103 protein-coding genes and 3 pseudogenes (2 of these 106 cut by a window edge) are annotated in these 113149 nt (G+C 65.1%); 39 read left to right on the top strand and 67 right to left on the bottom strand.

Translation table 11 applies throughout. From position 1 onward, the window contains the following. Positions 1 to 1569: the 5' portion of a M3 family metallopeptidase gene (locus AB7M16_RS23430; RefSeq protein WP_453945355.1), read on the bottom strand. The gene continues 513 nt to the left of window position 1, outside the view; 1569 of the gene's 2082 nt are visible here — the first part of the coding sequence; the start codon lies at positions 1567 to 1569; its stop codon lies beyond the left edge, outside the window. A 137-nt stretch (positions 1570 to 1706) separates the two neighbouring features. Here AB7M16_RS23430 and AB7M16_RS23425 point away from each other — a divergent pair, with 137 nt between their 5' ends. The 5 genes from AB7M16_RS23425 to AB7M16_RS23405 all read left to right on the top strand — a co-directional run bounded on the left by AB7M16_RS23425 (position 1707) and on the right by AB7M16_RS23405 (position 6573). Next, positions 1707 to 1961: a hypothetical protein gene (locus tag AB7M16_RS23425; RefSeq protein WP_172785010.1), complete on the top strand. Its 255-nt coding sequence runs from the start codon at positions 1707 to 1709 to the stop codon at positions 1959 to 1961. 688 nt (positions 1962 to 2649) lie between these two features. After that, the gene (locus tag AB7M16_RS23420; protein WP_453945354.1) at positions 2650 to 3792 is read left to right on the top strand and encodes a type III PLP-dependent enzyme; all 1143 of its coding nucleotides are present in this window, start codon (positions 2650 to 2652) and stop codon (positions 3790 to 3792) included. A 134-nt stretch (positions 3793 to 3926) separates the two neighbouring features. Then, entirely contained in the window at positions 3927 to 4514 is a 588-nt protein-coding gene (locus tag AB7M16_RS23415; protein ID WP_260381977.1) for a GNAT family N-acetyltransferase, read from the top strand. A 148-nt stretch (positions 4515 to 4662) separates the two neighbouring features. Further along, entirely contained in the window at positions 4663 to 5052 is a 390-nt protein-coding gene (locus AB7M16_RS23410; RefSeq protein ID WP_453947251.1) for a RidA family protein, read from the top strand. Positions 5053 to 5130: 78 nt separating this feature from the next. Then, positions 5131 to 6573, top strand: coding sequence for a homospermidine synthase (locus AB7M16_RS23405; RefSeq protein WP_453945353.1), 1443 nt, complete (start codon positions 5131 to 5133; stop codon positions 6571 to 6573). A 152-nt stretch (positions 6574 to 6725) separates the two neighbouring features. Here the strand turns inward: AB7M16_RS23405 and AB7M16_RS23400 are convergent, their stop codons facing one another. The 3 genes from AB7M16_RS23400 to AB7M16_RS23390 form a co-directional block, all read right to left on the bottom strand. Beyond that, positions 6726 to 7064, bottom strand: coding sequence for a hypothetical protein (locus AB7M16_RS23400; protein ID WP_172785014.1), 339 nt, complete (start codon positions 7062 to 7064; stop codon positions 6726 to 6728). A 59-nt stretch (positions 7065 to 7123) separates the two neighbouring features. Next, a complete protein-coding gene (locus AB7M16_RS23395; RefSeq protein ID WP_453945352.1) occupies positions 7124 to 7684 on the bottom strand; it encodes a hypothetical protein in 561 nt (186 codons plus the stop codon). 79 nt (positions 7685 to 7763) lie between these two features. Beyond that, entirely contained in the window at positions 7764 to 8480 is a 717-nt protein-coding gene (locus tag AB7M16_RS23390; protein WP_453945351.1) for an MgtC/SapB family protein, read from the bottom strand. A gap of 335 nt (positions 8481 to 8815) precedes the next feature. Between AB7M16_RS23390 and AB7M16_RS23385 the strand changes: the two genes are divergently transcribed. Continuing rightward, on the top strand, positions 8816 to 10069 hold the full coding sequence (locus AB7M16_RS23385; RefSeq protein ID WP_172789764.1) for an IS110 family RNA-guided transposase: 1254 nt from the start codon (positions 8816 to 8818) through the stop codon (positions 10067 to 10069). A gap of 215 nt (positions 10070 to 10284) precedes the next feature. On the opposite strand, the gene AB7M16_RS23380 is transcribed toward AB7M16_RS23385, so the two are convergent. The 9 genes from AB7M16_RS23380 to AB7M16_RS23340 all read right to left on the bottom strand — a co-directional run bounded on the left by AB7M16_RS23380 (position 10285) and on the right by AB7M16_RS23340 (position 17171). Further along, positions 10285 to 11304: a WD40 repeat domain-containing protein gene (locus AB7M16_RS23380; RefSeq protein ID WP_453945350.1), complete on the bottom strand. Its 1020-nt coding sequence runs from the start codon at positions 11302 to 11304 to the stop codon at positions 10285 to 10287. Then, on the bottom strand, positions 11304 to 12353 hold the full coding sequence (locus AB7M16_RS23375) for a CobW family GTP-binding protein (protein ID WP_260381973.1): 1050 nt from the start codon (positions 12351 to 12353) through the stop codon (positions 11304 to 11306). Before AB7M16_RS23375 ends, AB7M16_RS23380 begins: the two co-directional genes overlap by 1 nt. Before the next feature lie 56 nt (positions 12354 to 12409). Next, positions 12410 to 13273, bottom strand: coding sequence for a metal ABC transporter substrate-binding protein (locus AB7M16_RS23370; RefSeq protein WP_453945349.1), 864 nt, complete (start codon positions 13271 to 13273; stop codon positions 12410 to 12412). Positions 13274 to 13275: 2 nt separating this feature from the next. Continuing rightward, positions 13276 to 14145 (bottom strand): metal ABC transporter permease, encoded by an 870-nt coding sequence (locus tag AB7M16_RS23365; RefSeq protein WP_453945348.1) that lies wholly within the window; start codon positions 14143 to 14145, stop codon positions 13276 to 13278. A 6-nt stretch (positions 14146 to 14151) separates the two neighbouring features. Continuing rightward, positions 14152 to 14907, bottom strand: coding sequence for a metal ABC transporter ATP-binding protein (locus AB7M16_RS23360; RefSeq protein WP_172785019.1), 756 nt, complete (start codon positions 14905 to 14907; stop codon positions 14152 to 14154). A gap of 2 nt (positions 14908 to 14909) precedes the next feature. Then, the gene (locus tag AB7M16_RS23355; protein WP_172785020.1) at positions 14910 to 15152 is read right to left on the bottom strand and encodes a hypothetical protein; all 243 of its coding nucleotides are present in this window, start codon (positions 15150 to 15152) and stop codon (positions 14910 to 14912) included. Between the two features lie 56 nt (positions 15153 to 15208). After that, complete coding sequence (locus AB7M16_RS23350) at positions 15209 to 15709, bottom strand: hypothetical protein (RefSeq protein WP_172785021.1); 501 nt, start codon at positions 15707 to 15709, stop codon at positions 15209 to 15211. After that, on the bottom strand, positions 15706 to 16317 hold the full coding sequence (locus AB7M16_RS23345; protein ID WP_212254066.1) for a permease: 612 nt from the start codon (positions 16315 to 16317) through the stop codon (positions 15706 to 15708). The genes AB7M16_RS23350 and AB7M16_RS23345 overlap by 4 nt, the downstream gene beginning before the upstream one ends. A gap of 257 nt (positions 16318 to 16574) precedes the next feature. Continuing rightward, positions 16575 to 17171 carry a superoxide dismutase gene (locus AB7M16_RS23340; protein ID WP_172785023.1) on the bottom strand — a complete coding sequence of 199 codons (597 nt, stop codon included), beginning with the start codon at positions 17169 to 17171 and terminating at the stop codon, positions 16575 to 16577. A gap of 245 nt (positions 17172 to 17416) precedes the next feature. Here AB7M16_RS23340 and AB7M16_RS23335 point away from each other — a divergent pair, with 245 nt between their 5' ends. The 3 genes from AB7M16_RS23335 (at position 17417) to AB7M16_RS23325 (ending at position 19955) form a co-directional block, all read left to right on the top strand. Further along, positions 17417 to 17944 carry a GNAT family N-acetyltransferase gene (locus AB7M16_RS23335; protein WP_453945347.1) on the top strand — a complete coding sequence of 176 codons (528 nt, stop codon included), beginning with the start codon at positions 17417 to 17419 and terminating at the stop codon, positions 17942 to 17944. 82 nt (positions 17945 to 18026) lie between these two features. Continuing rightward, positions 18027 to 19412: an MATE family efflux transporter gene (locus tag AB7M16_RS23330; RefSeq protein ID WP_453945346.1), complete on the top strand. Its 1386-nt coding sequence runs from the start codon at positions 18027 to 18029 to the stop codon at positions 19410 to 19412. A gap of 108 nt (positions 19413 to 19520) precedes the next feature. Beyond that, positions 19521 to 19955, top strand: coding sequence for a DUF2147 domain-containing protein (locus tag AB7M16_RS23325; protein WP_453945345.1), 435 nt, complete (start codon positions 19521 to 19523; stop codon positions 19953 to 19955). Here the strand turns inward: AB7M16_RS23325 and AB7M16_RS23320 are convergent. The 11 genes from AB7M16_RS23320 to AB7M16_RS23270 all read right to left on the bottom strand — a co-directional run bounded on the left by AB7M16_RS23320 (position 19952) and on the right by AB7M16_RS23270 (position 30897). Beyond that, positions 19952 to 21103, bottom strand: coding sequence for a DUF3095 domain-containing protein (locus AB7M16_RS23320; RefSeq protein WP_453945344.1), 1152 nt, complete (start codon positions 21101 to 21103; stop codon positions 19952 to 19954). The two genes, AB7M16_RS23325 and AB7M16_RS23320, sit on opposite strands and share 4 nt — an antisense overlap. A gap of 265 nt (positions 21104 to 21368) precedes the next feature. After that, positions 21369 to 21578, bottom strand: a complete 210-nt coding sequence (locus AB7M16_RS23315; RefSeq protein ID WP_172785028.1) for a hypothetical protein — start codon at positions 21576 to 21578, stop codon at positions 21369 to 21371. Between the two features lie 126 nt (positions 21579 to 21704). After that, entirely contained in the window at positions 21705 to 22427 is a 723-nt protein-coding gene (locus tag AB7M16_RS23310; RefSeq protein WP_212254060.1) for an SDR family NAD(P)-dependent oxidoreductase, read from the bottom strand. Then, the gene (locus AB7M16_RS23305; RefSeq protein ID WP_453945343.1) at positions 22420 to 23802 is read right to left on the bottom strand and encodes a class I adenylate-forming enzyme family protein; all 1383 of its coding nucleotides are present in this window, start codon (positions 23800 to 23802) and stop codon (positions 22420 to 22422) included. The genes AB7M16_RS23310 and AB7M16_RS23305 overlap by 8 nt, the downstream gene beginning before the upstream one ends. Then, entirely contained in the window at positions 23789 to 24034 is a 246-nt protein-coding gene (locus tag AB7M16_RS23300; RefSeq protein ID WP_015688794.1) for an acyl carrier protein, read from the bottom strand. The genes AB7M16_RS23305 and AB7M16_RS23300 overlap by 14 nt, the downstream gene beginning before the upstream one ends. A gap of 144 nt (positions 24035 to 24178) precedes the next feature. Continuing rightward, complete coding sequence (locus AB7M16_RS23295) at positions 24179 to 25993, bottom strand: long-chain-acyl-CoA synthetase (RefSeq protein WP_453945342.1); 1815 nt, start codon at positions 25991 to 25993, stop codon at positions 24179 to 24181. A gap of 210 nt (positions 25994 to 26203) precedes the next feature. After that, on the bottom strand, positions 26204 to 26482 hold the full coding sequence (locus AB7M16_RS23290; protein WP_172785032.1) for a DUF3551 domain-containing protein: 279 nt from the start codon (positions 26480 to 26482) through the stop codon (positions 26204 to 26206). A gap of 176 nt (positions 26483 to 26658) precedes the next feature. Next, positions 26659 to 28536: a molecular chaperone HtpG gene (gene htpG / locus AB7M16_RS23285; protein WP_453945341.1), complete on the bottom strand. Its 1878-nt coding sequence runs from the start codon at positions 28534 to 28536 to the stop codon at positions 26659 to 26661. A gap of 108 nt (positions 28537 to 28644) precedes the next feature. After that, positions 28645 to 29067, bottom strand: coding sequence for a hypothetical protein (locus AB7M16_RS23280; protein WP_172785034.1), 423 nt, complete (start codon positions 29065 to 29067; stop codon positions 28645 to 28647). 289 nt (positions 29068 to 29356) lie between these two features. Further along, on the bottom strand, positions 29357 to 29932 hold the full coding sequence (locus AB7M16_RS23275; RefSeq protein ID WP_453945340.1) for a nuclear transport factor 2 family protein: 576 nt from the start codon (positions 29930 to 29932) through the stop codon (positions 29357 to 29359). A 158-nt stretch (positions 29933 to 30090) separates the two neighbouring features. Beyond that, positions 30091 to 30897 (bottom strand): response regulator, encoded by an 807-nt coding sequence (locus tag AB7M16_RS23270; protein ID WP_172785067.1) that lies wholly within the window; start codon positions 30895 to 30897, stop codon positions 30091 to 30093. Between the two features lie 231 nt (positions 30898 to 31128). Between AB7M16_RS23270 and AB7M16_RS23265 the strand changes: the two genes are divergently transcribed. Both AB7M16_RS23265 and AB7M16_RS23260 read left to right on the top strand, forming a co-directional pair. Further along, the gene (locus AB7M16_RS23265; protein WP_025032292.1) at positions 31129 to 31362 is read left to right on the top strand and encodes a NepR family anti-sigma factor; all 234 of its coding nucleotides are present in this window, start codon (positions 31129 to 31131) and stop codon (positions 31360 to 31362) included. Next, positions 31362 to 31910 carry a sigma-70 family RNA polymerase sigma factor gene (locus AB7M16_RS23260; RefSeq protein ID WP_018316216.1) on the top strand — a complete coding sequence of 183 codons (549 nt, stop codon included), beginning with the start codon at positions 31362 to 31364 and terminating at the stop codon, positions 31908 to 31910. The genes AB7M16_RS23265 and AB7M16_RS23260 overlap by 1 nt, the downstream gene beginning before the upstream one ends. Before the next feature lie 102 nt (positions 31911 to 32012). Here the strand turns inward: AB7M16_RS23260 and AB7M16_RS23255 are convergent, their stop codons facing one another. The 3 genes from AB7M16_RS23255 to AB7M16_RS23245 form a co-directional block, all read right to left on the bottom strand. Then, positions 32013 to 32711 (bottom strand): nitroreductase, encoded by a 699-nt coding sequence (locus AB7M16_RS23255; protein WP_453945338.1) that lies wholly within the window; start codon positions 32709 to 32711, stop codon positions 32013 to 32015. Between the two features lie 139 nt (positions 32712 to 32850). Then, a complete protein-coding gene (locus AB7M16_RS23250) occupies positions 32851 to 35082 on the bottom strand; it encodes a CHASE2 domain-containing protein (protein ID WP_453945337.1) in 2232 nt (743 codons plus the stop codon). A gap of 148 nt (positions 35083 to 35230) precedes the next feature. Next, a complete protein-coding gene (locus AB7M16_RS23245) occupies positions 35231 to 43498 on the bottom strand; it encodes a VCBS domain-containing protein (protein ID WP_453947250.1) in 8268 nt (2755 codons plus the stop codon). 742 nt (positions 43499 to 44240) lie between these two features. On the opposite strand from AB7M16_RS23245, the gene AB7M16_RS23240 reads away from it, so the two are divergent. Both AB7M16_RS23240 and AB7M16_RS23235 read left to right on the top strand, forming a co-directional pair. Further along, the gene (locus AB7M16_RS23240; RefSeq protein ID WP_172785071.1) at positions 44241 to 44972 is read left to right on the top strand and encodes a transglutaminase-like cysteine peptidase; all 732 of its coding nucleotides are present in this window, start codon (positions 44241 to 44243) and stop codon (positions 44970 to 44972) included. A gap of 185 nt (positions 44973 to 45157) precedes the next feature. After that, positions 45158 to 46273: a lysozyme inhibitor LprI family protein gene (locus AB7M16_RS23235; protein WP_453945336.1), complete on the top strand. Its 1116-nt coding sequence runs from the start codon at positions 45158 to 45160 to the stop codon at positions 46271 to 46273. A gap of 165 nt (positions 46274 to 46438) precedes the next feature. Here AB7M16_RS23235 and AB7M16_RS23230 read toward each other — a convergent pair whose 3' ends face one another. The 6 genes from AB7M16_RS23230 to AB7M16_RS23205 all read right to left on the bottom strand — a co-directional run bounded on the left by AB7M16_RS23230 (position 46439) and on the right by AB7M16_RS23205 (position 53228). Continuing rightward, on the bottom strand, positions 46439 to 47638 hold the full coding sequence (locus tag AB7M16_RS23230) for an ABC transporter substrate-binding protein (protein WP_172785073.1): 1200 nt from the start codon (positions 47636 to 47638) through the stop codon (positions 46439 to 46441). Between the two features lie 75 nt (positions 47639 to 47713). After that, positions 47714 to 49552, bottom strand: coding sequence for an AMP-dependent synthetase/ligase (locus tag AB7M16_RS23225; RefSeq protein WP_453945334.1), 1839 nt, complete (start codon positions 49550 to 49552; stop codon positions 47714 to 47716). 95 nt (positions 49553 to 49647) lie between these two features. Continuing rightward, the gene (locus AB7M16_RS23220; RefSeq protein WP_212254049.1) at positions 49648 to 50436 is read right to left on the bottom strand and encodes an ABC transporter ATP-binding protein; all 789 of its coding nucleotides are present in this window, start codon (positions 50434 to 50436) and stop codon (positions 49648 to 49650) included. 4 nt (positions 50437 to 50440) lie between these two features. Then, entirely contained in the window at positions 50441 to 51199 is a 759-nt protein-coding gene (locus AB7M16_RS23215) for an ABC transporter ATP-binding protein (protein ID WP_453945333.1), read from the bottom strand. Next, entirely contained in the window at positions 51196 to 52347 is a 1152-nt protein-coding gene (locus AB7M16_RS23210; RefSeq protein WP_172785077.1) for a branched-chain amino acid ABC transporter permease, read from the bottom strand. The genes AB7M16_RS23215 and AB7M16_RS23210 overlap by 4 nt, the downstream gene beginning before the upstream one ends. Positions 52348 to 52352: 5 nt before the next feature. Then, on the bottom strand, positions 52353 to 53228 hold the full coding sequence (locus AB7M16_RS23205; RefSeq protein ID WP_172785078.1) for a branched-chain amino acid ABC transporter permease: 876 nt from the start codon (positions 53226 to 53228) through the stop codon (positions 52353 to 52355). 274 nt (positions 53229 to 53502) lie between these two features. Between AB7M16_RS23205 and AB7M16_RS23200 the strand changes: the two genes are divergently transcribed. From AB7M16_RS23200 to AB7M16_RS23170, 7 genes are all read left to right on the top strand, one after another. Further along, the gene (locus AB7M16_RS23200) at positions 53503 to 54252 is read left to right on the top strand and encodes an ABC transporter ATP-binding protein (protein ID WP_172785079.1); all 750 of its coding nucleotides are present in this window, start codon (positions 53503 to 53505) and stop codon (positions 54250 to 54252) included. Continuing rightward, a complete protein-coding gene (locus tag AB7M16_RS23195; protein ID WP_453945332.1) occupies positions 54249 to 55775 on the top strand; it encodes a permease in 1527 nt (508 codons plus the stop codon). Before AB7M16_RS23200 ends, AB7M16_RS23195 begins: the two co-directional genes overlap by 4 nt. A gap of 68 nt (positions 55776 to 55843) precedes the next feature. Beyond that, positions 55844 to 56098: an AbrB/MazE/SpoVT family DNA-binding domain-containing protein gene (locus AB7M16_RS23190; RefSeq protein WP_172785081.1), complete on the top strand. Its 255-nt coding sequence runs from the start codon at positions 55844 to 55846 to the stop codon at positions 56096 to 56098. Next, on the top strand, positions 56095 to 56490 hold the full coding sequence (locus tag AB7M16_RS23185) for a type II toxin-antitoxin system VapC family toxin (RefSeq protein ID WP_453945331.1): 396 nt from the start codon (positions 56095 to 56097) through the stop codon (positions 56488 to 56490). Before AB7M16_RS23190 ends, AB7M16_RS23185 begins: the two co-directional genes overlap by 4 nt. A gap of 65 nt (positions 56491 to 56555) precedes the next feature. Further along, the gene (locus AB7M16_RS23180; protein WP_172785083.1) at positions 56556 to 57368 is read left to right on the top strand and encodes an MBL fold metallo-hydrolase; all 813 of its coding nucleotides are present in this window, start codon (positions 56556 to 56558) and stop codon (positions 57366 to 57368) included. Between the two features lie 65 nt (positions 57369 to 57433). Beyond that, positions 57434 to 57955 carry a hypothetical protein gene (locus AB7M16_RS23175; protein ID WP_453945330.1) on the top strand — a complete coding sequence of 174 codons (522 nt, stop codon included), beginning with the start codon at positions 57434 to 57436 and terminating at the stop codon, positions 57953 to 57955. 177 nt (positions 57956 to 58132) lie between these two features. After that, a complete protein-coding gene (locus tag AB7M16_RS23170; RefSeq protein WP_453945329.1) occupies positions 58133 to 59185 on the top strand; it encodes an amidohydrolase family protein in 1053 nt (350 codons plus the stop codon). Between the two features lie 82 nt (positions 59186 to 59267). Here AB7M16_RS23170 and AB7M16_RS23165 read toward each other — a convergent pair whose 3' ends face one another. After that, the gene (locus AB7M16_RS23165) at positions 59268 to 59723 is read right to left on the bottom strand and encodes a cupin domain-containing protein (protein ID WP_172785086.1); all 456 of its coding nucleotides are present in this window, start codon (positions 59721 to 59723) and stop codon (positions 59268 to 59270) included. Positions 59724 to 59960: 237 nt separating this feature from the next. Between AB7M16_RS23165 and AB7M16_RS23160 the strand changes: the two genes are divergently transcribed. After that, on the top strand, positions 59961 to 60515 hold the full coding sequence (locus AB7M16_RS23160) for a hypothetical protein (RefSeq protein ID WP_453945328.1): 555 nt from the start codon (positions 59961 to 59963) through the stop codon (positions 60513 to 60515). A 182-nt stretch (positions 60516 to 60697) separates the two neighbouring features. Here the strand turns inward: AB7M16_RS23160 and AB7M16_RS23155 are convergent, their stop codons facing one another. Together AB7M16_RS23155 and pcaB are read right to left on the bottom strand one after the other, a co-directional pair. After that, the gene (locus AB7M16_RS23155; protein WP_212254042.1) at positions 60698 to 61954 is read right to left on the bottom strand and encodes an aminopeptidase; all 1257 of its coding nucleotides are present in this window, start codon (positions 61952 to 61954) and stop codon (positions 60698 to 60700) included. Between the two features lie 113 nt (positions 61955 to 62067). After that, positions 62068 to 63429, bottom strand: a complete 1362-nt coding sequence (gene pcaB, locus AB7M16_RS23150) for a 3-carboxy-cis,cis-muconate cycloisomerase (protein WP_453945327.1) — start codon at positions 63427 to 63429, stop codon at positions 62068 to 62070. Between the two features lie 312 nt (positions 63430 to 63741). On the opposite strand from pcaB, the gene AB7M16_RS23145 reads away from it, so the two are divergent. After that, on the top strand, positions 63742 to 65298 hold the full coding sequence (locus tag AB7M16_RS23145; RefSeq protein WP_172785090.1) for a winged helix-turn-helix domain-containing tetratricopeptide repeat protein: 1557 nt from the start codon (positions 63742 to 63744) through the stop codon (positions 65296 to 65298). A gap of 118 nt (positions 65299 to 65416) precedes the next feature. After that, the gene (locus AB7M16_RS23140) at positions 65417 to 66997 is read left to right on the top strand and encodes a GMC family oxidoreductase (RefSeq protein ID WP_453945326.1); all 1581 of its coding nucleotides are present in this window, start codon (positions 65417 to 65419) and stop codon (positions 66995 to 66997) included. A gap of 3 nt (positions 66998 to 67000) precedes the next feature. Here the strand turns inward: AB7M16_RS23140 and AB7M16_RS23135 are convergent, their stop codons facing one another. The 11 genes and pseudogenes from AB7M16_RS23135 to AB7M16_RS23085 form a co-directional block, all read right to left on the bottom strand. Further along, complete coding sequence (locus AB7M16_RS23135) at positions 67001 to 67699, bottom strand: hypothetical protein (RefSeq protein ID WP_453945325.1); 699 nt, start codon at positions 67697 to 67699, stop codon at positions 67001 to 67003. Between the two features lie 89 nt (positions 67700 to 67788). Then, positions 67789 to 68502: a hypothetical protein gene (locus AB7M16_RS23130; protein WP_453945324.1), complete on the bottom strand. Its 714-nt coding sequence runs from the start codon at positions 68500 to 68502 to the stop codon at positions 67789 to 67791. 132 nt (positions 68503 to 68634) lie between these two features. After that, positions 68635 to 68884 (bottom strand): annotated as a pseudogene (locus AB7M16_RS23125) (hypothetical protein). A 134-nt stretch (positions 68885 to 69018) separates the two neighbouring features. Then, positions 69019 to 69984, bottom strand: coding sequence for an NAD(P)H-dependent flavin oxidoreductase (locus tag AB7M16_RS23120; RefSeq protein ID WP_453945323.1), 966 nt, complete (start codon positions 69982 to 69984; stop codon positions 69019 to 69021). 448 nt (positions 69985 to 70432) lie between these two features. Continuing rightward, on the bottom strand, positions 70433 to 71206 hold the full coding sequence (locus AB7M16_RS23115) for a thioesterase family protein (RefSeq protein WP_212254036.1): 774 nt from the start codon (positions 71204 to 71206) through the stop codon (positions 70433 to 70435). A gap of 22 nt (positions 71207 to 71228) precedes the next feature. Then, a complete protein-coding gene (locus AB7M16_RS23110) occupies positions 71229 to 72197 on the bottom strand; it encodes an NAD(P)H-dependent flavin oxidoreductase (RefSeq protein WP_172785097.1) in 969 nt (322 codons plus the stop codon). A gap of 267 nt (positions 72198 to 72464) precedes the next feature. Next, a pseudogene (locus tag AB7M16_RS23105) lies at positions 72465 to 73867 on the bottom strand (aspartate ammonia-lyase). 30 nt (positions 73868 to 73897) lie between these two features. Continuing rightward, positions 73898 to 74437, bottom strand: a complete 540-nt coding sequence (locus tag AB7M16_RS23100; protein ID WP_439365602.1) for a hypothetical protein — start codon at positions 74435 to 74437, stop codon at positions 73898 to 73900. A 45-nt stretch (positions 74438 to 74482) separates the two neighbouring features. After that, a complete protein-coding gene (locus tag AB7M16_RS23095; RefSeq protein WP_246570560.1) occupies positions 74483 to 75064 on the bottom strand; it encodes a YqaA family protein in 582 nt (193 codons plus the stop codon). 67 nt (positions 75065 to 75131) lie between these two features. Further along, on the bottom strand, positions 75132 to 75536 hold the full coding sequence (hisE, locus tag AB7M16_RS23090) for a phosphoribosyl-ATP diphosphatase (protein ID WP_172785232.1): 405 nt from the start codon (positions 75534 to 75536) through the stop codon (positions 75132 to 75134). 118 nt (positions 75537 to 75654) lie between these two features. Beyond that, positions 75655 to 76014 (bottom strand): hypothetical protein, encoded by a 360-nt coding sequence (locus AB7M16_RS23085; protein WP_172785101.1) that lies wholly within the window; start codon positions 76012 to 76014, stop codon positions 75655 to 75657. A gap of 226 nt (positions 76015 to 76240) precedes the next feature. On the opposite strand from AB7M16_RS23085, the gene AB7M16_RS23080 reads away from it, so the two are divergent. The 5 genes and pseudogenes from AB7M16_RS23080 (at position 76241) to AB7M16_RS23060 (ending at position 83443) form a co-directional block, all read left to right on the top strand. After that, complete coding sequence (locus tag AB7M16_RS23080; protein WP_453945322.1) at positions 76241 to 77290, top strand: ABC transporter substrate-binding protein; 1050 nt, start codon at positions 76241 to 76243, stop codon at positions 77288 to 77290. Positions 77291 to 77372: 82 nt separating this feature from the next. Next, positions 77373 to 79169, top strand: coding sequence for a glucan ABC transporter ATP-binding protein/ permease (locus AB7M16_RS23075; protein ID WP_172785103.1), 1797 nt, complete (start codon positions 77373 to 77375; stop codon positions 79167 to 79169). 191 nt (positions 79170 to 79360) lie between these two features. Continuing rightward, positions 79361 to 80849, top strand: a pseudogene (locus AB7M16_RS23070) (D-alanyl-D-alanine carboxypeptidase family protein). A 187-nt stretch (positions 80850 to 81036) separates the two neighbouring features. After that, complete coding sequence (locus AB7M16_RS23065; RefSeq protein ID WP_439402150.1) at positions 81037 to 82722, top strand: long-chain fatty acid--CoA ligase; 1686 nt, start codon at positions 81037 to 81039, stop codon at positions 82720 to 82722. Between the two features lie 235 nt (positions 82723 to 82957). After that, a complete protein-coding gene (locus AB7M16_RS23060) occupies positions 82958 to 83443 on the top strand; it encodes a peroxiredoxin (protein ID WP_172785106.1) in 486 nt (161 codons plus the stop codon). 110 nt (positions 83444 to 83553) lie between these two features. Here AB7M16_RS23060 and rnhA read toward each other — a convergent pair whose 3' ends face one another. Genes rnhA through ispH form a run of 3 tightly spaced genes read right to left on the bottom strand, consistent with a single transcriptional unit; the run spans position 83554 to position 85973 of the window. After that, entirely contained in the window at positions 83554 to 84018 is a 465-nt protein-coding gene (gene rnhA, locus AB7M16_RS23055) for a ribonuclease HI (protein ID WP_212254030.1), read from the bottom strand. After that, on the bottom strand, positions 84015 to 84998 hold the full coding sequence (locus AB7M16_RS23050) for a homoserine kinase (RefSeq protein ID WP_172785108.1): 984 nt from the start codon (positions 84996 to 84998) through the stop codon (positions 84015 to 84017). The genes rnhA and AB7M16_RS23050 overlap by 4 nt, the downstream gene beginning before the upstream one ends. 6 nt (positions 84999 to 85004) lie before the next feature. Continuing rightward, on the bottom strand, positions 85005 to 85973 hold the full coding sequence (ispH, locus tag AB7M16_RS23045) for a 4-hydroxy-3-methylbut-2-enyl diphosphate reductase (RefSeq protein WP_172785109.1): 969 nt from the start codon (positions 85971 to 85973) through the stop codon (positions 85005 to 85007). A 265-nt stretch (positions 85974 to 86238) separates the two neighbouring features. On the opposite strand from ispH, the gene AB7M16_RS23040 reads away from it, so the two are divergent. Further along, complete coding sequence (locus AB7M16_RS23040) at positions 86239 to 86934, top strand: DUF1013 domain-containing protein (protein ID WP_172785110.1); 696 nt, start codon at positions 86239 to 86241, stop codon at positions 86932 to 86934. Between the two features lie 104 nt (positions 86935 to 87038). Here the strand turns inward: AB7M16_RS23040 and AB7M16_RS23035 are convergent, their stop codons facing one another. The 5 genes from AB7M16_RS23035 to AB7M16_RS23015 form a co-directional block, all read right to left on the bottom strand. Then, positions 87039 to 87785, bottom strand: coding sequence for an OmpW/AlkL family protein (locus tag AB7M16_RS23035; protein ID WP_453945321.1), 747 nt, complete (start codon positions 87783 to 87785; stop codon positions 87039 to 87041). 186 nt (positions 87786 to 87971) lie between these two features. Next, positions 87972 to 88241 carry a hypothetical protein gene (locus AB7M16_RS23030; protein WP_172785112.1) on the bottom strand — a complete coding sequence of 90 codons (270 nt, stop codon included), beginning with the start codon at positions 88239 to 88241 and terminating at the stop codon, positions 87972 to 87974. A gap of 230 nt (positions 88242 to 88471) precedes the next feature. Next, positions 88472 to 90382, bottom strand: a complete 1911-nt coding sequence (locus tag AB7M16_RS23025) for a propionyl-CoA synthetase (protein WP_453945320.1) — start codon at positions 90380 to 90382, stop codon at positions 88472 to 88474. A 190-nt stretch (positions 90383 to 90572) separates the two neighbouring features. Further along, positions 90573 to 91958 carry a tetratricopeptide repeat protein gene (locus tag AB7M16_RS23020; protein ID WP_453945319.1) on the bottom strand — a complete coding sequence of 462 codons (1386 nt, stop codon included), beginning with the start codon at positions 91956 to 91958 and terminating at the stop codon, positions 90573 to 90575. A 129-nt stretch (positions 91959 to 92087) separates the two neighbouring features. Further along, positions 92088 to 92846 carry a tetratricopeptide repeat protein gene (locus AB7M16_RS23015; protein WP_453945318.1) on the bottom strand — a complete coding sequence of 253 codons (759 nt, stop codon included), beginning with the start codon at positions 92844 to 92846 and terminating at the stop codon, positions 92088 to 92090. Between the two features lie 107 nt (positions 92847 to 92953). Here AB7M16_RS23015 and AB7M16_RS23010 point away from each other — a divergent pair, with 107 nt between their 5' ends. After that, positions 92954 to 94531: a cation:proton antiporter gene (locus AB7M16_RS23010; RefSeq protein WP_172785116.1), complete on the top strand. Its 1578-nt coding sequence runs from the start codon at positions 92954 to 92956 to the stop codon at positions 94529 to 94531. Between the two features lie 163 nt (positions 94532 to 94694). Next, complete coding sequence (locus AB7M16_RS23005; RefSeq protein ID WP_453945317.1) at positions 94695 to 95465, top strand: hypothetical protein; 771 nt, start codon at positions 94695 to 94697, stop codon at positions 95463 to 95465. A 60-nt stretch (positions 95466 to 95525) separates the two neighbouring features. Here the strand turns inward: AB7M16_RS23005 and AB7M16_RS23000 are convergent, their stop codons facing one another. The 5 genes from AB7M16_RS23000 to AB7M16_RS22980 all read right to left on the bottom strand — a co-directional run bounded on the left by AB7M16_RS23000 (position 95526) and on the right by AB7M16_RS22980 (position 100767). Further along, entirely contained in the window at positions 95526 to 96332 is an 807-nt protein-coding gene (locus tag AB7M16_RS23000; protein ID WP_172785118.1) for an SDR family NAD(P)-dependent oxidoreductase, read from the bottom strand. A gap of 57 nt (positions 96333 to 96389) precedes the next feature. After that, the gene (locus tag AB7M16_RS22995; protein ID WP_453945316.1) at positions 96390 to 96803 is read right to left on the bottom strand and encodes a DUF1850 domain-containing protein; all 414 of its coding nucleotides are present in this window, start codon (positions 96801 to 96803) and stop codon (positions 96390 to 96392) included. Further along, complete coding sequence (locus AB7M16_RS22990; RefSeq protein ID WP_260381936.1) at positions 96764 to 98872, bottom strand: TRAP transporter permease; 2109 nt, start codon at positions 98870 to 98872, stop codon at positions 96764 to 96766. The genes AB7M16_RS22995 and AB7M16_RS22990 overlap by 40 nt, the downstream gene beginning before the upstream one ends. Before the next feature lie 155 nt (positions 98873 to 99027). Then, positions 99028 to 99975 carry a TAXI family TRAP transporter solute-binding subunit gene (locus AB7M16_RS22985; protein WP_453945315.1) on the bottom strand — a complete coding sequence of 316 codons (948 nt, stop codon included), beginning with the start codon at positions 99973 to 99975 and terminating at the stop codon, positions 99028 to 99030. A gap of 312 nt (positions 99976 to 100287) precedes the next feature. Continuing rightward, on the bottom strand, positions 100288 to 100767 hold the full coding sequence (locus AB7M16_RS22980) for a hypothetical protein (protein ID WP_212254019.1): 480 nt from the start codon (positions 100765 to 100767) through the stop codon (positions 100288 to 100290). Between the two features lie 196 nt (positions 100768 to 100963). On the opposite strand from AB7M16_RS22980, the gene AB7M16_RS22975 reads away from it, so the two are divergent. Next, positions 100964 to 101269: a hypothetical protein gene (locus AB7M16_RS22975; protein ID WP_439402144.1), complete on the top strand. Its 306-nt coding sequence runs from the start codon at positions 100964 to 100966 to the stop codon at positions 101267 to 101269. A gap of 324 nt (positions 101270 to 101593) precedes the next feature. After that, positions 101594 to 102847, top strand: coding sequence for an IS110 family transposase (locus AB7M16_RS22970; RefSeq protein WP_453945314.1), 1254 nt, complete (start codon positions 101594 to 101596; stop codon positions 102845 to 102847). Between the two features lie 223 nt (positions 102848 to 103070). On the opposite strand, the gene AB7M16_RS22965 is transcribed toward AB7M16_RS22970, so the two are convergent. Together AB7M16_RS22965 and AB7M16_RS22960 are read right to left on the bottom strand one after the other, a co-directional pair. Next, positions 103071 to 104288 (bottom strand): hypothetical protein, encoded by a 1218-nt coding sequence (locus AB7M16_RS22965; RefSeq protein WP_212254018.1) that lies wholly within the window; start codon positions 104286 to 104288, stop codon positions 103071 to 103073. Between the two features lie 56 nt (positions 104289 to 104344). Continuing rightward, complete coding sequence (locus AB7M16_RS22960) at positions 104345 to 104974, bottom strand: NUDIX hydrolase (RefSeq protein ID WP_453947248.1); 630 nt, start codon at positions 104972 to 104974, stop codon at positions 104345 to 104347. Positions 104975 to 105041: 67 nt separating this feature from the next. On the opposite strand from AB7M16_RS22960, the gene AB7M16_RS22955 reads away from it, so the two are divergent. The 6 genes from AB7M16_RS22955 (at position 105042) to AB7M16_RS22930 (ending at position 109809) form a co-directional block, all read left to right on the top strand. Then, complete coding sequence (locus AB7M16_RS22955; RefSeq protein WP_453945313.1) at positions 105042 to 105467, top strand: PaaI family thioesterase; 426 nt, start codon at positions 105042 to 105044, stop codon at positions 105465 to 105467. A 180-nt stretch (positions 105468 to 105647) separates the two neighbouring features. Next, positions 105648 to 106670, top strand: a complete 1023-nt coding sequence (locus tag AB7M16_RS22950) for an aldo/keto reductase (RefSeq protein WP_453945312.1) — start codon at positions 105648 to 105650, stop codon at positions 106668 to 106670. Positions 106671 to 106685: 15 nt separating this feature from the next. Next, the gene (locus tag AB7M16_RS22945) at positions 106686 to 107999 is read left to right on the top strand and encodes a tetratricopeptide repeat protein (protein ID WP_453945311.1); all 1314 of its coding nucleotides are present in this window, start codon (positions 106686 to 106688) and stop codon (positions 107997 to 107999) included. Between the two features lie 197 nt (positions 108000 to 108196). Continuing rightward, complete coding sequence (locus AB7M16_RS22940) at positions 108197 to 108775, top strand: hypothetical protein (RefSeq protein WP_439365589.1); 579 nt, start codon at positions 108197 to 108199, stop codon at positions 108773 to 108775. A gap of 55 nt (positions 108776 to 108830) precedes the next feature. After that, the gene (locus tag AB7M16_RS22935) at positions 108831 to 109178 is read left to right on the top strand and encodes a DUF3088 domain-containing protein (protein ID WP_271509537.1); all 348 of its coding nucleotides are present in this window, start codon (positions 108831 to 108833) and stop codon (positions 109176 to 109178) included. Between the two features lie 337 nt (positions 109179 to 109515). Continuing rightward, positions 109516 to 109809, top strand: coding sequence for a hypothetical protein (locus tag AB7M16_RS22930; protein WP_172785131.1), 294 nt, complete (start codon positions 109516 to 109518; stop codon positions 109807 to 109809). A gap of 44 nt (positions 109810 to 109853) precedes the next feature. On the opposite strand, the gene AB7M16_RS22925 is transcribed toward AB7M16_RS22930, so the two are convergent. The 5 genes from AB7M16_RS22925 to AB7M16_RS22905 all read right to left on the bottom strand — a co-directional run. After that, a complete protein-coding gene (locus tag AB7M16_RS22925; RefSeq protein ID WP_453945310.1) occupies positions 109854 to 111125 on the bottom strand; it encodes a flavin monoamine oxidase family protein in 1272 nt (423 codons plus the stop codon). Between the two features lie 9 nt (positions 111126 to 111134). Beyond that, positions 111135 to 111842 (bottom strand): RibD family protein, encoded by a 708-nt coding sequence (locus AB7M16_RS22920; protein WP_453945309.1) that lies wholly within the window; start codon positions 111840 to 111842, stop codon positions 111135 to 111137. Positions 111843 to 111861: 19 nt separating this feature from the next. Further along, positions 111862 to 112524 carry an FABP family protein gene (locus AB7M16_RS22915; protein ID WP_453945308.1) on the bottom strand — a complete coding sequence of 221 codons (663 nt, stop codon included), beginning with the start codon at positions 112522 to 112524 and terminating at the stop codon, positions 111862 to 111864. A gap of 191 nt (positions 112525 to 112715) precedes the next feature. Continuing rightward, a complete protein-coding gene (locus tag AB7M16_RS22910) occupies positions 112716 to 112964 on the bottom strand; it encodes a hypothetical protein (protein WP_212254010.1) in 249 nt (82 codons plus the stop codon). Between the two features lie 169 nt (positions 112965 to 113133). Continuing rightward, on the bottom strand, positions 113134 to 113149 hold the final stretch of the coding sequence (locus AB7M16_RS22905; protein ID WP_172785136.1) for a bifunctional diguanylate cyclase/phosphodiesterase. 2552 nt of this gene lie beyond the right edge of the window; the window shows 16 of its 2568 coding nt (coding positions 2553-2568); the start codon falls outside the window, past its right edge; the stop codon is at positions 113134 to 113136.

The raw sequence follows: 113149 nt of genomic DNA, 5'->3' as shown, positions 1-113149 counted from the left end.
CTGCAGCACCTCGGGCCGCTCCTGCCAGTGCTCGTAGAGCTGCGAGGGCAGCTCGACGAAATCGGTGAACACCGAGGTGCCCGACAGCGAGGGATAGGTCACGTTGGAGAGCATGCCGTGCAGGCCGTGGCCGAACTCGTGGAACAGGGTGCGGGCATCGTCGGGCGACAGCAGCGACGGCTCGCCGCCCGCGCCCTTGGCGAAATTGCAGATGTTGAGAACGAGCGGCGCGACGTCGCCGTCGAGCTTCTGCTGGTCGCGCAGCGAGGTCATCCAGGCGCCGGAGCGCTTCGATGGCCGGGCGAAGTAGTCGCCATAGAACAGCGCCTTGTGCTTGCCGTCCGGCCCCTTCATCTCCCAGACCCGGACGTCCGGGTGCCAGACCGGAATGTCCTTGCGCTCCTCGAAGGTGACGCCGAACAGGCGCGTGGCACAGTCGAAGGCGGCGGCGATCATGTTGTCGAGGCCGAGATACGGCTTGATCGCGGAATCGTCGAAATTGGCGCGCTGCAGACGGAGCTTCTCGGCGTAGAAGCGCCAGTCCCAGGGGGCGAGCCTGAAATTGCCGCCCTCTTCCGTGATCAGCGCCTGCATCTCGTCGCGGTCGGCAAGCGCGCGGGCCCGGGCCGGCTTCCAGACCCGCTCCAACAGGTTGCGCACCGCGTCCGGCGTCTTGGCCATGGAATCCTCGAGCCGGTAGGCGGCGTAGGTCGGATAGCCCAGGAGCCTGGCGCTCTCCTCGCGCAGCTTCAGGATCTCGACAATGGTCGCGTTGTTGTCGTTGGCGTTGCCGTTGTCGCCGCGCGCGATGAAGGCCTTGTAGACCTTCTCGCGGAGGTCACGCCGGGCGGAGCTCTTCAGGAACGTCTCGACCGAGGAGCGCGAGAGCGTGACGATGGCCTTGCCCGCCATGCCGCGCTCTTCCGCCGCAGCCTTGGCGGCGGCGACAAAGCTCTCCGGCAGGCCCTGGCGATCGGCCTCCCCGAGCTCCATGAACCAGTCCTGCTCGTCGCCGAGCAGATGATGGCTGAAGCCGGTGCCGAGCTGGGCCAGCCGCTCGTTGATCTCGGCCATCCGGGTCTTGGCCTCCTCGGAGAGGCCGGCGCCGGCGCGGTGGAAGCGGGTGTAGGTGCGCTCCAAGAGGCGGAGTTGCTCGGGCGTGAGACCGAGACCCGCGCGGTTCTCGTGCAGATGGGCGATGCGGCCGAACAGCACGGCGTTCATCATGATCGGATTCCAGTGCCGCGCCATCCGCAAGGAGACCTCCTTGTCGATCTCCAGGATGGCCGGATTGGAATGCGCCGAGACGAGGTCGTAGAAGACCGCCGCGACCTTGCTCAGCAGCTTGCCCGAGCGCTCCAGCGCCGTGATGGTGTTGGCGAAGTCGGGCGCCGCGGGATCGTTGGTGATCGCCGCAATCTCGGCGGAATGGTCGGCGAAGGCCTGCTCGAAGGCCGGCAGGAAATGCTCCGGCTTGATCTCGTCGAAAGGCGGGGTCGCGAACGGCGTCACCCAGGCCTTCAGCAGCGGATTGGTCTCGGGGTCCGTAATTTGGCGGGGTTCTGACATCACAAGTCCCGGATTTCGTGGCTCTATTGCTGCGGCCAGCTATAGCACGCGTGGGGCTTTTTTGGGCCGTTTGCCCTTGCTCCCGGCCGCCTTTTCGGGGAGATTGCGGCCCCTCGAAGCCAGGACCCTCTGAAACCATGAACGCGCCTTCCTCATCGTCCCGCCGGATCGTCTGGCCCAGCGTCATCACCGTCATCAGCGCCGCCATCCTGATCGGCGCGGAGGTGTTTGGCGCGGCCTTTGCCGGCGGCTGGGCGCTCGCGATCCTGTTCGGGCTCGGCGACCAGGGCGCCCATATCCTGCAGGCCGTGCTGTTCGCACTCGGCGTGCTCGTGATGACCGCCTTCATCCGCGGCGCTCAGCGCATCGAGCCCTTCACCAAGCGCGGCTGACGCGTCTCGCGCGTGGGCAACACGCGCAGCGCAGCGAAAACTTAACGCGCGTTCATCTCCCGCGTCGCTCGCGCAACAGCGCGCAAGCAGATGTTAGGCAATTCTGTCCGCAGCCTAAAAAAATTCTTGCGAAGCAGAGTCAAAACGCTTATGTGCGGACTTGCCCAATTTCGCACGTGCCTGTGGTCGTGTGTCAGTCGGTAGGTATCCGGACAAGAGGCCGGACAGCCGCCAAGGGGTGAAGAAGCCGAGGGGCTCTTCGGAAGTGCGGAAGTCGGAAGACCGAGGTCGCAAGACCAGAAAGTCGGAAGACGAAGCAAACCCGGAGCGCCCAGCATCTCTCTCAAAGAGATGCCATGTCGAAGGTGACTTCGCTCTTTGCAACCGTGACTGGCAGCCGGAGGCGAACCGGCGCACCCCGCTCTCAACGGGGGACGCGACTTAAAGCAACGACGGATCGGGCTTTTTTGGTCTCTACCGGCATTCCAACGCCGGCGCGGGCTACTGAAAAGGCTTGTCCTTCATTGCCAGGTGAGCGGGCGGGAAACTCTCCCAACCAATCCACGGCAGCACAGTCTGGTTTGAGTTTTTTGGCCTCGACGCGCCTCCATCGCGCGATGCGGCCGAAGCACTCTCATCAGACGTCATGTTGATACGGCTCCCGTCGCTGGGGCCGTTGGAGAGTGCCATGACCGAACGTATCCAGGAATTCCTGCGCAACCGCCGCAACGAAGGCCTCGACATCGAGCCGTGCCTCGTCGTCGACCTCGAGGTCGTGCGCGACAATTACCAGAGCTTCGCCAAGGCGCTGCCCGACAGCCGCGTGTTCTATGCCGTCAAGGCGAACCCGGCGCCGGAAGTGCTGGCCCTGCTCGCCTCCAGGGGCTCCTGCTTCGACACCGCCACGGTCGCCGAGATCGAGATGGCGCTGGCCGCGGGTGCGACGCCCGACCGCATCTCCTTCGGCAACACGATCAAGAAGGAGCGCGACATCGCGCGCGCCTTCGCGCTCGGCATTCGGCTGTTCGCGGTCGATTGCGCCGCCGAGGTCGAGAAGGTCGCCCGTGCCGCCCCCGGTGCGAAGGTGTTCTGCCGCATCCTCTATGACTGCGCCGGCGCCGAGTGGCCGCTGTCGCGCAAGTTCGGCTGCGACCCGGAAATGGCGGTCGAGGTGCTCGACCTCGCCAAGCGCCTGGGCCTGGAGCCGTGCGGCATCTCCTTCCATGTCGGCTCGCAGCAGCGCAAGGTGAAGGCGTGGGACCGTGCGCTGGCGATGGCCTCGCAAGTGTTCCGCGACTGCGCCGAGCGCGGCATCAACCTGTCCATGGTCAACATGGGCGGCGGCTTCCCGACCAAGTACCTGAAGGACGTGCCGCCGGTCGTGACCTACGGCCGCTCGATCTTCCGCGCGCTGCGCAAGCACTTCGGCAACCAGATCCCGGAGACCATCATCGAGCCGGGCCGCGGCATGGTGGGCAACGCCGGCATCATCGAATCCGAGGTCGTGCTCATCTCGAAGAAGAGCGACGAGGACGAGGTGCGCTGGGTGTACCTGGACATCGGCAAGTTCGGCGGTCTCGCCGAGACCATGGACGAGTCGATCCGCTACGCCATCCGCACCCGTCATGACGGTGCGGACATGACGCCGTGCGTGCTCGCGGGTCCGACCTGCGACAGCGCCGACGTGCTGTACGAGAAGAACCCGTATCCGCTTCCCGTCACGCTCGAGATCGGCGACAAGGTGCTGATCGAAGGCACCGGGGCCTATACGTCGACCTACTCGTCGGTGGCGTTCAACGGCATCCCGCCGCTGAAGACGTATCACATCTGATCCGCCTCTTGGTTCTAGAGGCCTGACGAACCCGGGAGCCGGTCCGCCGGCTCCTCATCCACCATTTAGATTTCTGACGACGTCTTGGACAGGCGTGCTGCGCGCACGCCGGTTCAAGCGGGGACTGACGTGCCATGACTGCTCCTCGGAAGCCGCAAGTTGCCCTCACCTCGAAAGCCGCTCCGTTCGTGATCCGCGCGGAACGTGCTAGCGACGTCGCGACGCGCGAAACGCTGCTCGATGCCTGCTTTGGCGAGAACCGCCACGGCCGCACCTGCCAGCGCCTGCGCGACGGACGCGCGCCCGCTGCAGGCCTTGCCCTGTCGGCGATGCGCGAGGGCAAGCTCGTGGGAACCGTGCGGCTGTGGCATGTCAGCGCCGGAGGCAGGCCCGCTCTGGTTCTCGGACCGCTGGCGGTCGACCCTGCCTGCCGCGAGCTCGGGATCGGCGCCGCGCTGATGCATCAAGCGCTGGCCGCCGCCCGGGCGCGCGGGCATGACGCCGTGATCCTGCTCGGCGATGCCCCCTATTACGCCCGCTTCGGCTTCTCGGCCGACAAGACGGCCGAACTCTCGCTGCCCGGCCCGTTCGAGCGCGACCGCCTACTAGCGATCGAGTTCACCGATGGTGCGCTCGATGGCGCCGCCGGGATGATCGTCCCGACCGGCGCGGCCCTGCCCAAACGGAGGTCGGTTCGCGCGCCTGAGGCGCACGCGGCCTGAGGGATCGCTCCTGTAGCGACGACCTAGGCCGCATCGAGCGGCAACGCCCTGCCGCGCCTGCGCGAGGCCCTTTTCCTTTGGGGTTGCGCAGGCCCCCGAAACGCCCTTTAAACCCCGCGAAACACCCCTTCAGTCGAGGCCCATGACCATGTCCCGTCGCCTGATCTCCACCGGCTCCCCGCTCGAGAAGACCGTCGGCTACAGCCGTGCCGTGATCGACGGCGAGTTCGCCTTCGTCGCGGGAACCACCGGCTATGACTACACCACGATGACGATGCCGGCAGATGTCACGAGCCAGTCACGCAACTGCTTCAAGACCATCGCCGCCGCACTGACGGAGGGCGGCTTCGAGATGGCCGATATCGTCCGTGCGACCTACTACGTGACCGACGCCAGCTACATCGACGCCCACTTCGCCGTCTGCGGCGAGGTCCTCGGCGACATCAGGCCGGCGGCGACGTTGCTGGTCGTCAGCGCCCTCGCCAGGCCCGAGATGAAGGTCGAGATCGAAGTCACCGCCAAGCGCCGCGGCACCTAAAAAGCGCCGCAGCATCTGACAAGCGCCGCAGCGCCTGATCCATCCCTCACTGCCAGCACTTTCCGGAGAACCCATCCCATGAGCCCTCCCTCGCAGATCTACGCGAAGATCACCGGCCCCATCGTCATGGTCGGATTCGGCTCCATCGGCAAAGGCACACTGCCCTTGATCGAGCGGCATCTCGACTACGACAAGTCGCGCATCACCGTGCTCGATCCCAAGGACGAGGGCCGCAAGGCACTTTGCGAGAAGCACAATGTCCGCTTCATCCAGAAGGGCCTGACCAAGGACAATTACCGCGAGGTTCTGACCCCGCTGCTAACCGAGGGCGGCGGCCAGGGCTTTTGCGTCAATCTCTCGGTCGATACCGGCTCGACCGACATCATGGAGCTCTGCAACGAGCTCGGCGCGCTCTACATCGACACCGTCAACGAGCCCTGGCTCGGGTTCTATTTCGATCCCTCGAAGGGCCCGGAAGCGCGCTCCAACTACGCGCTGCGCGAAACGACGCTGGCCGCCAAGAAGGCCCGTCCAGCCGGCTCGACCACGGCCGTCTCCTGCTGCGGCGCCAATCCGGGCATGGTCTCCTTCTTCGTCAAGCAGGCGCTGCTCAATGTCGCCGCCGATCTGAAGCTCAATGCCCCCAGGCCGAAGACCAAGGGCGAATGGGCGGATTTGATGCGGCAGGCCGGCATCAAGGGCATCCACATCGCCGAGCGCGACACCCAGCGCTCGAAGAAGCCGAAGGAGCCTGACGTCTTCGTCAACACCTGGTCGGTGGAAGGCTTCCTGTCGGAAGGCATGCAGCCATCCGAGCTCGGCTGGGGCACCCATGAGAAATGGATGCCCGAGAATGCGCACACCCATGAAGCCGGCTGCGGCGCCGCCATCTACCTGATGCAGCCCGGCGCCAACACGCGCGTGCGCACCTGGTGCCCGACCCGCGGCGCCCAGTATGGCTTCCTGGTCACCCACAACGAGTCGATCTCGATCGCCGATTATTTCACCGTGCGCGATGCGTCGGGCAAGGCGATCTACCGGCCGACCTGCCACTATGCCTATCATCCGGCCGACGATGCCGTGCTGTCGCTGCATGAAATGTTCGGCCGCGCCGGGAAGATGCAGGAGAAGCACCACATCCTCGACGAGAACGAGATCGTCGACGGCATCGACGAGCTCGGCGTGCTGCTGTTCGGCCATGACAAGAATGCCTATTGGTTCGGCTCGCAGCTCTCCATCGAAGAGACGCGCGAGCTCGCGCCCTACCAGAACGCCACCGGCCTGCAGGTGACCTCCGCCGTGCTCGGCGGCATGGTCTGGGCGCTGGAGAACCCCAACGAGGGCATCGTCGAGGCCGACGAGATGGATTTCGAGCGCCTGCTCGAAATTCAGCTGCCCTATCTCGGCCCGGTGAAGGGTTTTTATACCGACTGGACCCCGCTGACGGATCGTCCCGGACTGTTCCCGGAAGATATCGACAGCAGCGACCCCTGGCAGTTCCGGAATATTCTGGTGCGGTAAGGGGGCAAGCCGCTCGACTGTCATGCCCCGGCTTGACCGGGGCATCCAGTACGCCGCGGCTTCTCCGCATTCCATAGCTGTCTCTGGAATACTGGATCGCCCGGTCAAGCCGGGCGATGACACCGTCTCGGTATAGAGAGCTCGTTCCCCGCCTACTTCTTCTCGATCGGCGGCGCGATCTTCTCGGCCGGGGCCGGCGGCAGTGCTGGTTTGGCCGCGCCTGCCGCGCCCTGCGTCTGCGGCTCCGGCCGCGCGGGCTCGGGGGCCGGCGTGGTCGGCCGGTCGCCGCCGGGCTTCGCCTCCGCGGGCACCTTGCTCTGTTCGTCGGACGGGGTGCCCTGGAGCGGGGGCGTCGCCTGTGCCAGCTGCATCCGGCTTTCGGCGCGGATTTGCGCCAGCGACATCACCGACACCACAACGCCTGCTGCGAACAGCGCACCGGCGATTGTCAGGTTGAGCTTCAGTCTGTGCTTGTCATCTCGGCCCGGCATGTCGATCACCGCCTTTGTCCTGGGGATCAACGAAATTGGGGCCCGCCGGTTCCGGCCGGTCAGCGGGCTGAGGGGAACTGAAATTCACGAGGAACGCCGGACTCGTTCTCAACCGAAAGGGTGGCAGTCGCCTCCTTTTCGACGATGGTTAGCTTCGGTGCGGGTTCCTTGTACCAATAGACCCAGTTTGTCACGCTCCGTCTCGCTCCCGGCGCACCCACCATGTCGCGCGCGAGCAAGCGATCGCCCGATCTTGAAAAGACAACGAGCTGATACGGATTCCAAAGCATCACATGGGAAAGCCCGACTACATATTTCAGATCGGGCGAAATCCAGATGTATGTCAGCGCCGGCACGGGGCGGCGAAACAGTTCGGTCCCCATCGAGGTGTCGCGCAGGCGCAAATAGGAATAGTCATTGTCCGCTGTGAAAGGATCTCTTGTCGAAGAGATCATCTTCCATCGTGCATTCTGGCTTGCGCCGCCCCAATCGTGATGATGCTCCGCGCGAAGCGTACCTGCCTCAACCGAGAGGTCGACAACTCCGCGATAGCCGACCATATCCGCCCGAGCCGGAATGGCCATGAGAACCGACAGCCCGAGTACTATCCGCATGATCATGGGCGACAGTTACCACAACTAACAGCTGCTGCCACTTGGGTCTGAACATTTCCACGAACGAAGGCCTACCCGTCGAGCGTCACTCCGTCGTGCTGACTTGCCAGGTCGCATGCCGCACGCCTGGGAGATGCTGCAGATCGGTCGCGACCGCGTTCAGCTCGTTCGGGTCGACCGCGCTCGCAACCAGCCTGGCGGCGATCTCCAGAATGTCCTCGCTGATCTCGGCGACTTCGATATCGGCCACCGCATATTTCGCCGCCTCGAGCTTGTCGACGAGGCGGTCGCGCATGTCGGGCAATGCGTCGGCCGCCACCGCGAGCTTGAAATAGTAGGTCGCCTCCAGCGCCTTCTCATTCAGCGGGATGCGGTTGATGGCGTTGACCAGCGGGCGCAGCATGGTGTTGCCGGCGATGACGAACACGGTCAGCGCGGCCGCCTGCGCGACCATGTCGGCGCCGGCGCAGGAGCCGACCGCGGCCGAGGCCCATAGCGTCGCTGCCGTATTGAGGCCGCGCACGTCCATGCCCTGCTTCATGATGACACCGGCGCCGAGGAAGCCGATGCCGGAGACGACGTAGGAGATCACCCGCACCGCGCCGTCGGCGCCGGTCAGATGCATGGCGAGATCGACGAAGGCGGCCGCTCCCACCGCAACCAGCACGTTGGTGCGGAGCCCCGCGGTGCGCTGGCGGTACTGCCGCTCGGCGCCGATCAAGGTGCCCAGCACGAAGGCCGTGATCAGGCTGATCAGCGTGTCGGCGAAATCAGCAAGCTGGAAAGTCGTTAGAAACCGCATGAATGTGAGCTGCCGTAGCGTGGGCAAAGGCGCGCTCTTCGCGCGACGTGCCCACCACTTTTGCTTTGCGGAGAGGATGGTGGGCACGGCGCAAGAGCGCCTTTGCCCACCCTGTACCCTTGTGGGGTTCGTGGCGGCCTTCGGATGTAGACTGGCCGTCCGGGCCGATCCGCCGGGAGCAGCCTTGTCCACCTGTGCCTCGAGCACCGACGTAGGAACCGCGCCCCGGCGGAGCGACCGCGATCGAGATCCGGTAGGAGGTCGCGCCAAGAGCGCCGGTACAGGGACTGATCAGGATCGTGGTGGCCCGCCTTGCGAGCAAGGAGGTCTCAACAATGATCGAAGATGTACGCTGGTTCGTCGGGATCGACTGGGCAACGCGGAGCCATAGCGTTTGCCTGCTGGATGCCGCGGGAAGACAGGTTGCGCAGCACGAGTTCGACCATGGCGGCGCCGGGCTGACGGAGTTGCGTGACTGGCTGCTGGAGAAGACCAAGGCCGCACCGGGACAGATCGCCGTGGCGATCGAGATGCCGCACGGCCCGGTGGTGGAGATGCTGCTCGAGCACGGGTTTGCGGTGTTTGCCATCAATCCCAAGCAACTGGATCGCTTCCGCGATCGCTTCACGGTGGCCGGTGCCAAGGACGACCGCCGCGATGCTCATGTGCTCGGCGCCTCGCTGCGCACTGACCGTGCTGCTTTCCGTCGGCTTGTGGCAGACGATGCGGCGATGATTGAGCTACGGGAGTGGTCGCGCCTGGCGGACGAACTGCAGCAGGAACGCACGCGGCTTGCCAACCGCTTGCGTCAGCAGTTGTGGCGATATTATCCCCAGGCCACCAAGTTGACCGACGATGTCGCCGACGAATGGTTCCTGGCGCTTTGGCAGAAGGTGCCGACCCCCGCCAGTGCGGTCAAGGCCAGCGAGAAGGCCATCGCAGGTGTTCTCAGGGACTATCGTATCCGCCGTCTCAATGCGGCGACGGTGCTCGGGACTTTGCGCGAGGCACCGCTGTTCGTAGCCCCCGGCACGACGGAGGCAGCCTGCGCTCACATCCGCAGCCTGGCGGCACGTCTGCACCTGGTCAATCGGCAGATCAAAGAGGCTCATCAGAACCTGGACCGGCTATGTGCCGAGTTCGAAGGAGAGGAGAAGCCGTCGGGGCAGAGCTCGGAGCAGTGCGACGTGACGATCCTACGCTCCTGGCCAGGAATCGGCAGGATCAATCTCGCCACACTGCTCGCCGAGGCCGCAGAGCCCCTGCGCAGACGAGATTACCATGCTCTGCGCGCCTTGGCAGGGGCTGCGCCGGTGACGCGGCAAAGCGGCAAACAACGCTTCGTGATCCGCCGCCTCGCCTGCAACAGGCGGCTACAGAGCGCCGTCCATCACTGGTCGCGTGTCGCCATCCAACACGACGCTGCCAGCAGGCGACGGTATGATGCCTTGCGCAGAAAAGGACACGGTCACGCGCGGGCTCTGCGCAGCGTGGGAGATCGCTTGCTTTTTGCCCTGTGCACGACGCTCAAGCGACAGACCCCATACGATGCGGACCATAACGGCACAAAGAACTCCGCGAACGGGTGAGCCCCATTCCTTTGTTCGGCCGGGCGACCATTCCTTCGTCCCGACCTGCCGAGCGCCAGAGCGCCGCCCGCAGATGCTGTCCAGGATGCCGAAGGCACCGGCAAAGCCGGCGCGCAGCGTCCTGGACTGCATCGAGCACGGCGCTACCATATTGCCCTATAAGGACGTTCCCCTTGACCAAGGGTAGGAGGTCCTACGGCCTGAAGGATGACAGTTTAAAGCTCGAGCAGACCGCCATCCCCATTTTCGTCGGCAAAGGCCAGCAGCGTGCCTTTGGCGTTCCAGGCGAGCGCGGCGACGGGAGGCGTGCCGTTGCGACGGACCAGGATCTCCGCGCCGTCCTCCATGCGGACCATCAGCACGGTGCCGTCGCTATAGCCGGCGGCGAGGATGTCGTTCTTGGGATGACAGGCGACCACGGAGACGCGCGCCTGCAGCGGCGCGAGCATCGCGGGCTCCTTGCCCATCGGCCCGTCCTTGCTGCCGAACGGCCAGATGATCACGGTGTCGGCGCCCGAGGTCGCCAGCCCCTTGCCGCCGGCGCTCCAGGACATCGAGCGGACGCGGCCGGGATAGCCGGTCATACGCATGTGCCTGTTGTCGGCAAGCCGCCAGCCGTGCAGCGCCGGCTCGTGCATCGCTGTCACAAGAAACTTGTTGTCGGGGCTGAAGGTGACCGCGTGATGCGAGCCGGCCCAGGGCAGGAATTCGGCCGATCCCGCCATGTTCGGAAACCACAGCGTCACGCCGTTGTAATGCGCGATTGCGAGCCGCAGCCCCTTCGGCGCGAAGGCAAGGCCGCCGACGGTCGAGGGCACGTCGAGCGACTTCTCCTCGGCCTTGCCGCTCTTGACGGTCGCGGTCTTGCCGGCGGACCAGGCGAAGGCGCCGTCGGCCTGCAGCGCCACCGCGTCGATCCAGCGCCGCTTGGGATCGGTGGCGAGCAGCGTCACCTCGCCCTTGGCGTCGAGCGAGACCACCTTGCCGTCGTCGCCGCCCATCACGATGCGCTTGCCGTCGGAGGCGGTCGAGAGAATGCCGCCGCCATGCACGGCGACCGTGGTGATCTCGCAATTGGCATCGACGAATGCGACGTTCTCCTCGCCGCCGACGAAGACGGCGCGATCCCTCAGGAAATGCACCGAGGTCACGGCCATGCCGAGCGCAACAGGCTTGACGCGGTCGGTGACGGAAACGATCGAAGCGGAATCGGGAGCCGGCGTAAACTCTTTCATCACGAGACGATGCAGCTCTCAAAGCCCTTGCGGATTGCCTCTTCGGGCAATTCGCGGCCGATGAAGACGAGGCGGCTCTCGCGCGGCTCGCCATCCTTCCACTTCCGCTGGTGGTTGCCCTCCAGCATCATATGGACGCCCTGGAAAACGTAGCGGTCGTCGTCGTCGTGGAAGGAGAGGATGCCCTTGGAGCGCAAGATCTTGCCGCCCTCGACCTGCACCAGGTTCTGCAGCCAGGGCATGAACACGTTTGGATCGAGCGGCTTGTCGGTCTTCAGCGAGAGCGACTGCATGTCCTCGTCGTGATAGTGCTTGAGGCCGTGACCGTGATGATGGTGATGATGGTCGTGGTCGTGATGGTGGTGATGATCATGGTCGTGATCATGATCGTCGGCCTCGAGGAAATCCGGCTCGATGTCGAGGATGCGGTCGAGATCGAACGCACCGCGATCGAGCACGTCGGCCAGCGCCACCGAGCAGCGCTCGGTGCGGTGCAGCTTCGCATAGGGATTGATGCCGCGGATGCGCGCCTCGACCTCGGCGAGCTCGCCCTTGTTGACGAGGTCGGTCTTGTTCAGAACGATGACGTCGGCAAAGGCGATCTGGTTCTTGGCCTCGGGCGCATCCTTGAGCCGGTCGGACAGCCATTTGGCGTCGGCGACCGTCACGACCGCATCGAGCCGCGCGTTCTTCTGCACGTCCTCGTCGACGAAGAAGGTCTGCGCGACCGGCGCCGGATCGGCAAGACCGGTGGTCTCGACGATGATGGCGTCGAACTTGCCCTTGCGCTTCATCAGGCCGTCCATGATGCGGACGAGGTCGCCGCGCACGGTGCAGCAGATGCAGCCGTTGTTCATCTCGAACACTTCCTCGTCGGCGCCGATGATGAGATCGTTGTCGATGCCGATCTCGCCGAACTCGTTGACGATGACGGCGTATTTCTTGCCGTGGTTTTCGGACAGGATGCGGTTCAGCAGCGTGGTCTTGCCGGCTCCGAGATAGCCGGTCAGCACGGTCACGGGAATCTTCTGGGAGGTCGCTTCAGACATAACAACTCCGGACTTCAAGGCTTTTTCGCGCGACGCGAGGCGGGGTGGCCCCTGCCCTAATGGTCAAGCGCGCTGGTCAGGGCCTTTATATTGTGCCTGACCATGTCAATGTAAGTGGGTGCAGGGCCCTTTTCGCCGGTCAAACCATCCGAAATCAGGGTCCCGCCGACCCTGGCCCCGGTCTCGGCCGCGATCCGCCGGATCAGGCGATCGTCGGTGATATTTTCAAGGAACACGGCCGGGATTTTCTGGGCCTTGATCTGACCGATGATGGCGGCGATATCGCGCGCGCTCGGCTCGGTTTCCGTGGAGACGCCCAGGGGCGCGATGAACTGGATACCGTACTCGGCGGAAAAATAGCCGAAGGCGTCGTGGGTGGAGATCACCTTGCGCCGCTCGGTTGGGATCTTGCCAACGGCCTCGCGGACCTCGCGGTCGAGTGTTTCGAGCTTTTCCAAATAGGCCTTGGCCCGGCCTTGGAAGAACTCCGCGTCGTCAGGAGCGGCTACGGCCAGCGCATTGGCAATGTCCGTGACGTAGATCTTTGCGTTGGGAATGGACTGCCAGGCGTGGGGATCAGCGGCCGAACCTAATTTCAGCGGCGCGATGCCGGCGCTCGCGGTGATCACCTGCGCCTTGCTCCCTGCGGATTGCACGAGGCGCGGCAGCCAGCCCTCCAGCCCGAGCCCGTTGACGATGACGAGCTTCGCCGCCGCGACCCGCTTCGCATCGCTAGGGGCCGGCGTATAGACGTGAACGTCGCTGTCAGGCCCGACCAGCGTCGTCAGGTTGATGCGGTCACCACCGACATTGCGAACGAAATCGCCGAGGATCGAGAAGCTCGCAACGACGTTGAGCCGCTCCGCGGCCTCAAGCGGCGAGGCGATCAGCAACAGTGCACACAGCAGGATGAACCGCATCGTCATGCTTCCAGATGCCGGCCGGGAAATAGCTGCCGGACGATGCCGCCGACGCGGCCGAACAGGACGGAGACGATGTAGAGCACCGTCGCCACCAGGATGATCGCGGGGCCCGAGGGCACGCGGGTCTGGAACGAGAGCACGAGGCCGGCATAGCCCGACACCGCAGCAGCAATGACGGCGATGCAGATCATTGCGGTGAGATCGCGCGACCAGAACCGCGCGATGCCCGCGGGCAGGATCATCAGCCCCACCGCCAGCAGCGTGCCCAGCGCCTGAAAGCCGTTGACGAGATTGATGACGACCAGCGCGAGGAAGGCGAGATGGGCCGGGCCGCCGGCTCGGCTCACGGTGCGCAGGAACAGGGGATCGACGCTCTCGATCACCAGCGGGCGGTAGATCACTGCGAGCACCAGCAGCGTCACCGTGGCGTTGAAGGCGACCACCAGCAGGGTCTGGTCGTCCATCGCGAGGATGTTGCCGAACAGCACGTGCAGCAAGTCGATATTGGTGCCCTTGATCGAGACGATGGTGACGCCGAGCGCGAGCGAAGCGAGATAGAAGGTCGCGAGCGAGGCGTCCTCCTTCAGCCCGGTCGAGCGTGCGACCACACCGGCGAGGATCGCGACGGCAAAGCCGGCAATCAGGCCGCCGGCCGTCATCGCGAACAGATTGAGGCCGGAGAGCAGGAAACCGACCGCCGCGCCCGGCAGGATCGCATGCGCCATGGCGTCGCCGACGAGGCTCATCCGGCGCAGCATCAGGAACACGCCGATCGGCGCGCCCGCCAGCGCCAGCGCGATCACGGCGGCCAGCGCCCGCCGCATGAACTCGAATTCGGTGAACGGACCGATCAGCGCGTCATAGAGCATCGGAGTTCAGGCCGCCCGCGAGCTGATATCATCGGCCGCGCAGGCCGCCGCGCTGTCGTCGAAGGCCTCGCACATCCGCATCGCGACCAGCAGGTTTTCCGGCGTCAGCACCTCCGCCGTCGGTCCCCACGCGACCGGGCCGCGCGCCAGCACCAGTGTTTCGGCGAAATGGTTGCGCACCATCTCCATGTCGTGCAGCGCGGCGAGCACGGTGCGGCCCTCGCCGTGCCAGCGCTTCACCAGCGCGAGCAGATCGGTGGTGGTCTTGCTGTCGATGGCGTTGAAGGGCTCATCCAACACGATCAGGCTGGCATCCTGGAGCAGCACCCGCGCGAACAGCACGCGCTGCATCTGGCCGCCGGAAAGCGTGCCGATCGGGCGGTTCTCGAACCCGCTGAGGCCAACGGCTCCGATTGCGCGGAGTATCTTGTCGCGCGCGGCCTTGCCGATGCCGCCGAACAGGCCCGTGCCACGCCACAGCCCGGTGCCGACGAAATCGAACACCGAGATCGGGAAGCTGCGGTCGATCTCCGCACTCTGCGGCAGATAGGCGATGTCCCTGCTGTCGAGCCCGCCGAGATGGATGCTGCCGTCGAGCGGCCTCAGGATGCCGACGATGCCGCGCAGCAGCGTCGACTTGCCGGCGCCGTTCGGACCGATCACCGCAACCAGCGCACCCGGCGCGACCTCGCCGCTGAGATGATGCACGGCGGGGTGCCGGTCGTAGCCGAGCGTGACATTGTGGAAATGCAGCGCTGCCATCCTCACCTCATCGCCAGCAAGACGATGCCCCACAGCACGGCACAGACGGCGAGCGCGGCCGCGAGACGGCCCGCCATGGTCATGCGCAGGATCGACCAGGGCGCGGCCTGGGCGGGGTGCGGCGAAGCCGCATCGTGGACATGGGCGTGGGTGTGATCGTGCCCGTGAGAATGCTCGTCGCCGTGACCATGGGAGTGGCCATGAGCATGGTCGTGCTGGTGGGCGTGGGACGCGGCGGGAGCCATTTGCAGACGTTATATTATAACATTACGCCTGTCCACGGCTGGACCGACATCCCGGCTCAGGGCTTGCCGATCACCATGGCGATCGCCGCCGCCACGAACGGGAACGGCACCGAGACGGCGCAGCGGAACCAGACGAAACGGGCGGGCATGAACGGGATCTCCCACAAGATCACCCGCTGGAAGGCAAACAGCGCCCAGGCGACGACATAGGCGACCACCTGCGGCATCCCACCGCCCGACTTCAGCGCGACCGTTCCGATGGAGAAGCCGACCACGGGCCCCCCGGGCGTGGCCGCACCGGCGACCACGGCGGTGGCAACCCCGAGCCAGCCGCTATCCGGGCCGAGCCAGCCGGTGATCACCTCCTGCGGGATGATGGCGGCGATGTAGCCGGAGCCGATCACGCCGAGCGCAATCCGCGGCACGATGTTGACGAAGTCCATCGTGCCTTCGCGCAAGGATGCCTTGAACACCGGCGCGCCGCGGCGAAAGGCGATCAGCCCGACGCCGAGCACCGAACCCCACAGCAGAACGTCGATCAGGAGCGCTGCGCTCAACTCTCGTCGTCCTTCGCGAGTGGCTTCGGATAGAGCCTGACGTAGACGAAGCGGCCGAGGGCGCCGGCGAGCACGGGCAGCGGCAGCGAGATCAAAATCCGCCACAGCGTGAAATCGGTCCCCATGATCGGGATTTCCCAGGCGACCGCCCGCCCATAGCCGATCAGGGTCCAGCTTACGACCATGGCGATGGTTGCGCCGAAATCGGCGCCGACCGCGAGCAGCGCGCTCGCCACCGGATAGGCGGTGAAGGGGCCGCCGGGCAGGATCGCCCCAAAGGCGGTGCCGATCAGCAGGCCCATCAGCCCGGATTTCGGCCCGAGCGATCGCGAGACTTTCTCGTGCGGCAGGATTTCCGAGATAAAGGCGCCGAGCAGGCAGCCGGCGAGCACGCGCGGCAGGATGCCCGAGAACAGCGAGAGATCGTGGGTGAGTATGTCCAGAACGCCGTCGGTGCCGTCGCGCCGCCAGACCAATGCCGCACTCACCGCCACCAGAGCTGCGATGATGATGGTCGACCAGCCGATCGGCTTGCGGACCCGGCCCGGCCGCGGCTCGGATTCCGCGTCGCCGCCAGGCGCCGGATTGTTCGGGGAAGGTTCTGACAACGGGCTGGGTCGCTCGAGGATGATGCCCGCCCTGATTAAGGGCCGTGTTCCCCCGATGCAAACGGTACGATGACAGACCCGTGCGCGCTCGGCGCAGGGCAATTCCGCACAGCAAAAAAGGCGGTCGCGCCTGCGACCGCCTTTGTTTCTGTCATTCCGGGGCGACGCGTCAGCGCCGAGCCCGGAATCCATCGGGCGTCACCCGAACGGACAATGGATTCCGGGCTCGCGCTTTCGCGCGCCCCGGAATGACATCGTCACGCCTTCTCGAACAGGGACTCCACGTATTCCCAGTTCACGAGGTTCTCGACGAACGCCTTGAGATAATCAGGGCGGCGGTTGCGATAGTCGATGTAGTAGGAGTGCTCCCAGACGTCGCAGCCGAGGATCGGGGTGGCGCCGTGCACCAGCGGATTCTCGCCGTTCGGGGTCTTGGAGATCTCGAGCTTGCCGTTCTTGACCTGGAGCCAGCACCAGCCGGAGCCGAACTGGCCGACGCCGGCCGCCTGGAAGTCCGTCTTGAACTTCTCGAAACCGCCGAGGTCCTCGTTGATCTTCTTCTCGATCTTGCCCGGCAGCTTGGTGCCGCCGCCATTGGGCTTCATCCAGCTCCAGAAATGGATGTGGTTGTAGTGCTGGCCGGCGTTGTTGAACACCGCAGGGTTCTTGCCGAACGAGCCCTTGACGATCTCTTCAAGGGACTTGCCTTCCCATTCGGTCCCCTTGAGCGCGTTGTTGCCGTTGGTGACGTAGGCCTGATGATGCTTGTCGTGGTGATATTCCAGCGTCTCCTTCGACATGTACTGGCCGAGGGCGTCATAGGCGTAAGGAAGTGGGGGCAGCGTAAAGGTCATGGCTTCTTGTCCGCAACTGGTGGGGAACGAGTTCTAACGGTCACCCCTTATAGAAGGTTCCGCCGCCATTAAATACCTCAGAATTTGCGAAAAGGCGTGACGGGGCGCGCCGTGCCCGAATGCACAAATTGATCGCAATCGGCCACCGTCGATCAGGCCTGCGGGCCGTGGTAAAATATCATTGCCTTTGAAGCGCTTAAGACAGAACAAGCGCGCCACGAAACGGAGCTGTGGATGACCACGCCATGAGCATCGAAATCGACATATTGAACGGCGACGCCTCGTGGCCGATCGCGAAGCCGCTGCTTCAGGCGGTCTGGGCACCGCAGTTGGTCGCAGGCAAGCCCTGGGCTCACGTCAAATGGGCCAATGCCGATCTCCGCGTGCTGCTCGAGACGCCCGAGGACGGTCTCGTCTGCCACGTCGGCATCTACTTCCGCACCATCACCTGGAACGGACAGAAGGTTCATGTCGGCGGCATCGGCGGCGTCTCCACGCGCGAGGACCAGCGCGGCCGTGGCTATGCAACCACGGCTATCGAGGCAGCGGTGCATACGATCCGCGCCAACGAGGCGGTCCGTTTCGCCCTGCTGGTCTGCGAGCCGCACAACGCGGCCTTCTACCAGGCCCGGAGCTGGCTGCCCTTCAACGGCGAGGTCTATTGCGAGCAGCCGGAAGGGCGGATCCGGTTCACCTACATGGCGCCCTATGTCTTCCACATCGTGCGCGCACCGACGCTGGGCACGATCGACCTATGCGGCCTGCCGTGGTGAGCCCTGCATGAGCCAGGGCTGCGCCGGCCGCCTCATTCTCTTATAATATGTCGATCATCATTTAATATTCCGCCCGGTGAACATGACGATCGACGCCCCCGCAGATGCCGTCCCGCCGGTTGCGCCGGTCGCCTCCCCCATCGCAAGCCTCCTGACCGCGCCGATCCTGCCGACATTGCTGCGGCTCGCGATCCCCAACATGATCGCGATGGTCGGCAGCACGCTGGTTGCGGTGGCCGAGACCTCCTATATCGGCCGGCTCGGCACCATCCCGCTCGCCGCGATCGCGCTGGTGTTTCCGTTCGCGATGCTGACACAGATGATGAGCGCCGGCGCGATGGGCGGCGGCGTCTCCTCTGCGATCAGCCGCGCGCTCGGCGCAGGGGATCGCGACCGCGCCGCGACGCTGGCGCTGCATGCCGCCATCATCGGCCTTTGCGGCGGGCTGTTCTTCACGGTGATGATGCTCGCCTTCGGTCGCTCCTTCTTCGCGCTGCTCGGCGGACGCGAGCGCGTGCTCGAGGAGGCCAGCGGCTATTCACAGGTGCTGTTCTCCGGCGCGGTCGCGATCTGGCTCGTCAACACGCTGGCCTCGGTGATCCGCGGCACCGGCGACATGCGCCTGCCTTCGATGACGTTGATCGGGACGAGCGTGCTGCAGATCGTGCTCGGCGGCACGCTGGGCCTCGGGCTGTTCGGCGTGCCGCAACTCGGCATGCCGGGGGTGGCCAGCGGCCAGCTGATCGCGTTCAGCTGCGCCGCGCTGTTCTTCCTCTGGTATCTCCTGTCCGGCCGCAGCCGGCTGCCGCTCGATCTCCGCGCCTTCCATTTCGAGCGCGCGATGTTCCTGGACATTCTCAAAGTCGGCGCGGTGGCCTGCCTGTCGCCGCTGCAGACCGTGCTCACCATCCTGATCTTCACAAAGATCCTCGCGACCTTCGGCACCGAGATGCTGGCCGGCTACGGCATCGGTTCGCGGCTGGAATTTCTGCTGATCCCGATCACCTTCGCCTTCGGCATCGCCTCGGTGCCGATGGTCGGCATGGCGATCGGCGCCGGATATGTGAAGCGCGCGCGGCGTGTGGCCTGGACCGCGGCTGCGGCCTCAGGACTCACGGTGGGCCTGATCGGCCTCGCCGTTGCGCTCGCGCCGTCGCTGTGGGTGGGGCTGTTCACGCGCGATCCCGGCGTCACCGCCGCCGCGCACAGCTATTTCCACTGGGCCGGTCCAGCCTTCGTGTTCTTCGGCATGGGCGTGTCGCTCTACTTCTCCTCGCAAGGCGCCGCACGCGTCGGCGGGCCCGTGCTCGCTTCCACGGCACGGCTTCTGATCGTCGCGATCGGCGGCATCGGACTGATGACCGCGCAGGCTCCGGCCTGGACCCTGTTCGCGCTGGTCGGCGGCGCCATGGTCGTGTTCGGGCTCTCGACCGCCGCCTCGGTCGCTTTCGCGCGCTGGGGCAAATGATCGCAGGCAAAATGTTCGGGCAACTGAACGCAGGAATGTGATTCCATCAGGCGTTGCGCGCGCTCGATTTGCTGCTATGGAGGCGCCTCCATTCCAGGGCTCCTCTCCATGACATTCAGATTAGCCGCTCTCACCGTCATTCTGGCTGCGCTGATCGGTGCGCCTTCCGCTTATGCGCAGAACGCCGAAGGGACCTGGCTCACCCAGGCGGGCGATGCGCGGGTCAAGATCAGCAAATGCGGCGGCGGCATCTGCGGCCACATCGTCTGGCTGCGCGAGCCCATGGACACCGCGACCGGCCAGCCCGCCACCGACAGCAAGAATCCCAATCCCGCGCTCGCCAGGCGTCCGATGATCGGCCTGCCCTTGTTCAGCGGCATGGAGCCGGCGGGACCGAACAAATGGTCGGGCCAGATCTACAATGCCGACGACGGCGGCACCTATGCGAGCAACATCAGCCTGACTGGCGCGGACGCGCTGCGGGTCGAAGGCTGCGTCGGCGCGCTCTGCGGCGGCGAGACCTGGACGCGCACGGGCCGCTAACCCGCTGCCATCATCGCCTTCAACGCCGTCGCCGCCGAGGCATAGCCGCCGCGCGCGCCGTCGATGAAATGGACGTGATCGCTGCGCAGTGCCGACGGCGTGAAGCAGGTCATCATCGCGGCGTCCTGCCGATGCAGGCCGTAGCGCACGATGCCTTCGCGCGCGGCGGCTTTGAGACGATCGTTCAACGCGCGCTCGAGCTGCGGCGTGCAGTCCAGTATCATGCGCAGGCCGTCGTCATATTTGCGGAAGTCCGAGTTCTCGACGACCTGGCGCTTGTAGAGGCTGGGCACGAAGCCGCCGATCTTGATGTCGAAGCGCATGATGAGATAGGCGAACAGCGTATAGGCCAGCACGCTGGCTCTGCGCGCGAGCAGTGGCCCCCCGCGCCTGGTGCGGGCCTCGAATTCCACGCCCTGCGGCGGCCATTTCAGCGGCGGCCCCTGCGGCGGCACCGGGCGCCCGCCCTCCGGGCTGCGCTCGACGAGATGGATGATGTCCTCGATCACCTTGCGGAAGGCCGGCGGATCGACGCCGCGCGCCGGCATCACCAGCACCGACAGGATCAGGCCGCGCGCAGCCGGCATCACCTCGAAACGACACGACAGGCCCGAGAGGTCCGGCTGCGTGCCGGCGGGCGCCTCCTCGACGGCAAACTCGCCGCGCTTCATCGCGGCGTCGGCCCAGGCGAGCCCGCCGCCCGAGAACATCGCATAGGACAGATTGGGCGACGGCCCGAACCGGGCGACGCGCACGTCGAGGCCCTGTGCGCGAATGACGCTGGCCGGCACCAATGCGACGCGCATGGTCAGATCGAGGTCTTCCCGCACCCAGGTCGCGGTCGCCGCCAGCGCCTCGCGGGCAAGTTCGACATCGTCAGGCGCCACCGCGAAGCTGGCGCCGTCGCCGCCGAACACGAAGGGGAATTCCCGCCCCTGCAGCGCATTGGTTACCGCCGCGATCACGGCGGCGCCCGCCATGTTCACGGCCTTGTAGCGCTGCGCCGCGATCGCCTTGGTCGAATCGACGATATCGGCCACACCGATGCTCCAGTCGTCCGGCAGCGGCGCATAGAGTGCGGGATCCATCAGGCTGGTGAAGCCTCGGAAGACGGGAATGCCGCAATAGAAGGACTCGCCTGAGCTCATCGGGATTACCGGATGGTTGGAACGCGAAACAAAATACGTGGCAGGATCGATCCGGGTTCGCTGGCCGGCACCCGCTTTCGATCATTGGCCGAAACCGGCCCGGACAACAAGATGCGGCCGCGTTGCAATGGCGCGACGGGATCATTGATCGGCATCAAACGACCGCCCGGGGAGAGCGGCTATCGACGGTCGGCTCCAAGAGGTTGAGGGCCGCCGGAATTTTCACACGAACGAATCGACTTGCCGAAGCAGCGGCCGTGAGCGGCTAGTGCAGCTGCTCGTCCTCGCGCTTGCGCAGCCGGGATGCAGGGACGTCGTGGCAGCCGACGAGACGCACGAATTGCTGCGGATACATCTCGTGACCGTGAGCGCCGGAATTCTGATGCGACATCGGCGGACAGCGAACCTCATCCGGCTTTACACGGACTGGCTCCGTCAGGGCCCGATTTGAAGCGGTCATGTTTGAAGTGGCCATCGACTGCTCCTCTTCGACTAGGGCAGATCGATTGACGTAACCCAATCGATTGCGGGGCATCTTACGACCAAATCCGGCTGGCTGTCATTGCGCCCGATCAACGTAATTGTGGCAGCCGGGTTCCGCTTACGCCGTGTTCCCGGCATCGATGGTGAACACGGTACCGGTGACGTTGCGGCCGCCGTCGCCCAGAAGGTATTCCACCATGCGCGCGACGTCGTCCGTCTCCGGCAACCGGCGCAGCGCGCTGCGGCCGGCGATGCGCTTGCGGCCTTCGTCGGAGAGAGTGTGCGTCAGCTCGGTGTCGATGAAGCCGGGCGCGATCGCGTTCACGGTGATGCCGAGCTTGCCGACCTCGCGTGCGAGCGAGCGGGTGAAGCCGGTCGCGGCGGCCTTGGTCGCGCCGTAGACGGACAGGCCGTTATAGCCTGTCGTCGCGATGATCGAGGAGATGTTGATGATGCGCCCGGCGCCGTCAGCCATCATCTGCCGGGCCACATATTTGGTGAGGATGATCGGCGACAGCACGTTGAGCTGCACCAGCGCCTCGATCTCGGAATTGTGCATGGTGGCGAGCAGGCCTTCGGTGCCGAGACCGGCATTGTTGACGAGGCCGTAGATCGGGCCGAATTCGTCGCGCACGAGCTTCGCGAAAGCCGGGATCGCATCGATCACGGCAAGATCGCAGGCGCGGAAATGCAGGCGTCCGTCCGCGGCAGCGATGGCCGCCTTGAGCTCGTCGCTCTCGCGCCGCGCCGCCGCGATCACGTTGAAGCCGGCGGCGACCAGGCGCTTGCCGATCGCAAGCCCGATGCCGCGGCTGCCGCCGGTGACCAGAACGTTATGCATCGGTGCGCGCCAGTTTTCCGGCCGGGGTGACGTCGAGCGCCTCGACGAAGCGGAGCACCGCCGGCACCTTGTGGGACGCGAGCTGGGCGCGGCACAGCGCGAGGATCTGGTCGCGGATCTCTTTCGCGCGCGCAGGATCGGTGCCCTCAGCGAGGATCACGTCCGCGACGACGATGCCGCCGGTGATCGGGCTCTTGCGCGACTTCGCGCGGGACATCCGCACGTCGGGATGGCGGTTGATCACCGCCTCGATCTCCTCGGGGTGGACCTTCAGCCCGCCGATATTGATGATGCCGCCGCGGCGGCCGACGAAATAATAGCGGTCGCCGCGCAGCTCGACGATGTCACCGCTGTCGACGAACCCGTCGTCGTCGGTGAGCGCGGCGGCATTGCGGCCGATATAGGCATGGGCGGTGCGCGCCGAGCGGATGCGCAGCGAGCCGTCGACGACCTTCATCTCGACGCCGTTGCGGTTGCCGAGATAGTCGGCCGGAAAGCCTTCCAGCCCGTCATTGACGGCGAAACCAACGCCGGCCTCGGTCGAGGCATAGGCATGGCCGACGGACGCGTTGGGAAATCCCGCCTTCAGGCCGTCGAGCACGGCCTGGTCGGCGATCTCGCCGGAGAGGCGGACGTAAGCCGGGGCGAATTGCGCGGCCGAGCCGCTCATCAGGAGCTTGCGCCAGTGCGAGGGCGTGCCGGAGATATGCGAGACATTGCGCGCCTTCAGCCGCGCGACGTGATCGGCGAGCGCCTCATGGGGATCGGATAGCACCAACGAGCCGCCGGAGAGGATGGCGCGGAGAAAGATTTGCAGGCCGCCATAGCGGCGGATGTCGTAGAACGTCGCCCAGACCGGTGCAGGTCCGCGTGCCGGGCCTTCGGCGACGATCGCGCCGGTCAGCGCTTCCAGCGTATGGCCGGCGATCTTTGGCACGCCCGAGGTGCCCGAAGTCAGCATCAGCCATTCGGTGGCGCGCTCGGTCCTGGCCGGCCCGGCGGCTTGAAGCGGCAATTGCGCGGTGACGATCAGCGGCACGTTGGACGCAGCCCAGCGATCGGGCTCATCGGTGACGACAGCATCGATCCCGGCGTCCGCAATCAATGCATCGAGATGCGCCGGATTGAGGTCCGGCGGACACAGCAGCATGCGGCGGGCGATGCCGTCGAGCTCGATCATGGCAAGGCCGGACCGGAGCTGGTCCGACAGCTTGAGCAGCACGGCGCGGGCTGACAATTCGTGCAGCCGGCCGCCCAGAACCGTGTGCGACAGGATGTCGGTCAGCGACACGACATCGTGCGCATCGGAGATGGTGCGGCCTTTCAGCTCAGCGCCGAGATGGTCGCGAAGCGCAAAGATCTCACGCGGGGACATTTTCGTAGGCCCGCACGAAATCGCCCACCGTGGCGGGGAACGCAGCGTCCTCGGAAATGGTGAAGGGGTCGACGCCGGTCTCGTCCTCGAGGCGCGCGACCAGGATGGCGAAGGCGAGCGAGTCAAAACCCGTCTCATGCAGGGACAGATCGTCCGAGAGGGCGGGAAGCGTGACGTGCTGCTCCTTGGCGATCTGCTGGATCGCTTCAATGACCTTTGATCTTACCGACATGGCTGGCTCGCTTTTGTTATCGATCTCGTTGTTGCGGCGGCTCTTGATGACCGCCTCCCCATGGCGGTCTGTTTACCCGACAGAAGTAAATGGCTTCTTGGACAATTCAGATAAAATTGGACCTATCTCTCGATTTCGGTTGCTCTACAGCCTGATCGTGCCGCCCGCGATTGCCGCATACGCCTTCTCGTCCAGCGAAACGTAGGCGCCGGATGTCGGATCGAGCATGAACAACGGATCGGAGACCGCGGCCGGGTCAAACCCCTCGCGAGCCAGCTCGCCCTTCTTCTGCTTGAAGGTCTCGGTGGCATCGAGCTCGCGCGAGATGCGGATGAAGAGCGGGCGGGCGTAAACCGGCAGGCGCTGCGCCAGATGGGCGGGCAGCGCGCTGATGTCAAAGCCCTCGTTCACGACGATCGCGCTTATGCCGGCCCGGCCGTCGGCGCCGGGAACGCTGACGCCATAGGTGGTGGCATCGACCACGCCGCTGAAATCGCGCACCGCGTCGTTCACCTCGGAGGTCGCGACATTCTCGCCCTTCCAGCGGAACGTGTCGCCGATACGATCGACGAAATGGAAGAATCCCTTGTCGTCCATCCGCATCAGATCGCCGGTGCGGAACCAGGCATCGCCCTTGGCGAAGACGTCGCGCAGGATTTTCTTCTCGGTCTCACCCTCGTCGGTGTAGCCCTCGAACCGTCCCCCGCCCTCGTCCGCGGTGCCGATGCGGCCGATGGCTTCGCCGGCCTCGCCCCGGCTGCAGGCGATGCAGAAGCCCTCGTCATTGCGCAGCGGCGCGCCGCTATCGGGGTCGAGCTTGACGAGACTGGCAGGAAAGCGGTGCGCGAGCAGCGGCGGGATACGGCCGATCGCGCCCGGCTGGCCCTCGACGTTGAACAGCGAGAAATTGCCTTCGGTCGCGGCGTAGAATTCAAGGACGCGCGGAATGGCGAAGCGCGCCTGAAAATCCTCCCAGATGTCGCCGCGCAGGCCGTTGCCGCAGGCGAGCCGCAGGCGGTGCCGGTTCTCGTATTCCGAGGGCGCGGCCTTGAGCAGATAGCGGCAGAGCTCGCCGATATATTGAAACAGCGTGCAGTCGTGCTGGACGATATCGGACCAGAAATGCGAGGCCGAGAATTTTTCCGCAATCACCACCGAGCCGCCGGCGGCCAGCATGCTGCACGGCGCGACGATGCCGCCGACCGAATGGAACAGCGGCAGACAATCGTACAGCCGATCCTGCGGCGTCGCGCCGGCGAGGCCGGCGAACCAGAAGCCCCAATTGAGGATACGGCGGTGGCTGATGCTGGCTGCTTTCGGCAGGCCGGTGGTGCCCGAGGTGTAGATCAGCAACGCACGGTCGTCGATGGTGACGTCGCCATGCTCCTCCGAAGCGAGCGGGCCGTCATCAAGAACGGCAAGCGCGTCATCGATCGCGCGCTCGCCGCGGCCATCGCCATGCGTCCAGACCTTGGCCTGCGCCTTCAGATGAGGCGCCGCGCTGTCCAGCATCCCCGTCAGAGCATGCGCAACGATGAGATGCGACGGCTTTGCCACGTCGAGGCAGTGCGCGAGCGATGGCCCGACGAGCTTGGTGTTGATCAGCGCGACCACCCCGCCGACACGGCTGATGCCGAGCCAGGCCGCGACATAGTCGATGCCGTTCGGCATGATCAGCGCGACGGTGTCGCCCTTGGCAAGGCCGACCGAGCGCGCCCAGCGGGCGTAGCGGTTGATCCTCCTCGACAGGCCTTCGTAATCGAGGCTTGCCTCGTCCGCCACCAGCGCAACGCGGTTCGGTTGGCGCTGCGCCCAATCGTCGATGACATCAGCGAACAGTCGGCCCGGCAGCGTTTCGATCCGCGCGGTGAGCTCGATCGCCCTCAACCAGATCTTGGAAGCCGACGGTGCGCGCGCGGCTTTCGGCTGCTCGATGACGCCGGTGGTCATATTGTTCACTCTTTCGGGCGGTCTGCGGTTTCCGGCAGCTTAGCCCGCACGCCCTGACCCAGGCGTTAAGAGACAAGGTAAAACCCGGTTAGGGCGCGATTAACCGTCGTCGGCAGCGCGCAGCCAAGGTCGCGCCCGCCGGCAGCGCGCCGACGCGTGTGACTAGGTCGAAAGAGCAAAGAATGCAGAATGTCGCGGGCTTGGGCCCGGCTCACTTACCTAGTGCACCTTCTTGGGACGCCGGCGCGGCGGCGGCGATTCGTTGAAGGCGTAATAGGGATTGAGGTCGCAGGTCGCGGCAAGGCCCGAGGCCGTGGCGCGGCACTGCTCCAACGAGGTGAACGAGCAGTCGAAATAGTCACTGCCTCCGCCACCAGGGCCGCCACCGACGTAGCGGTGCATGCAGACGGGATAGGCCGGATCGTATCGCTGCGCGCTGGCATCCGCTGCGCCCAGCAGCGTGAAGATCGCGGTAAGAGTGAGGAATGACAAGCGCATGGGGAAATCCTCGAATAGTGACGTCGCTTCATATGACACATCATCTCGTCGTTCGCGACTGTTCCTCGGGCCAATTGACGTCAAGTTGAGTGGGACGCGCAGCGCCAGAGCCGATGCGCGCCGAACGGTTTGACGACCCGGGCGGCCCCCGGTCGGAACGATGCTGCGAAGCGGCGCTAGCCGCCGAGTCCCTGCAAGACGAGCCGGTTCAGCCGCGCCGCGAACGCTGCCGGGTCTTCCGGCAATTCGCCGTCCAGGATCTGCGCCTGTTCGAGCAGGAGCAGACTGAGATCGTCGACGACCGTCGAGCCAGCCTGCGCCTTGGTCACCGCGGTGACCAGCGGATGGCGCAGATTGATCTCGAGGATCGGCTTGGTCTTCATGCCGCGATTCTGCTGCGACAAGATGCGCTCGAGCTCGCGGCTCGGGCCCTGGCTGTCGGCGACGAGGCAGGAGGCCGAGCTGGTGAGGCGCGTCGAGGCCTTGACGTCGCTGACCCGCTCGCCGAGCGCGGCCTTGATCACGGCGATGGTGGTGGCTTCGTCCGCAGCCGGCTCGTCCTTCTTCGGCTCGTCCTTTTCGTCGATACGCGGGATCAGGTCGAGGTTGAGATCGCCCTGGCTCAGCGACTTCAGCGGCTTGCCCTCGAATTCCGAGGGCATCGAGGTCCAGAACGCATCGACGGGATCCGACAGCAACAGCACCTCGATGCCGCGCGCGGTGGCAGCTTCCAGCCGCGGATTGGACTTCAGCCGCTCGATGCTGTCGCCGACGAGATAATAGATCTCGGTCTGGTTCGGCTTGAAATCGCCGATCACCTGCTTCAGCGACCGCTTCTCGCCCGACGTGGTGGTGAAGCGCGACAGCGCGAGCAGCTTTTCGCGGCGCTCGAAATCCTCGTAGATGCCTTCCTTCAGCACCGCGCCGAAGGCGTCCCAGATCTTGGCAAAATTCTCCGGATCCTTCTCGGCGAGGCTTTCGAGCTCGGATACGACCCGGGTCGCCACGGCTTTGCGGATCTGCGCCAGCTGCGGATTGTTCTGCAGCATCTCGCGCGAAATGTTGAGCGGGAGATCCTCGCTGTCGACGACGCCGCGGATGAAGCGCAGGTACCCCGGCAACAGGTCGGCATCGTCGGTGATGAAGACGCGCCGGACGTAGAGCTTTACCCGCCCCTTGCGGTTCGGCTCGAACAGGTCGAACGGCTTGGTCGAGGGCGCAAACAGCAGCACGGCGTAGGAGTAGCGGCCTTCCGCGCGATAGTGGAGCGTCATCGCGGGATCGTCAAAGGCGGAGGCGATCTGCTGATAGGCCTTCTTGTAGTCGTCAGCCGTCAGCTCGGATTTGGAGCGCTGCCACAACGCGCTCGCCGAATTGATCTGGCGCGGCTCGCCGTCTTCGGGCACCAGCTCGATCGGAAACAGGATGTTGTCGGAATAGGCGGTGACGATGCGCTCGATCTCGTAGGTCTCGAGATATTTCTTGGCGTCGTCCTTCAGGTGCAGGACGATCTCGGTGCCGCGCGTCACGCGCGCCGTCTCCTCGTCGCTGGCACGGGCGATCTCGAAGCCGGAGCCGCCCTGGGAGCTCCAGGTCCAGACGTCGCTCTCGCCGGCGCGGCGGCTGATCACGACGATCTTATCGGCGACCATGAAGGCGGAATAGAAGCCGACGCCGAACTGGCCGATCAGGCCGAGCCCGTCCTTGGCCTCTTTCAGCTTGGACACGAACGCCTTGGTGCCGGAGCGGGCGATGGTGCCGAGGTGGTCGATCAGCTCCTGCCGCTCCATGCCGATGCCGTTGTCGGCGATCGTGAGCGTCTTGGTCGTCTTGTTCGGTATGATGCGGATCTTGAGCGCGTCGCCTTCGCCCAGCAGGGCGGGACTTGCGATGGCCTCGTAGCGCAGCTTGTCGCAGGCATCGGAGGCGTTAGAGATGAGCTCGCGGAGGAAGATGTCGGTTTCCGAATAGACAGAGTGCACCATCAGGTGCAGCAGTTCGGAAACTTCGGCCTGGAAAGGCTGCGTATGCACAGCCGTATCTGACGTCGTCATGCGCTTACCCGGTCAAACAAAAGGGAGGGAACCCGGATATAGCGCGAGGCAACGGCGGATCAAGAGGATGTGAAGTCTGGGTCCGCCAAGCCACCCTGGCGGCGCGGGTCAGGTCACGCAGCGACCGGGCTGGAGCAGCCTTGCGACCTCGGTCAGGGAGCTGACCATCGGCTCACAGGCGATCGTCGGCTTGTTGCGGGGCTTCTTCTGGTTCTGGAGCAGCACCGGCGACTTGGCATTGCCGGTCTCGATGACGGCGGGGACCCGCAGCAGCACCGACGTATCGGCGAGGTCGTTCAGGCGCATCGACACCGTCCGGGTGGGCACAGCTGCCGGCTTGATCTCGGCGAGCCGGTCTGCCTTGGCGACACGATTGACGTTGTGCCCCGGGGCGATGCTGGAGCTGTGGCTGGAGATGTCGGCGACCGCCTGCCAGCGGTCGGCGAGATCGTGGCCGGAGGCCAATTGCACGGCCCCGAGCGTCGCGGCGATCGCGATGGCGCTCAAAAAAACCTTTTGAATCTGTGACATGGCTGTCGATCCCTCGCCCCATGGCGATCGCGGGAACAACTCCGCCGAAGGACCGGGGGTTCTTGGCCGTTACGATCACTTAACCGTGTGCGAAAAATGCAGCAGACCGGCAAAATATTTCGCGACGTGTGGAACGACTTTCGCGCACAGGAGTCGTCTCAGCAGCCGGCTATTCCCCCCTGCCCCATAAGCCGGCGACGTAGGGCGCGACTGTGGTGATGCCAGTCGCGCCTTACTTTTGTCTGGCGTCTACTTCGCCTTTGCCGGCGAGCCACTCGCGCCCTTCCCTTTAGAGCTTCTCGACCTCAGGGCCGGTGAGGCCCGGCATGTCGCGCTTGACCTTGTAGCCGATCAGGTCCTGCATGTAGGCGAGGTGGCGGTAGCCTTCGGGGAGTGCAGCGAGCGCTGTCTGGTCGAGGCGAAGCGTCGCGGCGGGATCGACCGGATCGATCCGGTCTTTCTCGTAGATCGGCTGGCGACGGACGATGCCCCATTTGCCAATACCTGATGGGTCATGCCGCTTCTCCAGGAAATCGTAGAAGCGTCCGGTGCAGACGACGTCGCAGAGCACGTCGTGCACGAGGCCGCGCTGCGAGATCGTCATCTTGGTCTGCGCGATGGCCCGCTCACCGGCGAGATCGATGCTGGTGCCACCGAGGAAATGCAGGATGCGCACCCCCTTGGCAAACCCCTCCTGGCTGACGCGCATGAAATCCCGCGCCGGCCCCTGAAACCAGGTCGCGGACATCCAGCCCTCTTCGTGCCAGACCGTGGCAAAGCGCTCCCAATCGCCCGCATCGCGCCACACCGCCCAGTTCTCGACGAGGTCGCGGATGGCGAGACGGTCGAGGAGTTGCTGGTCCATGGGCCCGTCTCCGATTGGGGTGGTCGCACGCGCAGCTGCGGCATCAGCTATGGGCGGCGAATTCAGCGCCCGTCAAGCGGGCGGGCGGCATGAAAAATCCGGCGTGCCTCGCGGCACGCCGGACCAAACTCGCCAATCGGCAAGCCGCTAGTGCCTTGTTACGCCGCCGGCGCCTTCGGCGTACGGTTGCGCGAGTTGCGCTGGAAGAACAGGGCCTGGCTCGCCACCGCAGACACCATCGCGGGCTGGAACGGCTTTGAGATCAGGAACGCCGGCTCGGGACGCTCGCCGGTGAGGAAGCGCTCCGGGTAGGCGGTGATGAACACCACCGGCACTTCGAAGGTGCGCAGCAGCTCGTTGACGGCGTCCAGGCCCGACGAGCCGTCGGCAAGCTGGATATCGGCGAGGATCAGGCCGGGCCGCCTGTTCTTGGCCAGCGCCACCGCATCGGCATGGGTGCGGGCGACGCCGACGACGTTATGGCCGAGATTCTTAACGAGGCTCTCGAGATCCATGGCGATGAAGGTCTCGTCCTCGATGATCAGCACGTCGGTGGCGATCTCGGCGGCCATCTCGCGTCCGGCTGCGTCGGCAAGACGGCGCGTCTCGGCGACGTCGGTGCCGAGAATGAAGGCGACTTCCTCTTCGGAAAAGCCCTCGAGCGAGAGCAGCAGGAAGGCCTGTCGCGGCAGCGGGGTGATGTTCGACAGCCGCCGTTCCGGAGGCATCGGCAGGGTCGTCACCTCGGCATCGTCATTGATGGAGACCGAATTCCAGATCTGGGTGAACAGCCGGAACAGGCCGGCCCGGGGCCCATGGCTCTCGTCGAGCACCGACGGATCGCCCAGCATGGCTTCCAACATGGCGGCGACATAGGCGTCACCGGAGGCCTGGCTGCCTGTCAGAGCCCGCGCGTACCGGCGCAACAGCGGCAAGTGTTCAGCAACTACCTGTGAACGGGACATCCCCACTCCATTCGTCTTCGGGCCAACCTTGAGGTCCAATCCTGAGGTCAGGCATCACGCGGGGGGCCCAGGTTCCCCTGCTGGGCTGTCTACGCCTCACCTCAACAAAAGTTCCGCCTAGCTGGGAACTTTTTGGCGCAGCTGGAATTGTGCCTATCCAGGGAACGGCTCCCGGTTGAGAAAACTTCTCGATTTTACAGTCACTTAACTCGGGGAAACGTGGAACAGGTCATGAAAGATCTCAAGTCTCAAGCCAGCAGAAGCACGACCCCCGGCAAGGGAGGCCTAACTCCGGAAATTCAATCCCGGATTGGGCACCAGTTGCGCGCCATGTACGACGATGTCGTACGACAGGGGGTTCCAGATCGGTTCGCAGAACTGATCAAGAAGCTTGATGCGCCGGGAGCGTCACCCCACGTGGAAAATGAGGGCGGATCCAACGACAACAACAATGGGAGGGATTAATGCCTCTCACGGACTCCCTGCGTAACGACATCTTGGCGGCCGTGCCCAGTCTGCGCGCCTTCGCCATCTCGCTCAGCGGCAATGCGGACCGCGCCGACGATTTGGTCCAGGAGACGCTGCTGCGCGCGCTCGCCAACATCGACTCGTTCCAGCCCGGCTCCAACCTGCCGGCTTGGCTGTTCACGATCCTGCGCAACCTGTTCCGGTCCGACTACCGCAAGCGTCGGCGCGAGGTCGAGGATGCCGAAGGCAACTATGCCAAGACGCTGAAGACCCAGCCTTCGCAGAATGCGCATCTCGAATTCGAGGAGTTTCGCACCGCGCTCGACAAGCTTCCACAGGATCAGCGTGAAGCCTTGATCCTGGTCGGCGCGTCCGGTTTCTCCTATGAGGACGCGGCCTCGATCTGCGGCTGCGCGGTCGGCACCATCAAGAGCCGCGTCAACCGCGCCCGCTCGAAGCTCGCCGCGCTGCTCTATGTCGACGGCGCCGAGGATTTCGGCCCGGACGAGACCGTGCGAGCCGTGATCGGCGGCAGCGGCGGCTGACCGCCGGCGTCAATCGAACCGGGACGAGAGGAAGACGGCCGTTTCCACGGCCGTCTTCGCGCGCGCGTCCGACGCTGATGGCATCGGGCTCACGGCGCGCGATCACACATCCACGAAGGTCGCGGTCTCGGCCACGCTCGCCCGCGAGGTGCGGTAGCTGTTGACCTTGTGCGCATGGTCCGCATAGCCGAACGAGATGCCGCAGACGACGCGGCGGTCGCCGGGCAGATCGTAGTGGCGGCGGATCAGGCCGGAATGCCGCGCCAGCGCGGCCTGCGGAATGGTGCCGAGCCCGAGCGCCTGCGCCGCCAGCATGAAGTTGGAGACATAGGCGCCGCAATCGATCGCACCATAGATGCCGAGCGGCTCGTTGGTGTGGATGATGGCGACATGCGGCGCGCCGAAGAAATTGTAGTTCTCCAGCGCCTGCCTGGCGTAGGCCGCCTTGTCGCCGCGGGCGATGCCGAGCGTGTTGTAGAGCTGGAAGCCGCTCTCGCGGCGGCGATCGAGATAGACGCCGGCATATTCGCGCGGTGGCGTGAAGTCGTAATCATCGCCGAGACCCTTCGAGGCTTCGGCGTAAATCGCCTTGCGAAAGCGCTCCTTGGCCTCGCCGCTGGCGATGATGATCTGCCAGGGCTGGCTGTTGCACCAGGACGCCGTGCGCTGCGCGGTCGCCAGCACGTGCTCGATGATGGCGCGATCGACCTCCTTAGGGAGAAAGGCGCGAACGGAGTAGCGCTCGTTGAGGAGCTCTTCGAGCACACCGATGCGGTCGTTTTGTTTCACTTGTGCGTCCATCACTCAGCTCGCCCTTTTTTCTTCTGGTTGGGCAATGGCGCCAGGCGCCGTACCCCTCGGCCATACTTACCTCGATGCACCTGCATATGGTAGGCGTGCTTCGCTTTGCCCACCCTGCGGGAGGCGGTGACGGCGACCATTACTTGGTCAGCAGGGCATAGGCGCCGGTCCAGCCCTCCGGCGGCGGCTCGATCTGGAAATCCTTGATCCGCGCCTCGTAAAGCCTGAACAGCTTCTCCAGCGTGTCGGCGTCCTCGCTCTTGCGGCCGCGCTCGATCGCGTCCAGCGCGCCCTGCCAGTCACGGCTACGGTAGCAACCGAGCATCTCGATGGTGATGTTGCGCAGGCGCTGGAACGCGGCCGAATGCATCACGTCCTCGCGGCCGGCGATGGCGTAGATCACTTCCGGCTCGGACTTGCCCTTGACCATGATGAAGTCGAGCTCGAGGATCGCGAACTTTTCCTTGGCGGCGAGCGCGGTGCGCGAGCCCACGATGATCGGGAAGCCGTATGCCTTCGACTGGCCCTCGAGGCGCGAGGCCAGGTTCACACTGTCGCCGAGCACCGAATAGTTCTTCTTCAGGTCGGAGCCCATGTTGCCGACCACGCCGATGCCGGTGTTGAGACCGATCCCGACATTGAGCGGGATGTAGACGTGGCCACCGTCGGCGGCTTCCTGCTCGCGCTCCTTGTTGACCTCGTCGATCTGCTCCAGCATCTGGATCGCGGCTTCGCAGGCGTTGATCTCGTGCTCGGCATCGTCGAGCGGCGCGTTCCAGAACGCCATGATGGCGTCGCCCATGTACTTGTCGATGTAACCCTTGCGCTCGATGATCACGTCGGTCAGCGGCGTCAGAAAGCGGTTCATCAGCGCGATCAGCCCTTGTGGATCGTGCTTGTAGCTCTCCGAGATCGTGGTGAAGCCGCGCACGTCGGAGAACATGATCGTCATCTCGCGCTCCTCGCCGCCGAGCACGAGCTTTTCCGGCGATTGCGCCAGCTGCTCGACCAGCACCGGCGACATGTATTGCGCGAACTGCCCGCGGATCTGCACGCGCTGGCGCTGCTCGCGCACGAAGCTGGCGAAGATCAGCGTCAGATAGACCGCGGTGGTCGACAGCAGCGGATAGGTGAAGTCGATGAGCTGGCGGTGCTGCACGTAGAAGAACCAGGACACGCCGACCAGGATGGCGGCGAAGGCCCCACCCGCAAGCACCAGGCGGACGGGGCCGAGATTCGGCGTGAAGATGATGACGAGCAGGCCGATCACCAGCGCCGCGATCAGCTCGATCCCGAGCGCGTAGTTCGGCTGCGAGATCACCGCGCCGCTGAGCACGCTCTCCAGCACCTGGGCATGGATCTCGACGCCCGGCATGGTCGCGGACACCGGCGTCGTCTTGATGTCGTTGAGCCCGGCCGCGGAGGTCCCGACCAGCACCAGCTTGCCGGCGAACTTGCTCGGCGACGCGCTGTTGTCGAGCACGTCGGCCGCGGAGACGTAGATCGAGGGATCCCGGCGGGCGTAGTGCACCCAGAACTGGCCGTTCTTGTCAGTGGGGATCTCGACGCCCTTGAGGCGCACGGCCCGCACGCCGGTCTTGTCGGTCCTGATCAGCAGCGTCGGTGTCCCCGTGACGACGCGCAGGATCTCGAGGCTGAGCGATGGCATGATGTTGCCTTGGGCACGCATGACCATCGGCACGCGGCGGATGAACCCGTCGCGCTCCTTTCTGATCGAGAACAGGCCGCGGCCGGCGGCCGCCATTTCGATCACCGGCACGTTGCGCAGCAGGCCTGGAAATTCGAACAGGAAGCGGTCGGCACCCTCCTCCCCGACCGTCGCCACGCCCGTGAGCGGAAGTGACTTGTCGGGCTCGGCCAGGATATCGGGCAGACCCGTCTCGCCCAGCACCACCCGCGAGCGCTTGATCGCCTCGGCGAGGATCTGGTCGTTGGTCGGCAGCCCGCGCAGCTTGGCGCGCGTGGCGTCGTCGAGATAACGCATCTGGCCCGCGACCAGATCCGGATTGAGTCGGTCGGGCTCCGAAAACACCACGTCGAAGCCGATCGCCACCGCGCCGTTGTTGGTGAGGCTCTGGATCAGATCGGCGATCCGCGTCCGCGGCCACGGCCATTGCCCGAGCTTGGCGAGGCTCTTGTCGTCGATGTCGACGATGGTGACCGGCCGCGCCGTCTTGTGCCTGGGATCGATCAGCTGGAACATGTCGAAGGTGCGCAGCCGCAATTCCTGGATCGGCGGCGGATCCCAGAGGCGCGCAACGGCGAATAGAACCAGCAGCGCAAGGCACATCAGCCGCGCAAAGCCGAGCTTCCGCGCAAACCACCGCCGCAGGATCCTCAGACGTTTCATGCCAGCCGAACTTCCCGCCCCGCACCACGCCGGGCGCACCGATCATGGAGCCTCGGCCCGCGATTGGCTATTCCCTGACGGTGGTAGACGGTGAATTTTTTGCCGCGGTCAAGCTACGCGCCTGTTGGCCGATAGGACCCGCACGTCCTCACGTGACATGCGTGCCGAAGATGAAATCGCTGGCCTGGAGATTTGCGGCGACCACGTTCTTGAGCAGGAGCGACTCGTGCTCCTGTATCAGTCCGGATTGCTGCGAGACCTCCTGATTCCAGGTGATCAGGGTGTCGCCATTTTGCTGCTGGGCGATGGCGAGGTCGCCCTTGCAGCCGACGTCGGAGAACTGCCGCAGATCGATCTTGTCGAGCCCCACCTTGAAATCGGTGATCGTGTGGGAGAAATCGGTGACGGGTTGCCCGTTGTCGTCATACAACAAGCCCGGCGCGAACACGAACTGATCCTTGCCCTCCCCGCCTGTCAGCGTGCTGTTCGTATCGGTCGCGAAGATGACGTCCTTGCCGCTGGTGCCTTCCAGGGCAACGGACTGGCTGGTGTCGCCGGCCTCGTGGAAGATGAAATGGACGGTGTCGAACAGCCCCGTGGCCTGGTCCGTCACAGTCAGCGTGATCTGCTCGATGTCCGGCGGCTGGGCTTGAGGATCGGAGCTGGCCGCTGTCGGATTGTAGGTGGCGCCGGTCTCGAAACCGAGGTTGATCTCCTCGAGCGAGCCCGAGGCCGGATAGAAGTCCACCTGACTAAGACCTGGATGCGCCGTCGACATGGTGACGGTGAAGTCGTGGTCCGCCGAGCCGGTGACCATGAGATCGGTGATGATGTCGGAGTTGTTCTCGATGATATGCTCGACCTGGAAGCTCTCGGTGTTGATCACCGGGCCGTCGGCGGGAGCAGTCACTTCCGTGCCGATGGTGGTGAGATCCTGCGAGACCGGAGTCTCACCGCCGGTGCCGGTCACTGAAAGATCGATTGTCGCGGTCGACAGATCAGTCGTGATGGCACCGGTATAGGTGTCGTCGAGCGCGTGGACTCCCAGCGCGCCCGGCGTCCCGGAAAAGCCGTTGGCGGGCACGAACCGGATCAGCGTATCGGGGCCCAGCACCAGCGCGTTCGTGTTGCTGACCGACCCGATATCGACCCATTGAACCGTGCCGGCGAGCTCGTACTGCCAGACGCCCTGCGCCGTGGTGGCGGCGTCGGAGGTCACCGCGAGGGCTTTGAATGTCGCACCGGTGTCGGCGTCGTGGAACTTGTCCGTGAACAGACTGCTGATCGCAGCTCCGCCCGGATCGCTGTCGTTGCCGGCGACGGAAGCCAGCGTCGCATCATCGAGCGTCGGCGCGTCGTTGCTGCCCACGATGTCGATCGTGACGGTGCTGCTGGTGCCGGCGCCATCGGCATCCGACGGGACGATCGTGTATTGCAGCGACAGGGTCTGGCCGGCGGCGAGGAAATCGAAGTCCTCCCCCTGCGAGTTGAAGGTCCAGGTGAACTGCGCGTGGGTGGCGGTGCCGTTCAGGATATCGGCGGCCGGAACGGTCAGATAGTTCAGTAGATCGGTGTTCGACAGCCCGCCGACGTCGTCGGTCTGCAACACACCGTCAAGATAGACCGAGAGGTGATCGCGCGCGACGCTCACATGATCGGTGGCGTCCGCGTCGGACAGGGTCAGCGTGCCGGTCTTGTCCAGCCCCGCATTGGTCTCGTCCAGAGTCGCGCCGGCGCTGTCGCCGCTTGCGACCGTGATCACCGGCGCGTCGTTTTTGCCGGTGATGGTGACCGTCACCGCGGCCGTATCGGTCTTGCCCTGATGGTCCGCCAGCGTGATGGTGGAGACCACCGTCACGGTCTGGCCTTCGCCGAGGAAATCCAGCGCGCTGTCGGCGATCGAATAGCTCCAGCCGATCGCGCCGTTGTTCTTGTTGCCGGTCGCAGAGAGCGTCAGAGCCTGCTCCAACGCGGTGATTTCGTCCGGCGACAGCGTCAGCTGCGTGGTGTGGTCGGCGTCGAGCCAAGTCAAGGCATACGCAACGTTCGTCACCGTCGGACGATCGGTGAGGTCGATGTCGGTGAAATGGATCGCGCCCGTCCCACCCGAGACCGGATCGAGCGTCGGATCGCCGGTGGTGCTCTCGAGCTCGGAGAAGCTCACGCTCGGCGAGGCCTCTGCCGCGGTGAAGACCGGTGCATCATCTTCCGCATTGAACGTGATCAGGGTGCCGCCATGGCCGTCGCTGCTGCCGGCGAAATGGGCGTTGCTGTAGTCGGCACCGGTCAGATTCAGATCGATGTGGTTGCCATCGGCGTCGGTGACCGTCAGCACGCCTCCGGTCGCAGGGTCGGCATTGGCGACATAGACCGCACTGGTGCCGAGACCGTACTTGATCGTGGACAGGTCGATCGTGTCGCCCGCGGACAGCCCCGCGATCGATCCGCCGAAGGACGACGTGTCGATCTGAAGCGCGGCGCCATCACCGGCGAGCGCGACCGTTTGCGTGACCGTGCCTTCGAGCTTCAGGAGCGCGCCGGCATCGACGGTAACCGACCCCGCGCCGGACAGCGAGCCGAACAGCGTCAGGGTCCCGGCGTTGACCTCGATCGTACCGGCGTTGGTGATGGCGCCGGAGATCGTCGCCGTGCCCCAGCTGTCGATCTCATGATAGTTCGCAATGCTCAGGCCGGTCCCGGCAATCGAGGCCCCTTCGAGCAGGTCGATATCGCCCTCGTTGACGATCGACGACAGGCTGCCGAACACGCTGGTGCCGGAGACGGTCCAGATGCCGCCCGCGTTGTTGTTGAAGGTGGCCGTGGCGACGGAGATGTTGCCATTGATGTCGCCAGAGTTGTTGATCGTGATGGCGCCGCCGGTCTCGACGATCGCATAGGTCGTCGAGGTCACGCTGGATGCGTCCGCAGCACCGATCGTGCCGGAATTGTCGATCGTCGCCGTGCCGGTCGCGTTCTCCTGGATGTAGATCGCCGCGTGACCGGTGGGAGCCGAGATCGAGCCGGAATTGGTGATGTGCGTCGAGCCGGTCGCGCCGGCCCCATTCTGCGTGACGCTGATGCCGGCGAAGCTCGTGCTGCCGATGTCGCCATGATTGACGATGGTGACGTCGCCGGCGCCGGTGGCGAGGGCAGCCACGCCGACCGCCCCGGAGGCCGAACCGTCATTGGTGATGCTGACGTCGCCGCCGCCATGATCGAACGCCGCGATCGCGGTGCCTGCGGCGGAGATCTGTGAATTCTGGCCGGTCATGACGGTGATGTCGCCAACACCCCAGGTGAACGCCTCGATGCCATAGCCGGCAGCCGCGGTGATGTTCGCATCGCTGTTGACGACCACGTCGCCGTTGACCGCGTTCGAGAATGTGCCGTTTCCGCCGGGCTTGTAGCCGGCGATGATCGCGCCCGGCGTGGTGCCGTCGTTGTTGAGCGTGGTGCCGGAATGAATCGTGCCGTGTGCTTCGACCGAGATCGTGCTCGCAACGCCGGCGGCAATGGCCGTCGCAAAATTGACGGCCACGATGCCGGAGCTGCCGGAGGTGATGCTGTCGCCGTTCGCCAGGGTGACGCTGATGTCGCCCTGGTCGATGCTGTGGGCCCTGATGCCGTAGCTCGCCGCACCCGAGATCGTGACATTCTCGCCGAGCGTGACCGTGACGTCACCGGTGCCGCCGCTCAATGCTGCGGCGTTGATTCCCATGCTCTGCGCCCCGGACACCGAGATCGTGGTGCCGGCGAAGCTGGTCACCGAGACGTCGCCGCTCCCGTAATTATAGGCGTTGATGCCGTAACCGGCCGCGGCGGTGATGTTGCCATGGTTGTTGACGACCACCGAGCCGTTGACGCCGGTATTGGCGTGGGTGCCACTGGTGGCGCCGGTGTAGCCGGCTTCGATGCCGGCCGGAACATTGCCGGCCAGGTTCGGGCTGCTTCCCGAATTGATCGTGCCGTAGCTGGTGACCGTGACGCTGCTATCGGCCGCAGCGTTGATCGACGTTGCGCGATTGACGGCGACGATGCCCGAGCTGGCCGACGTAACGATGCTGCCGGCCTCCGTCGTGACGGTCTGGCTGCCGCTGCCATAGCTGCGCGTCCGGATGCCGTAGATGGAGCCGCCGGTGATCGAGCCACCGGCGTCGATGTCGATGTCGCCGTGGCCCAGCGTCGCTGCATCGATGCCATACGCGCCGCCCGCCGCGCCGCCGAGCTGAGTGATCGAGATGTCGCCGCCATTGGCAGCGTTCAAATTCTCGACGAGAACGCCGACCGAATTCGTGCCGGTGCCGGTCGCCTTGCCGGTGAGATTGTTGACGGTGATGTCGCCGGAGCCAGTCGCGCTGTCGCGCAGCGTGATGCCGTTGCCGGCGAGGCCCGTGATGTCCTTGGTTGCGGTCAACGAGACGTCGCCGGCGCCGTTCTGGGTAACGACGAGCCCGTTGGCCGCGCCGGTCAGTGCGCCGGTTGGCGTCAGAATGACGTCGCCATGGTTGCCGCTGGTTCCGCCGGATGCAGCGAGCACGAGCGCGTCGCCGCTCGCGCTGGCGATATCGGCATCACCGGTGACGGTGAAGGTACCGCCGGTCGAGGCCCCGGCCGTAATGGTGCCGGTGAAATCATGGCTCGTGGCATCGAGCCGGAGCGTGTTGGCACCGCCGGCAAAAGTGACGGTCTGCGCATCCGCGCCGCCCAGCGCGAGTGTCGCGCCGTCGTCGACGAGCAGCGTCCCGACGCCGGTGATGCCGCCAGCGAGGTTCAGCGTGCCGGCCTGCACCTCGATCGTGCCGGTGTTGGTGACCGCGCCCGTGATCGTGCTGCTGCCGGAGACGCCGTAGAGATGACCGGCATTGCTCAGGGTGCCGCCGTTGATCGAGACGTCGGTCAGATAGAGCTTCGAGGCGCCGTCGACCGCGATCGTACCGCCGGCATTGCTGACGGTCGCGGTCGCGAGCTTGAGGATGCCCCCGCCCGCCGCCTCGATCAGCCCGAGATTGGTGATGGCATGAAGCAGGCCGGGATCGATCGTCAGCGTGCCGCTGGTCACGGAGATCGTGCCGGTGTTGTTGAGGTCGGCGCCGTCGACTGCGCTCGTGCCGGTCGATTCCAGCGTGCCCGCGATCGTCACCGTGCCGCCGCTGATGGTCGAACCGGCGAGATCGAGCGACGAGCCCGATGCGACCGACACGGTGCCGCCGGTGTTGGTCACCGTCATCGCAGTCAGCTTCAGCGTGCCGCCGTTGATCGCGGCCAGCGTGCCGGTGTTGGTGACGGCCTGGTGGTCGATATCGAGCTCGGCGCCGTTGGCGCGGAGGGTGCCGGCATTGGCAATGGCGGCCGAGGTCGTGGCGGCGAGCGTCAACACGCCGCCGATCGCCTCGATCAGGCCGTTGTTGGTGATGGACGCATTGGTGAAGGTGCTGGCGCCGGACGAGGCCAGCGTACCGAGCACGTTGAGCTGGCCGCCGGTGACGCTCGCGCCCGAGAGCGTCAGTTTCTTGCTCGCATCGATCTTGACGGTGCCGCCATTTGCGATCGCGGTCCCCGCAACGATGACATCGTCGAGCGTCAGCGTCACCCCGCTTCCGACCGTGACGGCGCTCGTGCTCAATGTCGCCCCGCCGTCGATCCTGCTGGCGCCGGTGACGTCTACGTTGCCGCCACCGTCGATCGTGCCGCCGCTGATGGTTGCGCCGCTGATCGACAGCTTGCCCGAGGCATCGACCGTGACGTGGCCGGCGTTGGCGACGCTAGATCCCTGGTCGATCGTCAACCAGCCATTCGCCAGTACCCTGATCGTGCCGGCGGAGGTGTTGGAGACCGTCTCGTTGGCAAATTCGACCGTGCCCTCGACGTTGACCGTACCGGAATTGGTCAATGTGCCGTTCTCGATCAAGCTGGCGCCGTCGAGTTCCAGTGTCCCGAGAATCGTGACCGTGCCGCCGTGGACGGCCGCATTGTCCACGATCAGCGTCGTGCCCGCGTCAGCCTTCAGCGTGCCGCCGGCATTGGCAATGTCGGCCAGCATCTTCAAGGTGCCGCCCGACAGTTCCAGCGTGCCGGAATTGGTGATCGTGGTACCGGCAGCGAAATCGCCGCCGCCTGCGAGCGTCAAGTGGCCCGCATTGGTGAGCACGCTCGTGTCCGATATCTCGGCCTTGCCGCCGACCGACATCGTGCCGGTCGCGGCGTTGGTGAGGATCGAGTCCGCGCTCATGTTGAGCGCACCGGCGATGGTCAGCGAGCTCTGGTTGATCAGCTTCGGCGGCGGGCCGCCGAAATCGTTCATCGTCAGCGATTTCGCATAGGCGGCCGCATCGATCGTCACCGGATAGGACGGCGTCAGGCCGTGCAGCTGATCGGTGATGACAATGACGTCGTCATCGATGGTCGGGACGGTCCCGGTCTCCCAATTGGCCGCGTCCTTCCAGAAGCCGCCGGAGGGCGCGCCCGCCTTGTCGGTCGCGATCCAGACCACGGCGGGCGCGTCGGTGCCGGTGATCGTGACCGTGATCGTCTGCTGGGCCGTCGCGCCTTGCGAGTCCGTGACGGTGACGGTGTAGACCAGCGTCAGCACCACGCCCTTCGGGATGAAGTCGGCGAGATAGACCGGGAGATCGGCCAGCGACCAGTTGATGGTGCCGGTGCCGTCACCGGTGCTGTCGGCGCCCGCAGCGATCGCGACCGACATCGCGCTCTGGAATGCCGCGAGCGGACCCGGCGGAACGGTGCCGCCGGGCAGGGTCGCGCTGGTCAGCGCCACCGACACCGTATGCTTGTCGGTGAGATCGACGTCATCGAAGCTCAGCGTGCCCGAGGTCGGAACGTCGCTGGTGAGCGGGCCACCCGGCACGCTGGTGCCGCCTTCGAAAGTGATGACGGGAACGTCGGTGGTGACCACCGGCTTGTCGTTCGTTCCCGTGATCGTGATCGTGATCGGGATGAACTTGGACTCGGGGTTCACCGAGAAATTGGTGTCGACGCGGACCATGTAGGTCAGCGTCAGGGTCTCGCCGGCCGCGAGGAAATCGAAGACCTTGTCCGGGATCGTGTAGGTCCAGACCGCCGAGCCGTTATTGTTGTTGGCGGGGTCGGCGACGACACTGATCTGAATCTGCGTCGCCGCGATGTCCTGCTTCTGCAGCGCGGTGAGCGAGCCGGTGACATCCTGCTGGCCGGCGCTCTTGTAGACGTAGTTCGGCGCCTCGGCGAGGCTCACGCTCACCGTCGGCAGGTCGCCGAGGTTTTGATCGAGGAATCTGATCAATCCGGAAATCGTGTCGGCGTGCGTATCGCCGGTGGTGTCCGCCCGTTCGGTCAGCGCGAACGCCGTCTTCACGTTGCCGCCGAGGTCGAAGCTTTGCGCGATCGGCTGACCGGGAATGCGGCCGGGCGTCGGCGTCGACGTGGTCGGGCCTTCCTGCGTCTGCGGATTGAGATTGACGAAGGTCGCGGTGACGATCGGGCCGGCCCCCGACTTGAGCACCACCTCATGGCCAAACGGCGTGATCGTGTCGGTGTAGTTCGTGGTCAGCTTGGTGTTGGTGTTGTTGTCGGTGAACTTCAGCGTGAACACGTCCGTGATCAGCTTCTGCACATCGGGCGACATCAGTGCATTGGTGACCGAGACGTTGCCGCCGCTGATCTGGATCATCTGGCCGGCCTGGTTGACCGTCGCGATCGGCAGCAGCGTGACCTTGTCGAACAGGATGTAGGAGCCGGTCGTGCCGTTCGGCTCGACCAGCACCTGGAAGCTCGCCTGCGGCTGCGGATCGCCGCCGCCCGCGGGAACGACGAAGTTGATCTGTGTCAGCACCGCCGTGCCGCGGATGCCCATGGTGGCAACCGGCGTGTCGACCTTCATGTCGCCGTGCTTGGCGGTTTCGCCGGCGACGAAGGTGATGGTGCCCGCGACCAGGCTGAGCAGCGAGGAATTGTTCGACCCGTTGGGGTCGTAGACCATCTCGTTCAGCACCATCCGCGCATTGGAGGACAAGCCGAACACGGTGCCGTCGATGAAGGTGATGCCGAGCGTCGAATCGGCGCCGGTCGAGACCACGTCGCCCTTCTCGACGTTGTCGCCGTTGTTCAGGATCACCGAGACGCCGTTGCGGATGGCGGTCGCGCTGCCCACGAGCTTGGTGACGTGACCGATGACCTGGGCCGCACCGGCGCCGGGCGCGGCCTGGGCGACCTGGACGTGGCCGGTGAGGGCGTTGACGACGTCGCCGCCGAGGTGGGCGCCGTCGGGCGAAGCGATCGCGGCGCGCTTGTCGCCCCTGAAATAATCGTGAACGACGAACTCGTGACCGTCGTGCGACAGCACGAGGTCGAGCCCGGCACGCTTGAACTCGCCGTTGAAGATCAGATTGGCGTCGGGAACGACGAATGCACCGTCGGGCACATGGCCATGCGCCTTGGCAATGAAGGGCTTGGCGGCAAAGGAATCGACGTGGACAAAGACGGGCGAGTTGGAACTCTGGCCGTCCAAAGACGTCGCGGCGTCAAATTTGCCAGCGTAATTCAACCGGGCACCGTAAAAAGGGTTAAAATTTATGTAAGTATCGACGACCTAAGCTTGCTTAGCATTACCAAGTCCTTAGCGAAACCATCTATTGCTTGTGTGATTTCGCGTCACTTGACCGTAAGAGCCTGCGCCGGGCGGTGCATTCCCAGAGGAGCGGAAGTCATATTCCAAGAATTCGGAAGTCGAAACAGGGTTAGATGCACGCATTTCCCGCCGCCCCAAGTCATTCGAAGTAAAACTGGTAGAACAGATACTTGCGTCATCTTTTGTTCGTGATGCCCTGCAACATCCTGCGGCAAATACGGCGTTAAATCTGTGACCTAACTAACAGAACCCGTGAAATAGCGGGTCGTTAGCCATAGGTGAGATTCGGCGCCCGTCGCAACTTCTGCCTGCAATTGGTTCCATTTCGCGGCAGCGACGCTCTCCTAGCCGTCGAATCGTAAAATTTTACGCAATTCGGGCGGGTCCGATTCAGCCTGCCACCCGGTTTTGAGACCCCTGCCGGGCGCGTTAAGCAGAACAAAACGGCCCGTCTCGCACTATCTCCGCGAAAGCAACAAAGCCCGGCACGACGAGATCGAGGGGGATCTCGCGAAGCCTGGGAAGGGGATGTCAGATGGAGACCGCTGCTCGCTCGCGCGCCTTTCGCGCAATCCTTGTCATGTGCGGCTTGATCCTGCTCGGATCGGCCGCCGAGCTTCGCGCCGGCACGCTGCTCTCGCCGGGCGCCGGCGTCCTCGTGCGCAAATCCGCCGAACCGTTTGGCGTGTTCGCCTTCGCCATCTCATCCGGCAGCCTGCAGCAGAAATGGTCCGCGCTGAAGGACAAGCTCGACGACGACATGGTGCAGCTCGCGCTGTGCGACGGCGACCGGGACAATTGCGCTTCACCCGCGGCGCTCGAGCTGCTCGCCATCGTCGATCAGGCCCGCGCCCGCGACGGCCGTGCGCGGCTCGGCGAGATCAACCGCGCCATCAATCTCGCCATCCATGCCGCCAACGACGGCAGCGCCGACCTCTGGAGCTCGCCGCTTGCGACCTTCGCGCGCGGCGCCGGCGATTGCGAGGACTATGCCATCGCCAAGCTGGCCGCGCTGCGGCTGGCGGGAATTGCCTCTGAAGACCTCCGCATGGTCGTGGTGCGCGACGTCAGGGCCGGCGAGGCGCACGCCATTGCCGCAGCAAAGCTCGACGGCCAATGGCTCATGCTCGACAATCGCCGCATGGCAATGGTCAGGGACGACGCAACGCGGAGCTATCAGCCGCTGTTCGTGCTCCACCAATCGGCCGTGCTGAAATATGTCGACGAGCCGGTACAGGTCTCGATGGCGGCCGCCGAGGCGCGTTGATCGAATCGGCCTCCTAGCCCGGCTAGAGCGCAGCAAAATCCGGGACTCTTGCCACTCGCACCGGGTCCGGATTGCGCTTGCGCACCATGCGGGCTACAGACCTCCCGCTGCTCTTCCGCACAAACCCATTTCACCGCGCAAGACCAGACGCTAGCATGGCGCCTTCCGTGCGGGGGGCGACTGGAATGCGGTTCATCGTGCTGTCTGTGCTTGCGCTGCTGGCATTGCCGGCGGCGTCCGCGTCGGCGCAATCCGACCGCGCAATCGCCGACAGGCTGCCGCTGTTCTCCAGGAACAACTGCCAGCAGATTCGCGACCCCGGCAATCAATTGTTCTGCGGTGATGCGACCCTTGCCGCCGCCGCCGAGAAGCTGAGCGTCGCGATCGAGGCGCGGCTCGCCCGCCTGCCGGATCGCTTGCCTGGAATCGAGGAGAATGCGATCTGGGTCCGCCAACGCAACCTCAGCTGCGGCATCGTCGGCCAGACCGCGATCCGCCCGGACGAATTCGACCAGGTCAAGGCGTGCCTGCTCAAGGTCACCGAGGAGCGCGCCGCGATCGTTCGCGATCCGGATTTCGACTGCCTTGCGGCCAACACCGCTGCGGGCGCGGTGATCTGCGCGGACCCCACGCTGGCGCTTGCCGAAACCGAGCTCAATGGCCTGGTGCTCGGCCTGATCGGCAAATTGGACCCGACCGCGGCACGCTTTGCCTTCGCCGAATATGGACGGTGGACACGCGAGCGCGACCGCAAATGCAATCTGGTCGGCAAGGAGAACGTGCCGCTGCATGAGCTGGAATCCGCGGAGGACTGTCTCGCCGAACATTTGAAGCGCAAGACCGACGAAATCCGCGCCGCGAAAGGCGATCCCAAGAAGGTGTTCGGCCGGCAGGTCGCGGCCCGATCACCCGACACCGACGCGGTCGATTTCTGCGCCGCGCGGATTCATGCGGCCAATTCCTGCGGCAATTTCCTGCGCATCAACCGCGTCTATGCGCTCGACAGCCAGATGAGCGACCAGGAGGCGCAGGTCACCGGCGAAATCGAGATGGCCGTGCTGGCCCCCTTCACCGTGTGCAGCAAGATCGCCTCCATCTGCACCGGCACCTGCTGGGACGCCACGACGGGTCGTCCGCAGCCGGGAGCCGGCAACAAGGAGCGCGCCGCAGACGCCTTCAACGTCACGCGCCGGCTGAGAATCCAGCGAACCTTCGCCTTCGTCAAAGCCGACGATGGCTGGCGCTGCCGGGAAGACGAGCTCGCCCCGGTGAGCTCGGGCACCGCAGGCGGGGGATCGTAGGGGCTATCTTCCTTCTCCCTCTCCCCGTTCTTACGGGGAGAGGGTTGGGGTGAGGGGCTGCCTCCGCGATCACGGTGAGAACTGGACTCGCGGAGAGTCCCCCTCACCCGCATCGCATCTTCGATGCGCTGCGGCCTCTCCCCGCGAGCGGGGAGAGGCAAGAGATCAAAACATCAGATTGTCCTTCACCAGCACCCAGCGGCCGTTCTTGACCTGTTGGACCTGGGTGACGGTGGTCGCGAGATGGTTGGTCTTCGAGAACACCGTCGGCGGCGAATTGAAGATGTCCTGGAACTTGTCGCCGGACTCCAGCGCGTCGAGCATCTTCTGACCAGTCAGATCCTTGCCAGCCTTGTTGGCATAATGCGCGAACGTCATCACTGCATTGTAGCCGATGATGGCCTGGGTGTTGGCGTCGGCGCCAAACATCTTCTTGTAGTTGACGAGCCAGTCCTTCACCTTTCCCTTTGCGGTGTCTTCATAGGGAATTTCGAAGTTCGAAGCAGCATACAAGCCTTCCACCGTTTCCTTGCCGAGCGCCGGCACCTCGAGCACGTTGACGGGCGTGGCGCCGAGGAAGGTGACGTCCCAACCGAGCTTCTTCGCTTCACTCATCGTGCCGATCGGCTCACGGAGCACCGCGCCGAGCACGACGAGGTCACAGCCGTCGGACTTCATCTTGGCGACTTGCGCCGAGAAGTCGGAGGCGCCGCGCTTGTAGCTCGTGATCGAGGCCGGCTGCACCTTCATGGCGGCGAGCTGCTGGTTAAAACCATCGAGCACGTTTTTTCCGTACTCGTCGTCCTGATGCATGATGCAGGGCTTCTTGAAATTCTTTGCCTCAATCATGTATTTGAGCGCCGCGCGCGTGCTCTCGACGTAAGGAAGCAGGTTGTTGAACTTCAGCCGCTCCTGCGGCTTGGCGGGATCGAACTTGAAGGTGAACTCGGCCGCCGTCAGCGGGAAGAGCTGCATGACCCCGGCGTCGAGCAGGATATCCTGCGCGGCGAGCACGGTGGGCGATCCCATCGGTCCCACCATCGCGAAGATCTTATCGCGCTCGATCAGCTTCTGCGAAGCCAGCACGGCCTTCTTCGGATCGTAGCCGCTGTCCTCGACCACCAGGCGGATCTTGCGGCCGTTGATGCCGCCGGCGGCGTTGACCTCCTCGACGGCCATCTTCATGCCGTTGGAGACCGGCACGCCCCAGCCCTTGATCGGACCCGACAGGTCCTGATGGGTACCGATGACGATCTCGGTTGCCGAAATGCCTTCATTGGTGATCTTGGTTTGCGCGACGGCCGGCAGACAAGTGAGCGCGATAGCGCCCATAGCAAGGCCGAACGCGTGGAACGACTTCGACATTGAGGTCTCCTCTCCTTTTGGGCCCGTATTGTGCGAAGGGCGGGGCCATCGCTCCCTCGCTTTTTCGAAAGCTATTCACGCCACCGCACGCTCGCGATACATCGCCTCGATCTCGGCGGCGTAGCGCTTGTTCACGAAGCCGCGCTTCAGCTTCATGGTCGGCGTCAGCTCCTCGTCCTCGGGGGTGAGCTGGCGCTCGATCAGGTAGAACCTCTTGATGGTCTCGACGCGGGCAAAATTGCCGTTGACCTGTTCGATCTCGCGCCCGATCAGGTCCTGGATCTCCCTCGCCCGGCACAGGCTGGCATAATTGGTGAAGGAGATGTCGTGATCCTGGGCGAACTTCTCGACGTTGTCCTGGTCGATCATCACGAGGCAGGTGAGATAGGGCCGCTTGTCGCCGATCACGACGGCGTCCGAGATGTAGGGCGAAAACTTGAGCTGGTTCTCGATCTCGGACGGCGTGATGTTCTTGCCGCCGGCGGTGATGATGATGTCCTTCATCCGGTCGGTGATGCGGACGAAGCCCTCGTTGTCGATGGTGCCGACGTCGCCGGTGTGCAGCCAGCCGCGGGGATCGATCGTCTCCGCGGTTTTCTCCGGCTGGTTCAGGTAGCCCATGAACAGGAAGTCGCCCTTGATCAGGATCTCGCCGTCGGGCGACAGCGCGACCTCGCCCCAGGGCACGGCGGTGCCGACCGAGCCGAGCTTGATCCTGTCCGCGGGCATCATGGTGGCGACCCCGCAATTCTCGGTCTGGCCGTAGACCTCGTGCATGTCGATGCCGAGTGCCAGATACCAGCGGATCAGCTCCGGCGCGATCGGCGCTGCGCCGGTGAATGCGATGCGGCAGCGGTCGAGCCCGATCATGCGGCGGATGTTGCGGAACGCGACCACATAGGCGATGCGGTTGGCGATGCGCAGCGACAGCGGCGGCGCCCTGCCCTCGAGCCGGCAATCGACCATGCGGTAGCCGATGCCGATGGCGCGGCGATAGACCCATTGCTGCAGCGGCGTCGCATCCTTCAGCGCGATGGTGATGGCGGAATAGAATTTTTCCCAGACGCGCGGCACCGCCAGAAAGGCGGTGGGCTGCACCTCGCGCAGATTGTCCGGCACGGTTTCCGGGCTTTCGGCAAAATTCATCACGGAGCCGAGCGCGACCGAGATGTAATAGCCGCCGACGCGCTCGGCAACATGGCACAGCGGCAGGAACACCAGGCGATCCTCGTCCTCCCGCGCCGGGATGAAGTCGTTGGCGTGCCGCATCTGGTGGGTCACGCTGCGATTGGCGTGCATCGCGCCCTTGGGCGGACCGGTGGTGCCGGACGTATAGACGAGGATCGCGAGATCGCCGGCGACACGGCTGTCGATCATCTCCTGCCACAACGCCTCGCGGCCGACCATGTGGTTGCGGCCAAGCGCGCGAAACTCGTCGAGCGACATCACCATGTCGTCGGAGAAGCCGCTGAGGCCCTCCATGTCGAACACGATGATCCTCTGCAAGCTCGGGCAGCGCGCGCGGCAGGTGAGAATCTTATCGAGCTGCTCCTCGTCCTCGGCGAAGATCACCCGGGTCGCGGAATCGTTGACGAGATACTCGACCTGGGACGCAGAATCGGTCGGATAAATTCCGGAGGAGACGCCGCCGGCGCACAATATGCCCATGTCGGCGTAGACCCATTCGGGGACGGCATTGGCGATGATGGAGGCGACGTCGCCGGGCATGAAACCGACGGCGCGAAGCGCGTAGGCGATCTCCTTCGAGATCGCGAGCCACTCTCGCCAGCTCGTCGGCTGCCAGATGCCGAACTTCTTCTCGCGGATCGCCGGCCTGTCGCCCCGCGTCTCGGCGGCGCGCAAGAAGCTCTTCGCGATCGTATCAGCGACCGTCAGCACCGCCGGTCCGGCCATGCGCGTCTCCTCCTTGTCGCCTTCCCCCCGCTGCCTGCCTTGCCGGCGGGTCTTTGCTTAACGTTGGGCAAGCTCATCTTACTGCCAGCTCGTCCTCACCGCCACGTCTTCTTCTTTTTCCAGCGCCGCTCGCCGCGCGCGCCGGCTTCCTTGGCGCCAAGGTAGAATTCCTGGATGTCCTGGGAATGCATCAAGCGGTCGCAGCTGTCGTTCATCACAATACGGCCGATCTCGAGCACATAGCCGTAATGGGCGGTTTCCAGCGCCACCTTGGCGTTCTGCTCGACCAGCAGGATCGACATGCCCTGCTCCTCGTTGACCCGGCGGATGATGGTGAAGATCTCCTTCACCAGCAGCGGCGACAGGCCGAGCGAGGGCTCGTCGAGCAAGAGCAGCGTCGGCCGGTTCATCAGGGCGCGGCCGATCGCGAGCATCTGCTGCTCGCCGCCGGAGAGCTGGCCGGCCGGCTGGTTGATGCGCTCCTTCAGGCGCGGGAAATAGCCGTAGACACGCTCCAGATCCTCAGCGACGCCGTCCCGGTCCTTGCGCGGATAGGCGCCCATCATCAGGTTCTCGCGCACTGAGAGGAACGGGAACACCTCGCGTCCCTCCGGCACGTGGCTGAGGCCGAGCCGCACGATGCGGTCGGCCTCCATGCGCTGGATCGGCTTGCCCATGAACTCGATCGCGCCCTTCTGCGGATCGAGGATGCCGGAGATCGTCTTCAGCACCGTGGTCTTGCCGGCGCCGTTGGCCCCGAGAAGCGTGACGATGCGGCCGCGCGGCACTTCCAGCGAAATGCCGCGGATCGCCATGATCGGCCCGTAATAGCTCTCAATGTTGGAGAGTTTTAAGATGATATCCGGAGTCGCCGCGGCATCCATTGCTTCAGGCTCCGAGATATGCGGCGACGACGTCGGGATGCTGCTGCACTTCAGCGGGCGAGCCCATCGCCAGCACCCTTCCGTAGTTCAGCGCGATGACGCGATCGGAGACGCGGTTGACCAGCGACATGTCGTGCTCGACCATCAGTACGGTGACGCCGAGCTCGCTCTTCATGTCGCGGACCCAGAACGACATGTCGTCGGTCTCCTCGACATTGAGGCCGGAGGACGGCTCGTCGAGCAGGATCATCTTCGGCTCGGAGCACAGCGCGCGCGCCAGCTCGATCACCTTGCGCACGCCGTAAGGAAGGCCCGAGATCAGCTTGTCGCGATAGGGTTCGAGGTCGAGGAATTCGATGACCTGCTCGACCCTGCGCCGGTGCACCTTCTCGTTGGCCCGCACGCTCGGCAGAAACAAGAGCTCCTGCCAGAGCTGCGTGGTCGAATGGCGGTGGCGGCCGACCAGAAGATTCGACAGCACGGTCGCATTCTCGAACAGCTCGATGTTCTGGAAGGTGCGGGCGATGCCGAGCTTGGCAATGTCGTAGGGCGGCTGCTCCGTGATGTCCTGGTCCTCGAAGAAGATGCGGCCCGAGGTCGGCCGGTAGATCCGCGAGATCAGGTTGAAGATCGAGCTCTTGCCCGCGCCGTTGGGCCCGATGATCGAGAGAATCTCGCCCTTCTCGACCGCGAACGAGACCGCATCGACCGCCTTGAGGCCGCCGAAATGCAGCGACAGGTTCTCGGCGCGGAAATAGCTCATCGATTGCGCTCCGACTTCACGTAGATCTTCTGCCGCTTGAAGGTGGCGCGCTTGTAGAGCGGGAACAGCTGGAAGAAGAGCTTGATCTTCAGCCAGCGGCCGTAGAGGCCGAGCGGCTCGAACAGCACGAACAGCACGATGATGACGCCGTAGATCGCGCCCTTCAGGCCGTTGAGCGAGGCGAAGGCCGCGACCTTCGCCTGGATGTTGCCCGCCATCGCCGTGCCCGCCCCGAATGTCGCGGCAATGCCGGCGATGATGCCGGGCATGTCGTCTTTCAGATAGGTCAGGAACGGATCGATCATCACGATGAAGATCGCCCCCAGCACGGCGCCGTGCAGGCTGAAGGTGCCGCCGATCAGGATCACGATGATGAACTCGATCGAGAGCTGCAGCGTGAACATTTCCGGCGAGATGAAGGAGAGCTTGTGCGCGAACAGCACGCCGGCAAAGCCGGTGATCGCGGCCGAGATCGCGAACGACTTCACCTTGTAGAGCGCAACATTGACACCCATGCTGCGCGCCGCCGTCTCGGAATCGCGGATCGCGACGAAGGCACGCCCCGTCGGCGAGCGCAGCAGATTGAGCGTGCCGACGATGGTCAGCACCAGCACGGCAAGGCAGAGGTAATAGAAGGTCGGGCTGTCGCGCGGCACGGCGACGCCGAGCAGCGACAGCGTCTTGACCCGCATGCCTTCGTTGCCGTGGGTGACGCTCTCCCATCGCGCCAGGATCTCCTCCACGATCAGGGCAAAGGAGATGGTGGCGATGACGAGGTAGATGCCGGTGAGGCGCAGGGCGGGAAAGCCGACCATCGCGCCGATGATGCCGGTCAGGAGCCCGGCGGCGAGGAAATAGACCGGGAACGGCACATTGTACTTCTGCAAGTAGGCCGCGGTGTAGGCCCCGATGGCGAGGAAGGCGGCATGGCCGAGCGAGGCCTGGCCGGTGAAGCCGGTCAGGATCAACAGCGCCACGCCGACGGTCGCATAGATGCAGACGAAGACCAGCTGGCTCATAAGATAGCTGGAGAGCACGTAAGGCGCGATCAGCAGCAGCGCGAGCAGGACGCCGTAAGTGGCGACGTAGCCCGAATGCGGGAACAGCTTGATGTCGTCCTCGTAGTCGGTCTTGAACAGGAAGCGCATGGCGTTCAGACCTTCTTGCGGACGTGCAGGCCGAACAGGCCCTCGGGCTTCAGCAGCAGCACGGCGAGCAGCACGATGTAGGGCGCAACGTCCTTCCAGCCCTCGGGCAGGTAAAAGCCGGCCATGCTCTCGATCACGCCGATCAGCACGCCGCCGACCACGGCGCCCGGGATCGAGCCGAAACCGCCGAGCACCGCGGCGGGAAACGCCTTCAGACCGAGCACGAGGCCGACATTGGAATGGATGAAGGTGATCGGCGCCAGCAGCACGCCGGCACAGGTCGCGACCGCCGCGCTGATCGCCCAGACGACCGACACCACGCGCTTGACCGGAATGCCCATGTAATAGGCTGCCAGCATGTTCTCGGAGCTGGCGCGCATCGCTGTGCCGAGCGTGGTCTTGTTGAAGAACAGCCAGAGCAGCGTGCACAGGATCATCGTCGCCGCGATCACCGAGAGCTTGTCGTAGGCGAGCACCAGCGAACCCATGCGCAGCACGCCCTGGCTGAATGGCGTCTCGATCTTCAGGTCGTCGGTGCCCCAGATCATGCCGGCAATCGAGCGCAGGAAATAGCCGAGGCCGATCGTGGCCATGATGATGGAGAATTGCGGATAGCCGAGGATCGGCCGCACCACCACGCGCTCGGCCAACATGCCGAACAGCGCCATCGCCGCCACCGCACCGGCAAAGCCGATCCAGTAGTTCAGGCCCATCATGCCGATGAAGGTGAAGGCGAAGAAGCCGCCCAGCATCATCAGGTCGCCCTGGGCGAAATTGACGACCTCGGTGGCCTTGTAGACGAGCACGAAGCCGAGCGCGATCAGGCCGTAGACGCAGCCGAGCGCAACACCGCTGACCAGCTGCTGAACGAAATCCAGCATTGACGCGCGTCCTCCCGATGCATCCGGCGGGTTCTTTTGGCCGCCTTGCCGCATCTTGTGTCCAGTCGCTACGCAGTCGTTTCGCCGCGTTCGCGCCATTTGTCCGGAATCAATTCAGCCTGAACGCCCGCGCGCTGTCAACAAACGGTGACTTGTCGGGATGCCTTGTCTTTAGTCCAATCCGGTTGACGGAATTTGCGGCAGTGCGATTCACGGTGCCGAAATATCTTCGGGTCATGGTCGCGGGCGATGCAAACCGGATGGTATGGCCGTCATGAAGCCGGACAACTCGGCGCTGGAAGTGGTGGGGTTAACGAAGCGTTTTGACCGTCTGGCGGTCGACAGCCTCGATCTCACCATCCACGCCGGCGAATTCTACGCGCTGGTCGGCCCCAACGGTGCCGGCAAGACCACCACCCTGCGCATGGTTGCGGGCCTGCTCAGGCCCGATGCCGGCGCCGTCTCCATCTTCGGCATCGATGCGCTGCAGGACCCCGTCGCCGCCAAGCAGGTGATGGCGTGGGTCTCCGATGAGCCCATGATCTACGACAAGCTCACCCCGCTCGAATATCTCGAATTCGTCGCCGGCCTCTGGGGCATCGCGCCGTCGATCGCGCAACCGGTCGCCGAGGACCTGCTCGATTCGCTCGGGCTGGAGGCGCACCGGCACGAGCGCTGCGAGGGCTTTTCCAAGGGCATGCGCCAGAAGGTCGCTCTCGCAGGGGCGCTGGTGCACGACCCCCGCCTCATCATCCTCGATGAACCCTTGACCGGGCTCGATGCCGTCTCCGCCCGCCATGTGAAGGGCCTGCTCAGCGCGCGTGTCCGCGCCGGCTGCACGGTCATCATGACCACGCATATCCTCGAGGTCGCCGAGCGCATGGCTGACCGCATCGGCGTGATCGCCTCCGGCCGCCTGGTCGCCGAAGGCACGCTTACCGAGCTGCGCCAGCAGAACGGCCATGCCGACACCAGCCTGGAAGATCTCTTCATCGCGCTGGTGACGCTTCAGGAAGCGGCATGAGCTCGGCCACCGCGCTGTCCTGGTTTGCCCGCCACGAGCTGCGGCTCGCCTGGCGCGAATGGCTCGCCATGATGACGGGCGGGCGGCGCAAACGGGCGCGCGCGGCAATGATCGGCCTCGTCTGCTTCGCCGCGCTGCTGCACCTGCCGGCCTGGGCGGTGATCGGCCGTTTCGCCGACCTGCAGCTGCCGCTCGACAAATCCTCGCTGATCGTGATTTCGGCGACTATCTTTCTCGCCTGGACCTTGATGCTGTCGCAGGCGATCGAATCGGTGACACGGGTATTTTACGCCCGCGCCGATCTCGACCTGATCATGTCCTCGCCGGCGCGGCTCGCCAATCTGTTCTCGGTCCGCATCGCCGCGATTGCGCTGACCGTCACCGTGCTCGCGCTGCTGTTCTCGACACCCTTCATCGACGTGCTGGTGATCGGCGGCGGCGCGCGCTGGCTCGCGGCCTTCGGCGTCGTCATTGCGATGGGCCTGTCGGCCGCGGCGATCGCGATCGCCGTCACCATTCTCCTGTTCCGGCTGATCGGCCCGGCGCGGACGCGCCTGATCGCCCAGATCCTCGCAGCGATCATCGGCGCGGGCTTCGTGATCGCGCTTCAGGTCGCGGCGATCATGTCCTACGGCACGCTGTCGCGCTTCACCATCCTGACCTCAGGCAGCGTTGCCGCCTACGCCCCCGACGTCGACAGCATCTGGTGGTGGCCGGCGCGGGCAGCGATGGGCGACAACGAGGCGCTGTCGCTGATTCTGGCGCTCGCGCTCGTGATGCTCGGCAGCGTGATGGCGATCTTCTCGCACCGCTTTGCCGACACGGCGATCGATGCGGCGGCCTACGCCACGTCGGGCCGCGTCCATACCGAGGAGCGCGCGTTCCGCGGCGGATCGCGCCAGCAGGCGCTGCGCCGCAAGGAATTCACGCTGCTGTGGCGCGATCCATGGCTGATCTCGCAGACCTTGATGCAGCTGCTCTATCTTGTGCCGCCGGCGCTTCTGCTCTGGCGCAACTTTGCCGACAGTTCGGCGGCGCTGACGCTGATCACACCTGTCATCGTGATGGCGGCCGGACAGCTCGCCGGCGGGCTCGCCTGGCTGACGATCTCGGGCGAGGACGCCCCCGATCTGGTCGCGACCGCGCCCTTGATGCCGTCCGCCGTCATTCGCGCCAAGATCGAGGTAGTGCTGATCGCGATCGCCGTGATCTTCGGTCCGCTGCTGGCGGCACTGGCCTTTGCCTCGCCATTCCAGGCCGCGGTCAGTGCCGGCGCGATCATTGTCAGCGCGGCCTCGGCGACCGCGATCCAGCTCTGGTTCCGGGTGCAGGCAAGGCGCAGCCAATTCCGCCGCCGGCAGACCTCATCGCGGCTCGCGACCTTCGCCGAGGCCTTCTCCTCGATCGGCTGGGCAGCCAGCGCCGCACTGCTGCTCGCCCTGCCGCTCGCCGGCCTCATCAGCGGCCTGATCACCGCAAGCCTCGTTGCCATCACTTGGAAGTTCAGCCCGCGCCGGGAGTGAGCGGCGCCCCTTGAAAGTAAGGAGAAATTTCCTTACTTATCGAAGGATCTCAAGGATTGAGGAATCCCATGAGCACGCTCACCGTCACGGCGAAGGGGCAGGTTACGCTCCGGAAAGACCTTTTGGAGCACCTTGGTGTGCATCCCGGCGACAAGATTTCGATAGAAAAGCTCCCTGGGGGTCGAGTTGAGGTGAGGGCAGTTCGGCCCACCGGAAAGATTTCGGATGCGTTCGGCTTCCTGAAAGGGAAAACGAACGGTCGATCGCTTTCGATCGAAGAGATGAACGAGATCATAGCTGACGGCTGGTCCGGCAAGCGATGAAGATCACACCAGACACCAATGTCCTGGTACGGGTTCTGGTCGGGGATAATGCCGAACAGAGCAAAGCAGCCGAAGCCGTTCTCAAAAAGGCGGACGTAGTGGCCATCTCGATCTCGGCACTGTGCGAGTTGGCCTGGGTCCTCTCGCGAGGCTACAAAACTTCCGCTGTGAATATTGCGGCGTCTATCCGGCACTTCATCAGCGCCTCCAATGTGGCCGTCAACCGGCCTCTGGCTGAGGCTGGGTTGGCACTCCTCGATGCTGGCGGCGATTTTGCCGATGGGATCATTGCTCATGAAGGCTATTGGCTTGGGGCCGAGACCTTCATTTCATTCGATAAGAAGGCCGTAAAGCTGGTAGAGGCAAGCGGCGGATTGGCGCGGCTGCCGTAGCGGCGCATGACGTCGCACAAATTCGACGATACACTCTCGCCGAATGCGCAACGGGTGATCGCGTTATGCCTCGACTGGTCCTGACGATCTTTGCCTTCTTCGGCTTGCTCCTCTCGCCTGCCCTCGCCCAGCAGCCACAGCGCAGCGAATGTCTGGCGATGGCCCATGCTGCTCCGCGGGCCATGCCGGTCGCGTTCCGGCCGGCCGCCGGCTCTGCCGAGGTCGAGATCACCTATGCGGGCCATTCCACCTACTACATCGACACGCCCGGCGGCTTGCGCATCGCCACCGATTATAGCGGCGCCTATCAGGTCGGACGGCTGCCCGACGTCGTCACCATGAACCGGGCGCACAGCACCCACTACTCCTTATACCCGGACAAGCGCATTCCCCACGTGCTGCACGGCTGGAGCGACGACGGCAAGCCGGCCATCGTGTCGCAGCGCATCGGCGATACCTTTGTCCGCAACGTCACGACCGATATCCGCCGCTATTACGGCGACGATGTCGGCGCGGACATGATCCGCGACGGCAATTCCATCTTCATCTTCGAGGCGGCCGGCCTCTGCATCGGCCATCTCGGCCATCTCCACCACAAGCTCGACGACAGCCATTTCGCCCAGATCGGACGGCTCGACATCGTGATGGTGCCGATTGACGGCACTTACACCATGTCGCTCGAAGGGATCTCGGACATCACCAAGCGCTTGCGCGCCTCGGTGGTGCTGCCGATGCACCGCTTCGCCACCCCGCTCGACGACTTCATGCGCCGGATCGGCCAGCAGTTCGAGATCGACCGGCGCATCGAGCGCTCGTTCCGGATGTCGCGGGATACGCTGCCAACGAAGCCGACGGTGATCATCCTCGACGGGGTCTGAAGCGCAATTTTCTCCAAGCCGGCCATTGGCGGGTCATGCTGATCTCCCTGCAACAGGAGAGCGATATGACCGACTTTGCGCGACTATTGCATGCGAACGGACCCAATCCCGAACACGCCGCGGCGCTCCAGCTCTATGGCCGCTTCGTCGGCGACTGGGACGCCGAGATCACCGCCCATGGGCCGGACGGAACGAGCCACACCGCGCCGGGCGAGATCCATTTCGGCTGGGTGCTCGAAGGCCGCGCGGTGCAGGACGTCTGGATCACTCCCCGGCCGGCGGGCGGTGCGGCCTTTCCGATCGCCGGCAATTGGTATGGCACGACACTGCGCGTTTACGATCCGGGTATCGATGCGTGGCGGATTTCCTGGTTCGATCCGGGCCGCCGCGTGTTCAGGCAACAGATCGGCCGTCCCCGTGGCGACGACATCGTGCAGGAAGGCACGACCGAAGCCGGCGACCTGACGCGCTGGAGCTTTACGGAGATCACCGGCGACTCCTTCCTTTGGCGTGGGGAGGTCAAGCCAGCCACGGCAGCGGAATGGCGGTTGATGGTCGAGGTCAGAGCAAGACGGCGCAAGGCCTAAGGCAAACAGATATTGATTGGATCGATCGGGCGGCAAACAACCTCTCCGGCTGGCGGGCCCCGCAAGCGGGAGGGAGCGCACCTCCTCCGCCGCCATGGTGCTCTGAACAACGCGCGCTGCTGTGCGTCAGAATGAGGTGCTAAGCTCCGGGTACAAAAAATCAGGGAGCGAAGGCCAATGGCAGCAAGCGGTATGCCCGCAAACACGAGCGGGCTGTTCGTCGATCCGCGCGAGGACTGGCTCGCGCTGCATCGGGAGGAGATCATCGATCCCTTGCGGCCGATCGTCGATCCCCATCACCATCTGTGGAATCGCGGGCACCGCTATCTGATCGAGGAGATGGCCGCCGATATCGCCTCCGGTCACAACGTCATCGCCACCGTCTATGTCGACTGCCGTTCGATGTATCGCGCGCATGGGCCGGAAGCATTCCGCCCCGTGGGCGAGGTCGAGTTCGCCAACGGCGTCGCCGCCATGAGTGCGAGCGGTGGCTACGGCAAGGCCGCGATCTGCGCCGGCATCGTCAGCCACGCCAATCTGCTGCTCGGCGACGCCGCAAAGGGCGTGCTGGAAGCCGAGATCGCCGCAGGCAACGGCCGCTTTCGCGGCATCCGGCATTCCTCGGCCTGGGACGAAGATCCTGTCGTCGCGGGCATGTATGCGAACAGGCCGAAGGGATTGTTGCAGGACCCGACCTTCCGCAAAGGTTTTGCCTGCCTCGCGCCCCTCAAACTCAGCTTCGATGCCTGGCTGTTCCATCCGCAGATCGGCGAGCTCACAGCGCTGGCGCACGCCTTCCCCGACACCAGGATCGTGCTCGACCATTGCGGCGGCCCGGTCGGAACCGGCCGCTTCGCAGGGCGGCGCGAGGAGGTGTTTGCGCAATGGCGCGTCTCGATCCGGGAGATCGCGAGATGCGAGAACGTGGTGGTGAAGCTCGGTGGTCTCGCGATGTGCCTGCTTGGTTACGACTTCCATTTGCGCGAGAGGCCGCCGACATCCGAGCAGCTTGCCACGGCCTGGCGGCCCTATGTCGAGACGTGCATCGAGGCGTTCGGCCCGAAGCGCGCGATGTTCGAAAGCAATTTCCCCCCGGACAAGGGCCAGTGCAGCTACCAGGTGATCTTCAACGCCTTCAAGCGTATCACCTCAAAGCTGAGCGAGGCCGAAAAGACGGCGTTGTTCTCGCAGACCGCGATCGACGTCTACCGGCTCGAGCTGCCGTCATGACGAAAAGAGGGGCCGGGACATTGATCCCGACCCCTCTTCGTCGTGGCCGCTGGGAAGCGTCCTTGAAACGCGCTTGCGAGCTCTAGCCGGCGCCCATCAACGAGGCCGGGCGGCGCTCGCCGGTGGGGGTGAAGATCTTCTTCAGCTTGTTGACGACGCGGATCAGGAAACCGATCATCACCGGATTGGTCTTGCGGCAGAAGGCGATCTTCTTGACGTGGCCTTCGACATGCCATTTGGCATGCGCGCCGTCGCGGAAGAAAATGACGTCGCCGGGGCCGTAGCGCTTGGGCGGCATGCCGTCGCTTTCGAGCACGATCGATCCTTCCATGATCATGATCGTCTCGTCGATGTCGTAGTACCAGTTGAAGCGGCCTTCGGTGCAATGCCAGATGATCGTCTGCGCGGTGCCGTCGGCGCTGGTCGACAGGACGCGAGAGCGGGATACCGGATTGCCCTCGATGATCCAGGACGGCTCGATCGGCCGCAGCTCGAGGTCGACATTGCAACTACCAATTTCAATCAATGCGCGCGACATCTGCTTCCCCAGGAGATATAATATGAATGACCGGGCCTCGGCCCGGATTGTTTTCGAAAGAAGCTGGGACGCTAGTTGCCGGTTTTTAATTCTTTCTTACGCGGGGCTCGACAATCAGCCCTGAGTTGCAGCTGCGAAACGGTTAACGTCACGATTTCCTCTGCGAATTCGCACACATGAACCGATCCTGTCCGGGGTGCGACAAAGTGCGCAAAGTATTGGGAAGGAGCCGCACCGATGCCCCTCACGCCCGAGATTCTGACAGCCAACAGCGAGGTCGTCGCCAGGCTCCGCAGTCTCGATGTCTCCTTCGCGCCGGACGAGGAGCACTGGTTCACCATCGACGGCGTCGAAGGCCCTCGGCACGTCGGCAGTGACGGCTCCGGCAGCGCGTTCGTGCTGCTGCCGTCGCAGACTGTGCTCTATGTGTCATCGGAGGGCCGCGCGGGCATCATCGCGAAGAGCTTTGAAGCATTCATCCAGCTCGTCCTCGCCCGCCCCTACTGGCGCGACATCCTCAAATTCTCCGGGGGCGGCGACCTTGCCGAAATGCGGCGCGCGGCGGATGCGCTGGAGGCGACGCTCGACGACGAGGACGAGGTCAACGAGGCCCGCGAAGACATCCGCGGCGCGCTCGCACTGCCGGGGGCGGACGATCCGATCGGCGCGCTCTACGAGGCGGTGGCGGCGTCCGACGCGATCGTGCGAGCCACCGACGGCAGCCCGTTCACGACGCTGTTCAACCGCTTCAGCATCGACAACAACCCAACGCTGCGCAACGCGGCGGCGTGAGAGCGCGCTTCACGTGAGTCTCCTGAAGTCTATAGGCCGATCCTTACCTCTCCCCAGCGGGGAGAGGTCGGATTGCGCAGCAATCCGGGTGAGGGGCCGCGGCGTTCGGTGAGACCGTAAACCCCTCACCCGGATCGCATCTATCGATGCGATCCGACCTCTCCCTACGGGAGAGGTGAAGGCTACTTCGCCCATTCGCCCTTGCGGAAGACGGGCACCTTGCTGCCGTCGGCCAAGATGCCGTCGATGTCGGTCTCGGCCGAGCCGATCATCCAGTCGATATGGATCAGGCTCTGGTTGCCGCCTTGCGCCGCGATCTGCTGCGGCGTGAGCTGGGCGCCGTTGACGAAGCATTTCGAATAGCACTGGCCGAGCGCGATATGCGAGGCCGCGTTCTCGTCGAACAGCGTGTTGTAGAACAACAGCCCGCTCTGCGAGATCGGCGAGGAATGCGGCACCAAGGCCACTTCGCCGAGGCGCCGCGCGCCCTCGTCGGTATCGAGCACCTTGTTCAGCACCTCGGCGCCGCGCGAGGCCTTGGCGTCGACGATCTTGCCGTCCTCGAACCGCACCGCGATGTTGTCGATCAGCGTGCCCTGGTAGGACAGCGGCTTCGAGCTCACGACATGGCCGTAGACGCGGCGGCAATGCGGCGTGGTGAAGACCTCTTCGGTCGGGATATTGGCGTTGCAGCTGATGCCGTTCTTGGAGAGCGAGGCGCCGCCTTCCCATTCGTGTCCGTCGGCAAGGCCAATGGTGAGATCGGTGCCGGGACCCGAGTACTGAAGCGCGCGGAAGCGCTGGCCGTTGAGCCAGTTGGTGCGCTCGCGCAGCACCGCATTGTGGCTCTCCCAATTGCTGATCGCGTCCTCGCGATCGACCCGGGACGCTGCGAAGATCGCATCCGCGAGCTTGCCGATGGCGATATCTTCCGGATCGTTCGGGAACACCTGCTTGGCCCAGGACGGACTCGGATAGGCAATGATGTTCCAGTTGGTGTCGAAATTGACGATCTTTTCCAGCGCGGGCTGGTAGGCCATTGAATTGGCCTTGCTGGCGCGCGCGACCTTGGAAGGATCTTCGCCCGACAGCAACATCGGGTTGTCGCCGACGATGGCGAGCCGTGCGGTGTTGTCCGAGAACGCCTTGGCCATGCCCTCGTAGAGCCAGCTGGCGGCACGATCGAAACTGCTGTCGTGGCCGTGGCGGTAGCGCGCCAGCGTCATCTCCTCGTCCGACAGGATCGGCGTCACGAGGCCGGCGCCGGCCTTGTAGGCATGCACGGCGATCCGCCGCACCAGCGGCAGCGCGATTGCGGGCGCCGTCAGAAGCAGATCCTGTCCCGGCCGCAAGCCCAGGCCCACCTTCACCGCCACCTCGGCCAACCGGTCGAGCTTCGCGGGATCGATGGGAGTGGAAGTATTGCGTTGGTCAGTCATACCGGGCCCTCTGCCGAAAGTCGCTCACTCAATTTAAACCTAGCACCGCGAGACACAAGTATGCGAGCGTCTTGCGGCCTTGGAAAGATACGCGGTTTCACGCATTTTGGTTTTCAACGCGTTGCCGATGCCAGCACCCGGTCGACCATGGCAGGCGCGAGCCCGAGGTAATTTTTCGGTGAGGTGAGCGCCTCGATTGTGGCGCGATCGATGCGGCTCGATATCCGTGAATCTGCGGATAACGCATCAGCAAGGCTCATTCCCTTCTCGTTGGCCTGACGGCAGGCGTCATAGACGACGTCATGCGCCTCCTGCCGGCCGATCTGCGGGGCGAGGCCCATCATGACCGCTTCGGCCACAATCAGGCCGCGGCTGATGGCGAGATTGTCGTTCATCTTCGCCTCGTCCACGATGAGGCCTGCGAGCGCGAACTTCGCCTGGTGCAGCGCGCCGGCGGTCAGCACGAAGCTTTCCGGGATCGCCATCCATTCCGCGTGCCAGGGGCCGGTGGCACGCTCGAAATCCTGCACCATGGCGTCGAGCATCAGGCCGGCGTGCTGGCGCACCGCCTTGGACGCCGCAAGCATCAGCTCCGAGGAGATCGGGTTGCGCTTCTGCGGCATGGTCGAGGAGGCGCCGCGCCCCTTGACGAAGGGCTCGTAGACCTCGGCGAACTCGGTCGAGGCCATGATCATGATGTCGAGCGCGATTTTGCCGAGCGAGCCGGTGACGAGCGCGAGGAAGTTCACGGCCTCGGCGAAACCGTCGCGCGCGACGTGCCAGGTCGAGGCGGGAACGCCGAGCTTCAGCTCGGCACAGAGCGCCTCCTGCACCTCGAACCCCTTGTCGCCGAGCGAAGCCAGCGTACCGGCCGCGCCGGCAAACTGGCCGACCAGCACGCGCGGCTTCAGCTGCGCCAACCGCTCGGCGTGCCGGTCGAACATCGCAAGCCAGATCGCGGTCTTGTAGCCGAAGGTCACCGGCAGCGCCTGCTGCAGATGGGTACGCCCCGCCATCGCCGTGTCGCGATGGCGCTTCGACAGATCGGCGAGGATCTTGCGCAGCTCGGCGATGTCGCGCTCCACGATCTCGAGCGCGGCACGCAGTTGCAGCACCACGGCGGTGTCCATGATGTCCTGCGTGGTGGCGCCCCAATGCACGTAGCGGCCCGCCTCGCCGCATTGCTTCACCATCTGATGCACCAAGGGCAGGATCGGATAGCCGACGACATCCGTCTCCTGCCTGAGCAGATCGAAATCCAGCGCGGCGACGTCGGTCCGCGCCGCGATCGCTGCGGCCGCCTCCTGTGGGATCACACCGCACTTCGCCTCCGCCTTCGCCAGCGCCACCTCGACCTCGGCATAGCGCGCGACCGTCGCGACGTCGGAGAACACCTCGCGCATCTCGGGCGTGCCGAAGGCGTCGCGAAACAGCAGGGAGTCGAGCACGGTGGTGGCGGCGGGAAAAGCAGGCATGGCGTTTCTTCGTGGTTGGTGTTTTCTGTAAGCGGTAACTTACGCAGGCCACTCAATTCGGCAAAGGGCGTTCACCCTTCGCCACATCTATTGTGTGCCGAGGCGCCTGAGGATGACGGTGTTCGGCGAAGCAGATTTCGGCGGCCCGCGGCCGCAACATTCCAGTTGCGGTTGTATTCCCGTCTGAAAACGGCATGGCAGCCATCACGCGATTGCGATGAACCAAGCGCCCCCTTCGGCAGACACACGGTTTTCGACCCAAATTTCATTTTGTTTGTTTGCCCGATTCGCAATGAGGCCTGAGTTTTCGACGTGCAGTTTCTGTTCCAGGACCACCTTCTCGACACCGACCGGCGCGAGCTGAGCCGCGAGCAGGTTCCCATTGCCGTGGAACCGCAGGTTTTCGACCTCGTCGTCCATCTCATGCAGAACCGCGACCGGGTCGTCAGCAAGGACGAGCTGATCGACAAGATCTGGCACGGGCGCAGCGTCTCCGAATCCACCCTGACCAGCCGGATCAACGCGGCGCGCAAGGCGATCGGCGACAATGGCGTGAGCCAGTCGCTGATCCGCACCATCACGCGCAAGGGTTTTCGCTTCGTCGGCGATGTCCAGACACAAATCGGCGCGGTCGCGCCGGGGCCGGTCCGTATCAGCCCGCCCCAGGCGGCCTTCGCGCTGCCCGAGCGGCCCGCGATCGCCGTGCTGCCCTTCACCAATATGAGCGGCGAGGCCGAGCAGGATTATTTCTCCGACGGCATCAGCGAGGACATCATCACCGCGCTGTCGAAGCTGCGCTGGTTCTTCGTCGTCGCGCGCAACTCCTCCTTCGTCTACAAGGGCCGCGCCGTGCACATCCACGAGGTCGCGCGGGAGCTCGGGGTGCGCTACGTGGTCGAAGGCAGCGTGCGGCGGAGTGGCGAGCGGGTGCGCATCTCGGCCCAGCTCAACGACGTCTCGACCGGCAGCCATCTCTGGGCCGAACGCTACGACCGCGAGCTCGCCGACATCTTCGCCGTGCAGGACGAGATTACGGAAGCGATCGTCGCCGCGATCGAGCCGCAGCTCTACGCCGCCGAAAGCTTCCGGGCCCAGCAGAAACCGCCGGGCAGCCTGGATGCGTGGGACCTCGTGATGCGCGCGCTGTCGCATTATTGGCGCATCACCCGCGAGGACAATGCGGCCGCCCAAAAGCTGCTGGAAGAAGCCGTCGCGGTCGATCCCGCCTATGGCAAGGCGCTGGGCCTGCTCGCGACCAGCCATATCTTCGGCGCGCATATGGGCTGGGCCGACATGGCTGCCACCGTGCCGGTCGCCGAGCGTGCGGCGCTCGCGGCGGTGGAGGCCGATCGCGAGGATGCCTGGGCCCATCACGGCCTTGCTTACACATACCTGTTCCGCCGCCGCTTCGACGACGCGCTGGCTGAATTCGAATTGGCCTTGCGGCTCAATCCGAATTTCGCGATGGCGCATGCCTTCCACGGCGTGACGCTGTGCTATGCCGGGCGTTGGCAGGACGGCGATGCCGCCGCCCGCCGCGCGCTGCGGCTGAGCCCGCGCGACCCGCTCGCGGCGATCTATTGCGGGGTTGCGGCCTATGCCCGGTTCGTCGGCCATGACTACGGGGGCGCCGTGCAGATGGCTCGGGAATCGATGCGCCAGCGCGGAGATTTCGTCGGTGCGCACCGCGTGCTGACGGCGGCCGCCGGCATGCTCGACGATCCGGCCCTGGCGGCATCCGCCCTGGAAGGCCTGCGCCGCACCCAGCCCGAGGTTTCGCTTGCCTGGATCACGCGCGAGCTGCCGATGCTGCGGGAAGAGGATCGCGCGCATTACCTCCAAGGCTTGCGCCGTGCAGGCATGACGTAGGGCACAATGCTGACGGCATACCCCCCTTTGTGGATGGGGAGGAATTGCGCTGTGCCGATCGGCAAAGCACGAAACTTGCAAGCACTCCGCGACGTGAATGATCGCGGAGCGCTCGTCTATGTACGACACCATCATCGTGGGCGCCGGCTCGGCCGGCTGTGTGCTGGCCAATCGGTTGTCGGCCGATCCAAATCGCAAGGTTCTGGTGCTGGAGGCCGGTCGCGCTGCCCCGCCCGCCTCGGACATTCCGTCCGACTGGCCGACGATGTTCAATACGGCGGTTGATTGGGGGTTTCATACCGAGCCGCAAGCAGGCTGCCGCGGACGGCGCATCTTCTGGCCGCGCGGCAAGATGGTCGGCGGCTCCGGCGCGATGAATGCGATGATTTATATCCGCGGCCTGCCGTCGGATTACGATGCATGGGCGCGGGCGGGCTGCGCAGGCTGGGCTTGGGGCGACGTGCTGCCGAAATTCATCGCCTTCGAGAACAATGCCCGCTTCGCCGACGATCCCTTCCACGGCACCAGCGGGCCGCTGCACGTTGCCGACGTCCCTTTCGTCGATCCCAACGAATTGAAATGGCTGGAGGCAGCCCAGGCCGCGGGGCTTCCGCACAACCCCGATTTCAACAGCGCCACCCAGGAAGGCGCCGGCTTCTTCCAGTTCGTCATCAAGGACGGCGAGCGCTTCGGCACCGGCAAGGCCTATCTGCGCCCGGCGCTGGCGCGTCCCAATCTCGTCCTGAAGACCGGCGCACGCGTCACACGCGTCATCATCGAGCGCGGCCGCGCGATCGGCGTGACCTTTCTCGACAATGGTGAACTGAAGAGCGCCTTCGCCACCACCGAGATCGTGCTCGCCTCCGGCGCCATCGGCTCGGCACAACAGCTCCTCCTATCAGGCGTCGGGCCGGCTGACGAATTGAAGGCGGTCGGCGTCGCCGTCGTGCATGACCTGCCCGGCGTCGGCAAGGATCTCCAGGACCACATCAACATTCCCATCACCTTCTACACCAAGGAGAGGATCGGCGTCGGCGCCTGGACCGACGAAAGTCTCGCGGCGAGCCTTGCAGAGTGGCAGGCGCATCGCACCGGTCCCCGCACCTCGCCCTGGGTCGCCGCCGGCGCCCATGTGCGCAGCCGCCCCGACGTCGAGCCCGATCTCCAGCTCTATGGCGCGATCAGCCCGCACCGCGACTATGTCCGCTTCCTGTCGTCCAGGCCGGGCATCACCCTGCATGCAACCTTGCAGCGACCGAAGAGCCGCGGCGAGATCACGCTGCGCTCGTCCGATCCGATCGAAGACCCCGCGATCGACCCCGGCTATTTCGCGTCGGACCCGAACGGCAGCGACATCGCGACCATGATCGAAGGCGTGCGCATCAACCGACGCATCGCCGCGCAATCACCGCTCAAGGAGATGATCGACACCGAGGTTACGCCAAGCGCAGAGGCGATCAGCGATGCCGAGATCGCCGATTATATCCGCGGCCATTGCACGACGCTCTATCATGCCGCCTCGACCTGCCGGATGGGCATGGACGACCTCGCTGTCGTCGATCCCAAACGATTGCAGGTGCGCGGCATCGACGGTCTGCATGTCGCCGATGCCTCGGTGATCCCGATCATGATCTCAGGCAATATCCAGACGCCGACGATCTTGATTGCCGAATGCGCCGCGGCGGCGATCCTGGCTTAGACGCTAATCGTCGTCAGGCCCGAACAGCTTGATCTGGGGGAAGCCGCCGCGCGGCCGGCTCCCGACATCGCGCGCATCCGAATCCTCGCGGATGTTGCGTGCGACGTCATCCCAATCGGTGCGGTCGCGCATGCCGCGCGGCTCGCGGGACTCGTAATAATAGCGGCGCTCGGCCCAGCGCTCGCGACGCTCGGCTCGGCGCCGTTCGGACGCGGCGCGCTTCACGTCGGAATCCCTCGCCTTGGCATAGGCGTTGTTCGAGGAGGACGACGGCTCGGTCGAAGCCTGCTGCTCGGCAGGCTTTGCAGCCAGTGGCGACGATGCAGCGGCGGGCTTGGGCGGCTCCTTGGGCGGCTCGACGGCGGCGGCTTGCGAGGGCTGCGGCGCCGCCGGCGCAGCATTTGCCTGCGTGGCTTGCGTGTCGGGCTTTGCGGCTTCAGGCTTTGCTTCGGCCTGCGCCGGCGCTGCGATCATCGTGCCGAAGGCTTGCGAACCGGTGAGATAGTTCACGCGCTCGGAAGGAGCGTTCGTCGTCGCCGCAGCTGATGTCGCCGTGCGCTGCGCCACCTTGCTGGTGTCCGGCCCCTGCTTGGACGCCACGGGATTCATGATGTTGCCGGCCACGATACCGCCACCGAGACCAATGGCGATGGCCCCGATGATGGTTCCGGCACCGACAAAATAGGCTGTCGAGGCGCGCATTCATCCACTCCCTCTTTTGGAGCGGGCAACGCGTGGGGATTGCCAGATGTTCCTGATGGCCGCGGCTCCTCGATGAGGAACCGCGTGGTTCAGATCTGCTGTGCGACCTTCTCGAGCCCGATCAGGCGGGCGAGCTTGCGCACTTCTTCCTTCTGGTCGTCACGAAGCTGGAACAACAGCGGCATTGCGGCCGACTTCAGCTGCTGCACCTCGTCGCAATTCGGATCGATCTGCGCGCTGGGCGGCGCATTCGGATTCGACAGCCTGTTCGCCTGCATCTTGCGGGCAACGTTGCGCAGTGCGGTCTCGACCGACGGCCAGTAATATTCCTGCGACGAGGAGAGTTTCAGGCGATCCCTGATGCCCGCGATCTGCACGTCGGACAGCGGCGAATAGGATTTTTGCGGCTGCGGCTTGGCGACGACCTTCGGCTTGGCCGGAACTTCGACGGCCGGAACCTCGGCAGTAGCAGGGGCCTCGTGCGCGCTCGCCTTCGGCATCGGGAAATCGGAGGGGGTGGCGGCGGCGAAGGCCTGACGCAGCGGCTCGGTCAGGACCGGTGCCTGCGCCAGCTTGTCGGCGGCGACCTGGACCGGCTCGATCGCGGCCGAGGCCAGTGCGAGCGTCGGAACCAGGCGGTCGGCCTTGGCGGCGCGGTTGGTCGCGAGCGGCTTGGGCGGGGGCGTCTCGGCGATCATCTCGGCGCTGACGCTGGGAACGCTGTCGCGGCCGAGGATGGCGGCTGTGGCGGCGCCGAGGACGAGGAAACAGGTCAGCGCGACGATGGTGATGGCTTTGGACAAACGTCTCTCCGCGTCCGACTTCAAGTCCACGTGATCACTGCCCGGTAACTGGGCGATAATTAAGGCTGAACCGTGCCAATGCGGCGGCAATCGCGCGGACTACGGCGACATCCCCCGGAAATCCCAGCGAAATCAGGCCGCCGCCGCAAGATCATAGGCGTCCTGGATGTCGGCCCACGATCTCCGAGGCCTCCCAGACTGCGCGCGGCTCGACCGATTGCAGCGTCACCGTCCAATTTCCGCCGCGGCGGGTCTGGGGGACGCTGACGATGTCGAAGCGGACGTTGCGGCACAGCGGGTGGCGGGCCAGTGCGTGGGCGACGCGGACGCGGATCTCGTCCATGGTCGCAGCCGTCTTGCTGTTGAGATAATTGAAGTCCATCGCCTGTCCTCTCGTCCTGATTGGCGGCCACGAGGGGATTCTTGGCTGGCGATGGTTAATCCGCCGTTAAGTGGGGCGGACTGGAGGCATGCGGGATTGACCGTGTGCGATGCACCGTGGGAGAGGCGACGACGCTACCGCCCACCCGCCCGGTGATATTCCGCGACGGTCCGCGCGACGAGATCGTCGACCGCGAGCACCTCGGTGACACCAGAGGTCGAATGCCCGCCACTCCAGACGTCGCGCCAGCGCTTGGGACGGCTTTCGCGCGCGGCGACGTCGATATCCTCAGTGATATCGATCGCGCCGCGCGCCGGCAGATCGTCGGGATCGAGCCCGACGGCCACGATCGACGGCCTCAGCATGCTGGTCTGAAGTCCCGTGAACGCGGTGGTGAGCAAGATGTCGTCGGCGCTGCTCTCGACCAGCATCTGCTTGTGACGCTCGTCCGCCATGCTCTCGCGCGTTGCGATGAACTTGGTGCCCATATAGGCGAGATCGCAGCCGAGCACTTCTGCCGCGTGCAGCGCGCAGCCGTCGCCGATGCCGCCGGCGAGCACGATGATGCCGTCATAGAACGCGCGCACCGCGCGGACGAAGGCGAACGGGTTGAGCCAGCCGGTCTGCCCGCCCGCGCCCGCGGCGAGCAGCACCAACCCGTCGGCGCCTGCTTCTGCCGCGCGTTCGGCATGGCGGATGGAAGCGACGTCCGCCAGCACCAGCGCTCCGGCGTCGTGCAGCGGCTTCAACACGGGCGCGGGCGAGCCGACCGATGTGATGACGATCTCCGGCCTGTGCCGCAGCAGCACGGCAAGATCCTGCTCCAGCCGCGCATTGGAGCGGTGCACGATCAGATTCGGACAAAGCGGCGCGGCCCTGCGGCCGGCCTGATCTTCGTACCGGCGCAAGCGCGTCTCGATCGCGGTCAGCCATTCATCGAGCTGGCCCGCGCCACGGCAATTCGCCGTGGGGAAGCTGCCGATCACCCCGTTGCGGCAGGCCGCGACCGTGAGCTCGACGCCTGAGACCAGAAACATCGGCGCCGCGATCAGCGGCAGCGCGAGACGATCGCGGAAGCGTTGCAGTCGATCCGATGGCATGCGTGCCTCCCTCTCGCGGGCGTTTCGTGTCCTCCCGCAGTCTTTGTGCCAGCGTCGTCCCCGGCTTGTGACAAAGGTGCTGCGCGCCGGCTTCTGGAGCGGGCAGTACCGGATGGTAGAGCAAATACTCCGGAATTCTACGGTGTCATTGTTGCTCCGGCACCACAGCACGCAGCGGAGTCTACGGCGACGATGCCCGCGCAATTGCCGGCGAATCAGGGAATCAACTAGACCGCTGACGGGGCTGGGGAAGCGGAGAGTGAAATGAGAGTCGCTTCCCTGGAAAGTGCGGTCGCCGCGATTACGTTGATCACGGCTATCATCGTGGTGCTGTGGGGGATCAAGATCTTCTACGGTGTGTGAACTGGCAGGATGCCGAGCATCCCTTCCGCGGCGGCGGAAGCCTGCCGTTCATTCGGAAGGAGCGATCGCGGCCCCGCCGTGACGCTCACCGCTTCTCGATCACCAGACTCTGCACCGCGCGGCCGAAATAGCCCTGACGGTCGGCGAGGCGCGACATCGCAAGGCCCGCGCCGTCGGGGCCGATCCAGGAATCGCCATCGAGCAGGATCCACTCGCCGACCGGCTGGCGCGCAAAGCTCACGGTGAGGTCGGCGTTGATGTAGGTCCAGGCGCGAAAGTCGAGCGTCGAGGCGGTGCCGTTGGAAAAGTCGGCAGCGACCACGGCGCGCATCGCCTGCGAGATGGCCTCGCCTTCGATCAGCGGATGGTCGACGCGAAACCAGATCGCACCGGCGCCGGCCTGGCCGAAGCGGCCGCGCGCGGCGCGCATCGAGACCGATCGCACGAACGGGCTGGTGGCGGCGTGTCCGTCCTCGACCAATGAATCCTCCGGCGCGGGCAACGTGACCGGCAGCTCCTCGACCTCGTCCGGCAGCGTCAGCTCCTGGCGCCTGATCTTCAGCACGGTGGCGCCGACCACCTGCACGCCATCGGCGAGCAGCTTGATTCCGCAGAGCTGGATCTTGCGGCCCTCGCGCAAGACCTCGGTCGCGATCGTGAGCGGCGCCACCGGCACCGGGCGCATCAGATCGATGGTCACGCGCGCGACGTCCATCGGCACCGCCGTCGGGATGCGCTCAGCCGCCCACGTCACCAGCGATGCCGGTGCCGAGCCGTGCTGCATGCGCCGGTCCCAGGGGCCGGCCGCATCGGGGCTGGTGACGACGTTGTTGCCGTCGACGCGGTAGATGGCGGTCATGCTGCACTCGATCCGGGAGCGATCACAGCGGCGGATCGATCGCTTCGTCGTATTCCTTCTTGAAGCGCGCGATCAGCTCGGCGGCGGGCACGATGCCCTCGACGCTGCCGATGCCCTGGCCGCTTCCCCAGATCTCCTTCCAGGCCTTCGGCTTAGCGCGCTCGCCTGAGGCGTCGGTGCCGAAGTTCATCTTGGAGGGATCGGACGTCGGCAGGTTTTCCGGGTCCATGCCTGCGGCCAGGATCGAGGGCTTCAGATAATTGCCGTGCACGCCGGTGAAGAGATTGGAATAGACGATGTCGTCGGCACTCGAGCCCGCGATCATCTCCTTGTACTTCTCGACCGCATTGGCCTCCTTGGTCGCGATGAAGGCCGAGCCGATATAGGCGAAGTCGGCCCCCAAGATGCGCGCGGCGCGGATCGCCTTGCCGTTGCCGATCGCCCCCGACAGCGCGATCGGTCCGTCGAACCACTTGCGCGTCTCGGCCACGAAGGCCAGCGGCGAGATGGTACCGGCATGGCCGCCGGCGCCGGCCGCGACCAGGATCAGGCCGTCGGCCCCCTTCTCGATCGCCTTGTGCGCGAATTTCTGGTTGATCACGTCGTGGAAGACGATGCCGCCCCAGCCGTGCACGGCCTGGTTCAGCTCCTCGCGGGCGCCGAGCGAGGAGATGATCATCGGCACCTTGTACTTGGCGCAGAGCTGCATGTCGTGATCGAGCCGGTTGTTCGACTTGTGCACGATCTGGTTGACCGCGAACGGCGCCGACGGCTTGTCGGGATGGGCGCGGTCATAGGCCGCGAGCTCTTCGGTGATCCGCGCCAGCCATTCGTCGAGCAGCTCCGGCGGCCGCGCGTTCAGCGACGGAAACGAGCCGACCACCCCCGCCTTGCACTGCGCGATCACCAGATCGGGCACCGAGATGATGAAGAGCGGCGAGCCGATCACGGGGATCGACAGGCGCCCCTTGAACAAGGCAGGCATGGACATTTGCGGAACGATCCTTTGTTGGCCGGTCGAATTGAAAGCTGGTAGCCATACCAACAAGGCAATCTTTCCACTGTCAAGTATTGCGTTTGGCGCCGTGTCCGATGCGGCCACCGCAATTCCAAGCAGCGGAATTCGGGCCTTCCAGGTCTACCAGCCCGTCATTGCGAGCGAAGCGAAGCAATCCAGAAATGTATCCGCGGAGACGGTCTGGATTGCTTCGTCGCAAGGGCTCCTCGCAATGACGCGGCGAGAGCTGCAGATGACACCCTACCCGATCAGATCCGGATTGATCAGCCGCTCGAACGAGAACATCTCGTCCCACTTCTCCTGCGTCAGCAGCTTGCGCTCGACCACCACGATCTGGTGCAGCGACTTGCCGCTCTTGTAGCCCTCGCGCGCGATCTCGGCGCATTGCTTGTAGCCGAGCAGCGGCTTCAGCACCGTGACGATGCCGAGCGAGTTCAGCACCATGTTGCGGGTGTGCTCCTCGTTGGCGGTGATGCCGACGACGCAATTCTCGCGCAGGCTGTTGACCGCGCGCTCCATGGTGCGAATCGAAAAGAACAGCGCGAACGAGATCACCGGCTCCATCACGTTGAGCTGAAGCTGGCCGGCGCTTGCCGCCAGCGTCACCGTGGTGTCGAGGCCGATCACGAGGAAGCTGGTCTGATTGACGACCTCGGGGATCACAGGGTTGACTTTGCCCGGCATGATCGAGGAGCCCGGCTGCAGCTGCGGCAGGTTGATCTCGTTGAAGCCGGCGCGCGGGCCCGAGGCGAGCAGGCGCATGTCGTTGCAGATCTTGGTCAGCTTGCTCGCGGTGCGCTTCAACACGCCGGAGAGCTGCACATAGGCGCCGGTGTCGGAGGTCGCCTCCACGAGATCGCCGGCGAGGATGAAATCGACGCCCGTGAGCGCGCTGAGGTGGCGGACGGCGAGCTTGGGATAACCGACCGCCGCAGTGACGGAGGTGCCGATCGCGCGGTCGCGCCGAGATTGATCTCGCGCAGCAGCGCGCGCGCTTCCGAGATACGGTCGACCTCCTCGCCGATCGTGGTGCCCCAGCCCCGGAATTCCGCGCCGAGCGACATCGGCACCGCATCCTGCAGATGCGTGCGGCCCATCTTCAGCACCCGGTCGAACTCGCGCCCCTTGGCGAAAAAGGCTTCCTGGAGCTGGCGCAACGCCGTCATGTAGCTCTCGAGCCGCAGGATCAGGGCGAGGCGAAAGGCGGTCGGATAGGTGTCGTTGGTGGACTGGCCGTAATTGACGTGATCGTTCGGACTGACGTGCTGGTAGTCGCCCTTGGCAAAGCCGAGCGATTCCAGCGCGAGGTTCGCGATCACCTCGTTGGCGTTCATGTTGGTCGACGTGCCGGCGCCGCCCTGGATGAAATCGGTGACGAACTGATCCATCATGTCGCCGGCGATGACGCGGTCGCAGCCGAGGATGATGGCGTCTGCGACCTTGGCGTCGATCGCGCCGAGGTCGCGATTGGCCATCGCGGCGGCCTTCTTGACGTAACCGAGCGCCTTCACGAAGTAAGGCTCCTGGTTCATCGGAATGCCGGTGATGTGGAAGTTCTCCTTACCCCGGATGGTCTGGACGCCGTAATAGATGTCGTCGGCGATCTCACGCTGTCCGAGGAAGTCCTGCTCCGTACGGCTCATGGGCGCTCCTTGGTTCTCGCGCGAGGGCCTTCAGTTCTGGCACAGCGCGCTGGTCACGAAAGTGTCGGTGCGGCAGTCGTCCGGTTTGCGTTGCCGGCCGGGGATCAGGACCTTGGCGGAGCATTTTTCCGCGGAATCGGCGTTCAGGCTCTTGCCTTCCTTGTAGCCCTTGCCCTGGCAGAGCTGGTCGGCCGCCTGCTTGCAGTCGGGTGCGCCGTTCGCAGAGACCGGGCAGATCACGCGCCCCGACACCATGGTCGAGGGCTTGGCCAGCCGCGACAGGTCGTCCATGGTTTCGCTGGGGCTTTTGATCGGCGGCAGGATCGAGGGCAGCTTGTCGAACAGCTTGCCCATTTCGTTGATCAGCCCGGGATTCTCCTCAGCTGCCGGCGGCGCCGATGGAGCGGGCGTCGACGGCGGCGGGGCGGCCTGCGCCCCCTGCTCCCGAAGGCCGAGCGTCGGCGGGGCGGATTGCGGCCGGGCTGTTCCGCCGGCCGCGAGAAGGAGCAGCAGCGCAGCTGACATCAGCGTCCCAGACCGTGCGGCCGGATTGCCGGATCGAACCATCATGACGGCAACCGTAACCGAAGCCGGCGCGGCGGCAAAGCCGCCGCCCTAGATCAGCTTGACGGCGATGACGAAGCCGAGCACCAGCACCGCGGCGCCGATCGCAACCCAGAGACCGAGATGCTTCTCGATCCGAACCCGGATCCAGTCGCCATAGCGGTTGAGCAGGATCGCGACGACGAAGAAGCGCCCGCCGCGCGCGACGATCGAGCACAGGATGAACAGGATGATGTTGTAGCCGGCAAAGCCCGAGGTGATAGTGACGAGCTTGTAGGGGATCGGCGTCAACCCCTTGAGCAGGATGATCACCGCCCCCCATTCAGCGTAGGAGGCCCTGAAGGCGTCGACCTTGTCACCGAGGCCGTAGACCTGGATCAGCCACTGGCCGACCGAGTCGAACAGCAGCGCGCCGATGGCATAGCCGACGACGCCGCCGATCACCGAGGTGATGGTACAGACCGTTGCATACACCCAGGCGCGCTGCGGGCGCGCCAGCGACATCGGGATCAGCATCACATCCGGCGGGACCGGAAAGAAGGAGCTTTCGGCGAAAGACACGATGCCCATGATCCAGAGCGCGTAGGGCTTGTGGGCGGCGTCGATGCACCAGTCGTAGATACGTTTCAGCATGGCGCCGCGATGAAGCACCATGGGACGGATTTGTCCATCGCCAGTTTTTGGGCGATTTGTGACGTTTTCAGTGGCGCTTGCGCGCGGCGCGGCCGTCGAGCGCGACAATAGGCCGCCGCGAGGCCATGCGCGGTGACGCGACTTTGGGCAATTTCGCCGGCGTCTTCGGCAGTTTCTCGGCAATACCGAGCATGTCCTCCCGCCGCGTCATTTCCCGCCAGACGTCCTCGGGGCGTACTCCGGCCGACGCCCACAGCACGGTGAGATTGTAGAGCAGGTCGGCGCTTTCCCGGATCACGGCCTCACTATCGCCATTGACCGCATCGATGACGACCTCGATCGCTTCTTCGGCCAGTTTCTTCGCCATTTTTGAGGGCCCACGCTGAAACAGCCGGGCTGTGCGCGATGTTGCCGGATCAAGATCTCTGGCCGCGAGCACAGCCAGATATAGCCGCTCAAGCGAATCACTCATGGTACTCAAAACTACTCGAAACAAATGGCCGGCGTGTTAACACGCGGCAATATAAGCAAAAAACAAGCCGCCGCGGCAAGCGCGACGGCCTGTTCGCCGATGACGTATGGCCGATCGGTTAATAGCAGCTATAGCCGGAATAGCCGTGGGCGCAGGGGTTTTTGTAGCCGCCATAGGTGTAGCGGTTGCCGGAGTCGTAATAATAGGGACCATAGCCGGGGCTGCTGTAATAGACCGGGCCGCCCTCGTAATAGTAACCCGGACCCGGATCATAGGCGTAGGCATTGCGGCTGGCTGCGATCGCGAGGCCGGTCGCGGCCAGGCCGAACATCGCGGCAGCAGCGGCGCCGCCACCACCACCATGCCAATGACGGCCGCCCGCGTAGGAGGCGCTGGGGGCAGCGGCGGTCAGGGCCACCACGGCAGCCGTGGCAAGAACGGCCTTGCGGCCGACGAACTTCGAAAAGCTGTCAAACATGATCTGGACCCTCCTTGGGACCTCGGATTGTGCCTGACGACAGGCTGATGTCTGTCAAACACTCGCCCCCTAAGTAGGTTCCCCAACCCCAACACAAGCTGAACGGGGTTGCGTAACGATGCCGCAAGCCCGCTCATCCACCGTTCATGTTCGCGCGCGCACGCTCGTCGCGGGCCGGCGCTGCAAGCCGTCACGAAACCATAACAATGCGGGGCCGGCGCGACCGATGTCCGGATTCAAGACGATCGCCCTTCAGTGCCTGCTGGCCCTTGCAATCCCGTTCGCCGCATTGAGTGTGCGCAAGGCCATTGCGGCCGAGAGCGGCGCTCCCTCGACTGCCATCCATTTCACCTTCGACCGTCCCATCGATGCGAGCATGGCGCCGTTCTTCCTTGCGGCGAAGGACGGCAGGTTCGGCGCCGAGCGTCTCAACGTCTCCTTCAACAGCGCGAGCGGATCGCCGGAGGCGCTCGCACGACTCGCCAAAGGCGACAGCGAGCTTGCGCTCGTTGACATCAACGAGCTGATCCGGTTTCGTGACAAGGACGATGCGGCGCCGGTCAAGGCCGTGTTCGTGCTGTTCGACCGCGCGCCTTACGCGATCGTCGCGCGCAGGAGCCGCGGTGTCCGCGTCCTGCCCGATCTCGACGGCAAGACCGTCGGCGTTGCCGACGGCGATCTATCGATGCGGCTGTGGCCGGCACTGGCGCAGCAGAACGGCATCAAGGCATCGCACGTCAAATTCCACAAGATCGGCGCCGCGGTGCGCGAGCCGATCCTGTCCGCAGGACAAGTCGATGCCGTCGCCGGCTTCAGCTACCTCTCGGCGGTGAACCTGCGCGATCGCGGCGTGCCCGAAGCCGATCTCGTCGTGCTGCGCTATGCGGATTACGGCTGCGAAGCCTACGGCTTTGCCGTGGTGGCCAACACCGCCTTCGCCGCGTTGAAGCCGGATGCCGTGAGGGGCTTCGTCCGCGCCTTGATCGCGGGCATCAAAGCGACGGCCAGGGAGCCGGCGCGGGCGGCGGAGCAGGCCGCGAGCCGCATCGACGACGGCGACCGCAATCTGGAGCTGGAGCGCTTGCGCGCCGTCCTTGCCGACAACATCCTGACCGAGGAGGTCAAGCGCAACGGCGTCGGCGGCGTCGAGCCGGCGCGCCTGGAGCGCTCGATCGATCAGATCGCGCAGGACTTCAAATTCCGCAAACGGCCGACGGCTCGCGACGTCTTCGACGACCAGTTCCTGCCGCCGCTGGCAGAGCGGCTGATCAACTGAGCAAAACTGCAAGCTTGCGCTGTATCTCGCGGCGGTCCCTGCTTAGAATGTGGGCTCCCTCGTCGCCGAGTCCCTCGCCCACATGTCCATTCTCCGTCTCTACACCCGCGTTCTCGAGCTGCTCGGCAAGGAGGCGCGGCTCGGCTGGGTGCTCGCGGTCGCCAACCTCCTGCTGGCGGGATCGCAGTTCGCCGAGCCGGTGCTGTTCGGCCGGATCGTCGACGTGCTCTCGGGCAAGGCCGTGGCCGGCTCGAGCTCGGCCTGGCCGTTCCTGGCCGCCTGGGTCGCGTTCGGGCTGTTCACCATCGTCTGCAGCGCGCTGGTGGCCTTGCAGGCCGACCGGCTCTCGCATCGCCAGCGCCAGGCGGTGCTGACCGATTATTTCGAGCACATCCTGCAGCTGCCGTTGACCTTCCACTCCGGCACCCATTCCGGCCGGCTGATGAAGGTCATGCTCAACGGCACGGACGCGCTGTGGCGGCTGTGGCTCGGCTTCTTCCGCGAGCATTTTGCCGCGATCCTTTCGGTCCTGGTGCTGCTGCCGCTGTCGCTCTACCTGAACTGGCGGCTGGCGATCCTCTTGTTCGTGCTCTGCATCGTCTTCACTGGCCTGACCACCTTCGTTGTGCGCAAGACCTTCGGCATGCAAATGGAGGTCGAGGAGCATTACAGCGAGCTCTCCGCGCGCGCGTCGGACGCGCTCGGCAACGTCGCGCTGGTGCAGAGCTTCGTGCGCGTCGAATCCGAGGTCAAAGGACTGCGCTCGGTCGCCGACGAGCTGCTGGCCGCGCAGATGCCGGTGCTGTCGTGGTGGGCGCTGGTCACGGTGATCACGCGCGCGTCCACCACCATCACGGTGCTGGCGATCTTCACCCTCGGCATCGCGCTGCACGACCAGGGCCTGACCTCGGTCGGCGAGATCGTGATGTTCGTGAGCTTCGCGACGCTGCTGATCCAGAAGCTCGAGCAGGTGGTGAGCTTCATCAACAGCGTGTTCATGGAAGCCCCGCGCCTGCGCGAGTTCTTCAATGTGCTCGACGCCGTGCCCGCGGTGCACGACCGGCCCGACGCAATCGATGCCGGCAGGCTGTCGGGCCTCGTCGAATTCAACGACGTCACGTTCTCCTATGACGGCAAGCGGCCGGCGATCGAGGACCTCACCTTCACCGCGCTGCCGGGCCAGACCATCGCGCTGGTCGGCCCGACAGGGGCAGGCAAGTCGACCGCGATTGCGCTCCTGCATCGCGCCTTCGATCCACAATCCGGCGTCATCAAGATCGACGGCATGGACGTGCGCGGCGTCACGCTGACCTCGCTGCGGCGGAACATCGGCGTGGTGTTCCAGGAAGCACTGCTGTTCAACCGCTCGATCGCGGAGAATTTGCGCGTTGGCAAGCCGGATGCGACCGAGGCCGAGATGCGCAAGGCGGCGGAGCGCGCGCAGGCGCTGGAATTCATCGAGCGCAGCGGCGGTTTCGAGACCAATGCCGGCGAGCGCGGCCGCATGCTCTCCGGCGGCGAACGGCAGCGGCTGTCGATCGCCCGCGCCCTGCTGAAGGACCCGCCGATCCTGATCCTGGACGAGGCGACCTCCGCGCTCGACGCCGTCACCGAGGTCAAGGTGAATGCCGCTCTCGACGAAGTGATGAGGGGCCGCACCACCTTCGTGATCGCCCATCGCCTCTCCACCATCCGCAACGCCACCCGGATCCTGGTGTTCGAGAATGGACGCGTGATCGAAACCGGAACTTTCGAGGAACTCGTGGCTAAAGGCGGCCATTTTGCCGAGATGGCCAAGGCCCAGTTCATGGTGCAGGAGAACGCACGGGCCAGCGTGACGGCCGCCGAGGCTGCCGCGACAGCTGCCAAATCCCCCTAGCAAGTCCCGAGAGGACCGTCGAAATTCGGCCTACTTCGTTGCGGAATACCCGCCCGAAGCCCCTATTCTCGACGCACCAGCCGGTATAGGTTTGCGACGCCGCAAGCGGCGGCGCTGGATTTCAGAACCGACAATCAGATCACGAGAACCGACCCTCTCGGGCGCGGATCTCCAAGGACCGGAATCGGATAGTGCACGCCCTTCGCCCGCTGCTTCGCAAATCCCTGTTCAACCTGTTCGCTGCGACGCTCGCCTGTGCCGCGTTGCTCGCACCGCACGCGGCGGACGCCGAAGCGCTCCTGCTGATCGAGGCCGACAGCGGCAAGGTGTTGCAGGCCGAAAACGCGACCATTCCGTGGTATCCGGCCTCCGTCACCAAGATCATGACAGCCTATGTGACGCTGAAGGCGGTCAAGGACGGCAGGCTGACGCTCGACACGCTGCTCACGGTGTCGCCAACCGCGGCCTCGCAATCGCCCTCGAAGATGGGGTTCCGCCCGGGAACGCAGGTCACCGTCGACAACGCGCTGAAGATGATGATGGTCAAGTCGGCGAACGACATGGCCGTGGTGCTCGCCGAAGGCGTCGGCGGCTCGGTCGACGGCTTCTCCGCGGTGATGAACGACACCGCGAGGAAGCTCGGCATGACCCAGACGAGCTACGTCAACCCGAACGGCCTGCCCGCCGAAGGCCAGGTCACCTCGGCGCGCGACCTCGGCATCTTGGCGCGCTCGTTCCTGCGCGACCTGCCGGAGTACGAGTACTTCGTGCACATCCCGGCGATCCGCTTCGGCAAGCGCGTCACCGGCAATTTCAACAAGCTGATCGGCCGCTATCCCGGCGCCGACGGGTTCAAGACCGGCTTCATCTGCGCCTCCGGCTACAACCTCGTCGCCTCGGCCACGCGCAACGGCCGCCGGCTGATCGCGGTGGTGCTCGGCGCCAATTCCGGCACGGCGCGCGCGGTGAAGGCGGCGCAGCTGCTGGAGCGCGGCTTCGCTCAGGACAACCTCACCTGGCTGCGCCCCTCGCTCGGCACCGTCGACAATCTCGTGCCGGTCGATGCCACGCCGCCGAACCTGCGCGACGAGATGTGCGGACCCAACCGCAAGCGGCCGGCCAGCGACGACGACGATGCGCTGATTGCTGCCAATGGCGGCGCGACCGGATCCGCCTCCGCCACCGGCGGCGCCGCCCAGTTCACCTTCTTCACGGCCGGCCTGCAGCCGCCGCTGATGAAGGCTTCCGAGCTGATGGCCTCGGCCCCCGCGGCCACAGAGCCCGTGCAGGTCTATACCGGCCCGACCCGCACCGGCACGGCCTTGATCGCCGCGGTCGCGGCCGATGCCGGCCAGCAGGCCGCGTCCAAGCCGCGTGGCAAGAAGTCGCGCGTCGCCAAGAAGCCAGACGCCGCCGACAAGCCCAAGGAGGGAAACAAGGAGGCTGGCACGAAGACCGCGGCGGTGAAGCCCGACGCCAAGCAGGCTGACGGCAAGGGCGACGGCAAGACCGGCAGCCAAACCGGCCGCTGCCAAGCCGGCCGGCGCCAAGCATGCTGCGGCCAAGCCCGATGCGGCCAAACCTGCCGAGAAGCCTGCAAGCGGCGACCAGGCCGCCAAGCCCGCCAAGCCCAAGGCTGCGAAGCCGGCCGCTGCCGCCAAGCCGGCGAACAACAGTTAACGCCTCTCGGAATTGAGCCAGCCCGCGCTTCGCACCTGCGGCAGCGGGTTTGCGATGATTCCAGTGGCGACACCCCGACCTTTGCCCTAAGCCACGATGGCTTGCCACCCGTTCCGGCAAGCTGGATACTGGCGGCAACGAGGCAAGCCCGAGGACAACGGGCCCTGGTCAATGAGGGGAGTCTTCCATGGAGCGCATCTGGCTCAAGCAATATCCGCCCGGCGTGCCCGCCGATATCGAGCCGACGCAATACGCATCGCTGGTCGACCTGCTGGAGGAGAGCTTCACCAAGTTCGCCGACCGCAAGGCGTTCATCTGCATGGACAAGTCGATCAGCTATCGCGACCTCGACCAGATGTCGGTCGCGCTCGCCGCGTACTTGCAAGGCCGCGGACTGCAGCGCGGCGCGCGTGTCGCCATCATGATGCCGAACGTGCTGCAATATCCGGTTGCAACCGCCGCCGTGCTGCGCGCTGGTTTCGCGGTGGTCAACGTCAACCCGCTCTATACCCCGCGCGAGCTCGAGCACCAGCTCAAGGATTCCGGCGCCGAAGCCATCATCGTGTTGGAGAACTTCGCTCACACCGTCGAGCAGGTGATCGCGAGAACGCAGGTGAAGCACGTCATCGTCGCCAGCATGGGCGACCTGCTCGGCTTCAAGGGCGTGATCGTCAACCTCGTCGTCCGCCGGGTCAAGAAGATGGTCCCGGCCTGGTCGCTGCCAGGCTCGGTCTCCTTCAACGACGCGCTATCCGCCGGCCGCGGCATGACGTTCAACAAGCCGAAGCTGTCGCCGGGTGACGTCGCCTTCCTGCAATATACCGGCGGCACCACCGGCGTCTCCAAGGGCGCCACGCTGCTTCATCGCAACATCGTCGCGAACGTCCTGCAGAACGACGCCTGGCTGCAGCCGGCGCTCAATGCGCCGCCGCATGTCGAGCAGCTCATGATCGTCTGCGCGCTGCCGCTCTATCACATCTTCGCGCTGACGGCCTGTTATCTGCTGGCGGTGCGCGCCGGCGGCTGCAACCTGCTGATCCCGAACCCGCGCGATATCGCCGGCTTCGTCAAGGAGCTGGCGAAATACCAGGTCAACAGCTTCCCGGCCGTGAACACGCTCTACAACGGCTTGATGCACCATCCCGATTTCAAGAAGCTCGACTTCTCCAAGCTGAAGATCTCCAACGGCGGCGGCATGGCGGTGCAGCGCCCCGTGGCCGATCAATGGAAGGCGATCACCGGCTGCTTCATTGCCGAAGGCTACGGCCTGTCGGAGACCTCGCCGACGCTGACCTGCAACCCGGCGACGGCAACCGAGTTCACCGGGACGATCGGCATCCCGGTGCCCTCGACCTACATCTCGATCCGCGACGATGACGGCAACGAAGTCCCGCTCGGCCAGGCCGGCGAGATCTGCGCCAAGGGCCCGCAGGTGATGTCCGGCTACTGGAACAGGCCGGAAGAGACCGCCAAGGTGATGACCGCGGACGGCTTTTTCCGCACCGGCGACATCGGCGTGATGGACGAGAAGGGCTACACCAAGATCGTCGACCGCAAGAAGGACATGATCCTGGTCTCGGGCTTCAACGTCTATCCGAACGAGATCGAGGAAGTGATCGCGAGCCATCCGGGCGTGCTCGAATGCGCCGTGATCGGCATCCCCGATTCCAAGTCCGGGGAAGCGGTGAAGGCCTTCGTGGTGAAGAAGGACCCGAACCTCACCGCCGAAGCCGTGATCAAGTTCTGTCACGAGCAGCTCACCGGCTACAAGGTGCCCAAGCACATCGAATTCCGCAACGACCTGCCGAAGACCAATGTCGGCAAGATCCTGCGCCGGCAGCTCCGCGACGAGAAGAAGGCGGAAGCGGCTTAAAGGCACGCCTCTCGGCTCGATGGGGCGCGCCCACGCGCCCCATCGTCATTGCGAGCGTAGCGAAACAATCCAGAGTTATTTCCGCAGAGACAGTCTGGATTGCTTCGTCGCAAGAGCTCCTCGCAATGACGAGAAAATTGCGACCGTCGCCTCATCACAGCGCGGTGAAGCCGTTTCCCTCCGGCGGTAAAATGCTCTAGAACAGCCCCCGGCCCATTTCCATGGAGAAACGACGATGGCGATCCAGATTGGCGACAAGCTGCCCGAGGCGAAATTCCGCGTGATGACGGCGGAAGGCCCGCAGGTGAAGACCACCGACGACGTCTTCAAGGGCAAGAAGGTGGCGCTGTTCGCGGTGCCCGGCGCCTATACCGGCACCTGCCACAAGATGCATCTGCCGAGCATCTTCCTCAACGCCTATGCCATGAAGGACAAGGGCGTCGACACCATCGCCATCGTCTCGGTCAACGACGCCTTCGTCATGAACGCCTGGAAGCGCGACACCGACCAGCGCGACGAGGCGATCTTCCTCGCCGACGGCAATGCCGACTTCACCAAGGCGATCGGCATGGAGCTGGACGCCTCCGCCAACGGCCTCGGCATCCGCTCCAAGCGCTATTCGATGCTGATTGAAGACGGCGTGGTCAAGAAGCTGAACCTCGAGGCGATGCCCGGCAAGGTCGAGGTGTCGGGCGGAGATACGTTGCTCGGGCAGCTGTAAGACTCTGGTCATTCCGGGGCGCGCGCAGCGCGAGCCCGGAATCCATCTCACGTCACAACGCGTAGAGGAATGGATTCCGGGCTCGCCCTTCGGGCGCCCCGGAATGACACCTACTCCCTCACCCGCTGCTGCAACCGCGCCATGGCGATGCCGTCGCGAGCGAGCTGATCGGCGCGCTCGTTCTCGGGGTGGCCAGCGTGGCCCTTGACCCAATGCCAGCGGACTTCGTGCTGCTTCAGCGCGGCGTCGAGGCGTTGCCATAGCTCGACGTTCTTCACCGGCTTCTTGTCGGCGGTACGCCAGCCGTTGCGCTTCCAGCCGAAGATCCAGCCGGTGATGCCCTGCCGGACATACTGGCTGTCGGTATAGAGATCGACCGTGCACGGCCTCTTCAACGCTTCGAGCGCCGAGATCGCCGCCATCAATTCCATCTGGTTGTTGGTGGTGTGCGGCTGGCCGCCGTTCAGCTCCTTCTCCTTGTCGCCGAACTTCAGGATCGCGCCCCAGCCGCCCGGCCCGGGATTTCCCGAGCAGGCGCCGTCGGTATAGATCGTGACATTGGGAAGCTCGCTCACGCCACCAGCCCCGACGGCGTCAACCCGTAGTCGCGCACGCTCGTCACACTCTGGTGGAAGCGCAGCTTGCGAACATATTCCAGCGGGTCCTTCGGCTTGACCAGCGCGCCCGGCGGCACGTTGAGCCAGTCGACCAGCCGCGTCAGCAGGAAGCGGATGGCGGCGCCGCGCGCCAACAGCGGCAGCGCGGCCTCTTCGGCTTCGCTCAGCTGGCGCACGCGGCCATAGGCGTTGAGGAAGGCGCGCGCCTTTGTGACGTTGAAGGAATGATCAGGCTCGAAGCACCAGGCGTTGAGGCAGATCGCGACGTCATAGGCCAGCATGTCGTAGCAGGCGAAGGTGAAATCGATGATCCCCGAGAGCTTGTCGCCGAGGAAAAAGACGTTGTCGTTGAAGAGGTCGGCATGGATCACGCCTTCGGGCAGGTTGCTCGGCCAGATCCCGCTCGAGAGATGGTCGAGCTCGGCGGCGAGGAAGGCGCGCAGCCCCGGCTGCACCTCGTCGGCACGGTTCGAAGCCGCATCGAACAGCGGCCGCCAGCCCGCGACCGACAGCGCATTGGCGCGCCGAACCGCGAAATTGGCTCCGGCCAGATGCATCCGGGCCAGCCCCTCGCCGACCCCGGCGCAATGGGTCGCGTTCGGCTTGCGCGGCCAGACGCCTTCGAGAAAGGTGATGATCGCGGCGGGCCGGCCTGCGAGCTCGCGCAACGCCTCGCCGTCGCGTCCCCGCACGGGCAGCGGACAATTGACGCCGTGCTCGGCGAGGTGGGTCATCAGTCCGAGGAAGAACGGCAGATCGTTCTTCGCCACGCGCTTTTCGTAGAGCGTGAGGATGAACGAGCCTTTGCTCGTGTGCAGCAGGAAGTTGGAGTTTTCGACGCCCTCGGCGATGCCCTTGTAGGAGAGCAATTCGCCGAGATCGTATTGCTTCAGGAAATCCGCAAGCTCGTCGGCGGCGACGTCGGTATAGACCGCCATAAAGGTCTACTCGGCGGCAGCTTCGGGGCGCACCTGACGCGGCAGCGGGAAGAACTCATTCTCCTCCGCGGCCGAGACCGTCTCCACGTGCAGCGTGTAGCGCTCGGCGAAGGCGTCCATGATCTCCTCGACGATCACCTCCGGCGCCGACGCGCCCGCCGTGATGCCGAGACTCTTGATGTTGCCGAACCTGCCCCAGTCGAGGTCGGCGGCGCGCTGCGCCAGCACCGCGATCTTGCAGCCCTCGCGCTCGGCAACCTCGCGCAGGCGCTGCGAGTTCGACGAATTGGGGGCACCGACGACGATGAGCGCGTCCACCACCGGCGCCACCTTCTTCACCGCGAGCTGGCGGTTGGTGGTGGCGTAGCAGATGTCTTCCTTGTGCGGCCCGTTGATGTTCGGGAAGCGCTCCTTGAGCAGCGCGACGATCTCCGCGGTGTCGTCGATCGACAGCGTGGTCTGGGTCACGAAGGCGAGGTTGTTGGGATCCTTCGGCGTGATGGTCTTGGCATCCTCGGCGGTCTCGATCAGGGTCACGGCGCCGGGCGGCAGCTGGCCGAGCGTGCCGACCACCTCGGGATGGTGGGAATGGCCGATCAGGAAGATCTCGCGGCCGCGCTTGAAGTGGATCGCGGCCTCGCGATGCACCTTGGTCACGAGCGGGCAGGTCGCATCCAGCGAGAACAGGTTGCGGGACTGGGCGTCGGCCGGAACCGACTTCGGCACGCCGTGGGCCGAGAACACCACCGGGGCGGTGGTGTTCTCGGGGATTTCGGCGAGCTCCTCGACGAAGATGGCGCCCTTCTTCTTCAACCCATCGACGACGTACTTGTTGTGCACAATCTCGTGGCGAACATAGACGGGGGCACCGTACTTATCGAGCGCCCGTTCCACGGTGTCGATCGCCCGGACCACCCCGGCACAAAAGCCGCGGGGAGAACAAAGCACGATCTTGAGGTCTGGTTTGGCTGACATTGAGCGATCTCGGGACCGAATCACCCGTTTCGCCTTCTGGCGGGGGCGGTCGATGGATGGGAATTAGGCTTAAAACTGTCGGCTTGAACCCTACAGCGGTTCAAAGGGAATTGGGCCCCCTTTCGGGCGGTGTCAAGGCACTATCTATAGCAGAACCATTGCATGGCTACCCCCTCCGGGCTTATATAGCGCGAATTCCCTGTCATCGCTGATGACCACCGGTTTCGCCTCCAGAGGGGTGGGCGAAGCACAAAGGAGATTTGCCATGAGCAACGCACCTCTGATGCCCAAGGCGACCGCCGTTTGGCTGCTCGACAACACCGCGCTGACCTTCGATCAGGTCGCCGATTTCACCAAGATGCATCCCCTCGAGGTGCGCGCCATCGCCGACGGCGACGCCGCCCAGGGCATCAAGGGCATGGATCCCCTCTCCAACGGCCAGCTGACCCGCGAGGAGATCGAGAAGGGCGAGAAGAACCCCGACTACCGGCTCCGCCTCCAGGAGAGCAAGGTGGTGCTTCCGCCCCAGCCCAAGCGCAAGGGCCCGCGCTACACCCCGGTCTCGCGCCGCCATGAGCGCCCGAGCGCCATCCTCTGGCTGCTGCGCAACCATCCGGAGCTCAAGGACGCTCAGATCATGCGCCTGGTCGGCACCACCAAGAGCACGATCGCCAGCGTGCGCGACCGTACCCACTGGAACACCTCGTCGCTGACCCCGATCGACCCGGTCACCCTCGGCCTGTGCTCGCAGATCGAGCTCGATTTCGAGGTGCAGCGCGCGGCGAAGGAAAAGCCGATCGACGCAGCCTATGGCGGCGCCACCCTGCTGCCGGCGTCCGAGACCACCAAGAAAGACGAGTTCGAGCCTGCCGAGCGATCGAGCGACGACCTCAACGTCGACGCCGTGTTCGCCAAGCTGAAGACGCTCGGCGGAAAGAAGCAGGACCAAGAGGAGGAGTAGCCCCCTCCTCGACGATCGAACGCACGAAAAACGCGGCAAGGAAACCTGCCGCGTTTTTTTTTGCGTGTGAGAGCGCGAGCGTCGAGACGGACGCCGCAAACGCCTCAGAACTTGTACGTCACGCCGGCGCCGACCAGCCAGGGATCGATATGCGCTGTGCCGGTGACCGGCAGGCCGGAGACGGTCGCGCTGTAGTTCGGGCGCAGCCAGAGCTTCTTGACGTCGACGTTGAGACCCCAGTGCCGGTCGATCATGTAGTCGAAGCCGAACTGGACGGCAGCGCCCCAGGCATTGCTGACGTGCAGGTTCGTTGTGGTGGCGACGATCGCGGGCGGTCCGACGATGGCCGCCGGCACGTTGGCGGCGGAATTGTTGAAGAACACGGTGTAGTTCACGCCCGCGCCGACATACGGCTTGAACGCGCCGAACTGGTCGAAGTGATATTGCAGCGTCAGCGTCGGCGGCAGCAGCGTGGTCTTGCCGATCGGCAGGTTCGCGAGCGAGCCGGTGCCGCTGATCGAATGTCTGGTCACGCCCAGCATCAGCTCGGCCGCTATGTTCTTGGTGAAGAAATAGCTGATGTCGAGCTCGGGGACGACCTGGTCGCTGATCGACAGACCTGAATTCGGCGACGACAGCGAAGGCACGCCCGCGACATTGACGGTGCTCCCGCCCGCATCCGGCAACACGCCGAGCACCCGCAGGCGCACCATCCACGGATTGAACGCCTCCACCGGCGGCGGCGCCTTCTTGTAGGCCGGCAGATCTGCGGCCTGCACTGATGCAAGCGTGCCCACGAGCAGCGCGCCGAGTGTCGCGATCCGCGCCAAGTTTCTTATCGTTCCATCCATTGCAATCCCCTTCAACCATGTCCGCGCATCGTTGCGCGACATCAGCGTCAGAGCAGAAAGAGGACGGTGAAGGATTTGATGCCGATCAAACCAGGACCATCGCGACGCGATTGACCCCCGGCGTTGCAGATGTGTCACGGAAGGCGCGAATCCGAAGCGGGCGGCAACATAGTGCCGCAGCTCACATCATGGGCGCACGGGGTTGTTCAACATGTACTCGCCGAGATCGCGCTGGCGGCGATCGGCGCGCGCGGTGGCGGCGTTGCGCTGGACGTCGCGGTCCTTGCGGCAGGCCACGTATTCCGGCGAGCCTTGCGCATAGCCGCGGCTCTGGCACACCGCATCGTCATCATCGCCGCCCATCGCCACCGGATTCTGGTAGCGCGCCGAGCAGGCGGAAAGAGCGATGGCGAGAGCTAAGGCGGTCAGCAGGCGTGGCGCGGCGGCAAGTGGCATCGAGGGTCCCTTGTTGACCGACCCTGTTTAGCGCGGAATGAGGAGATTGTAAGTCCCCGGGCGCCGTTCCACGCTCGCTGTCATTCCCCGCGCAGGCGGGGAATCCAGTACGCCGCGGCGGTCATTGGCTCACACAATCGCCGCGGGGTACTGGATCACCCGCTTCCGCGGGTGATGACAGTTGAGTTGGGGACGACCTCGCGCCTCGCCCGTATGACCGCAGAACTTCCTCACACCCTTCCCTTCAGCGCCTCGCCGATCTCGTCGAGCGCCTTGGGATCCTCGATCGTCGCCGGCATGGTCCAGGATTCGCCGTCGGCGATCTTCTTGATGGTGCCGCGCAGGATCTTGCCGGAGCGCGTCTTGGGCAGGCGGCCGACGGTGATGGCGAGCTTGAAAGCGGCGACCGGGCCGAGCTTGTCGCGCACCAGCGCGACGATCTCCTTCTCGATCTCGGCGGGCGGGCGCTTCACGCCCGCCTTCAGCACCAGGAAGCCGCAGGGCACCTCGCCCTTGATCGCGTCCTTGACGCCGAGCACGGCGCATTCGGCGACATCGGGATGCGAGGCCAGGATCTCCTCCATGCCGCCGGTGGAGAGACGATGGCCCGCGACGTTGATGATGTCGTCGGTGCGGCCCATCACGAAGACATAGCCGTCCTCGTCCTTGTAGCCGGCGTCGGAGGTTTTGTAATAGCCGGGGAATTCGCTCAAGTAGGCTTCCTTGAAGCGCGCGTCCTGATTCCACAGCGTCGGCAGGCAGCCCGGCGGCATCGGCAGCTTGATGACGATCGAGCCCATGGTGTTGGGGCCGACCGGCTTTGCCGCTTCATCGACGACATCGACCTGGTAGCCCGGCATCGGCACCGTCGGCGAGCCGTGCTTCACCGGCAGCATGCCGAGGCCGACCGGATTGCCGGCGATGCACCAGCCGGTCTCGGTCTGCCACCAATGGTCGATCACCGGCACCTTCAGCTGCTGCTCCGCCCATTCCACGGTCGGCGGATCGGCACGCTCGCCGGCGAGGAACAGGGTGCGGAATTTCGAGAGATCGTACTGCCGGATGAATTTCCCTTCCGGGTCGTCCTTGCGGATGGCGCGGAAGGCCGTCGGAGCGGTGAAGAAGGCGACCGCCTTGTGCTCGGAGATCACGCGCCAGAACGCGCCGGCGTCGGGCGTGCCGACCGGCTTGCCCTCGTACATGATCGTGGTCGCGCCGTGCAGCAGCGGGCCGTAGACGATGTAGCTGTGGCCGACCACCCAGCCGATGTCGGAGCCGCACCACCAGACCTCGCCCGGCTTGACGCCATAGAGGTTGAACATCGACCATTTCACCGCGACGAGATGCCCGCCATTGTCGCGCACGACGCCCTTCGGCACGCCGGTCGTGCCCGAGGTGTAGAGGATGTAGAGCGGATCGGTCGCGGCGACCGGCACGCAAGCCGCACGCTTGCCGTCGTTCAGCGCCTTGCGGCGCAGGCTGCCCCAGTCGTAATCGCGGCTCGGCGTCATCTCGCAGGTGAGCTGCGGACGCTGCAATACGATGCAGGCCTTCGGCTTGCTGCCGGCAAGCCTGATCGCCTCGTCGAGCAGCGGCTTGTATTGCACGACGCGGCCCGGCTCGATGCCGCAGCTGGCGGATAGGATCAGCTTGGGCTGCGCATCGTCGATGCGGGTGGCAAGCTCCTTTGCGGCAAAGCCGCCGAACACCACCGAGTGCACCGCACCGAGCCGCGCGCAGGCGAGCATCGCGACCACCGCCTCCGGCACCATCGGCATATAGAGGATGACGCGGTCGCCCTTAGTGACGCCGAAATCCTGCATGATTGCGGCGAGCGCCTGGACCTCGTTCAGCAGTTCGGCATAGGTGAGCTTGGTGACCGAACCCGTCAGCGGCGAATCATGGATCAGCGCGACCTGGTCGGCACGTCCGCGTTCGACGTGGCGGTCGAGGGCGTTGTAGCAGGTGTTGACGACGCCTCCGGCAAACCAGCGGCCGTAGGTTCCTTGCGAGGGATCGAAGATCTGTTTCGCAGGCTCGATCCAGTCGATGTCCTTGGCTGCCTCGGCCCAGAACCCTTCCGGATCCGCCAGCGAACGCGCGTGGACCTCGTGATAGCTGCTTTTGCCCTGGACGTTCATGCCCGCGCTCCCGTTCCCTTTGTTCGCCTGGCCCTGACCTGACGACAGGACGAGCGTCCCGCCATGACCAGGATCAATTGCCGGCCTTGTTTGACGGGTATTTTCCCGGGAACGGGCCGCGGTTCAAGCCGAAAAGAACGCGTCTTCTCCCTGTCCCCGTTCTTGCAGGGCAAGGGCCAAGAACGGGCTTTCAGCTCTCCATCGCGTTCAGCCGCTGCAAGCGGTCCTGCATGATCTTCTTCAGATCGTAGCCGGGGCGGCGGAAGCTTGCATTGCGCGTGGTGAGGAACTCGCGCTGGGTCTTGCGCAGGTCGCTGGCGGAACGTCCCTTGGAGGCCCTCAGCACGCGTTCATAGGTCTCGGCAATCTGGCGATCGAGCACGCCGAGCTGAGCATCGGCGCAGATCACCTTCTCGACCTCGCGCTTGGCAGTGGCGCAATCGAAGGACGGGCCGTTGCCCGCTTCCGCATTCAGGGCACGCGGGGACTCGGCGCCGAACTTCGCGATCTCGGCGATCATGACCCGGCGGCCGTTCGCCGCATTCTCGTTGCCGGGATCCAGCTTCAGCGCCGTCTCATAATCGGCCAGCGCCTTCTTCCGCTCGCCCATCTTCTTGTAGAGCACGGCGCGGTTGTTGTAGGTCTTCGCGAAATTCGGATCGAGCTTGAGCGCAGCCTCGTAGTCGCTCAGCGCCGCCCCGAGCTCGCCCTTGAACTGGTATGAATCGCCGCGGTTGGTCAGGAAATTGGCGCGCTGCTCCCGTCGTATCGCCTGGTCGTAATCGGCGATCGCCTTGTCGTACTCGCCCATCGCAGCATAAGTCAGGCCGCGATTGTCGTAATATTCCGGCACCTTCGGGTCGAGCCTGATCGCCTCGCCGTCGTCGGCGACCGCCTTGTCGAGCTGGCCGAGCTTCTTGTAGGCCGCGCCGCGATTGGTGTAGGTGCGCGCGCGGTTTGGATCGAGCCGCAGCGCCTCGTCGAAATTCCTGATCGCCTTCTCGTTGTCGCCGCCGAGATAATAGGCCACGCCGCGGTCGGACCAGGCTTGCGCATCGTCCGGCTTCAGCTTGATCGCCTGGTCGTAATCGGCGAGCGCGCGGTCGAGCCGGCGCTGATTGGTGTAGACGACGCCGCGCAGCTCGTAAGCTTCGGCATCCCGAGGGTCGAGCTCGATCGCCTTGGTCAGATCCGCCGCTGCGCGGTTGAGATCGCCGCCGGCCTCGCGCAGGAGGTCGCCGCGCACGCGCCAGGCCTTCGCGTTCTTGCCGTCGAGCGCGATGGCGCGGTCCAGATCCCGCAGCGCCTGGGACTGGCCGCCGGAGGTCCGTGCATTGGCGTCGGCGCGCGCAACGAGCGCCGCGCTGCGTTCGGCGGCCGGATTGGCGGTCTGGTCGATGATGGCGCTGCATGCCGGGATCAGCTCGGCCGGGTCAGCCTTGCTCCCCAGCACGCACTCGGTGCTCGCCGCGGCGGGGGCCGCGAGAGCGAAACTGATTGCCGCGCCGAGGAATAGGGCGCGAAGCGAGATCTTGGCAGGCGAAAGCGCTTGCGCGGAGGCGTGAGTGCCGCACATGACATAGGGCTCCGTGACGTCGGGTTCTCACCGTTGTCGCAGCTGGCAAGGGATGGGTTCAAACCGGGCCTGGCAGGGACGGCCAGTGCCTGCTCTCCCTCGCCCCGCACGCGGGGGGAGGCGAAGGACTCAATACCCATCCACCCCGTTCAGCCACTGCAAGCGCTCCTGCATCGCCTTCTTCAGGTCGTACCCCGGGCGGCCGAAATCGGCGTTGCGGCGCGCGATGAACGCGTCCTGCTCACGTTGGAGCGCTTTGGCCTCGGTCGTATTGCGCGCTTCACGGATCGCACGGGCATTGGAGGCAAAGACCTCGCGATCGAGATCGGCGAGCTCGCGATTGCCGCAGATCGCCCTTTCCACCGCCAGACGCGCTCGCGCGCAATTGAAGCTGGGCTTGCCCGCGACCGCCATCTGCGCGCCGATCCGCTCGATCTCGCGCGCCATCGCCTTGTGATTGGCCTTGGCCTTCTCGTGGTTCGGATCGATCCTGAGCGCTGCGCCGAAATCCTGCACCGCCTTCGGCTTGTCGCCCTTCTTCAGCCAGAGCTCGCCACGCGCGTTCAAGATGTCCGCAAGGCCGGGGTCGAGCAGAAGAGCGCGGCTGTCGTCGGCGATGGCGCGGTCGACCTGATCGTGCCGCGCATAGAGCGCGCCGCGCGCGGTCAGCGCCTTGATCAGGTCGCCCTTCACCGTCTTCTCGTTGTCGATCACGGCGTCGCAGGCCGTGGCCGCCTTGTCCATGTCGTCGGCTGCGGCCGCCGCGAGGCAGGGCGCGACATCGACCGGCGTCACGGCCACCGGCTCGCCGCCGGTCGCGGCATCGGCCGGGGCGAGCGAGAGCGCGTAGAGCAGCCCGGCGCCGAACAGGTGGATGAGAAAACGCATGCTCGTTGCGGTCGAAACCTTGCCGTCCATCCTCTTAAGATGTTGTCTTGAAGAGGTCTTGCCTTGAAGCCGTACTATCCATCATACGGCAAGATTGGTGCTAGCTTGTGGCACCGCTCAGATCGGCTTCGGGGATCATCGTGTCGACATTCGAATGGATCATCGCGCTGCTGCTCGGCGCCGTTGGCTTATCGGCGCTGGCGCGGCGGATCAAGGTGCCCTACCCGACCTTTCTCGCCATCGGCGGCGCGCTGATCGCCTTTGTGCCCTCGAGCCCGTCCTGGGCGCTGGAGCCGGACCTGGCCTTGGCGCTTTTTGTCGCACCGGTCCTACTCGATGCCGCTTTCGACACGTCGTTGCGCGACCTTCGCAACAACTGGGTTCCGGTCTCGACTCTGGTCGTCGCCGCGGTCGGCTTGACCACGGCGGGCGTCGCCTATGTCGCGCACCGGCTGATGCCCGACATGCCCTGGGCCGCCGCGGTCGCGCTCGGCGCCATCGTGGCGCCGCCGGATGCGGCCGCTGCGGTCGCGATCCTGAGCCAGGTCAAGCTGCCCCATCGCATGGTCAAAGTGCTGGAAGGCGAAAGCCTGCTCAACGACGCCAGCGCGCTGCTGATCTATCGCATCGCCGTCGGCGCGGTCGCCACAGAGCATCTGACCTGGAGCCAGGTCGCGCCGACCATGGCGCTGGCGCTGGTTGGCAGCGTCATCGCGGGTCTGGCCGCAGGCCGCATCATTCCGCTGTTCATGGAGCGGGTGACGGAGGCGCCGAGCGCCATCATCGTGCAGTTCGCCACCACTTTCCTGGTGTGGATCGCCGCCGAGCATCTCGGCCTCTCCGGCATCCTCACGATCGTGGTCTATGCCATCACGGTCGCACGGACCGCGCCGGCACGCATCCCGGCGCGGCTGCGGGTACCGTCCTATGCCGTGTGGGACACGACCGTGTTCGTGCTCAACGTGCTCGCCTTCATGCTGATCGGCATGCAGATGCGGCCGATCTGGACGCGGCTGGACGCGGACGTGCGCTGGGAATATTGCGTAGCCGCCGCCTGGATCCTGCTGACGGTGATCCTGGTGCGCCTGTTCTGGGTGACGTTCTATCGCACAAGTCTCCGGGTGCTGATCGCGCAGGGACTCTATCGCCCTAAAGATCCGAAGCAGATGGCCTCGCCCAAGGGCGGGCTCATCATCTCCTGGTGCGGCATGCGCGGTCTCGTCACGCTCGCCACCGCCTTTGCCCTGCCGGAAAACTTTCCCTATCGCGACTTCATTGTCTTCATCGCCTTTGCGGTGGTGCTGGGCTCGCTGGTGATCCAGGGCCTGACGCTGCGGCCGCTGATCCTCGCTTTCAACCTCAAGGACGACGATCCCGTTGGTATCGAGGTCGCCCGCGGCCGCGCGGTCGCCTATCGCGCTGCGCTCGATGCGATCGAGAGCGATCCGTCGGAGGAGGCGGAAATCCTGCGGCTCGAATATCGCGCCATCCTGATGCAGACCGAGACCGATCCGAACGGCGGCATCAGCAACGGCGAACTTCCCGCCGATCCCCTCCGCCGCCGCGCCATCGAGGCCGCGCGTAAGGCGATCTTCGATCTGCGCGCCACCGAGGTGATCGGCGACGATGCGTTTCACCGGCTCGAGGAGGAACTCGATCGCGCAGAATTGAGCGCGGGCGGATGAGGCAGCTCCGCGACACAAACTCGGGGTCGTCCCGGACGAGCGAGCCCCTAGGGGCGCGCAGATCCGGGACGACGGCGAGTTTGGTGCGTTCAGCAACGTGCGCCTCGTCACACACAGCGTCCCGGAGTTTGAACCGGACCCCGCTTTCCCAGACTCACTCCTGATGACGACCTTGATCGACGATCGTCGTGTACGCGCGCGTGATGCGTCGCCCGCACGATACTTTTATTTCCACATGGCGCTGGCCTGCGCCGCCACCGCCTTTCTCGGCTTCGCACCGACCTATTGGGTGCCGCTCGCTCACCGGACATTCTCCGCAAGCCCGGTGATTCATTTTCATGGACTCTTGTTCTTCACCTGGTCGCTGTATTTCGTGCTCCAGACCTGGCTCGCGGCCTCCGGCCGCGTGGTCAACCACCGCTCGCTCGGCATTGCCGGCGTATCGCTCGCGACCGCGATGACGATTTTCGGTTTCCTCGCCTCGGTCCACGTGATGCAGCATTCCGCCGCGCTCGGGCAGAAGGACGCCGGCATCGCCTTCTCGATCGTGCCGATGAGCGGAATCGCGTTCTTCGCCGTGGTGTTCGTGCTGGCGATCATGAATACGCGCAGGCCCGAGGTTCACAAGCGCCTGATGCTGATCGCGGCGGTCTCGATCCTCGACGCCGCGATCGCGCGCTGGTTCCTGACCTTCCTCGCGCCTCCCGGACCGCCCGGCCCGCCGCCGGTGCCCGTGACGATCGCGCCGGCTGTCGTCGCCTCCCTTCTGCTCGTCGTCGCCATGGTGCGCGACTGGCGCACCGAAGGGCGCGTGCATCCGGTCTACATCACCGGCACCCTCGCGCTTTTGGCGGTGAAGGTGCTGAACTGGCCGGTCAGCGAAACGGCGGCGTGGCATTCGTTCGCCGGCGGCATCCTGGCGCTGGCGCAGTAGCTCTCGGCGTCGTCCCGGACAAGTGGAGCGCCAATCCGGGACGGCGACGAAGACTGAAAGCTACGCCCCCGCCTTGCACGTGATCCCGCCGTCGACCACGAGCTCGATGCCCGTCACGTATTTCGACTCGTCCGACGCCAAAAACAGCGCGGCGTTGGCGACGTCCCATGCATCGCCCATGTGGCCCATCGGCACCTGCGCGTCGCGCGCGCGCCACATCGCTTCGACATCGCCCTTGGCGTAGCTGGCGGCGAGGCCGGCGGAGTGCTCGACCATCGGCGTCTTCATCAGGCCGGGCAGGATCGCGTTGACCCGGACATGATGGCGCGCGAACTCGATCGCGGTGGTGCGCGTCATCTGGTTCATCGCCGCCTTCGAGGTCCCATAGGTGACGTAGGAGATGCCCATGTGGCGGATCGAGGCGATCGAGGAGATGTTGATGATCGAGCCGCCGCCCTGCTTCACCATGATCGGGATGACGTGCTTCATGGCGAGATAGGCGCTCTTGAGGTTGACGCTGAAGACGCGGTCCCAGCTGTCCTCGCTCACCTCGACCACGCTGCCCATCTCGGCGATGCCGACATTGTTGTCGAGCACGTCGATGCGGCCATAGGCCTTCAGGCACGCCGCGACCATCGCCTCGATCTCACTGGCGCGCGACACGTCGGCCGTGAATGCCGTCGCCTTGCCGCCTTCGCCCGTGATGATCTTCGCGGTCTCCTCGGCCGCGGCAGCATTGCGATCGACGCAAAACACCTGCGCGCCCTCGCGCGCAAAGGTCACTGCGGTCGCCTTGCCGTTGCCCCAGCCGGGTCCGATCGAGCCGGCCCCCACCACCATCGCAACCTTGCCCTTGAGCCGATCCATCGCGTGTCTCCCTGTTTGTTGTTCTTGTAGCCTGGATGGAGCGCAGCGCAATCCGGGCTACGGTTCTTTGCAGACGCTCATGCTTGTGACGTTAGCACCAACGGGATGCCCGACAATCTCCGACAACGTCCGGCACGTCCCGCCATGGCACAGTCGCCATTCCCCGGCCGCGCCGGAATTGCCGAGCACCACCTCCGGCATCGGCGCACGCTGCGGCCGCCATTGAAACCAGCCACCGACCAGCCGCGCCTCGGGCGGCGGCTCCATGCCGGGGCCGGTGCCCTTGACGCGGGCCTGCACCAGCTCGAGGCCGGCGGGCGTGAGGCGCCAGTCTTCCTGCCATTCGACCTTGGCGATCGAATGCGTCCAGACAAGCGTGAACGCGGACAGGGCGAGCGCCTTCACGCCGCCAACTGTCGCAAGACAGAGACTCACACCGCCTCGACCGTTGCCGGCGGACGCTGCCGCCATTGCCACAGCACGAGCGCGGCGGCGAGCACGAAGCCGGCGGTGTCGCTGAACGGGAATTCGCCGAGCAGACAGAGTGCGCCGCCGAGCGCGACCACGCGCTCGATCAGCGTCAGCCGCTTGAACAGGAAGCCGATCGCGACCATGCCGAACAGGCCGATCGCCACCAGCGCCTTCAAGCTCGCCAGCGCCACCGCGCCGTAGAAGCCGAGCTTGGCCGCCATGGGATCGCCGGCCTGCAGCATCAAGGCCGGCGAATAGACGAAGATGAAGGGAATGACGTAGCCGGCGAGCGCGATGCGCATCGCCTCCCAGCCGATCTTGTCCGGGTTCTCCTTGGCGATCGGCGCGGCCGCAAGCGCGGCGAGCGCCACCGGCGGCGAGAGGTCGGCCATGATGCCGTAGTAGAATGCGAACATGTGGCTCGCGATCAAGGGCACGCCGAGCTTGGCCAGCGCAGGCGCTGCAAGCGCCGCGGTGATGATGTAGGTCGGGATGGTCGGGATGCCGGTACCGAGCAGGATCGACAGCAGCATGGTCATGACCAGCGCCAGGAACAGGCTCTTCTCGCCGAGACCGATCACCCAGCCGCCGAAGATGGTGCCGACGCCGGTCTGCGACATCATGCCGATGATGACGCCGACGATGGCGCAGGCCATGCCGACGGTGATGGCGGATTTCGCGCTCTCGGCGAGCGCATCGCGGCAGGCGCGCAACGCCGCAAAGCCGCCGCGCACGAAGGCCGTGATCACGATCAGCCCTACCACGACGGTCGCGACCGGCACGATCTGGAGGCCGTCGCGCGACAGTGCCGCGACGACGAGCGCGAGCCCGACCCAGAAGATGGTGCGGATCACGTTCGAGGAGGCGCCCGTCGTGATGGCGGTGCCGAGGATCAGCGTCACCGTCAGCGCAAGGCCCATGCTGCCGGCGTAGAGCGGCGTAAAACCCTCGAACAGCATGTAGACCAGCGCCGCGAGCGGCAGCACGAGGTACCAGCGCGTCACCAGCGCCTTCCAGGCGCTCGGGATCTCCGAACGCTTCATGCCGACGAGGCCGTGCTTGCCGGCTTCCAGATGCACCATCCAGAACGCGGAGGCGAAATAGAGGATCGCAGGGATAGCGGCCGCTTTGACGATCTCCGAATATTGTACGCCGAGCGTCTCGGCCATGATGAAGGCAACCGCGCCCATCACCGGCGGCATGATCTGACCGCCCATCGAGGCCGTAGCCTCGACGCCGGCGGCGAAGGCGCGGCGGTAGCCGAACTTGATCATCAAGGGGATCGTGAACTGGCCGACGGTGACGACGTTGGCGACGCCCGAGCCGGAGATGGTGCCCATCATGCCCGAGGCGAACACCGCGACCTTGGCAGGTCCGCCGCGGGTGCGGCCGAACAGGCCGAGCGAGACATCGGTGAACAGCTGGATCATGCCGGCGCGCTCCAGGAACGAGCCGAACAGGATGAACAGGAAGATGTAGGTCGCCGAGACGTAGACCGGCACGCCGTAGAAGCCTTCGGTGCCGAACGACAGATGCGTGACGATCTGGTCGAAATCATAGCCGCGATGGTTCAGCGGCGACGGCAGGTACTGCCCGAAAAACCAATAGAGGAGACACGCGCCGCACATCAGCGGCAGCGCCGCACCCATCAGTCGCCGCGTGCCCTCGAAGATCAGCACCGCGAGCAGCGTGCCGACGGCGAGATCGAGCCTGGTCGGATCGCCGTCGCGCGCGATCAGGTCGGCATAGAAGATCCATTGGTAGAGACCGCAGAAGAAGCCGGCGCCGCCGATCACCCAGCCGAGCGCACGGCCGAAATCGCTCTTCGCAGTGAAGTTGGCGATCAGGCCGAAGGTGAGCAGGAGCAGGAAGCCGACATGGACGCCGCGTACCACCTGGCTCGGCAGATAGTTGAACGCGGCGACATAGAGCTGGAAGGTCGCGAACGCGATGCCGATCCAGTAGGCGAGCTGGCCCCACCAGCCCGGGCCGAACCCTTCCGGAAAACCGTGCTCGAAATTGTCGAACTCGACCTTGATAGGGCCCTCGGTGGCCTCTGCCTGCGACATCGATATTCCCCGCGCCCTGATGGAGGTCGTTATAGCAAAGGCCCGTCCCCGCACACGTCATGGCCGGGCTTGTCCCGGCCATCCACGGTTACGCTGCCTCTAAGAACGTGGATGCCCGGGACAGCCCGGGCATGACGATACGGAGAGAGCCGATCCTACTTGATCAGCCCCTTTTCCTTGTAATAGCGGATCGCGCCAGGGTGCAGCGGAACCGGGCTGCCGGTGGCTGCCGTCTCGAGCTTGATCTCCTTGCCGGCCGCATGCGCATTCTGCAATTCCGGCAGGGACTCGTAGATCAGTTTTGTCATTTGATAGGCGAGATCGTCCGACACCGCGGAACTCGTGACGAGATAATTGATCACGGCCGCGGTCGGCACGTCCTTGTCCTGGCCGGTATAGGTGTTGGCCGGAATGATCGCGGAGACGAAGGGCGGGCCGATCTTGTCGACCGTCTCCTTCGGCACCGACACCACGGTGATCGGGCTCGAGGTCGAGAGGTCTTTCAGCGAGGCGACGCCGAGCCCGGCCGATTGCAGCGTGGCGTTGAGCTGCCGATTCTTCATGAGATCGACCGATTCGGCAAAGGGCAGATATTCGACCTTGCCGAGATCCTTGTAGCTCATGCCGGCAGCGGCCAGGATCGCGCGCGAGTTCAGCTCGGTGCCCGACTTCGGCGCGCCGACCGACAGGCTCTTGCTCTTGAGGTCGGCCAGCGTCTTGATGCCGGATTCAGCGGTCGCGACGATCTGGATGTAGTTCGGATAGATCGCGCCGATCGTGCGCAGCTTGTCGAGCTTGGTCTTGAAGCCCGCTTCCTCCTCGCCGTCCCAGGCGGCCTTCAGCGAATCGCCCAGCGTGAACGCCAGCTCGCCGCGGCCCTGCTGCAACAGGATCAGGTTCTCGACCGACGCCTTGGTGGCTTGCACCTGCGTCTTCACGTTGGGAATCTTGTCGCCGTAGATCTTTCCGATCGCGACCCCGAGCGGGTAATAGACGCCCGAGGTGCCGCCGGTCAGCACGTTGACGAAGGATTGCGCCTGCGCGCAAGGTGCCGACGCCGCCAGAGCAAGAGCCGCGGCCGCGCCGAAAATGGTCCGTTTCATGGTTGTTGTTCTCCCCAAACCGGCGGCGAAATTGGCCGGATGAGGGATGCGGGTCAACCCATCCAAAAGGCAAAACAGGACTGCGGCAAAGGGCCGTTCCCGCTGATTTTTTTGGAACCCGACGGTGCGGTGAGGTGGCGCACTTCAGCTCTCCCGCTTGCGGGAGAGGTCGCGCCGAAGGCCCGGGTGAGGGCTATCTCCTCTAGGGGAGGGTCCCATTGCGGAGACACCCTCTCCCCAGCCCTCCCCCGCAAGCGGGGAGGGAGCGCACCTTCTACGAGGCGATGGTCGAGCACCCCCTCAGCAGCAATGCTACTGGAACGTCATGTCCAGGCATTTGGAGATGTCGGAGCCGAGACCGGAGGAGATGATGATGCAGCCGCGCACCTTCTGCGCGCCGACGTCGGCCGCCCAGACCGAATAGCCGCCGGGGCCGAAGAACGAATTGGTGTTCGGCGGCTCGGTCTCGGTGGCGTCGAAATCATACTTGCCGTCGGTCTCGAAAATGCGCGGCTTCTTGGTGCAGCCGCCGTCGGTCTGGACGTTGATGACTTCCTTGTTGTCGCGGGTCAGCGCCAGGGAGACCTGGCAGCGGAAATATTCCGACGTCTTGGTGTTGAAGAGATAGGTGTAGGACTTGCAGGTCGCCGTGTTCAGCTTGCCCGGGGCAAGGCCGCGGCTGCACGAAATCCGCTGGTTGTGGCTGAGCTGGTAGTCATCGGCTTGGGCGGCCGGCGCCAGCGCGGTAAGCAGCACCGCGGCAGCCGAGCAGGCTTTAACGACAAGGTTCATTCGAATCACCCCCACCAATATTTTTGTCGAGTTGCGTTCTAGACGGAAAGCGGAACATAGTCGCGAGGGGACGAAGGGAAAATCACAAACTGCTGCTGGGCAAGACGTGATGCGCTGCGGCGCTTTCGCAAATTGACCGGGACGCATCGTTCGTGATTTGTTCAAGCCTGGAATGTCCCGACCTTGGGAGGATGGGATGACGGCATTTTCAATCAAGACATTTGCAATCGCAGCCGCGCTCGGCGCACTGGCTGGGCCCGCATTGGCGCAAACCGCAGCGACGCCCTGGGAGCTCAAGCCCGACACCGGCTACGCCTATGACAAGGACGGCAAGACCTATTCCTATAAGATGGGCACCAGCAATGCCGGCGAGCTCTTGAAGGGCGCCAAGAAGGTGCCCAGGGGCACGCTGTTCTTCCTCGGCCACAACGGCCAGCTCTACATGCGCAGCGGCCCGTATCTGGAGGGTGACGGCAAGTTCAAGTTCGGGCCGGATCAGTAGACTCAGTGCCGTAGGGTGGGCAAAGGCGCACTTGCGCCGTGCCCACCATCTCTCAGCACACTCTGGTCGAAGGCCGTGGGCACGCTTCGCTTTGTCCACCCTGTACCCTTGTGGGGTTCGTGGCGGCCTTCGGATGTAGACTGGCCGTCCGGGCCGATCCGCCGGGAGCAGCCTTGTCCACCTGTGCCTCGAGCACCGACGTAGGAACCGCGCCCCGGCGGAGCGACCGCGATCGAGATCCGGTAGGAGGTCGCGCCAAGAGCGCCGGTACAGGGACTGATCAGGATCGTGGTGGCCCGCCTTGCGAGCAAGGAGGTCTCAACAATGATCGAAGATGTACGCTGGTTCGTCGGGATCGACTGGGCAACGCGGAGCCATAGCGTTTGCCTGCTGGATGCCGCGGGAAGACAGGTTGCGCAGCACGAGTTCGACCATGGCGGCGCCGGGCTGACGGAGTTGCGTGACTGGCTGCTGGAGAAGACCAAGGCCGCACCGGGACAGATCGCCGTGGCGATCGAGATGCCGCACGGCCCGGTGGTGGAGATGCTGCTCGAGCACGGGTTTGCGGTGTTTGCCATCAATCCCAAGCAACTGGATCGCTTCCGCGATCGCTTCACGGTGGCCGGTGCCAAGGACGACCGCCGCGATGCTCATGTGCTCGGCGCCTCGCTGCGCACTGACCGTGCTGCTTTCCGTCGGCTTGTGGCAGACGATGCGGCGATGATTGAGCTACGGGAGTGGTCGCGCCTGGCGGACGAACTGCAGCAGGAACGCACGCGGCTTGCCAACCGCTTGCGTCAGCAGTTGTGGCGATATTATCCCCAGGCCACCAGGTTGACCGACGATGTCGCCGACGAATGGTTCCTGGCGCTTTGGCAGAAGGTGCCGACCCCCGCCAGTGCGGTCAAGGCCAGCGAGAAGGCCATCGCAGGTGTTCTCAGGGACTATCGTATCCGCCGTCTCAATGCGGCGACGGTGCTCGGGACTTTGCGCGAGGCACCGCTGTTCGTAGCCCCCGGCACGACGGAGGCAGCCTGCGCTCACATCCGCAGCCTGGCGGCACGTCTGCACCTGGTCAATCGGCAGATCAAAGAGGCTCATCAGAACCTGGACCGGCTATGTGCCGAGTTCGAAGGAGAGGAGAAGCCGTCGGGGCAGAGCTCGGAGCAGTGCGACGTGACGATCCTACGCTCCTGGCCAGGAATCGGCAGGATCAATCTCGCCACACTGCTCGCCGAGGCCGCAGAGCCCCTGCGCAGACGAGATTACCATGCTCTGCGCGCCTTGGCAGGGGCTGCGCCGGTGACGCGGCAAAGCGGCAAACAACGCTTCGTGATCCGCCGCCTCGCCTGCAACAGGCGGCTACAGAGCGCCGTCCATCACTGGTCGCGTGTCGCCATCCAACACGACGCTGCCAGCAGGCGACGGTATGATGCCTTGCGCAGAAAAGGACACGGTCACGCGCGGGCTCTGCGCAGCGTGGGAGATCGCTTGCTTTTTGCCCTGTGCACGACGCTCAAGCGACAGACCCCATACGATGCGGACCATAACGGCACAAAGAACTCCGCGAACGGGTGAGCCCATTCCTTTGTTCGGCCGGGCGACCATTCCTTCGTCCCGACCTGCCGAGCGCCAGAGCGCCGCCCGCAGATGCTGTCCAGGATGCCGAAGGCACCGGCAAAGCCGGCGCGCAGCGTCCTGGACTGCATCGAGCACGGCGCTACCATATTGCCCTATAAGGACGTTCCCCTTGACCAAGGGTAGGAGGTCCTACGCAGCTTCGCCGGGATGACACCGAGCCCTAAAACGCCCCTGCCAGCTCCCTTGCGCCGGCTTTGCTGCTGTTGAAGTCCATGCGCTCGTCCGTCACGGCCAGCAGCTTCGCCACCGTGTTGTGGCGGATCGCGACCGGGTTGCGCTCGTAGCCGCCACGCTGGAAGAAATTCGAGGTCGGCACCTGCTCGCGCATCGCCTGCGGCATCGTCACCATGTCGAGGCCGGTGCCGTCGCCGGTGAGGTTCATCATCTCGAGCTCGGCCGCCGACAGCGGGCGGGTGAAGCCCTTGGCGCGGGCGAACAGCACGGATGTCAGCAGCTTGTGGGTCTGCAGCATCGGGCCGATGTCGATGTCCAGCACCATGGCATGCATGGCCCAGCCCTGCGTCGTGTTGCCGATCTTCTCGTGCTCCGACCAGGTGTCGGGCACCGACTTCGCATGCGCCACCATCTTCTTGAGCACGGCGAGCTTGTGCTCGAGCGCCTGGCGGGCCGGCCCCGAGCTCCGCGCCACCTTCTCGGACAGCGCGCGAATGAATTCATGGCCCTGCTCGGCGAGCAGCTCCACGCTGTTGGTGGTGAGCAGCTGGTTGTAGCCCATCGCGGTCGAGATCGCGCGCTTGCCGCCATGCTCGATGCCCGCCTGCACGTCGTAACTGCCGGTGCCGCCGGTCTCGAACGAATAGACCCGCACCGCCTGCTCGCGCGTCAACCCGGAGGCCAGCGCATAGCGCGCATAGGCGCGCTTGAACTCGAGCTCGCTGGAGGGGCGCTGCGGCGTGAACTGGTAGTGCTCCTGCGCCGCGCGCAGCAGATCGGCGACCACGGGGATGGGCTTCTTGGGCGGCCGGTCCGGGGTTTCCTCCGGCTCCGGGTTCACCGGCTTCTTCGGCCCGGTATAGAGCGGCGGATGCTCCAGAACGTAATCATCGAGCGTGATCTGCTGCCCGCTGCGCCGCTTGGCGTTCCGCGTCTTCCGCTTCTCGGAGATCTGACTCCAATAGGCGCCGGCCTCGGCATCGAAGGCCGCGCGCGCGGCCTGGTATTCCGCGAGCTTGCGGCGATATTCGAGCACCGCGGGCGAGGCCCCCGCGCCTTGCGCGAAAAACTGCGACAGCAGCTGGGCGTTGGCATTGCGAACGGCGGGCGGCAGCGCGTCGGCCTCGGCGCCGCGCGCTGCGGGCGAGATCAGGACGAGCGCGAGCGGAACCAGCGCCAATTTGTTTCGAATCGAATGATGCATGCTGCCTTCTTAGCAGGCATCCGGTAACCGTCACGTTAACGCGCCGTTTACCATCGTCACCTCCAGGCAAATACCGGCTGTTCCAGGTCGGTGACGCGGGTGTGCCGCCCCGCCAGCACCTCGCGGAACTGGTAGATCAGCGCCGCGGTCGGGGCGTGGATCAGGCTCATCTGGTGATGGAAGCGGATCACGCGGCGGCGGCTCTCGGGGATCGCGGTGAAATCGAAGGCATCGTCGCGCTCGATCGTGTCGAGCGCGATGCGATGAACGGAGGCGACTTCGTCCGGGTTCGGGCGGATCGCAGCACTGTCGGCTGCCCAGACCACGACCGGCGTGATCAGATAGCCCGAGCGCGTCGGATAGTCGTCGAGCAGGCCGAGCACCGCATCGGCTGAAAGCTCGAGTGCGAGCTCTTCGTCGAGCTCGCGCAGCGCGGCCTCGACCGGCGTCTCGCCGGCATCGCAGCGTCCGCCGGGCAGCGCCCATTGGCCGCGATGAGCGCGCAGGTGCGAGGCGCGCCTGGTGAGCAGGAAGGCGGTGTCGCCACCGTCGTCCGATTCAGTCAACGCCAGCACCACCGCGGCGCGCTTCAGCGCCGACGGCGCGGCTATCTCGGGCAGCCGCGCGAAGGCCGCGCAGGCCTGAGCGATATTCCGTCTCGTGGCATCGTCGAACGCTCTCATGATGCTTGACTACACCAGGACCGCATCTGATGAAACGAGGAGAGATCGCGTTGCAAGGATAGACGACGACATGACCAGCAAGGCCGCCGCAAGGCTGAAATCAGAGGGCTGGAGCATCCTGGAGACCACGGGCTTCCTGCACCTGATCGGCCCCTTGTGGGAGCGCAAGGTCGACGGCCATTACGAGTTCGCGCTCGCGACCGAAGACAAGCACCACAACCGCCGCGGCATGGTCCAGGGCGGCGTGATGATGACGTTCGCCGACCGCACCTGCGGCATGACGGCCCGCCACGTCTCCGGCAAGGAGTACTTGGCGACGGTGCAGCTCGACACGCATTTCGTGGAAGCGGGCAAAATTGGCGACATCCTGATCTCCCGCCCCCGCGTGGTGCGCTCGACCCGCAGCCTGATCTTCATGAGCACCGAGTTGACGGTGGACGACCGCTGCATCGTGATGGCGAACGGCGTGTTCAAGATCTTGAAGGCGCCGGGGTAGCTGTTCGGTCAGCAAGGCCGCCAACGCTGCACACCGCACCCCCCACGGTCATTGCGAGGAGTTCTTGCGACGAAGCAATCCAGCACCTCTCCGCGGAGGCATCTCTGGATTGCTTCGCTGCGCTCGCAATGACGCAACCCGGCGGCTATGCTGCGCCCATAACATATCGAGGACCCGCTCATGCAATACCGTCAGCTCGGCCGCAGCGGCCTGAAAGTGTCGCCGATTTGCCTGGGCACCATGATGTTCGGCGGGCCGACCGACGAAGCCACGTCAAAGCGGATCATCGATAAGGCCCACGACGCCGGCATCAATTTCATCGATACCGCGGACGCCTATTCGAAAGGCGGCTCGGAGGAGGTCGTCGGCCGCGCCATCGCGCGCAATCGTGGCGCCTGGGTGCTTGCCACAAAGCTCGCAAACCCCATGAATAGCGAATTGGGCGATGATCCCAATCGCGGCGGGCTGTCGCGGCGCTGGGTGCTGCAGGCGGCGGACGAGAGCTTGATGCGGCTCGGCACCGATCACATCGACATCTACTATCTGCACAAGGAAGACCATGCCACGCCGCTGGAGGAGACCGTGCGCGCGATGGGTGACCTGATTCGATCAGGCAAGGTGCGTTATTTCGGCGTCTCCAACTACCGCGCCTGGCGCGTCGCCGAGATCTGCAACATCTGCGACCGGCTCGGCATCGACCGGCCCGCGGTGAGCCAGCCCTATTACAACGCGATGAACCGCATGCCCGAGGTCGAGCATTTTCCGGCCTGCTCCTATTACGGCCTCGGCATCGTGCCCTATAGCCCGCTGGCGCGCGGCGTGCTCACCGGCAAGTACAAGCCCGATGCTGCCCCGGACAAGGAGACGCGCGCCGGCCGCAACGACACCCGCATGATGCAGACCGAGTGGCGGCCGGAATCGCTCCAGCTCGCGCAGGAGATCAAGGCTCACGCCGAGAAGAAAGGCATCACCGCCGGCCAGTTCGCGGTCGGCTGGGTGCTCAACTCCGCCTTCGTCTCGTCGGTGATCGCCGGTCCCCGCACCGAGGAGCAATGGGACGGCTACATAAGCGCGCTCGATTATCGTTTCACCGCGGAGGACGAGGCGCTGATCGACCGCCTGGTGACATCAGGCCATCCCTCGACGCCGGGCTATAACGACCCGGCCTATCCGATCGAAGGCCGTCGCGCGCGGACGGCGTGAGAATGGGGGACCTCGATGATGCATGAAGACCGCTACGGCTTGCCGCTCTCCACCTCATCGCACGAGGCAGCAAGCGCCTATCGTGACGGCGTCGACCTCATGCTCGCGGGCTGGACCGGCACGGCGGAGATGCTGGAGCGCGCGATCGCGGCCGACCCTGATTTCGCGCTGGCCCATATCGCCCGCGGCCGCGTGCATGCCTTCTACCAGCAGGGCGATCTCGCGCGACAGAAGGCGGCACGCGCGCGTGAGCTCGTGGCGAAGCGCGGCAGCGAGCGCGAGCGCTCGCATGTCGAGACGCTGGCGCTCGCGATCGAGGGCCGGCTGCCGGAGGCGATCGCATCGACGCTGAAGCACATCGACGCATGGCCCCGCGACGCCGTGGTGCTGTCGCTGCCGCTCGGCGCGTTCGGCCTGTTCGCCTTCTCCGGCATGGCCGATCACGACCGCGCCCGGCACGAGCTCTGCGAGAGGGTCGCGCAGCATTACGGCGAGGACTGGTGGTTCCTCACGATGTCCGGCTGGGCGATGACGGAGAATGGCGACGTTGCGCGGGGGCGCACCGTCACCGAGCGCGGCTTCAATCTGCGTCGGGCGAATGCCCATGCCGCGCATGCGGTGCTGCATGCGATGTTCGAGGATGGATCGATCGAGGAAGCCGATCGCCTGGTCGAGGAATGGATCCCGGCTTACGGCCGCGCCGGACTCCTCCACGGCCATATCCGTTGGCATCAGGCGCTCGGCGCGCTCGAGCATGGCGATGCGGCGCGGGCGCTCGCGATCTACGCCGACGTGCTTCAGCCCACTGCCACGCAGGCGCCGCCGCTCAACGTCATCACCGACAGTGCCTCGCTGCTGTGGCGCCTGTCGATGTACGGCCATGCGGTGCCGAAGGCGCTGTGGCTGGAAGCCGACGCCGCCGCGCAAAAACTGTTTCCGAAATCGAGCCTGTCCTTTGCCGACGTCCACATGGCGCTGTTCGCGGCCGCGACGCAGAATCGCGAAGCGCTCGCCGTCCGCCTTGCGGTGATCGAGCAGCGGCTGGCTGACGGCAAGCTGCCGGCCGGCCCGGTGGTGCCGGCGATCTTCCGAGCGCTCGCGGCTTTCGCCGATGAGGATTACCGGACCTGCGTGCAGATGCTCGCGCCGGTGCTCAGCGAGGTCGTGCGCATCGGCGGCAGCCACGCCCAGCGCGAGCTGATCGAGGACACCTATATCGTCGCGCTCATGCGCAGCGGCGAGCTGCCCCGCGCCCGCGCCGTGCTGGACGCCCGCCTCCACCGCCGCCCCTCCTTCCGCGATCAGCGCTGGCAGGCGGCGGTGGGCTAGCTCCGCCACGAAAAAAACACCGGCCTGATGGCATGTGCCCGCTGGGATGGATCGGGCGATTTGAACGAATCGCCGTCGGGGTTGACGCGGTGGTATTCCAGTCGGGACTTGCAGCACAAACGGGATCGCAACCAATTTGCGATTCGATAGTTATGGTGCGGAATTGTTCCGCCGCCATGGCCCCCGTGAGCCCGACGATGCACCTTCGCCGATTGGTCCTCGCCGCGTTGCTCGTTGTCTCGGCAAGTCCTTGTTTTGCCGAGACTTCCAAGCCCATTCCGGTCAACAATCCGCCGGCGCAGCCGAACGCCTTCATCGATCTCCTGGCGCTGATGTCGGGCCACTGCAAGACGTTCAGGGTCGCAGGCCGCACCTTGCCCTGCAAGACGGTGGCCTATGCCCATGGCGACACGGGCCGGGTCAATTTCGCGGTCGCAGTCGACGATCCCTCCGATGACAGTCATGTGGTGTCGTTCTCCGGCGAGAACGGCAAGCGCGCCGACGACAATTCCTATGAACTCCCAATCGACCGCGTGCTGCTCAACTCCAAGGACCGCCCCAAGGTCGATGGCCTGCCGGTGCCGGCCGAACAGACCTCGACCGGGATCTGCCGCCAGACCGGCAACTTCGCCGCCAGGAAGGTGAACGACGTCACCTGCTCGGCGACCGACAGCCAGGGCCGCAAATACGAGCTCCTGTTCGTCTCCGACGGCACCCCCGTCAGCGTACGACGCATCCGCCAATCGTCGCCGTCGATCCAGGATCCGTTCAAATAGCTCCGTGTCCGCTGGCTTCAACGCGTACGATGGCGATGACGTCACGGAGCGACCCATGAAACGTGACCGCCTGTTTCTGCTGCGTCCCGGCTTCGAGGATCCGGCCTTTCCGGGCCAACGCTTCTATTGCTGGCACTGCGCGCTGATCGAGGGTGTGCTGGCCTCGTTTCCACAGCTGGCCGAAAAGCTCGACGTCGAGCGGATCCCCTGGCCACGGCCGCGGCAAGCCGTGATCGCGCTGGTCGGCGAGGAGAATCAGTCGCTGCCGCTGCTCGTGCTCGCGACTGGGGCGACTTCGCCGCACCAGACCGGCAGCCATCATGGCCGCGCCTTCATCGCAGACAAGGACGCGATCCTCGCCGCGCTCTCCGAGCGGCACGGCTTTCCCGATCCTCATCCGTGATAGCGTGTGCGAAAATCTGCATGCCCCACTCTCGTGTCCCGGACGCGCTGCAGCGCTCCTTGCGCTGCTGCGCAGAGCCGAGACCCATGCAGCGAGCCACCAGGAAAATAGGCCCCGGCTCAGCAGCGCATCGTCGAAGAGACGCTGCGCTGCGCCCGGGGCACCAGTCGGCAGGCGAGGCCTCGTCATGCGACGATAGAACGCGCGCCTTTCGATCGTTCACAAACGTTAACGAGCGTTCATCGGAACTGATATCTGCGTCGTTTCGACGCCCGCACCGGCCGGAACGCGCGGGATGCTCATGTGTTGTCACACGACATTCAACTGGAGTGATGACATGAAATATCTCATTGCCGCGATCGCCCTCGGTGCTGCGGCGTTGGCCGGCGGATCGGCGAACGCGGCCGGCAGCGTAAGCGCCAAGCAAACCGCGCAGGAAAGCCAATCCACCGACATCAGCGCGCACCGCAGGCACTACCGCTGGCACGGTCACCACCATCACGGCTATTATCGGCCCTATTACAGAAGCTACGGCTACTACCCGCGCCATAGCTATTACGGCGGTGGCCCCTATGGGTACTACGGCGGAGGCCCCGGCGTGACGTTCAGCTTCGGCGGCGGTCGCTGGTAAGAGGGACACAGACGAGAGGCCCGCAGAGATGCGGGCCTCTTTTGTTATCTCTGCAGGATCGCGGCCACCGTCTCCAGGCCACTCGCCAGAGCCGCCTCGACCGTGCCCATGTCGCGGCCGCGATAGAGCGCTTCACCCGAAAACAGCACCAAGCCGTCGGCACGCGCGAGGATCGCCTGTGCCTCGCGGGTGCGCGGCGTCGCCCACGAATAGGCGCCGCGCGCGAAGCGATCATGCGCCCAATTGGTCGCAGCAGACGCCACCAGCTCGCGCGCGATGTGATCGCGCGGCAGGCCGAAGACGGCGGCGAGCGAGGCGAGCCCGGCATCGATCAGGGCTTGCTCGTCGAGGCTTTCCAGCTCCGCCGTGCGCGGTCCGCCGAACCAGCCCGTGAGCACGGGACGCTGGTCCGGGTAGCGCGTCCACCACACCGGGATCACCTCATCCGACAGCAGGAAGGTCATGTCGGCAAGGTCTGCCATGCGCTCGCGCCACCATGGCCGCGCGAAGCGCAGCAGGATCTTGATGACGTTGCCGAAGCCGATATCGTCGGCAGCCGCAAGCTTGGCCACCGCGCCGGCCGGCAGCGCGATGTCGCGCAGCAGCGGCAGCGGCACGGTGATGATCGCGCGATCGCAGGTCTGCACATCGCCGCCGGCGCAGCGAACGATCACCGCGCCGCCCTCCTCCGCAATGGCCGACACGACGGAGCCGAGGCGGATGGTGACGCCGTGCCTGCGGCAGTCGGCCGCCATCCATTCGATCATCGCACCGTAGCCGCCGGCGATGCGCGCCTGCGGAGCGTGTCCGCCGTCCATCCATTCCGCGCGTAGCGCCAGCGTGGAGGCGCGTTCGGGATCGGCTGCGTCATAGCCTTCGACCATCCGCTCGATCGAATGGCGCATCGGCGCGTAGTTATCGCCTGCAAAATGCAGGCGCAGGAAGTCGGCGGCCGTGAGGTCGTCCTTCAAGTCGCCCAGCACGGCCTGAAGCTCCGCCTCATGGGGATCGTCGCGCGCCTCGCGCGTGAGCTTCGTCCCGTCAAAGCTCCACCGCTCGCCTTCGATCTCCTGAAGCGACAGGCCGGCCTCGCGCAGCAATGCGCGCGTGACCGGCGCCTCGCCATGAACGAACTCGGCGCCGCCATCGGCAGCATAGCCGAACTCCGCGGCCGGCAGCGGATGAATGCGGCCGCCGCAGCGCTGGCGCGCCTCCAGGATCGTCACCTTGCGGCCGGCACGCGCCAGCTCGCGCGCCGCCATCAGGCCGGCCGCGCCGGCGCCGACGATGACGATGTGCTCGGATGGATCGGACATGGCCGCGCCTTACCGGCTCGCGGCTTGCGGATCGTTCTGGATCAGATAGCGCAGCAGCAGGACGCCGCCGCCGAGCTCGCGCGTGCTCTCCAGCGTCATCGCGGTGAGCGGCGCGCGCCGATCGCCGTCCGCCTCCCTCGAATCGAACACGAAGGGGGCGCCTTTTGCGCCGTCGATCGCGGGGCTGAGGATCAGATTGAATTCGTCGATGAGGCCGGCGCGCAGGAACGCGCCGTTGGCGACGCCACCACCCTCGACCAGCAGACGCTTCACGCCGAGCTCGCGGCTGAGAATGTCCAGCGTCAGGGCGAGGTCGATCTCAGATTTGCCGGCAAAGATGTAGGACACGCCCTCGCCGCGGAGGCCGGCGAGATGCGAATCCGGGACGTTCTCGGTCAGCACGACGACGATCGGATCACCGCCGATCTCCGTGCGCCCCCAGCCGATCTTGCCCTCTGCATCGAGCACGACACCGTAGGTCTTCGCATCGCGCCGGGCGAACCAGCTCTCGCGTGGGAATATCGCGTCCGTCGCGGGATAGGGCTTGCCCTTGGCGAATTCCGATCCGGTGACGCGGCCGATCACCCAGGCATCACCGCCGAGCTCTTCATGGATCTTCTCGAACCAGTCCGTGCCCGCGCCTTTCGGACGCCAGCGGCTCGGATGCGTGCGGCCGTCGAGGCTGGAGTGCATCAGGCAGATGACATACGGCTTCATGCAATCCTCCGGGCAGCGCTCAGGCCGCGGGTCCATCGCCTGCAGCACGACCATGCACGATCGCCGCCAGCGGATTGAGCCTGGGCGGCGCCACCAGCTGGAGCGTGTTGGTGTCGTGGTGATTGAACGGCGCGCCGCGCACGAACAACTCGGTCTGGATCAGATAGGTCCAGCTGCCGTCGTCGTTGAAAGTGATGTCGCAGCGATAAGCGTCGGTGCGGAAGGCCTGCTCCAGAAAATCGGTCGAGCAGATCCCGTAGGCGGTGTCGCCGCGCTTGGCGGTGACCGAGATCGCCCTGTCATCCGGCCCGGCCTTGCCCGAGGCCAGCAGCACCTGCCCGCGCGGGATCGCCAGCGTCTGCATGATCAGCCCGGTCGCCGGCTCCCACAGCCAGTAGCCGACCTGGTCGTGGAAGGTGATGCCTTCCTCGGGCGTGTTGATGTGGATGTGATAGCGCAGCCCGTACAGCAGCTGCGGCCCATTGGCCTGCGGATCGATCGGGTCCATGCGGATGCGCTCGATGAAGGTCCGGCGCTCCGGCCCTTCCGCCTTCGGATTGATGTCGATGCCCTTGTCCGCCTGCCAGGTGCCGGCAAGACGCCGAAGCGGGCCGAGATTGGCCAGGCCGTCGGGCGAGACGTCCTCGGGTTCGGTGAAGATATCGGCGGGAATGGGGAGCATGGAGGCCTCGCGGAGTTGCAGAGACCAGCAATAACACGGGCCGGCGGCGGTCTGAATTCAACTGTTACCGGCAAAGCGCCGGAGGCATTCGAGCCATGCGATGATGCGTATTGCATCCCGCGCCCGCCTCGGGCGCTGCAGCGCGCAGGTTGACCAGGTCGTTGAGCTGCCGGCGCGCCCGCGAGCCGTCGTCAGGCCGCTTCGGACACCGATTTCGCGCGCAGCTCGAGCACGCCGATCGTCGCGACCAGATTGTCGCGCCGCGCGCGAAGGTTGAGCGCGAGAAGAGGATAGGTCGGCTGAACCGGGTCGAACACCCCGGCGCGCGCTTCCTCCTCGAGAATGTCGGTATTAATCAGCCGAACGCGCCACCATAAATCGGCGATCAACGCGTCGAGCCGGAGTTCATCAGCAGCACCAGAACGGGACACTTCCTGCATCACTTGCCTCAACCTGAAACGGCCTCTCCGCCGAGGCCTGGGGTTGGGTCATGACTGAGCAAGTGGAGTGCCAGGACGGCGGAGGCGCCGGACCAACAGTTGAGCAGCTCTCTTGGGCCCAAGGGGCTGCAGTGGCCGACCATGATGACAAACGCCGGAGGAATTCAGCTCACGCCACACGCCGT

This window comes from Bradyrhizobium sp. USDA 372 (assembly GCF_053629095.1).
The sequence above is the reverse complement of the archived record's forward strand: the minus strand, read 5'-3'. Positions and strand labels throughout refer to the sequence as shown.

Excerpts from the sequence above, each read along its gene's own strand:
- AB7M16_RS23290 (WP_172785032.1), bottom strand. The coding sequence starts at position 26,482 with ATGCGCTTGTCATTCCTCACTCTTACCGCGATCTTCACGCTGCTGGGC.
- AB7M16_RS23155 (WP_212254042.1), bottom strand. The coding sequence starts at position 61,954 with ATGACTGACCAACGCAATACTTCCACTCCCATCGATCCCGCGAAGCTC.
- AB7M16_RS23085 (WP_172785101.1), bottom strand. The coding sequence starts at position 76,014 with ATGTTTGACAGCTTTTCGAAGTTCGTCGGCCGCAAGGCCGTTCTTGCC.
- AB7M16_RS23080 (WP_453945322.1), top strand. The coding sequence starts at position 76,241 with ATGTCCGGATTCAAGACGATCGCCCTTCAGTGCCTGCTGGCCCTTGCA.
- AB7M16_RS23335 (WP_453945347.1), top strand. The coding sequence starts at position 17,417 with ATGAGCATCGAAATCGACATATTGAACGGCGACGCCTCGTGGCCGATC.
- AB7M16_RS22965 (WP_212254018.1), bottom strand. The coding sequence starts at position 104,288 with ATGCATCATTCGATTCGAAACAAATTGGCGCTGGTTCCGCTCGCGCTC.
- AB7M16_RS23210 (WP_172785077.1), bottom strand. The coding sequence starts at position 52,347 with ATGCGCTTCCTGTTCAAGACCGACTACGAGGACGACATCAAGCTGTTC.
- AB7M16_RS23165 (WP_172785086.1), bottom strand. The coding sequence starts at position 59,723 with ATGTCGCGCGCATTGATTGAAATTGGTAGTTGCAATGTCGACCTCGAG.
- AB7M16_RS23265 (WP_025032292.1), top strand. The coding sequence starts at position 31,129 with ATGAAAGATCTCAAGTCTCAAGCCAGCAGAAGCACGACCCCCGGCAAG.
- AB7M16_RS23425 (WP_172785010.1), top strand. The coding sequence starts at position 1,707 with ATGAACGCGCCTTCCTCATCGTCCCGCCGGATCGTCTGGCCCAGCGTC.
- AB7M16_RS22950 (WP_453945312.1), top strand. The coding sequence starts at position 105,648 with ATGCAATACCGTCAGCTCGGCCGCAGCGGCCTGAAAGTGTCGCCGATT.
- AB7M16_RS23110 (WP_172785097.1), bottom strand. The coding sequence starts at position 72,197 with ATGTCCATGCCTGCCTTGTTCAAGGGGCGCCTGTCGATCCCCGTGATC.
- AB7M16_RS23215 (WP_453945333.1), bottom strand. The coding sequence starts at position 51,199 with ATGAGCTATTTCCGCGCCGAGAACCTGTCGCTGCATTTCGGCGGCCTC.
- AB7M16_RS23030 (WP_172785112.1), bottom strand. The coding sequence starts at position 88,241 with ATGCCACTTGCCGCCGCGCCACGCCTGCTGACCGCCTTAGCTCTCGCC.
- AB7M16_RS23135 (WP_453945325.1), bottom strand. The coding sequence starts at position 67,699 with ATGCGCGCCTCGACAGCCTATTTTGTCGGTGCCGGAACCATCATCGGG.
- AB7M16_RS23140 (WP_453945326.1), top strand. The coding sequence starts at position 65,417 with ATGTACGACACCATCATCGTGGGCGCCGGCTCGGCCGGCTGTGTGCTG.
- AB7M16_RS22910 (WP_212254010.1), bottom strand. The coding sequence starts at position 112,964 with ATGCAGGAAGTGTCCCGTTCTGGTGCTGCTGATGAACTCCGGCTCGAC.
- AB7M16_RS23310 (WP_212254060.1), bottom strand. The coding sequence starts at position 22,427 with ATGCATAACGTTCTGGTCACCGGCGGCAGCCGCGGCATCGGGCTTGCG.
- AB7M16_RS23035 (WP_453945321.1), bottom strand. The coding sequence starts at position 87,785 with ATGGATGGAACGATAAGAAACTTGGCGCGGATCGCGACACTCGGCGCG.
- AB7M16_RS23420 (WP_453945354.1), top strand. The coding sequence starts at position 2,650 with ATGACCGAACGTATCCAGGAATTCCTGCGCAACCGCCGCAACGAAGGC.
- AB7M16_RS23220 (WP_212254049.1), bottom strand. The coding sequence starts at position 50,436 with ATGGATGCCGCGGCGACTCCGGATATCATCTTAAAACTCTCCAACATT.
- AB7M16_RS23255 (WP_453945338.1), bottom strand. The coding sequence starts at position 32,711 with ATGGACGCACAAGTGAAACAAAACGACCGCATCGGTGTGCTCGAAGAG.
- hisE (WP_172785232.1), bottom strand. The coding sequence starts at position 75,536 with ATGAGTGATTCGCTTGAGCGGCTATATCTGGCTGTGCTCGCGGCCAGA.
- AB7M16_RS23050 (WP_172785108.1), bottom strand. The coding sequence starts at position 84,998 with ATGGCGGTCTATACCGACGTCGCCGCCGACGAGCTTGCGGATTTCCTG.
- AB7M16_RS23180 (WP_172785083.1), top strand. The coding sequence starts at position 56,556 with ATGCCTCGACTGGTCCTGACGATCTTTGCCTTCTTCGGCTTGCTCCTC.
- pcaB (WP_453945327.1), bottom strand. The coding sequence starts at position 63,429 with ATGCCTGCTTTTCCCGCCGCCACCACCGTGCTCGACTCCCTGCTGTTT.
- AB7M16_RS23185 (WP_453945331.1), top strand. The coding sequence starts at position 56,095 with ATGAAGATCACACCAGACACCAATGTCCTGGTACGGGTTCTGGTCGGG.
- AB7M16_RS22970 (WP_453945314.1), top strand. The coding sequence starts at position 101,594 with ATGATCGAAGATGTACGCTGGTTCGTCGGGATCGACTGGGCAACGCGG.
- AB7M16_RS23415 (WP_260381977.1), top strand. The coding sequence starts at position 3,927 with ATGACTGCTCCTCGGAAGCCGCAAGTTGCCCTCACCTCGAAAGCCGCT.
- AB7M16_RS23200 (WP_172785079.1), top strand. The coding sequence starts at position 53,503 with ATGAAGCCGGACAACTCGGCGCTGGAAGTGGTGGGGTTAACGAAGCGT.
- AB7M16_RS22940 (WP_439365589.1), top strand. The coding sequence starts at position 108,197 with ATGCACCTTCGCCGATTGGTCCTCGCCGCGTTGCTCGTTGTCTCGGCA.
- AB7M16_RS23025 (WP_453945320.1), bottom strand. The coding sequence starts at position 90,382 with ATGAACGTCCAGGGCAAAAGCAGCTATCACGAGGTCCACGCGCGTTCG.
- ispH (WP_172785109.1), bottom strand. The coding sequence starts at position 85,973 with ATGTCAGCCAAACCAGACCTCAAGATCGTGCTTTGTTCTCCCCGCGGC.
- AB7M16_RS23065 (WP_439402150.1), top strand. The coding sequence starts at position 81,037 with ATGGAGCGCATCTGGCTCAAGCAATATCCGCCCGGCGTGCCCGCCGAT.
- AB7M16_RS22915 (WP_453945308.1), bottom strand. The coding sequence starts at position 112,524 with ATGCTCCCCATTCCCGCCGATATCTTCACCGAACCCGAGGACGTCTCG.
- AB7M16_RS23320 (WP_453945344.1), bottom strand. The coding sequence starts at position 21,103 with ATGAGCTCAGGCGAGTCCTTCTATTGCGGCATTCCCGTCTTCCGAGGC.
- AB7M16_RS23100 (WP_439365602.1), bottom strand. The coding sequence starts at position 74,437 with ATGATGGTTCGATCCGGCAATCCGGCCGCACGGTCTGGGACGCTGATG.
- AB7M16_RS23385 (WP_172789764.1), top strand. The coding sequence starts at position 8,816 with ATGATCGAAGATGTACGCTGGTTCGTCGGGATCGACTGGGCAACGCGG.
- AB7M16_RS23395 (WP_453945352.1), bottom strand. The coding sequence starts at position 7,684 with ATGATCATGCGGATAGTACTCGGGCTGTCGGTTCTCATGGCCATTCCG.
- AB7M16_RS23275 (WP_453945340.1), bottom strand. The coding sequence starts at position 29,932 with ATGGACCAGCAACTCCTCGACCGTCTCGCCATCCGCGACCTCGTCGAG.
- AB7M16_RS22980 (WP_212254019.1), bottom strand. The coding sequence starts at position 100,767 with ATGAACCTTGTCGTTAAAGCCTGCTCGGCTGCCGCGGTGCTGCTTACC.
- AB7M16_RS22930 (WP_172785131.1), top strand. The coding sequence starts at position 109,516 with ATGAAATATCTCATTGCCGCGATCGCCCTCGGTGCTGCGGCGTTGGCC.
- AB7M16_RS23095 (WP_246570560.1), bottom strand. The coding sequence starts at position 75,064 with ATGCTGAAACGTATCTACGACTGGTGCATCGACGCCGCCCACAAGCCC.
- AB7M16_RS23355 (WP_172785020.1), bottom strand. The coding sequence starts at position 15,152 with ATGGCTCCCGCCGCGTCCCACGCCCACCAGCACGACCATGCTCATGGC.
- AB7M16_RS23405 (WP_453945353.1), top strand. The coding sequence starts at position 5,131 with ATGAGCCCTCCCTCGCAGATCTACGCGAAGATCACCGGCCCCATCGTC.
- AB7M16_RS23375 (WP_260381973.1), bottom strand. The coding sequence starts at position 12,353 with ATGTCTGAAGCGACCTCCCAGAAGATTCCCGTGACCGTGCTGACCGGC.
- AB7M16_RS23225 (WP_453945334.1), bottom strand. The coding sequence starts at position 49,552 with ATGGCCGGACCGGCGGTGCTGACGGTCGCTGATACGATCGCGAAGAGC.
- AB7M16_RS22975 (WP_439402144.1), top strand. The coding sequence starts at position 100,964 with ATGACGGCATTTTCAATCAAGACATTTGCAATCGCAGCCGCGCTCGGC.
- AB7M16_RS23205 (WP_172785078.1), bottom strand. The coding sequence starts at position 53,228 with ATGCTGGATTTCGTTCAGCAGCTGGTCAGCGGTGTTGCGCTCGGCTGC.
- AB7M16_RS23330 (WP_453945346.1), top strand. The coding sequence starts at position 18,027 with ATGACGATCGACGCCCCCGCAGATGCCGTCCCGCCGGTTGCGCCGGTC.
- AB7M16_RS23360 (WP_172785019.1), bottom strand. The coding sequence starts at position 14,907 with ATGGCAGCGCTGCATTTCCACAATGTCACGCTCGGCTACGACCGGCAC.
- AB7M16_RS23390 (WP_453945351.1), bottom strand. The coding sequence starts at position 8,480 with ATGCGGTTTCTAACGACTTTCCAGCTTGCTGATTTCGCCGACACGCTG.
- htpG (WP_453945341.1), bottom strand. The coding sequence starts at position 28,536 with ATGACGACGTCAGATACGGCTGTGCATACGCAGCCTTTCCAGGCCGAA.
- AB7M16_RS22945 (WP_453945311.1), top strand. The coding sequence starts at position 106,686 with ATGATGCATGAAGACCGCTACGGCTTGCCGCTCTCCACCTCATCGCAC.
- AB7M16_RS23195 (WP_453945332.1), top strand. The coding sequence starts at position 54,249 with ATGAGCTCGGCCACCGCGCTGTCCTGGTTTGCCCGCCACGAGCTGCGG.
- AB7M16_RS23250 (WP_453945337.1), bottom strand. The coding sequence starts at position 35,082 with ATGAAACGTCTGAGGATCCTGCGGCGGTGGTTTGCGCGGAAGCTCGGC.
- AB7M16_RS23340 (WP_172785023.1), bottom strand. The coding sequence starts at position 17,171 with ATGACCTTTACGCTGCCCCCACTTCCTTACGCCTATGACGCCCTCGGC.
- AB7M16_RS23260 (WP_018316216.1), top strand. The coding sequence starts at position 31,362 with ATGCCTCTCACGGACTCCCTGCGTAACGACATCTTGGCGGCCGTGCCC.
- AB7M16_RS23410 (WP_453947251.1), top strand. The coding sequence starts at position 4,663 with ATGTCCCGTCGCCTGATCTCCACCGGCTCCCCGCTCGAGAAGACCGTC.
- AB7M16_RS23020 (WP_453945319.1), bottom strand. The coding sequence starts at position 91,958 with ATGTGCGGCACTCACGCCTCCGCGCAAGCGCTTTCGCCTGCCAAGATC.
- AB7M16_RS23400 (WP_172785014.1), bottom strand. The coding sequence starts at position 7,064 with ATGCCGGGCCGAGATGACAAGCACAGACTGAAGCTCAACCTGACAATC.
- AB7M16_RS23280 (WP_172785034.1), bottom strand. The coding sequence starts at position 29,067 with ATGTCACAGATTCAAAAGGTTTTTTTGAGCGCCATCGCGATCGCCGCG.
- AB7M16_RS23365 (WP_453945348.1), bottom strand. The coding sequence starts at position 14,145 with ATGCTCTATGACGCGCTGATCGGTCCGTTCACCGAATTCGAGTTCATG.
- AB7M16_RS22935 (WP_271509537.1), top strand. The coding sequence starts at position 108,831 with ATGAAACGTGACCGCCTGTTTCTGCTGCGTCCCGGCTTCGAGGATCCG.
- AB7M16_RS23190 (WP_172785081.1), top strand. The coding sequence starts at position 55,844 with ATGAGCACGCTCACCGTCACGGCGAAGGGGCAGGTTACGCTCCGGAAA.
- AB7M16_RS23000 (WP_172785118.1), bottom strand. The coding sequence starts at position 96,332 with ATGGATCGGCTCAAGGGCAAGGTTGCGATGGTGGTGGGGGCCGGCTCG.
- AB7M16_RS23300 (WP_015688794.1), bottom strand. The coding sequence starts at position 24,034 with ATGTCGGTAAGATCAAAGGTCATTGAAGCGATCCAGCAGATCGCCAAG.
- AB7M16_RS23115 (WP_212254036.1), bottom strand. The coding sequence starts at position 71,206 with ATGACCGCCATCTACCGCGTCGACGGCAACAACGTCGTCACCAGCCCC.
- AB7M16_RS23015 (WP_453945318.1), bottom strand. The coding sequence starts at position 92,846 with ATGCGTTTTCTCATCCACCTGTTCGGCGCCGGGCTGCTCTACGCGCTC.
- AB7M16_RS22955 (WP_453945313.1), top strand. The coding sequence starts at position 105,042 with ATGACCAGCAAGGCCGCCGCAAGGCTGAAATCAGAGGGCTGGAGCATC.
- AB7M16_RS22990 (WP_260381936.1), bottom strand. The coding sequence starts at position 98,872 with ATGTCGCAGGCAGAGGCCACCGAGGGCCCTATCAAGGTCGAGTTCGAC.
- AB7M16_RS22920 (WP_453945309.1), bottom strand. The coding sequence starts at position 111,842 with ATGAAGCCGTATGTCATCTGCCTGATGCACTCCAGCCTCGACGGCCGC.
- AB7M16_RS23120 (WP_453945323.1), bottom strand. The coding sequence starts at position 69,984 with ATGCCATCGGATCGACTGCAACGCTTCCGCGATCGTCTCGCGCTGCCG.
- AB7M16_RS23380 (WP_453945350.1), bottom strand. The coding sequence starts at position 11,304 with ATGAAAGAGTTTACGCCGGCTCCCGATTCCGCTTCGATCGTTTCCGTC.
- AB7M16_RS23060 (WP_172785106.1), top strand. The coding sequence starts at position 82,958 with ATGGCGATCCAGATTGGCGACAAGCTGCCCGAGGCGAAATTCCGCGTG.
- AB7M16_RS23315 (WP_172785028.1), bottom strand. The coding sequence starts at position 21,578 with ATGGCCACTTCAAACATGACCGCTTCAAATCGGGCCCTGACGGAGCCA.
- AB7M16_RS23005 (WP_453945317.1), top strand. The coding sequence starts at position 94,695 with ATGACGACCTTGATCGACGATCGTCGTGTACGCGCGCGTGATGCGTCG.
- AB7M16_RS23325 (WP_453945345.1), top strand. The coding sequence starts at position 19,521 with ATGACATTCAGATTAGCCGCTCTCACCGTCATTCTGGCTGCGCTGATC.
- AB7M16_RS23040 (WP_172785110.1), top strand. The coding sequence starts at position 86,239 with ATGAGCAACGCACCTCTGATGCCCAAGGCGACCGCCGTTTGGCTGCTC.
- AB7M16_RS23160 (WP_453945328.1), top strand. The coding sequence starts at position 59,961 with ATGCCCCTCACGCCCGAGATTCTGACAGCCAACAGCGAGGTCGTCGCC.
- AB7M16_RS23075 (WP_172785103.1), top strand. The coding sequence starts at position 77,373 with ATGTCCATTCTCCGTCTCTACACCCGCGTTCTCGAGCTGCTCGGCAAG.
- AB7M16_RS23370 (WP_453945349.1), bottom strand. The coding sequence starts at position 13,273 with ATGCGGTTCATCCTGCTGTGTGCACTGTTGCTGATCGCCTCGCCGCTT.
- AB7M16_RS22995 (WP_453945316.1), bottom strand. The coding sequence starts at position 96,803 with ATGGCGGCAGCGTCCGCCGGCAACGGTCGAGGCGGTGTGAGTCTCTGT.
- AB7M16_RS23230 (WP_172785073.1), bottom strand. The coding sequence starts at position 47,638 with ATGTCGAAGTCGTTCCACGCGTTCGGCCTTGCTATGGGCGCTATCGCG.
- AB7M16_RS23175 (WP_453945330.1), top strand. The coding sequence starts at position 57,434 with ATGACCGACTTTGCGCGACTATTGCATGCGAACGGACCCAATCCCGAA.
- AB7M16_RS22985 (WP_453945315.1), bottom strand. The coding sequence starts at position 99,975 with ATGAAACGGACCATTTTCGGCGCGGCCGCGGCTCTTGCTCTGGCGGCG.
- AB7M16_RS23235 (WP_453945336.1), top strand. The coding sequence starts at position 45,158 with ATGCGGTTCATCGTGCTGTCTGTGCTTGCGCTGCTGGCATTGCCGGCG.
- AB7M16_RS23270 (WP_172785067.1), bottom strand. The coding sequence starts at position 30,897 with ATGTCCCGTTCACAGGTAGTTGCTGAACACTTGCCGCTGTTGCGCCGG.
- AB7M16_RS23170 (WP_453945329.1), top strand. The coding sequence starts at position 58,133 with ATGGCAGCAAGCGGTATGCCCGCAAACACGAGCGGGCTGTTCGTCGAT.
- AB7M16_RS22925 (WP_453945310.1), bottom strand. The coding sequence starts at position 111,125 with ATGTCCGATCCATCCGAGCACATCGTCATCGTCGGCGCCGGCGCGGCC.
- AB7M16_RS23305 (WP_453945343.1), bottom strand. The coding sequence starts at position 23,802 with ATGTCCCCGCGTGAGATCTTTGCGCTTCGCGACCATCTCGGCGCTGAG.
- AB7M16_RS23240 (WP_172785071.1), top strand. The coding sequence starts at position 44,241 with ATGGAGACCGCTGCTCGCTCGCGCGCCTTTCGCGCAATCCTTGTCATG.